Below are 115343 nucleotides of genomic sequence, written 5' to 3'. Positions count from 1 at the left end.
ACTTGCGGCGCTGTAGAAAAAGTGTAGGCTTGCGCTAAGCAGGCAATTTCGACCTGCATTTATGCGGGTTTCGTGCCGATTCTGAAAGTTGCCAACTCTTTCGAGTTTGGGCAAACAATCCACGCAGTGACCGAAAGGCTCGCAAGCACTTCCTGATCATTTATTGTCTTCCTTTATCGCCGCCAGCCGCGAATCGTGGCAGAGCGCAGTTTCTTTGCTTGCCGCGCTGTGAGGTGGTCGCGTGCTTTGCCCTGCGGCCGGCCTCGGTTCTTTGGTGAGAATCGCATACACGACCGCCGGCCCCTTCCCGCCTCGGAAGCGCAATTGGCCGGTGCGCATTTCGTACAGAACGACACCCATGCCACCCTGGCCCAGTTTCTCGAGAATTCTGTAATGCGAAATGGTTTCGCAGATCATCAATCAAGCAGCGAGGTGCACAGCGAGCCTCGTGCAGTTCACCCTGGCATCAGGGAATGCCCAATGCGCTACTATTAGAGAAAAAATGGTTCCCAAAGTCAAGAGAATTTCACAGGCCTTTCCCAGCTTTGGAAGATTCTTCCATCGGCTTGAAGGACAAGCAGCTCCGGAAAATATATTCGACCTCGCTTGCGGAAATTTACTGAGCCGACCTTTGTTCTGCTACCGAGAAAGCAGACTTTGTAATTGACAAGGAGGTCTGCAGGCATTCAAAAAGGAGAAGGCAACGTTGCGACCGCTACCTCCTCCAAAAAATAACAGCATGCTCAGGCTGGCACCCTTGGCGCAGTTTGTTCAAACTGCTGCGGGCTGTTCTGCCGGAAGATAATGATTCTGCAAAAATCGGCGTGTAGGTTTGCAGACCGACTGCCGAGTCCCGCGGAACAGTGAAGCGCACTCAACCACCATCGGACTCATGCGGCTGCAATGAGCCGCCCGCTTGATTTCTTTACCAAAATTCGGCGTTGAATTTTGCCTCCAAGCCGGGCTGGCTTGCTTGAGAAAATGCCGCCACGCACGCATGCTCAGAATGGGAAAGCGCAAGGCAAAATCCAAAACTCAAGGTCTTGCGCCTTGCACTCCTCGCACGCTTCGTGCAGGGCTTGCACTTTTTCGATTTACTTTGTGCAAGTCTTGCACGATAAATTTCACATTCCCCAGCGTTTCTATGATACAATCGTCATATTTTCAAAACCTTATAACGATCAAAACAGCGCGGCATACAAATTGACATAGTAAATGGCGTAACCTTCATTGACCCACACTGGCTAGCCCAGTGGAAGCGAAGGGCCGGATCGTGATGCTGCCCTCACTCGCGAAAGGGAGGCTTGCCCACACGGGCGCAACACATCCTGAATGGCGAGAGCAATGCCTCGTAGAGGCGCCATTCCGACCGGCGCGTCTCAATCAGATTGCGCATGATTGAGGCCCGCGGTACGACCGGCCCCGCTTTTTATCACCCGAGCCCGCGATATCCATCGCGCCCCCACGCTCCACCTTGTGGTCACCTTCCCAAATCGACCGTTCAACTCGAGGAGGTTCATCATGCGCCGGCTCATGAGAATCATTCTTGCCGCCATTTTTTGGGCCATGCTCGCGCAGCAATCCGCGTTTGCCACCGGCGCGCTGTTCGTGCGCCCGCTGCGCAGCAACCAAACCTATCAAACCATCTGGATCAAAACCTATGATGCCAGCGTGATGATCCAGGATCAAATCGCGGTGACCCACGTCGACCAAATTTGCTTCAACGAAACCAACGACATCGTCGAGGCCACCTACATTTTTCCTCTGCCCGAAGGCGCGGTGATCACCGAGTTGGTCTACTGGCTCAACGGCAAGCGTTTCGTCGCCTCCGTCCGCGAGCGCCAAGCCGCGCAACAAGCTTATGACCAGCGCATTCGCCAGCTCATTGATCCGGCACTGTTGCAGTATCTCGGCGACAATCTCTTCAAGCTGAACATCGCGCCCATCAATCCCAAAACCGATGTTCGTTTTGAAATCACTTATGCTGAGCTGCTGGCCTATGAATTCGGCAACGTCGATTACCGCTTTTTCCTGCGCACCACCGGCCTCTCGCCGCGGCCGCTGCAGCGCGTCACGCTGAATATTGCCGCGGCCACGGCCAAAGAGTTCAAGTCCTTCACCTCGCCCAGCCACGCCAACTCCACCGGCACGCAGATCACGCAAGTTACTCCGAGCCGATATGAAGTCATTTTCGGCGATGAGAATTTCACGCCGGATCGCGACTTTCTGCTGCGCTTCGAAACCAAGCGCGAGTCGGTTGACATGAACGTCATCACCTACACGCCGGTAGCCACGGACTCGTTCGGCGTGGACAGTTTCTACGCGCTGTGGATCACGCCGCCGGACACGATCGAGGCCGGGGAAACGCTGGCGCGCGACCTCGTGTTCACGGCAGATGTGTCCTCGAGCATGGAAGGCGAACGTTTGGTGGAATTGAAGTCCGCGCTCAATAGTTTTCTGGATCATCTCAATCCCGCGGATCGTTTCAATCTTGTCACCTTTGGCACCAATGTGGTGAAATACCGTCCGGATTTAGTTCCGGCCGAGGCCGCTGCGATTGCGGCCGCGCGTGCGTTCGTCAACGGCCTGAGCGCGCTGGGCTTGACCAACATTGACGGCGCGCTGCAAGCCTCGTTGCAGCAATCCTTCCGGGAGGCCACTTCCAACAACCTGATCTTCCTCACCGATGGCTATCCCACCTGGGGCGAGCTGAACGTCAACGCCATTGTGGACAGCGCCGCGGCGCGCAACCAGCACAATGTGCGCATCTTTCCCTTCGGCATCGGTGAAGACGTGAGCAAGCCGTTGTTGATTGCGCTGGCGCGCGCGAACGGCGGATATCCCACCTACATCACGGCGACGGACAGCATCGCGCTGGTGGTGGCCAATCATGTCAATCGCATTTCCAAACCGGTGTTGTCGAATCTTGTTCTTGATCTTGGCGGCTTGCAGACCTACGATCGTTATCCGCTGGTGCTCTCGGATTTGTTTTTTGGCAATCAGGTTTTGCAGTTCGGGCGCTACACCAACAGCGGTGCGTTTCCCGTGACGCTCAGCGGCACGGCGCAGCAGCAGAATTTCGAGCTGACGAGTTTGGTGACTTTTGGGCAAATCAGCGGCGGCAATCGTGCCGTGGCGCGGTTGTGGGCCAGGAGCAAGATCGATCATCTGCTCGAACAAATCGCGATCTACGGCGAGTTGAAGGAATTGGTCGATGCCGTGATTGACTTGAGCATTCGCTACAGCATTTTGACGAAGTATACCGCGCTGTATGTCGATCCCAACCCGACTTCGGTTGAGGATAATGATCCCCAGCTTTTGCCCAAGACGTTCGTGCTGGAACAGAATTATCCCAATCCCTTCAATCCCGAAACCAAGATTGTATTTTTCGTTCCCCCAAGCGCGCAGCAACAGCGCGTTGTGATCAAGATTTTCGATATCACCGGCCGGCTGGTGAGGATATTGTTTGACCGCGAAGTCGCGCCGGGACGCTATGAAGTGATGTGGGATGGCAAAGATGCGCACAACAACGAGCTGGCGAGCGGGACGTATGTTTATCGATTGGAGGCGGGTAGTAGGGTGATTGCGAGGAAAATGACTTTGATGCGATAAGGTCAAGTGGCTTGAACCATGTTAGATCATCTGAAACAAACATGCATATCAAGAATTCAATCACAACGTTTGTACTTGCCGCCATTGGCATAGCGCCGGCAATCTCCTTGCACGCGCAATTCACGGCCGCGGGCTCCCTGATTCCTTTGGGCCAGTTGCCCGGAGATAATCTGCATCCAGACTTCACGCGCGCGAACACCTATCCCGATCCCCATGACACGCGTGAATTGTGGCTTGCCTGGGATGCTGGAACCACCCTCGAGCGTCATGTTTATGTCAGAAAATACGTGGGGCCGCAACAGCAATGGGGAACACCAATCGCCATCACTTCGGGAAGCAGCATCAATCAATATCCCGACATTGAGAATCTTGGCGATTCGATTCTGGTGGTGTGGGAATCCAATGAACGCGGCAATTTTGATATACTTTTCAGCCTGTATGATGGCACCGCTTGGAGCGAGTCGGCGGCTATTGCCTCCGATACAACTGACGATCGCAAACCGGTACTGTTTGCACAATATCGTGATCAAGAAAACGGGGGTTGGGATCGCACAGCATTGGTGGTCTGGGAGTGCGGGGCGAAGCTTATGTGGGGCTATTTCGATGGCCAGAAATGGGGGCTTCCACAAGATGTTCCCGGCGCTTTGGATAGTGCCAAGTCCCCCCAAATTGGAATGTCGAGCGGCAAATTTCCGGTGATGGTTTGGGAAGGATTAGTTCAGGATAATTGGGACATCTATTGCAGTTGGTACATGCCCGATTCTAATGCCTGGGCCACTGCGCCGATACGATTAACAACTCAACCGGCAGAGGATCGTGACCCTCAAATTGGATACGCAGGAATTTACCCTATCCCTTTTGATAGTGCCTACTATGGCGATGGTCAGATTGTCTGGCAAACCAATGTCGATGGCAATCAAGAAATCTATTCGGGATATTTTTCCATTACGCCTGATCCGGCCGTCATCGAAGGCCAGAACATTTCTCAGGACGACAGCACCGATTGCGCTCCCACCGCACAATTCATTTCTGAAGGCGACGTGTTTTATGCCGTGGTTGCTTGGCAAACGAATCGTGCTGGGTTCGCCAACCTCGTTTCAAACTATCTGTATCTTCCTTGTGAAAATTTGCCCAGCGATTCCATTCCTGACCAAAATCCCGTGCTCTCCCAAAGTGTGCATTACGATCCAGCTTACTATTGGCTGACGTGGGAAAGGTTTGAAAACGGCCGTTGGTCAATTTATGGTTTGCCTTTTATCCGAAGCTATGTCGGCACGGTCAGCGAGAAAAACGTACCAAGCCCGCCACACATGACTCAGCTCGTGCAGAATTATCCCAATCCCTTCAATCCCGAAACCAGGATTGTATTTTTCGTGCCGCCAAGCTCACTGCAACAGCGCGTTGTCATCAAGATCTTCGACCTCACCGGCCGGTTGGTGCGGGTTTTATTTGATCGTGAAATCGCGCCCGGGCGCTACGAAGTAATTTGGGATGGCCGGGATGCGCACAACAACGAGCTGGCGAGCGGGATGTATGTTTATCGATTGGAGGCGGGTGATAGAGTGATTGTGAAGCGTATGACATTGTTGCGATGAAAGGTGTGAAACCTGAATCCCAGAATATCCTATTGAAGACAATGGTGAAATGAAGCATCTCGTACTTTTCATAGCCGCACTCATTTCTTGCTTTGCGGCAGGTGAGCTTCACGCACAAAGTGCAACCTGGCAATGGACGCCTCAGCAGCGCGTGCTCAATCCCAGCGGCCTAGCCCTCAGAAACCAAACGGCGCAATTCAATGTGCGGGATTGGGACGGAGACGGATCGTTGGACTTTGTTATCAACAACTATGACACGCTCCAGCTTTATCTCGCAAGCACGTCCCAGCACGAAGTCTATTGGGAAAAACACGAGATCTCTTTCCCGATCTTGAACGCAGATTCTCATTTACCACTCGCCTTCGAGTTGGTGGATTTCGATTTCGATGGTGATTTTGACCTGGCTTCTGATGGCAGGCGCTTTTGGTGGAACACCGGCAACAACCAAACGCCCGTTTGGGTCCAAGATGACAGCGTTCTCACCGGTTTGGAGCTGGGCTTCAATCTGTCATTCGTGGATCACGACAATGACGGCGATTGGGACGTGGCGGGCGATCTCTATCCCGGCGCCCTGGCTCAGTTTTATCAGAATATAACCGGAGGGCGGCGCCCGCAGTGGATGAGCGATAGCAGCAAAATTGCCTATGGAGGCATGGGTTTTATCTTCAACCCTCAGTATTGTGATGTTGATCGTGATGGTGATTTCGATATGTTTTGTGCAACACCTGTTCCTGTTGATCCCGCCGGTTGCAATCGTCTGCTGCTATTTCGGAACCTCGGCACGCTTGACACACCGGTCTGGAATGAGCAGTCGCTGTCTCATACCTGGTGTGGATATTACCCCAGCTACGGGAGGCCAGGCTATCAAGTGGTGGATTTTGATGGCGACGGCGACTACGATCTTTTGACGCGTGAGTTACAGCGACGGTTTGCCTTCATCAAAAACTTTGGAAGCGCGGACTCATTGCATCTTGATTTCGACCGAATCGAACTGATCGGTCCGGTTTCGGCGGAATCCCAAGCCATTCCAGTTCTGTTTGACCACGAATATGACGGTGCGCTGGATTTGATTGTCAGCGAAGACTTCGAGTATGATTTCGTATTCAACAGGTATCATGAAGGCCGCGTGATTTCTTTTGCCAACCAGGGCGGCAGGTTCGAAATTGGCGCTTCACAAAATAATTGGTTCGAGAATCCCTATCCGCTCAGGCTCTACAATTTCGCCAATCATTTTCATTTCAATTTCAGCGACTTTGATCGCGATGGCGACCGCGACTTTCTCTTCTCCTATTACAAGGTGAGCGTACGCGATACCGTCACTGGCAGCCGCGTGATCTATTTTCGTAACGACGGTTCGCCAGCCCAACCCAACTGGATTGCGGACAGCCTGATCTTCGCGCCCTTCGATTTGTCGCCGCAGCGCTTCTGGGCGCCGCAATTGATCGACCTCGATAACGATGGTGATGATGATTTGTTCATGAAAAGAGGAAGGCAGTTTGTCTTCTATGAAAATATCACAACGGATTCGGTGCTGGCTTGGCGGGAACAACCGGGCTTCATGCAGGGCATAACAAACAGCGTCCACTATTTGGCCACCTTCGCAGATTTGACGCGCGACGGCTTGGCAGATTTGATTTTCGGCAACGACGACGGCACGCTCGAATTCTATGAAAACATCGGGACCGTACGTGCGCCGGCCTGGCAGCTTGTCGCCGAAGCTTTTGCGCAGCTTGATTTCGGAGAGTATGCCGCACCAACGTTTGGCGATTTCGACCAGGACGGCCGCCTTGATCTCTTTGCCGGCAATCGCAACGGCGAACTGTTTTTTCTGCGCAACGAGTCAAGCGTAGCGGTGCAAGAAAAAAAGTTGGAAATACCCAAAGCGTTCTCTCTGGGACAGAATTATCCCAATCCCTTTAATCCCGAAACCAAAATCGTGTTCTTCGTTCCGCCAAACGCGCGACAACAACGCGTTGTGATCAAAATCTTCGACCTCACCGGCCGGCTGGTGCGGGTTTTGTTTGATCGTGAAGTCGCGCCGGGACGCTATGAAGTGATGTGGGATGGCAAAGATGCGCACAACAACGAGCTGGCGAGCGGGACGTATGTTTATCGGCTGGAGGCGGGCAATATCGCCATTACAAAAAAGATGTCACTCATCCACTAACTCCAGGAGTGATCATGCGCAGTTGCAACCGGTTTTGCGCGTTTTTCGTGCTGGTACCGGGCTTCTTTTCAATCAGCTCGCTGCACGCCCAGATCGAAGTCAAAATCACTGCCAGTAAAGACAACACCCTCTACGAAAATGCCTCCGGTTCATTCAGCAACGGCAGCGGCGCCGCTTTCTTTGCCGGCAAAAACAACCACGGCGAAGTGCGGCGCGGCTTGCTGGCGTTTGATCTCGCCGGCAACCTCCCCGCCGGCGCCCGCCTCGAGAGTGTGACACTAACCCTGAACATGTCGCGCACCCTTCCCGGCGCACAGGCAGTCAGCCTGCATCGCGTTTTGGCGGATTGGGGCGAGGGCATGTCCAACGCCACCGGCGAAGAAGGCGGAGGCGCGGCGGCGGCAAGCGGCGATGCCACGTGGATTCACACTTTCTTCAACACGCAACGCTGGGCCAATGCCGGTGGCGATTTCTCCGCCACGGCCAGTGCCACGCAGAGTGTGGCCGGCCTCGGCCAGTACACCTGGGGCTCGACGCCGGAAATGGTCGCGGATGTGCAAGCCTGGTTGGATACGCCGTCGGAAAACTTTGGCTGGCTGCTGTTGGGAAATGAACAAGCCAACGCCAGCGCCAAACGCTTCGATGCGCGGGAAACTCCCGTCATCGCCAACCGTCCGGTTTTGACCGTAACTTACACCGTTGCCGTGCACATGCAAGCCGCACGCGGCGAGGCGCCTGCGGCGTTTTATCTGGCGCAGAATTTTCCCAATCCCTTCAACCCCACGACCGTGATCCAATACTCGCTGAACCAGAATGCCAGTGTCGTCTTGCAGGTCCACGCCATTGACGGCCGGCTGCTGAGAACTTTGCGGCAGGGCCATCACTCGGCCGGCCTATATGCCGTGAGTTGGGACGGCAAATCCGACACCGGCGAACCAGCCGCCAGCGGTGTTTATCTCTGCAAAATGGCGGCAGGGGAATTCGTGCAAACGCGCAAGCTGGCATTGCTGAGATAGTTGCTGGACACTTGAAGAACGGAGTTTGATATGCAATCCTTAAAAAGAACTCTTCTGCTGCTCGGCCTGTTGACCTGGAGCAGCCAGGCGCAAGCTTATGACTACTTGCAGATTCAGCATCCGCGCCAAACCTGGCGGTACGGCCAGGGCACGATTGAACAGGCCGTGATCTCCATCAAGCCGCAGGGCATCTACATGGAATACGGCCTCTATCTCACCTTCTCGGCCCGTGGTCTGGGTTTCACCGCCGCCGACAGCGTGGAAGTGCAGTTCTTCTTCGATCTCCCCAAAGGCGCAATCATACACGATCTGTGGCTCTGGGTCGATGATCAAATCATGCGCGCGTTGATCATGGATCGCTGGACCGCCTCGGGTATCTATGAAGACATCGTCAAACGCCGGCGCGATCCCGCCATTCTCTTCAAGAATGACGCCGACAGCTACGAACTGCGCATTTACCCCATGATCGGCACCAAGACCCGCAAGATCAAACTGACCTACCTCATGCCGGCGCAATGGCTGCCCACTACCGTGGCGGCGGGCTTGCCTACGAATCTCCTGCGCACTTCCCGGCGGCCGCTGTCGGTGTTCAATCTGCTCTACTGGCCGCATCCCACCTGGGTCAATCCCCGGATTCTGGAATTCTCTGCCACCGAATTCCTCGCCAAGAACGACGAAGAATTCGGCGACTATGTGCGCGCCGATCTGCCGCCGGCGGCCACCGAGATTGCGGTCAATTTCGGCGTCGATTCCCCGATGCGCAACGGCGTGTTTCTCAGTAAGTGGCAGCAGGGCGGCGAGGGCATTTACCAGTTGGCGCTGCTGCCCTCGCAAGCGCTCGATCTGCAGGCACCCAAGAAAGTCGCGTTCTTGTTCGACTATGACGCCAGCAAAAGCACCATCATGCCCGCCGAGGTGCTGGCCGGCGTCAAGACCTTGCTGCAGACGAGTTTCGCGGCCAGCGATTCCTTCAATCTCATCTTTTCCCGCGCCACGATTCGACGCGCCGGTGAGCACTGGTTCGCCGCCGATTCCGCGGGTGTGGCGCAGGCGTTTGCCAATGCCGGCGCCAATCCCATCGCGAGCTACAGCAATTTGCCGGCCCTGCTGGCCAATGGCCTTGATTTCGTCAAGCAACATGGCAATGACGGCAGCCTGCTGTTGCTGGCCTGCTCCGATCAAGCCGGCAACTACCAGGTGGCCAATCCCCTGCTCGATGATCTGTTGCGCAGTACCGAGTCCATGACGCCCATTCACATTGGGGATTTTGCCGGCGTCAACACCAGCTACTACTTCAACGGCGGCCGCTACTACTTTGGCAACGAGTACTTCTACGAGAATCTCGCCCGCCGCACCGTCGGCAGCTACACCAGAATCAACCAGACCGGCAATTCTTTTTCCGCCCTGCTGGCCGCCGCCTCGCAATCGCTCAGCGGTTTCATCGATGCGTTCGATCTGCACACTAAGCTCGGCAGCGGCTTTTGCTACGGCCGGTTCGCCTTGGGCGGCGGCACCAACCAAGCCGTCTATCTCGACCGGCCGATTCTGCAAGTGGGAAAATTCACTGGCGAATTTCCCTTTGTCATCGAGGCCTCGGGGTTTTACCGCGGTACGCCCTTTTCGCGGGAAATAAGCCCGGCGGCCGGCGAAGTTTTCGCCGCGGATACGCTTGCGGAGGAAATCTGGATCGGCAATCATCTGGCCGGGCTGGAGGCGCAGCCCTCGCCCTCGAATGAGATGATCCGGCAAATCGTCGATACCAGCGTGCGTGAGCGCGTGCTCTCCCGCTATACCGCCTTCCTCGCGCTCGAACCCAATGACACGGTGAAAGTCTGCCTGGACTGCCAGGATGAATCGCGCCTGGTGCCGCCCACCGCGGTGGCGGCGCGCGAAGAAACACCGGCGGATTCGGTGCTGCAAGCCTATCCCAATCCCTTCAATGCCGCGACCACGCTGCGTTTGAAACTGCCGGAAAACGCCAAGAACGGTGAAGTGAGCCTGAAGATCTACAACGTCATGGGACAAGTGGTGCGTTCGTTCAACCTGAACAACGCGGCGGGGAATCGCATCGTGCATTTCACCTGGGACGGCCGCAACGACGCCGGCGAGATGCTGGCGACCGGCGCCTACTACGCCATTCTGCAAACACCCAACGCGCGGTTCACCGCCAAACTGCTGATGATGAAGTAAGTTTGGAACATGCGAGCAAGCTGCTTGCTCGAGGAGAGGGTGCGATGAAAAAGACTGCCATTCTGCTACTGCTGCTGGCCTGCCCGGCCGCCTTTGCCGGCGGCGTGATGAAAGTCAAAGGCCAGGCATCGAGTTATTTGCCGCCGCAACGCGTCAGCGTCACGGTTGACGTCGACAACCAAGTGGCCACCACCGTGACGCAACAGACCTTTGTGAATTCTCTACCTCTGCCGGTGTGGCTGATCTACGGCTTCCCGACGGACGTGAATGCCAGTGTGTTGCAGTTTCGCTGGCGCACCGCCGGCCAGTGGCGCACCGCGCAAATCACCGGCTCGCCGCAGGACACCAGCGGCGTCATCGACCCGGGCGGCGATGCCGATCGTCTCTTTCTCGATTACCTGGGCGAGGCGCCATTTTTTTTCACCTTCCGGGATTCACTGCCCGCGGACTCGGCGCTGACGGTCGAGCTGACTTACATCGAGCTGCTGCAGTACCGCAGCGGTGAAGTGATCTATGACTATCCTCTGGATTTGCGCGTGTTCTCCCAGCGTCCGCTGAATGCCTTTCGTCTCGCGCTGCAGTTGCGCTCGGCGCGCAAGTTGATCGGGTTGACCAATCCCACCCACGGCGCAACCGCCGCAAGCTTCACCGACAGCACGGCCACCCTGCTGTTTGAACAGGAGAATCTGGCTGCCGACCGCGATTTTCGCGTGCATTATCAAGTCAGCCAGAAGGATTTGGGCGTTTTCCTGCTCAGTCACCAGCCGCAAAACGAGGACGGCTATTTCATCATGCTGGCCGAGCCGGATCCCACCACCGGCCAGGAGGAGGTGATCGACAAAGTCTTCACCTTTATCATCGATGTTTCCGGCAGCATGTGGGGAGAAAAGATCGAGCAGGCGAAAGCGGCGGCCTTGTTCACCGTCGATCACCTGAATGCGGATGATCACTTCAACGTGATCAAGTTCAACACGGCGGTGACGAAATTCCGGGCGAATCCCGTGCCGGCAACGCCGAACGAGATCGTGGCGGCGCGCGGCTTCATCGATCAAATCACGGCCAACGGCGGCACTGACTTGCAGTCGGCATTGTTGGCGGGCCTGGGCCAGCAGATGAGCGACACCACCGCCAATATCATCATCTTCATCACTGACGGCATTGCCTCACTCGACCAGCAGGCGATCGTCAACGCCAACACCCACAACGTGCGCATCTTTGTGTTCGGCATCGGCACGGACGTGAATCAGCCCTTGCTCACCCAGGTAGCGGCGAACAACAACGGCATCGCCGAGTTTTTGGGCAATGACGAGGTCAACAGCCGCATCAGCGCGTTCTACAACAAGATTCGCAATCCCCTGCTGCAAAACATTCGCCTCGCTTTCACCCCGGCCATCACCAGCGAGATTTATCCGCTACAGTTGCCGGACATCTATGTCGGCGAACAGCTTGTGGTGCTGGGGCGCTACAGTCAAGCCGGGCCGGCGCAGGTGACGCTGCAGGGCGCCGGCGCCGGGACGCCGGTGCGTTATGATTACGGCGTGAATTTCACCGCCGACTCGCTGGCGAATCGTTTTCTGCCGCGGCTGTGGGCGAAATACAAAATCGATGCGCTGCTGGTGTTGATGGCCGGTGTGCCGCAAGGCTCGAATCAATGGCAGGAATGGAAGCAGGAAGTGATTCGCCTGAGCCTGCGGTACGGCATTCTCACGCCGTTCACCAGCTTCACGGACCCGGGCACGCCGCCCGCCGCAGTGGCGGAGGAGCCGGCGTCGGCCACGGCCATGCCCGCGGGCTTCGTGTTGCTGCAGAATTATCCCAATCCTTTCAATCCCGAAACGCGCATCGTCTTCTACGTGCCGCCGGAGACGGCGAGGCAGCGCGTCGTGCTCGAGATCTACGACCTGCTCGGCCGCCTCGTGGCCGTGCTCTTCGATCGCGAAGTTGCGCCGGGACGCTATGAAGTCGTATGGAATGGCAAAGATCTGCGCGGGCACGAGGTGCCGAGCGGAATCTACATCTATCGCCTGAAGGCCGGCCAGGTGGAGGTGGCAAAGCGGATGACGCTGTTGCGGTGAGGGTGGCATGATTGAATTTGACCGTGGAGGTACGATCATGAAAATGCTGGCAAAATCTTGTCTCGCTATTGCCCTGGTTTGCGCGTCCATGGCAACAGCACAGACCAGATCTCTGTTCGGAAAAAGCTTGAGCCGCGCCAACCTTTCGAAGTCAACTTTTTCCCACAGCCTTTCCGACAGCATTCGTGTCGAATGGTTGAATTACTTTGCTGCTGACTCCGCCTCTGATGGCAATGACCAAGCGCAGGCTGTCGCTGTTGATGACGCCGGAAACGTTTATGTGACCGGTTCGAGTGACAGCCCCATCGCCGGCCGGGACTTTTACACGGTGAAATACAGCCCCTCGGGCGCGCGTTTGTGGTCGGCACGATACGACGGCAGCGCCAATTGGCAAGATGGGGCGCAAGCGCTTGCGGTCGATACGCATGGCAACGTCTACGTCACCGGGCAAAGCTGGGGGTTGGACACCTCGAATGACTTTGCCACTGTGAAATACAACCGTAACGGCGAGCAGCAATGGGCTGTTCGTTACAATGGCCCGCAAAACAGCGACGACCATGCTCTTGCGATCGCCATCGATGATTCCGGCAATGTTGCCGTGGCGGGAATAGGTTTCGACGTTGTGACTTCCGCGAGAGCCGGCGTAACGGTATATTACAACAACGCCGGCATTGAACAATGGGTTGTGCGACAGGGGCAGGGCGATGCTTTCAATTACAGCGTGGCCGTAGCTCTGGACGATGCTGGAAATGTCTACGTGACCGGCTCCGTGCAAGATGATTTTTTTACGAGCAAATACAATCAAAACGGAAGGGAAGAGTGGACTGCCTTCTATGATGGCACAGGCCGGGGGATTGACCGGGCTTATGCTCTTGCCCTCGATGGCTCCGGCAACGTCTACGTCGGCGGCACAAGTTACGGCGCCCGAACGAATGATGATTATGTCGTGGTGAAATACGATGCCGTTGGGCATGAGCAATGGGCTGCCCTTTATGATGGGGAGACCAATAATTGGGACGATTTCTTTGACTTTGCTGTAGATGACCTGGGAAATGCTTATGTGACTGGAATGAGTGCAGGTCATGGCCAACTGAAAATGGTTACCGTCAAGTTCAATCGTTCGGGAACGCTAGAATGGGTCCAAACCTATGATGGGCCGGGCAGCCATCAAGCTCTTGGAATTGCCATTGCCGTTGATCGAACTGGCAATGCCATCGTTACGGGATACAACGCCGGTGCCAGCGATGATTACACCACAATCAAATACAGCCCGATGGGCAACGAGCTTTGGGTTCGACACTATGACGGTCCCGGGCAGGAGCAAGATCGCGCAACTGCGTTGGCGATCGATGCGGGTGGCAATGTTTATGTTACCGGTGAAAGTCGCGGTGCCGGCACCGGCAACGATTATGCGACCATCAAATACAACGGCGATGGCGACGAACTTTGGGTCGCGCGGCACAACGGGGCTGGGCCGACCAATTCTTTCAACTGTGCCTACGACATTGCGGTGGATGATCTGAGCAACGTTTACGTCACGGGTGTCAGCCGGGGGGCAAGGACCTCCTCTGACTTCGTCACGGTGAAATACAACTTCGCCGGCGAATTGCAGTGGCTCACCCGTTACAACGGCCCGGTCAATGGCGTTGACAGCCCCTCCTTTCTGAAGCTTGATGAGCATGGAAATGTCTATGTCGCCGGCTGGAGTTACGGAGTGGGCACTTCAGTCGATTACGCAGTCGTCAAATACGACAATGCCGGTGTTGAGCAATGGCGCGCTCGTTACAACGGCCCGGGAAATGGGCAGGACTTCATCAATGCGCTTGCCGTCGATGAACAAGAGAATGTCTATGTTACGGGATCGAGTCTTGGAGCTGATCAAAACACCGATTTTGCCACGATCAAATACAACGCTGCCGGCGAAGAACGGTGGGTGGCGCGATATAGCGGACAGGCACAGTCCTCTTCCGACGTTGCATATGATCTTGCCGTGAATGCCTCCGGTGAAGTCATCGTGACCGGCAGCAGCTTGGAGCTGGATACCGGCTTCGATTTCACCACGATAAAATACGATCGCGACGGAGTGGAGCAGTGGCGTTCGCATTACAACGGCTCCGGCAGGTTTGCCGATCATGCCTATGCGCTGGCGCTTGACGCCGCCGGCAATACTTACGTGACGGGCTTCAATGCGACTGTCAAATACAACAGCGCGGGCGTGCAACAATGGGCGGCCTCTTCGCAAAGTTTGACTGAAGGTGGCAAATTCATTCGCCTGGACAGAGCCGGGAATGTCTACGTGCTCGGCCAAGGGCGTAGTGCGCCGGGAGTTTTGGGATTGGACTACCTGCTGGTGAAATTCAACAGCCCCGGCATCGAGCAATGGCATGCTCGCTATGACGGTCCCGGCAAATCCCTCGACGAACCGAGCGACATGGTTTTGGATGAACGAGGAAACGTTTATGTGACCGGCAAGAGCGCCGGCTCGGGCACCTCTGATGACTTTGCAACGATCAAATATGACAGCGCCGGCGAGACGAGGTGGATGGTTCGCTTCAACAGCTCGGCCAATGCTTCTGATCGAGCAACCGCCCTCGCCGTTGACGCGCACGGAGGAGTTTACGTAACGGGCTGCAGCGGCGGTCCGAACCGGGGTGCCTATGTCACGATCAAGTACGTTCAAGCTGCGATCGTCTCCGTTGTGGAAAGAAAGGACTTGATGATCATAAGCTATCTACTCTCGCAAAACTATCCCAATCCCTTCAATCCTGAAACGAAGATCGTCTTTGAAGTACCGCCCCTGGCGCACAAACAACGTGCACTCATTAAAATCTACGACCTGCTCGGCCGCCTCGTGGCCGTGCTCTTCGATCGCGAAGTTGCGCCGGGACGCTATGAAGTGGTGTGGAACGGCAAGGATCTGCGCGGGCACGAGGTGCCGAGCGGAATCTACATCTATCGCCTGCAGGCCGGCCAGGTGGAGGTGGCAAAGCGGATGACGCTGTTGCGGTGAGATCGCTCTGGCGTGCAGACTTCCAGCCTGACCGTCGCATCAGGCTGGAAGTTTCTGCGACAAGTTGGTATCATTGTGCGAAGAGGCAGGCCTTGAATGATTCAGGGAACAAAAACAAGAGAGGGAGTCTGCGGCGTGCGGAGGTATCGTCATAGAAAGATCGGCTGCAAGAAGATGATCGGCGGCCTCACGTTGTGGACTGTATTGGGCATTACATTGGCGGCTCCTGCGCAGGACTATTGGAAACAGATCGGCAAACTTTCCAGTACTCGCATCACAGTACTTGCCGTCAATTCGAGTGGGCACATTTTTGCAGGCACACAAGATGATGGTCTCTGGCGATCAACGCACAGGGACGGCAATTGGAAGCAAGTCGGCACGGACAAACTCGGGTCCTATATTTCCACTTTTGCAATTAATCGAAATGGCGATATCTTCGTTGGAACCTCGCGAGGAGTGTTTCGGTCCTCGGACGGAGGGACGAGTTGGATTGCAGCCAATACGGGCTTGCCAACGATCAATAGCATTGCAATTGATTCGAACGATGTCATTATCGTTTCAACTATCGACCAAGGCATCTTCCGTTCCAAGACCAATGGCGAAAGCTGGCAATATCTTGGTCGGATCGATCTCTATGCTTTCAAGATAGTGGCCACTCTGAGTGGGCATTTCTTCCTCACAACAAACTGCTGCCTGAATGTAGGGAATTGGATGGGAAGCATACACCGCTCATCGGATGGCGGAGATACCTGGCAAGTCGTTTATCGAGACCCACCAAGCTTCACCGGCAGCCTCATCATGGACATCAACAGCAATGCCTGGGGAGATGTTTTTGCAGCCAGCCTGTGGAATGGGATTATTCGATCAACTGATAATGGTGACTACTGGAGCGTAACAAACTCGAGTCTAGTGAACGTTAACTGCCTTGCAGTCAATTCGAGAGGATACCTCTTTGCAGGCCAGCAGGAAGGGGAAATACTGTATTCCCCAGACCGGGGTGAAACCTGGACCAGAAGAGGCGCTGGTCTAATGAACAACCGTATCTGGTCGATCGCATTCGATGCAAACGACTTTGCTTATGCTGGCGACGACAGTGGAAGGGTCTTCCGTAGTGCGCAGCCGACTGTCATCGAGAATTCGGTTGATGGCCGAATGGCATATTTCACGCTGGCGCAAAACCACCCCAACCCCTTCAACCTCTCGACCACCATCAGCTTCTCGCTTCCTCGAGCTGGCTTCGTCACGCTCAAAATCTACAACCTGCTCGGCGAAGAAATCGCGACGCTCACAAATGAGCAATGTGCAGCCGGCGAACACCGCGTGCAATGGCAGGCGCAGGATCTGCCCAGCGGCGTTTACGTGTATCGCCTGCGGGCGCAAGGCTTTTCGCAGAGCAGGAAGCTCGTCCTGCTGCGGTGATCTCATCCCTCCGTTTTCGAAAGGAGGCGTCATGATACGCATTCATCTCTTCGCCTGGGTGCTGAGTTTTACCCTGCTTGCCACCCTGCCGCTTCAAGCTCGGCGCCGGGATTTTCCCGTGGACCCGCAGAAGAAACCGCTGGCGATCAGCGGCTTCAGCGGCACCGCCTCACCTTACCCTGGCGTTAAGCCCCATACCGGCAACAATACCGGCGCCCTCGGGCCGGGCATGTATTTGATGACCTCCTTTCATGACTACGGCTCGAACGGCGGCGTGCTGCCGAACATCGTGAACTATGGGGACGCGATTGCAGTCGGCCGCATGGCTGCGCGGCGGCCCGACACTGCCGATCTTGGGACTTATTGGAACTACTTCGATGGCATCGCATGGTGGCCGCAAATGGAAAAGGTCCCAAGCTTCTATGGCAAAGCCTGGTCAAACCTCTCCGCGCTGGCAGATGGACGCAGCGTGGTAGCCGTGCATTCCGGCGAACCCAATCGCAGTCATGAAGTAACCATCGATGCCCTGCAAGGTTTTGCGATTTGGACGACGGGAATTCTGAACAACAATACGGGGCTACCCCTGCTTTGGCCGCGCTTGACGGTTGATGGCGCTGATAAAATCATCATCTGTTCTTCAGTGCGTGGCGTGCTCAATGGCATCGCGAAAAGCAAGGAAGTCACACTTTTTAATGAGTACGATTGGCGCTCGACTCAGCAGGTTCTCAAGCCGGACACTTCTCTGCGCACACCGCAATTCAGTGCCGATGATCAGGCCATGGACAGCTTCGGCAACAAGACCGCGATCGCGGTGGCTGAGCGCGGAGGCGACATTCATCTCTGGGAAACGCAGAACAACGGGGCGACGTGGACCTACCGCAATCTCACCAATTATCCGAACGATCTTCCCATCGGCGCGCAGGAGATTCGCCCCTGGGACACGTGCGATTTGATTTACGACAACACCGGCAAGCTGCATGTGTTCTGGGAAGCCGTGCGCGCCACGCAAGATACGGCAGGCACCGCGCTCGAGCTGTGGCACTCGCGCGAGGTCGGTATTCAACATTGGGAGGAGGGTGGAAGCATTCAACAAGTGGTGGCTTGGAAAGACTTGCCCGACGCGCAATTGGAATCGGATGAAGATCTGTTTCGCGCTGGCGATCCTTTCGATCAAATCAATGCCGATGCCACGCTCACCATGCAGCCCCAGGCCGCGTTTGACGGCAGCAATGGCCTTTACTTGGTGTTTGCCGCCTACCGGCCGCTGGATTTTGACACCGACAGCACGCACTTTACCGACATCTATGTGCGCACGCCGACCAGCGGTGATGTCATTGGCAGAGTCGTCAATATCACGGATACACCGCAGTCGGAGGATTTGTGGGCCTCGGTGGCCGACAACCTCACCGAGGCCATTCACTTGGTCTATCAATCCGACGGCAACACCGGCAACTCGATCATCGGCGGTGGCGCTGCGCCCACCGTCTTGCTCTACTATGCCGTAAGTCCTTACGACCCCATCGAGCCGGGAGCAAGCATCATCGTCTTCGCCCCAACCACTCTGGAGGCCGAGCCGGGCGACACGCTGGCGGTGCCCGTTTCCTTGCGTTTGAACGGCGAGAGTCTTTCCTCCTTCAGGGCAGCTCTGGAGGTCACACAACATCCGCTCTCGTTCGTGAAATTTGCGCCCGGACCGCTTGATCCGGAAGGCAGGCTGCGCGTCATACCGATCACGCCGGCAAGGGTAGGTATGGTTTTTGAAAAATCGCAAGGCCTGCCGATTGCAGGCGACGGAGTCCTCGCGACGTTGAAGTTTCGCGTCGGGCCCAACCCCTCGCCCGACACAAAGATTGCAGAGCTTGGTTTCAGCGAGACCTCCGCAACCGACATGAACGCAGTAACAGTGCCTGTGCGCAGCCTGCCCGGCCAGGTCTCCATTCTGCCGCAACGCGGAGAAATTCACGGCACGGTCTGGCATGATTTGGACGGCGATGGTGCACGCGATGCGAATGAGGCAGGCCTGGCGGGCTGGCGAGTTTACCTGGCCGGCGCACGGCAGGACAGCGTGCCAACGGATTTGTCGGGCAGTTACTCGTTCCGGAAGTTGGATCCGGGGGGATATTCGATTGCGGTGAAGGTCCTGCCGGGATGGAGCAAAACCGTTCCGCCGGGCATGCACGTGCTCCATTTGACTCTGGGCCAGTCCGCGCACGATGTCGATTTCGGACTGTGGGCGCCAGACGGTGGCGCGCTCGGCGGCACAGTATGGTTCGACAAGAATGGCAACGGCTTAAGGGAACCAACCGAATTCCCGCTGCTGGGTCGGACCATTCATCTCCGCGGCGCAGCTTCCTTTCGCGCCACGACTGATGCAGACGGCCGTTTTGTTTTCCCGCAAGTGGCGGCTGGCCAGTATTCAGTTTCACAGGAATTATTCGGGGACTGGCACCAGACGTGGCCGCCTTCCGCCGCCGGATATGTGATCACCTTGCAACCACATCAGATTTTCGACACGCTTGATTTCGGCAACGCGCTGGGGCCGCTGTCAGTTGGGCAAGCAAGTAGCGCAGACCTGCCAGCCGCATTTGCGCTCTTCTCCAACATGCCGAACCCCTTCAATCCAGGTACCATCATCCGCTATGCGGTGCCGCGCGCCAGCCGGGTGCGTCTTGAAGTCTTCAATCTGTTGGGTGAGCGTGTGGCCATGTTGATTGATGGTCTGCAAGCAGCGGGCTACCACACGGTTGAATTCCGGGCCGCAGACTTGCCGAGCGGCTTGTATCTGTGCCGGCTGACTGCGCCCGGTTTCCGTGCGGTGAGCAGGATGTTGTTGCTGCGATAAGGAGGGCAGCTCACGTGAAAAAGTCTGTTTCAATTTTCAGCATCATTCTCGCCGCCGCAGTTGCCCCATTCACCGCCGGAGAAACCATGTATATCTGGAACGCCGGGACAGTTTGGAGGGTGAAGGCCATCATAGCCGCCTTTTTGGCGATTGTTGCTCCCGGCCTCACACAGGAACTAGCGCGGAGCACGTCACCTGATTGGATCTTCCGCATGACAACCCAAGGACGACCGCCATTGCCCGGAGAAGAATCCGGCTGGGTATGGCATAATCCACTCCCCCAAGGGAATACGCTGACTGACTTACATTTGGCAGGGCCGGGCGTAGTCCTAGCGGCCGGCAGCGGCGGCAGTTTCCTAGCCACGGAAGACGACGGTGCGCACTGGAAGCGCGTCAAGAACGCTGCTGGGACATATCAACAAATCAACGACGTATTTTTCTTAAACGACACTCTAGCCTGGGCGGCCGGTGAGAACAATACCGTCTTCCTTTCCGCTGACGGGGGCAAATGCTGGTTCCCTGTGAGGCTGCCGGAAGCGGCGAATTGGAATGCGGTTCATTTTGTGAATCCGTCGGTGGGCTGGCTCGCGGGCTACAGTTGGCGAACCGTCAATTCCTATGGCGGCAGGGTCAAACATGGCATCATTGCGCATACCGTCGATGCCGGAAGGACGTGGAAAAACTTCTTTTTCACCACGCTTCATGATGATTTTGATTCGATCATCTACGCTCTCTCCTTCCTTACCGCCCAAAAAGGCTTTGCTGTTGGCCACAAAGGCGGGGTGCATACAATCTACCAAACCGATGATGGCGGCGAAACTTGGTCCGAACAGGTCATCTCCGAGGGCCCGGGAAAAGATCTGTTGGCAGTCCATTTTGCTGATGCCTATCACGGCTGGATTGCCGGAAAAAACGGCACGCTCTTACACACTGAGGATCAGGGGGAAAACTGGTTAATCCAGACCTCTGGTACGACACAGCCCCTGAATGATATTTTCTTCATTGACACCCAACACGGCTGGGCTGCAGGCGATGCCGGCATCATTCTGTTTACGAATGATGGCGGGTTACACTGGCAGGCGGCAATGGCCAATATGACACAGAACCTGCTTACGGTAGAATTTAGCGATCCTACCAATGGCTGGGCCGCGGGTGCACACGGCGAGATCTTGCGCTCACGCGATGGCGGCCGAACATGGACCTTGCTTTTCCACACTTTCACGCGCACCCATTTGGAAGAAATGATTTTTACCGATGCACAAACCGGTTGGATCGTAGGAACGAAAGGAGCTTTGTTTAAAACAACAGATGGCGGCCAGAACTGGATTACCAAGCAGAGCGGCGTCACCAACGATCTGCGCAGGATTCAGTTTTTGAATGCTGACACGGGCTGGATAGCCGGTAGCCACACCTTGCTTAGAACGACAAATGGCGGAGAGGATTGGTCGCGGTTGCTATCTTGGTCAGGGTTCGACTACGGCTCTACGACATTGCAGTTCATCAATGCCAAGGTCGGCATGGTGATAAACGGAGGCTTTATTAGAACCGAAGACAGTGGCAGCAATTGGTTCGTTCACTATGCCGGGATCGCTGGCCCAAAGCACAATATCCATTTCTTCGATGCCGACACCGGCCTCGTGTTCGGTGAATGGTCTGGAGGTGGAGGCCAAATTACAATGACAACAGATGGCGGAAAAACTTGGAAGCTGGTCGGCGAAGCGCCCGTTCCAGCATGGGATGTCTTCTTCCTCGATCGAAAAATAGGCTGGGTGGTCGGAGGATCCGGTGTGACGAAGACGGAAAACGGAGGATTGTCATGGCGTAGGACAGCCCAATCTCCTGTTCGAGCTCGCGCTGTGCACTTTGTCGATTCCGAATTGGGCTACATTGCCGGCGAAAACGGCAGCATCTTCTTCACCACCAACGGCGGGGAAGAATGGCAGCAACTCAAGAGTGGCACCAGTCTTCACCTGCGGTCAGTTTTCTTTACGGATACTTACACCGGCTGGATCGCCGGTGACGAAGGGACGTTACTCAAAACCACAACCGGTGGCTTCGACTTTTTTGAGCGCATTTGTACGGAACCCATTCTGCCACCACCGCCACCCAAGCCGCCGGAGCCTCCGGTGACTTTTGTACTCTATCAAAACATCCCCAATCCTTTCAAGGATTTCACTACCATCGACTATGTCATGGAGGGGAGAGGGCACGTGATGTTGAGGGTTTATGACATTCTCGGACGGCATGTGCGAACGCTGGTCGATGCCGTGCAGGGCGAGGAGGATATCTATACCGTTCTTTGGCACGGAGAAAATGATGCAGGAAAACGGCTTCCCGCGGGAATCTATTTTTATCGTTTCGAGGCCGGGAGGCTTACGCAAACGAAGAAGATGATTCTACTGCACTGACAGAAGCTTCGCCGCCTTGTTGTTTGAGAATCGGTTGTACGATTTGATTGAGAGCCTCAATCCTGAAGGGAGCGGAGCATGTCTCGATTCATCAATCTGGTCACCTTCATGGGCATGCTTGGCTTGCGTGCATTTGCGCAAGAGAGTCAAAGTGATCTTATAGCCATCGTTTTTTATGATAACCGCCTCGGTTGGATTGCCTCGGAAAGCGGACAAGTCTATTCTACCGAAGACAGAGGTATGACGTGGACAGAACGAAGTCGAACGAACTCTTATCTACGGGACCTCGATTTTGTCAATCGAAACACAGGTTTTGCGGTGACGCTTCGTGACCTGCTTCATACAGCAGATGCCGGACTCTCGTGGAATCCGGTCTTCGAGGAATTTTGGCATTTCTGCTCTCTGAGCTCTTTCGTGAGAATCACCGTCTTTATGAATAGAATCGCTTTCGTTAACAACTCTCGTTGCATCATTGAACCCGATTTGCTTCATGGTGCGATCTTGCTTGCCGATACCTCCGACATTCTCGCCACAATACAGTCAGTCTTTGATCAAGAAGGAGGCCTCTTCGATCTGGCCGTTGTCGGAGAAAGCCGCATGTGGGCAGTCGGTACGCAGATCGAGCGAGTGTCGAGAACTCTTCGCGGCGCCGTCTATTCCAACAGCATTGCCTCGAATGCGCAATGGCATCTCCAATATCTTGACGAGGAGCTGGATCGCACGCTATACGCAGTCGGTTTTGTGGATTCCATATCGGGCTGGGCGTGCGGAGACAGAGGCTTGATTCTGCATACCCGCGACGGCGAAAACTGGCGTGCTCAAACGACGCCGCTCCCACGGAGCCTGTTCGATATTGCCTTTGTGGATTCACGGGTGGGATGGGCGGTAGGAAACCATGGGACAATCTTGCACACACTTGACGGTGGTGAAACTTGGACAATGCAAATTTCCGGCGCTTCCGTAGATTTGAATGAGATTGCAGCGCTGTCAGCAGATACGGCTTGTGTCGTCGGCAATGGTTCTACAATCCTCATCACAGTTGACGGAGGCCTCACTTGGCAACCAGGAAGCGTGAGGACTCTGGTTGCATTAGATGTGAATTTTGTCCCGCTCCAGTTCATGCTCCATCAAAACCACCCCAACCCCTTCAACCGCTCGACCGCCATCAGCTTCTCGCTTCCTCGAGCTGGCTTCGTCACGCTCAAAATCTACAACCTGCTCGGCCGGCTGGTGGCGGTGCTGTTCGACCGCGAAGCCGCACCGGGACGCTATGAAGTCGTATGGAATGGCAAAGATCTGCGCGGGCACGAGGTGCCGAGCGGAATCTACATCTATCGCCTGCAGGCCGGCCAGGTGGAGGTGGCAAAGCGGATGATGCTGGTGCGGTAGTGAAATGACCAAGCTGCCTATTCTTCTCCGGGTGGAGTCGCGCAGAGTTCTGTTCCAGCATTCACTGCCTGCGCTGTGATGGGCTTCACCGCTGCGCTTACTGAGGCCTGATCTGGCAAGGTATCGCCATCGTTAGTCGGCAACGAAATCCTTATGTCAGCGTTCAATATGCGTTCACACCTCAAGAAGCCACAGGAGTAGAAATGATTGCGAAAGGCCTTGGTTATGGCTGGGTGATGCTGCTTGTGATTTGCAGTGCTGCTTTCTGCCAGTTTCAGGAGGCGATTTGGATCAAGGGGGGAATCAATCCGGGCAATAACATTCTCCCGGCCGCGCTATCCTACTCGCGCGACGGTGAGCATGTCATCCTCAATGCCGGCGGCAGACTGAAGTACTGGCATACCGGCTCCGGGAATCTGGTCAAGATCCTGGAGGTGGGATTCCCCATTGTTGCGTTCTCTTCCGACAGTCAATCTGTAGCAGTGCGTGAGGGGTCCGCCTTCAGAATCCTGGTGACTGCGTCCTGGGATCTCCTGCACAGCTTTCCCGCTGTGCCATCGGCATTCCAATTCTCGCCTGACCTGGGCTTGATTCTCACCTACGCTGACTCCACCGTGAAACTCTGGGAGGTGTCCACCGGCAACCTGCTCCGGAGTTTCACCTCACCTGGCGCTACGGTCTACTCTGCCTGCTTTTCCCCCAATGGCCAGTTCGTGCTCGCCCAGGGAAGTGACAATGTGATGCGCTTGTGGGAAATCGCGGGAGGGACAGCAGTCTGGGCATCGGCAACCTCTGGCGGCTGGCTCTCTCCGGCTTTCTCGCCGGATGGCCGGTATCTGGCTGCAATCAGCAGAGGAGAAAAGAGAATAAAGCTGCTGCAGGTTTCGAATGCCGTCCTGGTCAGGGACTTCGCCGAGATCGCCAACCTGAAGGGGGCGCTGTCATTTGCGGCAAATGGCAACTTCCTCATGGCATTCGCGCCCTATGACGAGAATGCCTTTGGTGATCGCGGCGACCGGATCGGCATATGGGAAGTCGCGAACGGCAATTTGTTTTGTCTGATCGAGGGACAAAACACCAACGAGAGATTCAGCCTGGCGGCACTCTCGTCCGAGGGCGATCAGGTCGTGGCGGTGAACGAGAATCATACGATGAAACTATGGCGTCCCGCCACGGGCAATGCGATCAAAACGATCACCCCTCACCCACATAGCGTCAATGCTGTCGGCTTCACCCCTGATGGCCGGTATCTCGCTTCAACCGCCAGCGTGTGGAACGAACCCATCAAACTGTGGGACGTTGCCACCGGAGATCTGGTGCGCACCTTTGCGGCCTCGCTGAATTCCTATGATTCATTCGCCTTCTCACCGCTCGGCCGGTTCATTGCCGGCCGGAAGTACAACTCGCTCACGCTTTGGGAAGTGACCAGCGGACTCTATCTGAAGGAGATGACCGTTCCACTGGGTGAAGTGGGAAATCTGCTGGCGTTCTCACCAGATGAGCAACTCCTCGCGGCCGAGGTGAACGGCATGATCAAGCTGTGGGGCATACACACTGACAACGTTATCGTGCGCACCCTGGCAGGCCATCTGAACGGCGTCCTGGCGTTTTCGTTTTCAGCCGATGGCAGCCAACTGATTTCCTTCGGCGGTGACAAGAGAATCAAGACTTGGGAAGTTGCAAGCGGCGGTCTTCTGAACGAAATCGAAGTGCCGGACGGCGCCGCGGTGGCAGCGGCCCTTTCCTCCGACCATCGGTATCTGGCATTGCTGGACGATCAGGGAGGCATAGGGGATGAATCAGGATACACGTTGATTCGTGTGTACAAAGTCTCATCCGGGGATCCTTTCCGGCTATTTCATGCGCCGCCGGTCGGGCAGATTTCCTTCTCTCGCGATGGCGAGTATCTCGTTGGCCCCCTGTCGGACGGCACCATCCGCGTGTGGAAAGTCGAGACCGGGGCGGAGGAAGACTACAAGGAAGCATATCCTGCCGGCACGGCTACGTTCGCAATTTCGCCTGACTCCAAGCATCTTGCCGCCGGCATGAGTGATGGCTCGCTCATTTTTTGGCGCACAAGAGGGATGAGCTCCAAAGTTACGGCAAATGAACCGGTGCGATTGTCCGAACTAACGTTGGAACAAAACCACCCCAACCCCTTCAACCCCTCGACCGCCATCAGCTTCTCGCTTCCTCGAGCTGGCTTCGTCACGCTCAAAATCTACAACCTGCTCGGCGAAGAAATCGCGACGCTCACAAATGAGCAATGTGCAGCCGGCGAACACCGCGTGCAATGGCAGGCGCAGGATCTGCCCAGCGGCGTTTACGTGTATCGCCTGCAGGCGCAAGGCTTTTCGCAGAGCAGGAAGCTCGTCCTGCTGCGGTGAAAGGCCAACCGATTTCACCGCCACACAAAATCCTGTTAGAAAATGAAAAAATGCTTTCGTATCTTCGCCCGATCTTTTCCCAACATTCACGGCGAGGCAGACGAAGGCAAAATGCGATTGAACCCCCAGATCCTGCGAGCGGCACCCGTCATCATGGCGTGGGGGCTGTTGATTCTGCTGGCGCGCGCCGGCGTCTTCACTGAACGCTTCTATGGCCTGCCGATATTGTTTGCCCTGGTAAGCGTGGCCACCGCGTTCTTTCCGGTGCCGGTCAACGTGTTGATCCTGCTGGCGAGCCAATCGACCAGCGGGGTCGCGGTCGTGGCGGTCGCTGCCGCCGCTACTTTCTTTGCCTTCCTGTTGGAATATTTCATCTATGATCTCATCGTGCGGCGCGGCAAGATGCTCGATGTCAAAAACGTCAAGCTCATTGCCAGACTGTTCGCGGGCTTCGCCAAATACCCTTTCTCCATTGTTGCCATTGCTGCTTTCCTGCCGATCTCCTCGGAGCCGCTGCGGCTGTATGCCATCGCGGTGAAATACAACAAGTATCATTTCGCGCTGGCCGGCGTGCTCGGCCGCGCCTTTCGCTTTGCCGCGCTGGTGTGGGTCGGCGCTTTGTTGGGCACGCCGGACTGGCTGCTCGTGCTGGTGATGTTGCTGCCGGGCGCGCTGCTGCTCATTGCCTACGGCTTGCGCAAGATCAAAACCGCGTATGTGCAAACGAAGTCCCGCCCTTCCCTGCCCGCGCGTGAAGGCCTTGCGCTCGCGCCGGATGATTTGTCCGCCTAACGCTTTCCCACCTTATTTAGTGCCCGTCCGAAAATGTTCAAACTCGGCTGTGCCGAGGTTTCTGAAACCTCGAATGTACTGGAAACGCCAAGAAATTCGATGCAACGGCCAGGCCGTTGCAGGAACATTCTTCAAAAACTGACGATTGCGGACGGACACTATTTGCCTATTGCGGCCCTGTCGCAAAGCGTCAGACAAACGAATCCTGCGAAGGATGCGGCACTGCACTTTGATCCGTCTGGTTGAATTCGATTCATTCTCACACCATCCCGCAACCAACTTCACATCTGGCCCGCGCAACCTGGGTGTAACCAATCCTTGCTGCTGGCCGTACAAGCTCCGGGTCAAAAAGGAGTTGGCATGTCACTCATCATCGCAACGCAGCATTTGAGCCGGTCCTTCAATCGCGGCCGAGTCAAGGCACTGCAAAATGTCAGCGTGCGCGTGGAGTCCGGCAAGATTTTCGGCTTGCTCGGCCCCAATGGCGCGGGCAAGACCACCTTCATCAAAATCCTGCTCGGTTTGCAGCGGCCGGACAGCGGCGAGGCTTCGCTTTTCGCGATACCGGTCGCCAATCCCGCCAGCCGCGCGCGCGTCGGCTACCTGCCCGAGAATCATCGTTTCCCCGAATTCCTCAGCGGCGTGGCGCTGCTCGATTACTGCGGCCGGTTGAGCGGCATGGCCAGCAAGGCCGCGCGCCAGCAGCGCGCCGAGCTGCTGCTCAAGCGGGTGAAAATGTGGGAGTGGCGCAATACCCGCACGAAAAAATACAGCAAGGGCATGCTGCAACGGCTGGGCATCGCGCAGGCGCTGCTGCACGATCCCGAACTGATCATTCTCGATGAGCCGACCGACGGCGTGGATCCCATCGGCCGCAAGGAAATTCGCGACCTGCTGCTCGAGCTCAAGGCGCAGGGCAAAACCATTTTCATCAATTCCCACTTGCTGTCGGAAGTCGAAATGATTTGCGACGAGGTGGCGATTCTCCATCAGGGCATGCTGCTGCGGCAGGGCACGGTGCACGAGCTGACGACCTCGGATCAGCGCTATCGCCTGCATGCCGCGGTGAAGGACGCGGACTTGCTCCAGCAGATTCGCACCAAGGCCGCGCTGGCCGAGACCAACAACGGCCATCTCGATCTCGTCGTCTCCGGGCCGGAGCCCTTGAATGAGATCATCGATCTGCTGCGCCGGCATCACACCCTGATCGAGGCGATCATCCCGCACCGGCAATCGCTGGAAGAGAGTTTCTTCCAGACCATTCAAGGTGCGAGCCTGACCGACTTCAACACTGTCTTCGCGGCGGGCGAACCGAAAGCGCAGGAGAAAAAAGTATGAACGAGCTGTGGGCGGTGTGTTATTACACGTTTCGGGAATCGCTGGCGCGCAAGACCTTCATCGGCTTCTTCATCGTGTCTTCGATCGTGCTGGCGATCATGCTGTTGGCGCTCAATGTCGATGCCGTTGACGGCGCCATTGCTTCGCTGTCGCTGTTCGGCAAGGAGGCGGAGGGCATCGACGTCACCGTCGAGAAATTCGTGATCGGGATCGAGTCGGTGCTGGCAGGCGCGCTGTTCACCGGCGGCTTGTTCTTCTCGATCTTTGCCACGGCCAGCCTGGTGCCCAACATGCTGGAGAAGGGCAACATCGACTGGCTGCTGGCCAAACCGATTTCCCGCGAGAAGCTGTTGTTCGGCCGCTTCCTGGGCGCGCTGACAATCGTGACCTTCAACGTATTCTACCTGATCGGCGGCGCCTGGCTGATTCTCTCGCTCAAGACCGGCATGTGGCACTGGCCGTTCCTGTTGAGCGGCGTGATGATCACCGCGACGTTTGCCGTGCTCTATGGCTTCATGGTTTTTCTCGGGGTGACGCTGCAGAATTCCGCCGTCACCATCATGGGCGCCTATCTCATCACTTTTTTCAGCCCCTTCCTGTTTAAGCGCAATGAGATCTATGCGCTGCTGTCGCAGAAGATCTACCAAATGATGCTGGACGGACTTTACTACATCACGCCGCGCACCTTCGAGCTCGGCAAGATGGTGACGGAGACGGTGATGGGACAGAAAGTGGCGAGTTGGATACCCTTGTGGCATTCCCTGGCAATCGGCCTGTTCTTTTTCGGATTGGCCGTCTACTCATTCAAACGCAAGAATTTTTAGGGAGAAGTCCGTATGCGAAAAATCATGCCGTTCTTGCTGCTGGCCATGCTCGTGAGCCTGGCGTGTCAGCGCGGCCAGACGGAGCTGGCGAGCGCCGCGCGCGCCGACCTGCAACGCCTGCCGGCCGCCAGCCACATGGTTTTCTATTGCGATGTCGACAAAGTCACACATTCGCCGCTCGCTGAAGAGGTGTTGCAGCAATTGGAAAAACACATGCAGCGCGAAGTGCATGACCGGGATTTCGCCGAATTCAAAGCCGCCACCGGCTTCGATCCCCGCCGCGACGTTCACACCGTGCTAGTCGGCGCCGCGCCGCTGCCGGATTCCGCGCGCCGCTTTGGCGCGATCGTGCGCGGCAGGTTCGATGAGCAACGCTTGCGGGATTATGTCAAGCAGAAGGCCGCGGAGGAACATGCCGAATCACCCTGGCGGGAGGAAACCGTGGGCGCCTACACGCTCTATATCCCGCACGAGAAGGACGGCGACATGGCATTTTGCTTTGCCGATTCCACGACCCTCTATGTGGGAGAGCGCGAGTGGTTAACGGCGCTGCTGCAAAATGAGAAGCCCGAAAGCCGCGGGATCAAGCCCGCGATGCTGGCCGCGCTGCAACGGAAACTGCGCTACGGCGATCAATTCTGGTTTGCGCTGGAGCTGACCGAGGAGATGAAGAAGTCGCATCACCTGCCGGCCGAGCTGCGCCACAACTTCCCCAAAGCCGAAGACATCAATGCCGTCGCCTTCTCTGCGCGCGTGGACAAAGGCCTCGCGTTCGAAGGCCAGGTGGAATGCGGCAAGGCGGAGACCAGCAAGCTGTTGACGGAGGCGCTGCGCGGCGGGCTGGCGGCAGCGAAACTCTCGGTGGCCGCCGACCGCCCCACCGTCGATGCGTTGAACAGCATTGCCATCGAGCAGAAGGACAACAAGATGGTGATGCACGGCGAGTTGAGCGAGCAGTTCTTCAACAAGCTGCGCGAGCAGAAGCTGTTCATCTGGGATGAGAAGTTTGCGCAGCGCCGGCCGCACGGCGAGATTTGAACTCAACCGGCGAATGCTGCAACCGGCACAAAAAAAAAGGGAGCTCAAGTGAGCTCCCTTTTTGTTTTCCGGGGAAGTTGGGATCATGCCATCACTTTGTCGGCCGGCGGTGAAGTTGTCACGCGCACTTTGTGAATGCGATAAATCGCGGTGGGCAGAATCAACACCACCCAAAACACCAGCGCCCACAGGCTGCTGCAAAGCAGCGCAATGCCCAGATAGGCAATGGCCGCGCCGAGATCGAAGAGATGAAACAGCTTCGTTTCCGCGAGTTCAAGCGCGACGACCTCCGGCTCGCTCTCTTTCTTCTGTCTGCGTTTGGCCGGGGTGAGAGGCGCAGGTTTGGGCGGCACGTATTGCCGCAGAGCTTGAATGCGCACGGCCACGCCTGCCACCAGGATGAGCAGCCCGATCCAGCTCCACCACTGGTCGCGCGCAAACGGACTGGTCCAGCTCCATTCCCCGCGGTAGCGATAATCGGCGATGGGCAGCACCAGGTTGGTAAGGAAACTCAGCCCCACCGCCCAGAGCAGCCAGCGGGCATGCTCGCTTTGATGGTGGCGGTTTCTGAAAACCTCTGCGCCGGGCAACAAGCTTTCCGCCAGCCATCGCGCCGCCATCGCGAGCGCGAATCCCCACAGCATGAGGTTGCCGCTGAAATGCGTCTGTTCGGAGAGCAATCCGATAAACAAGATGAGCAGGAAGGTATAGAGAATCGGTTGAATCAGTTTGCCAACGAAGTCCATCGGGTTCGGTCGATTTGGGGGTGAACCGCCTAGCGAGGTTTGTTATCGAGACTTTGCCACAGATACCAGGTTGCCACGCTGCGATAGGGGCGCCAGTTCTCGGCAATCTGCTGCAGGCGCTTGGCCTCAGGTAGTTTGCGCAGACGATAGGCTTTCTTGACGGCATTGCGGAAGCCGAGATCGTCAACCGGCAACACGTCCAGGCGGCCGAGCGAAAAGATGAGGAACATCTCCGCGGTCCAGCGGCCGATGCCTTTCACCTGGGTCAGCGCGGCGATCACCTCGTCATCGGTGAGGCGCGCGAGCCGGCGGCCGTGCAGCAGACCATCCTGCCACTTGGTGGAAAGATCGCGCAGGTAGCCCATCTTCTGGCGGGAAATGCCGGCGGCGCGAATTTGGGCATCGGTCAATTGCAGGATGCCGGCTGATTCAACCTGGCCGCCCAAAAGGTCTTTGAAGCGGGCGTGAATCGTGGCCGCCGCCTTGACCGAAAGCTGCTGGGAGAGAATGGCTTCCACCAGCGAGGCGAAATACCGCCGGTCCGGCTGCAACGTGCAGCTGCCGCAACGGTCGATGATTTGCGCCAGCACCGGATCGGCGCGGCGGAGGTGGCGTTGCGCCGCAGCGAGTTCAGACATGCGGGAAAGTTAAACGAATTTCCCAAAGTTGCAACAGCTTTGATGCGGCGGAGCAGTCCGCAAAAGCAACAACGTTGGGTATATCATAAGGCTGTGTTGTGAGCTTGACCGAACGGGGTCTCGTGTTGTCGTCTCAACCCACTGCAGGAGGCAGGTCTGCATGAAACTCACATGGCTGTTGCTGGCTTTGATGATCGTCGTTGGTTGCGGTGGCGGCGCCCGCCAGGTGAGCGCGCCGGCGCGCCCGAGCGGCAAAGGTGAAGAAGTTGCATCGTTGCGCAAGCGTGTGCTCAAGAACCCCACGGATGCCGAAGCGCGCGTGGCGTTGGGTGAAGAGCTCATCCGGCTGCGGAAATTCGACGAGGCGGTGGCGCAATTCGACTCTGCGCTGCTCCAGCGCCCGGCTTTGCTGCCGGCCAAGTTCGGCCGTGCAGCGGCCCTCTATCAGCAGGGCCAAAAGACGCCGGCGCTCAGCGGCTTCTTGGACGTCTTGAACGCGCCGGAATCCGCGCCTTTCGTCCCTCTGATCGCCGCGACCGTGGGCATGCCCTACTCGACTCGCCAAATCACCTATGGGCCAGGCGACAACATCAAAGGGCGTTATTCACTTGCCGGCAACGAAATCGTCTTTCAATCCAATCGTGATGGCAATTGGGAGATTTACCGCATGCCGGTGGAGGGCGCCAACGCGGTGCGGCTCACTTATGATCCCGGCGATGATTTGTCTCCCGATTTTTCGCCCGATGGCCGGTTAATCGTGTTCGCCAGTACGCGCGGGGCCTCGGGAAAACAGAACTCCGGCGAAAAGCAGCGCAGCCTTTATCAGATGAACGCAGCCGACGGCAGCCGAGTCAAGCGCCTGGTCGCGAACAAATACGACAACTGGAACCCGGTACATTCTCCCAAGGGCGGCTGGCTGGTTTTTGTATCCGACCGTGATGACCAGCGCGATCTCGATTACGGCGGCCGCCAGAGCGATCTTTTCATCTATGCGCTCGCCGATTCTTCGCTCCAACGCTTCACCCACGGGTTTGGCGACAAGTCTGCTCCATTCGTCAATCTCGCCGGAGACATGATCTATTACATCAACAACGTCAACGGTGATTTTGAAATCTATGAGCAAGGCGTGCGGGAAACAAGCGGCCACCGTCTGCTTTTCGAAGGCGGACCCAAAGGCAGTCCGCAGTGCTCGGATGATGGCAAGTGGCTGGTTTACTTCGAGAAGAATCAAAACAACTTCGATCTCTACATACACCGCCGTGAGTCAGGGCAAACCGAGCGCCTCACGGCGCATCCGGCGATGGACACGTTCCCCTGTCTGCAGCGGCAGGGCAGCAAGATAATCTTCACTTCGAACCGCTCCGGCAGCTACCAGCTTTTTGAGATCGATTTGAAGACGCCGACTACCCGGGAAGAACTGGCAGCCGGTCTCTCGCACTTGCTCTCGGCGAGCAAGACGACTGCCGACTGAATTTTTTTAAAATTCATGTGAACTTCGCCGCAGTTTTGGAGTCTAATAGGCTGAAAGGTTCTATACCTTTTCATCTCTCTACCCTCCCTTCGCGTGGCAGTGGCAACCCGGTTTGCCGCTGCCGTGAGAAGGGAGATTTTGTTTTGGGCCCCATCGCTTCCCAACTCATTCTTCACTCACTTAATCGTCCCCTTCCCCACTGCAACGTCCTCTCCTGAATGCGGCAGACGCCGATGCTGCCGGCGGGATTGCCAATTGCCTTTTGTCATTCCTGTTGCAAGGGAAAAATGCCGGTTTCCCGTTCCCGTTGCAGGTTAGCCTGCAGCGCGGCCTGGGCTTGCTCCACCAATTCCGGCGCAATGCCGAAAAGCTCGTGAATCGCAGCGTGATAATTGCGCTTGAGGTTGACATTACGCTTGCCGGCCAGCGCGGTGATGCGCAGATGGTGCTTGTGAATGAAGATCAGCTCACCCGCTTGCACGCGCGTGAGGCACAAGCCGTGCATGCTGTTGCGCTGGAATGAGGCCTGCCAATGTTCGAGAAACTCCGGCAGCGGCGTGGGCCGGTCGACAAAGCGGTAACGCCACTTCACTTCCTCACGGTTGAAGGTGAAGAGATCATAACCGGCCGCGGCCGGCGCCAGGCGCAATTCCACGCCGGTGAAGTCATTGTGATAGAGGCGCGGCCTGGCCGGATCGAGCGCCATCGGCGTGCGCAGCACGTAGCCCGGATCAACCAGGTATTTGACCCCGTCCACGAATACGATCAAGGCGCAATGCAGATTGGCACCGGCGCGCATGTCAGCCATGACGATGTAACTGGCAAAGCCACTGTGCCACAAGATCGTGTGCAGGAAGAACGTCAGGGAAAAGCATGTGCCGCCCAGTTGCGAGCGGGCATGATCATGCATCACTTCTTCCGGCAGGCGCAGGCGTTTCTCGAAGTCCTGGCCGTGGCGGTTGAACTTGATGATCTTGCTCAGATTTTCATACGGCAGATTGCCGAAATGGCCGAGCAGCTCGCGCAAGTGCGCCAGGCTCGGCGGGCCGGCGGCGAGGCGAAAATGCGCACGAAAATGCCCGACGCTTTCCTGGTGTTGCGCGGGATCGAGCAAGGGCGTAATCATTTTGCGGCATCCGCAAATTCAGCTTGGGGTTTTCCGGATTGCATGCTACATTGGGCCTGCCAAGATAGCAAAATCCACGACGTTTCGCATGCAGATTTTGGAGGAGGAGACGCATGAGGGATCCCTTGCAGCCCGGCGACCTCGCGCCGGAGTTCGAAGCGCTGACCGAGGCCCAAACCCGCGTCAGGCTCAGCGATTTTCGCGGCCGGCGCGTCGTGCTCTATTTCTATCCCAAAGACGACACCCCCGGCTGAACCGCGCAAGCATGCGGCTTTCGCGACCATCACCTCGAAATCGAAGAGCAAAACGCGGTGGTGCTGGGCGTAAGCGCGGATGGCTGGGACAGCCATGTGAGATTCAAAACCAAATACAACCTGCCGTTCACCCTGCTGGTCGATGCCGACTATCGCATCGCCGAGGCCTATGGCGTGTTGGACAAGAAATCGCTGCGCCGCTTTCTCTTCTCGGGTTTGCGCCGCAGCCATTTTGTGATTGATGAAAACGGCCGGATCCTCGCCGCCCACTACGGCGTGGCGCCCAACTCGAGCGCAACCGAGGCCCTGGCCACTCTGCGCACGGCGACGGAAAAGGCGTGACGCAATGGACACAGTTGAAATCTACACCGACGGCGCCTGCTCCGGTAATCCCGGGCCGGGCGGGTGGGCCGCCATCTTGCGGCACGGCCGGCATGAAAAAGAGATCGCCGGCCACGCCGCCGCTACCACCAACAACCGCATGGAGCTGACCGCGGTCATCGAGGCGCTCAAGCGACTGAAGCGGCCGTGCCAGGTGGTCATCTGTTCGGACAGCACCTATCTCATCGACAGCTTTGAAAAGGGCTGGCTGGCAAACTGGAAACGCAACGGCTGGAAGCGCGGCCCGAACAAACGCGATCCCGTGCCCAACGCCGACTTGTGGCAGGCGCTTGACCAGCTCGTAAGCAAACACAACGTGAAATGGCAAAAGGTGCGCGGCCACGCCGGCCATGAGTTCAACGAGCGCGTCGACCGGCTCGCCGTGCAACAAATCGAGCTGTTGCGCATGCTGAAAAAATGAAACGTAGCCCGATCACCGCAGGCCGGCGCGCGTTTTCCATGGGGCGCACTGTCGCTTCTGCCAAAACCCTCCTGCACTCCCGTTCGCCGAAGTCAACAAGCCTGTGGAAAGTATAGGCAGTCATGCCGCATTCCAGCGATGAAAGATTCGTCCGATTGATCCTGCTCGCTTGCTGCGCCGGAGTTGTGCTCTCGAGCGTGGCAGCGCCTGCCCAGACGATACCTTCTCCGTCCTCCCCGGCAGACTCCATCGCGGCACTGGCCGCGGACTCGGCGCTGGCAGCTTGGAGCGCAGCAGCCGACTATGAGATTGCACGGCTGCGGCTGCAGCGCTGGCTCCTCCGGCCGCAAGATCAGGCAGCCGCCAAACAAGTCGCGGAGCTGCTGCAGGATGCCGAGTCCTTTGCTGCGCAAGGCGACTGGGTCACCGCCAAGCTGCTGCTGGAAGTGGCTGGTGATCTGATCGCACCGGAGGAACAGGTGCTGGTCAAGGAGACAGCGAGCCAAAGTGCCAAAGAGGCAAGGAGCCAAGGGGACAAGGAGGCGGAGGGAATAGAGGACAAGATCGCGTGGCGGTGGCAGCCAGAGGCGTTGGTCGGCGTGGATTTTTGGCGCCAAGAATTCGAAATCGGCTATGCTCAGGATGAGAGCCTGTTTGTGCAGAACACCGGCAATCCTTACACCGGTCTGCGCCTGAGTGTGAGCCGCGACATTGGCAGCCAGTCGCGCGTGCTGGCGGCGGCGTTGCTCAAAACCAGCCGCGATTACAACAGCGGCGAAGTGGAACTGCGCGGCCAGCGGGCCTTGAGCACGACGCTGTCGGGGAGCCTGGAAAACCGCTTTGAAACCACGCGCTACTTGCGCGATTTCGATCTGCGCTACTGGCAAAACAACGCAAAAGTATTGCTCAGCGCGACGCTCAACCAGCGGCTCAAGCTGGAGCTTGACGATGAGCTGCGGTTGCGGCGCTACGCCCGGGAAGACGAGCTTTCGCGCAACTACTCGCAAAATGAAACCGGGCTGGCCGTCGCCTTTGCCGCGGGGATTGCAACGCGGCTGCGGGCGCGCTACGGCTATCTGGCGCGCCGCCATGTCTCGTTCGACGAATACGACTATTTCGAGCACCGGCTGGAGGGCTCGCTCTTTTCCACGGCTGCCGGCGGCTCTTCGCTCTATCTGCAGAACCTTTGGCGCCGGCGCGTCTACCCGCGTGGCTTGTCGGACAGTACTTTCGAAAACACGCATCGGGAAGAGTATTTGCGCGCCGACCTGCGGCTGGCCACCGGCAGCGCCACTGCCATCCGGCTGGAGGGCGAATTCACCTGGCGGCAGTATCCCGCCGAGCTGGACAACCCATACACTCCCAACTTTCTCGAGTTGCGTCTCAACCCGCAGTTTCAGTTCAAGCTGCTGGCGAATTGGCAGGCCAGCGCGGGTTATCTCTACTTGTTGCGCCGGCATGAACGTGAACCCGCGGCCACGGACGCTGAGAGCTTCCTGGTTTTTGAAGACTACTATAGCCACGGTCTCACTCTCGGCCTGGATTTGCTGAGCCTTTCGGGGATTCTCCTGAGCTTGAGTAATGCGTTCGAAAACCGGACGTATCCGAACGTCACCTCCGGCAACTTGATCATTTCCAATTCCTATTCTGACCGCAACATTCATTCTCTGCTGTTTTTCCTGTCGTGGACCTTGACGCGCCGTTGGCAACTCGGCGCCTTTGCGAATTTTGACAATGAAATCAGCCGGGTGCGGGAGGCAAACGATTCGCGCAACACGCTTTTTTCCATGGATTTGACCTACTCCTTCTAAGCCGCCCGGCCCGCAAGCAACATTTCCGAATCGGCAGAACATTCTCTCCGCAAACGGAATTGTGTGATCGTAGTAATTGGCATCGCGGGGACGAATTGGTGAAGTTGGCCGCCGGCTCAAACAAGACGGGCCTCGGCGGTGGAGGCAGTCTTCACCAGCGTCAAACGAAAGGCTGTAGTGGAAGCGCCAAGGAAAGCCTTTTCCTGGCAGGGTACTCCCACCATTCTTATTCACACATTCCAGGGTCAGTTCTAAGTTTGCACAAAGGCCATGGCTGGCAATCTGCCTTTGGGCTATTGGGGCTGAGCAGCTCGAGGAGATAATTCTTCCCGCGCTGCATTTGAGGGATTCACAACCAGGCGTTGGCACCACGGTCAACACTCCGATTCGAACTTCGGAGTGCTGCGGCGGCCTCCTCTTTCGACTTTTGATCATGGCCCGCCTGGCTCACACTCCCCCACTCTGAAAGAAATCTTCTCGCAATAGATCACCTGCTCGCATTGTGAGCTCTGCTTAGCGACCGGCCATTCGCGCCGGCGGCGGTGTTTTGCTTCCCTTGGAAATCGTCGGCGTACCCAAACGGCCGGAAGCGCGGGAGCGAACGTCACCGCCCGCATGCCCACTGGTTGAAACCGGCCGAAATTCCACCAAGGAGGTGATGCCCGGAAAGACTGCGCAGCACGAACGGGTCTCGTGGCTCGACAATATGCCCTTCGAAACGCACTGGCAGGCGGAATCGGCGGGCCGTGTTGAGCAAAGCCGCTTGCTGTGATGATTGGGGAGTTGGCCTTTCGCCTGGTGAGCGATAGGGAGAGCGCACCACTGGAGAATGGGGATCACCAACTCCTGCACTCAGCACAGATCACTTGTTGGAACAGTGTCATGTGTAGGAGAATGATCATGAGAAGACTACTGCTTGGCATTGCGATCGTCTTGATGACTGGAAGTGCCTGGGCTACCGATTATTATGTCAACGCGACGACGGGCAGCGACAGTTATAATGGTCTGGCACCGGTCTATGACGGGACCAACGGTCCCAAAGCGACCATCCAGGCCGGCATCAACGCCGCGGCCGCCGGTGATATCATCAATGTGGCCGCCGGAACCTACAGTCAAAACGTAACCGTCAACAAGACCTTGACGATTCTCGCCAGCGCCGGCGCGATTCTCGCGGGAGCCGGCAGCGGCAACGGCTTGTTGATCAATGCCGCCAACGTCACGGTCGATGGCCTGGAAATCACGAATTTCAGCATCGGCGTGCGCGGCTTTGGCGGTCCTGCGAATTTCGGTAATCTCACCATCCAAAACGCCAACCTTCACCACAACACCCAAAACGGCATTCTGCTCGTCTACGACACCTTCGGCACCGTGGCGGTGAGCAATTGCCAAATCAAAAACAACGGCCAGAACGGCATCGGCATTGCGAACAACGCCCACCTCACCCTGCTCGATATTGCCGACACCCAGGTGGCGAACAACGGGCATCACGGCCTGTTCCTGGCGCAAGCCAACATTGCCGCAGTGGAAATTGAAAACTCGTCGTTCGATGGCTCGACCACCAGTGGCTTCGCCGGCATCGCCTTTACCACCACCGCCTCGACCATCGGTTCGTTCTCGGTATCAGGCGGCAGCATTTCCGGCAACAAAGGCACGGGCTTGGCGATCGTGCAAGTTGCGACGGTATTCACCAGCCTGACGCTGGACGGCGTGACCATTCAGAACAACGGTGAAAGCGGCATCATGCTCGGCGGCGGCGCGCGCACCGGCAGCCTGACGCTGCAGAATGCAACGCTGCAAGGCAATGCGTGGGAAGAGATGGACCTCAGCGGCGGTTGGTTCGGCGCGTTCACCGTGACCGGCGCGACCACGATCACCAACAACTTCTTCGCGAAAACCGGGGCGGCCTGGGCCGCGCTTTATGTCGGCAATCTCGCCAGTTTCGGGACAACGCCGGTGATCAACAACAACAGTTTTTCGGGATACGGCTTCGTGATTTCACAGAATGCCGCTTCCACCCTCGACGCCTCAGGCAACTGGTGGGGCACGAACGTGGCCGGCTCGGTGAAAGCCCGAGCCAACGGCGGTAGCAAAGTGGATTACACGCCGTGGCTGCATGTCGCCACCGATACCGATGGGGCTGCCGGCTTTCAGGGCGATTTTGCCTACCTGAATGTGGATGATGACAGCCCGCAAGTCGGGTCAGTGGGACGCATTCAGGAAGGCGTGAATGCGGCAACGGCAACGGTGAATGTCATCAGCGGCACCTACGTCGAACAGGTCACCATCACCAAATCACTGCACCTGCTCGGCGCGGGCGCGGCGACGACCACGATCAAGGCGCCGGCGACGATTCCCGTGGCTTCCAATCCGGCCTCGACCGTGATCGACGTGAATGGCGCGGGCGTGAATGCTGAAATCAACGGTTTCACGGTGAGCGGGCCCGGGCCGACCGGCTGCGGCAGCATCGGCGCCGGCATTTTCGTGCGCGGCACTGCGTATGCCAACATTCACGATAACAAGGTGCTCGATATTCGTGACAATCCCATCAGCGGCTGCCAGAACGGCATCGGCATTCTGGTGGGGCGGGCCAGTTTCGCCACCAGCGGCACGGCAACGATCAAGAACAACGAGGTCGCCAGCTATCAAAAAGGCGGCATCGTGGTCAGCAACACCGGCTCGGATGCCACCATCGAGGATAACATCGTGACAGGCGCGGGCGCGGTCACTTTCATCGCGCAGAACGGCATTCAGGTGAGCGCCGGCGCCACCGGCACCATCAATCGCAACACCATCAACGGCCACTCCTACACACCGTTCACCTATGTCTCGACCGGCATGCTGCTCTACGGCTCGAATGCCAACACCGATGAGAATGTGCTGAACGAGAATCAGGTCGGCATCTACCACATCAACGGCTCCGGCACCCACCAGAAGAACAGCGTCAGCGCCACCGCGGTTGGCACCGGCTCGCCGGGCTTCTGGGGCATGGTGGTCGATCCCGGTGACGTGTTGCGCACGACGCCTTCGCCCTTTGAAGACGGCGGCAGCAGCGTCAGCTTGGGCAAGGGTGGAATCGGCAGCACGCTGGCCGCGACCTACACCTATTTGTTGGACCAAAATGTGGTGAACAGTGACGGCAGCGCCGGCGGCGTCGGCATCGAAGCGGATGCCCTGGGCACCGATGTGGTGAATTTCACCGCCACCACCAACACGGTCAGCAACTGGGAGTATGGCATCTATCTTTACAAAGACGCCGGCGCCACGCTGAACGCGAATATCATCGATTGCAACCAGATCTTCGGCAACACCGCCTACGGCCTCTACAACTCCACCGGCGTTGACGCCAATGCGGTGGGCAACTGGTGGGGCGCGGGCAATGGCCCGAGCGGCAACGGCCCCGGCTCCGGCGACGCGGTGAGCGAAAATGTCACCTTCGCGCCCTGGGGCACGGACGCCAGTTGCGGCGGTTCGCTCTCACACAATTTCGTCTTCCTCGCCGACTACGTCTCCATCGAACGCAGCAAGCAGATTCCCTCCCAGGGCGATATTCATTCCAACGGCAAGATCGACTTTCTGCGCGGTGATCCCACCGTGTTCGAAGGCAATCTCACGGCCGTCGGCAAGATCACCATCGGCAAGGAAAACACCATCGACGGCTATGCCCATTCCGCCGGCATCGTCTCGGTGCATCCCACCTCCAAAGTGCTCGGCGGCACGCTTTCCGGCGCGCCGATCAGCGCACAGCCCCTGCCGACTTTCAGCTACACCGCCGGCGGAGCTAGCAAAACCATTCCGCAGAACGGTACGCTCACGCTGGCGCCCGGCTCCTACAACGTCGTCACCATGAACGGCTGGAGCACGCTCAAGCTCAGCAGCGGCGACTACTATCTCAATCAGCTCAGATACCTTGGCGAGGAAGCGGTGATTGAGATCGATGTCAGCAACGGCCCGGTTACCGTCAACGTCGTGAGCAATCTTCAGCTCGGCAAGGACATCGCCATTCAAATCGTGCCCGATGGTGAGGCCGGCAGCACCAAAGTTACTTTCAACACCCGGCAAACCACCACCATGACGATCGGCAAAGAGGCGTATGTGTTGGGCAATATCAACGCGCCTGCGGCCACCGTCGTGCTCTCCAACAACTCGCAATTCCGCGGCGGGTTGTGTGCCAAGGCGTTGCAGGTGAAGCGCGATGTCTTCTTCCTGCATCATTTCTCCTCCGGCACGCTGCCCGGCCCCGGCGATTTGCCCAAGTCAATTGACGGCGAATCGGAAGAAACGGCCGCGGTGGTGACGGCATACGAATTGGCGCAGAATTATCCCAATCCGTTCAATCCCAGCACCGTGATCCGGTTCGCTCTGCCGGAAGCGGGGCCAGTGACCTTGGCGGTTTTCAACAGCATGGGACAGCGTGTGCGCACGCTGGTTTCAGGCCAGTTGAATTCCGGCTGGCACAACGTGATGTGGGATGCCACCGATGACCACGGCACGCGCCTCGCCAGCGGCGTTTATCTGTACGTGATCAAGGCGGGTTCTTATACTGCTCACCGCAAGCTCGTTCTGATGAAGTGATCTCTGCTGACTGCTGTGTGCTCAGTGATCACTGACCACTGATCACTGAGCACTGGCTTTCCGCAGTTCGAATGCGCGTTGTAGATGCAAGAAAGGTATGTGACATGAAGCTCGAAAGATTTCGCCTGTGGTATGTGGCGGCTGCTTTGCTCGCCGCCTTGAGCGCAGCCAATGCGCAATTCCCGGTTACGGTAACGGATCAAACACCCACGGCGCCATTGGCCAATCCAGCGCCTGGTTCATTCGAACCGCGCTACATCAGCGGTTTTGGCGCGGACGGCACATTCACCGTCTTCTTTGAAGATCGCGCCGCCGGGAATCAAATTTCTTATGCTGCGACGGCGACCGGTCCCACCGGATTCCCTGCCGCGGCAACCATGACCAGCATTATTCCCGAAACGCATTTCGTGATCAAGGACTGGCCGATTACCATCAGCAGCACGACCTACGCCTATCGCGCCTGGGGATCGGTCGGCAACAACCCGCAGCACAAGTTCTATGTCTCGAATGACCTGGTGAATTGGACGCTGATCAGCACCTTCACCATTCCCAACGCGGCCACGTTTACGGATGCGCATGGCTTTGTCTATTACGGCTTCCATGATGTGGTCGAGTTGAATGGGACCTACTATGCGTTTGCCGAATCGAACCAGTCACAAACCATGCTCGTGCGCAGCGTCAACGGTGACGATGTGTGGGAAGCCTTTGCCGGTATCGGTGGTCGCCCAGGTTGGGGTCCGCTGGAATTGCCCTCCGGCGTAACCGCGGGTTGGACGCCCTCGGGAAGCTTCGTTGATTTGGGATACGATCGCGGCTACGGCAAAGTTCACGTCGACCCACGAGACAATAATTTTTATCTGGCAATCAACGCGGCAGCGCAAGCCAGCCTCGCGCCGGCAGCTCTGGAAGCAGCTTTCATCAATCCTGCCAATTGGACCTGGCATGACGGTACCACCGGTCCGGCTTCCAATCCAATACTTTCTGCCACCGCGGAACACGATTTACAGGAGTGCTGGGTCGTTCCCAACTCGAACCCGAACGCGGACTGGATGATCATCTACGACGCCGATTATGGCGCCCCGGATGGAAGTCTGGCCCTCGGCTATGCCACGTTAACGCCGCCGGCTCCGCCGCGCGTGCATAATTTGACGCAAGGAACTCATTATCAAACCATCATGGCCGCGGTCAATGCCGCCAATCCCGGCGATGTCATTCAGGCCGACGCAGGGATATACAACGAACGCGTGACGATCAACAAATCCCTCGACCTGCGCGGGGCGCAGTATGGTGTCGACCCGACAGCCTCCGGCGCACGCACGGATCCCTCGGCAGAGTCGATCATCGACATCACCGGCTTGCCGCTGGCCAATCCCAACGTACTGGTGGAAATACCCAGCGGGGTCACCAATGTCTCGCTGGCGGGATTCACGCTGCAAGGCAGCCCGATTTTTCATTATGCCGATGAAGCGGTCGTGCGTTGCTGGGATGACGGCATCACCATTCAAGACAACATCGTCACGGGCTATTTTGGCATTTTGTGCAAGGGCGCCGACAACCTGACGGTTGAACGCAATCGCATGGTGGTGAACAAGGCAGGGGTGACGGTGCAGCCCAGTCCCGCTAACGGGGTCACCATCGCGGATAACGTCATCACCCTGGGCGCCAATCCCGCCGGCGATGAGTCCGGAATTTTCATGAACAACACCAGCAACGCCAACCTAACCGGCAACACGGTGACCGGCTTCACCGGCCGGGGCATCGGCGGCAGTGTGCTGGCTCATCTCACGGTGGCAGAAAACACGCTCACCGGCAACAAAGACGCGGTCTCATTCTATGGCAATACCACGTTCGTCACCATCGCGAACAATGACCTGAGCAATTCGACGCGTTATGGCATCAATATCAAAGGCCAGGACATTGAGATCACGGGCAATCTCATCAGGAATTGCGGCGATGCCGGGGTGAACATTGACCGCCACGTCATCGACACGCAACGCCTGCGTCTTACCTGCAATGACCTCAGCGGCAACGCCAATTTCGGCGTGCAGGTCAATACCACCAATGTGACGGAGATCGTCAATGCGGAGCTCAACTGGTGGGGTGATGCCAGCGGCCCTTACGACCCCGCCGGCACCACGGAAGTCCCGCCGTGCGCCGAGACGCTTGCGGCCCTTAACGCCGACGGCACAGGCGATGCCGTCACCGGCAATGTGGACTATTGCCCGTGGGCGATCAATGCGCAATGCCAGCCGCTGAAGCAATGGCCAGACTTTGTCCTGCTCGCCAAGACCTTCCTCAAGCTCGATCACTACTTGTCCGTCGAGGGCGATCTGCATTCCAACGGCTGCATTGTGTATGAGAACGGGCGGCCGGGAACGCACAACGGCAGCGCTACTGCCGTCGGCGATATCGCAGTCAATCGCTACAACACCATCTCCGCGCCGGGTGACCTCACGGCTGGAGGCATGATTAGAGTCGATGCGGCCGCCACGGTCGAAGGCACCATCACCCCAGGCGCCTCGGTTGCCGCCCTCGAGCTGCCCAGCTTGTCCTACACCTGCAGCGGCGTGAGCAGCATCATCGCCGGGAAGAACAGACAGAAGTACGTTGCGCCTGGCGACTACAATGTTTTGCGCGCCGACAAGAATGCGCAGCTCGACCTCTCCGCCGGCGTGTATTCCGTCAAAACGCTGCAATTGGATGATCGTTCCCGGTTGCGCGTCGACGTCTCGGCGGGTGAGGTGACCATCAATGTCTGCGGCCAGATCAACTTCATCAAGAATACCGACATCATCATCGTGGGCGGCGATTCCCGGAAGCTCACGATCAATTACAGCGGCATCAAGAAAGTCGTGCTGGGCAGCGATGGTGGTTATCAAGGCACCCTGGTCGCGCCCAATGCGCTGGTGGAACTGGGCAGCAATGCCGGTTTTCTCGGCTCGATCTGCGCCAAGAGTATCGTGATCTACAAAGATGCCCGCGTGCGTTTCCACGGCCTGGGAGCGATTCCCAAGACTGCCGCTGAGGGCGAAGAAAGCGTCACCAGTGACCAGTCAGCAGTGATCAGTTATCAGTTGCAACAGAATTATCCCAATCCGTTCAATCCCAGCACCATGATCAAATTCGCCTTGCCGCAAGCGGGCCGCGTGCAGTTGCACATCTACAACAGCGCCGGCCAACTGGTGCGCACGCTGGCAAACAACGAGATGGCGCAGGGCTGGCATGAGCTGACTTGGGACGGCCGCGATCAAAACGGGCAAACCGTGGCCACCGGTGTTTATCTCTATCGTCTCACGGCGCAGGATGCCTCCGGCACAATGACGTTTGCGGAAACGCGGCGGATGACGTTCGTGAAATGAGGCCTGACGGCATGGGCATGCAGTCATTCATCGGCAGTAACTTTTTTTGACTGGAGGAGAGCCGCGAAGCCGCGGAGTGCAGCGTCACATGGGGCGGGCTTCCAGGATCTTCCTCCGGTCAATTTCTCAACGACGCCGGTAGTGGAGCGCGCCAAGCCGGACTGCTTGAAATCTGTGCTTGGCGCGGCGGTCTGACCGGTATTTCTTAACATGAGGCATGGAGGGGCAGGCTCCTCCAGGTTCACAAACAAAGGAGAAGCGGTAATGAAGAAAGTCTTTGCGTCCGCCTTCGCTTTTCTGCTGTTATGCAGTACTGCTTTCGCGCAGACGTTCTACACGCAGGGCTTCGAAACCGACAACAGCGGCTGGACGATCTTCGGTGGCGCGCTCAATGCCACGCGCGTGGCGTCCGGCAACAACGGCGTGACCTCCAAGACCGGCAGCTTTCACGCGGAAGCCGTGGGCAGCGGCGTCGGAGGCACACAAGCCTCGAGCGCAGCCACCAACTGGGGCGGCTACAGCTTCGTGCCGGGCTGCGCTGCCACTGCCTGCGCCGCCGGCGGGCAGTTTCCCGCCGCGGGCTATATCACCAAGCTCGACATTTACCTCAATTTGAGCGCCACCTCCACCAATGACACGCGCTTTGATTTCACCTCCGCGATCAACCTCCCGGCCGGCTCGCATCGCCGCGATTTCGTGTTCAACGCCGGCTTCTACAACGACACCGATGGCACCGGCAGCGGCCCGCGCTTTGTCATCAGCGCGAGCAACAACGCCACGCGCTCGAGTTCGTTTCCCAAGAACCCGGGGCGCGAACCTTTTGCCATCACCGCCACCGGCTGGTACACCTTCCAGCACAAATTCTATGATGCCGGCAGCGGCGTGTTGGCGTGTGAGCTGAGCATCAGCGATGCCGGCGGCACGACTCTCAAGACCTGGGTGCTGAGCGATCCGACGGATATCATTGGCAGCACGATCGGCGGCAATCGCTACGGCTGGTTCGCGAACAATGAGTTCGCCTTCCTGGCGATCGACAACGCCACGCTGATCAAAACCTCGACGGTGAAGCCCTTTGTTTTTCTCGCCGATGAACTCATCACCATCGAGCGCACCAAGCAGACGCCGCCGGCGGGCGACCTGCATTCCAACGGGAACGTCGTCTTTCGCCGCGGTGATCCCAGCACATATGAAGTGAACGTCACCGCGGTCGGAAATGTCGCCATCATCGGCAGCGAAAATACGATTTCCGGTGAGGTCACTGCCGGCGGCACCATTCATGTCGATGCCGGCTCCACGATCACCGGCACTGCCACTGCCGGCGCTGCGGTGAATGTGGAATCTTTGCCCGAGCTGGATTATTCCGCCGGCGGGCCGAACTACAATGTCCCGAAGAGCGGCTCGTTGACGCTCGCGCCCGGCTCCTACGGCAATCTCACCGTGAACAAGTTCGGCACGCTCAAACTCTCCGCGGGCGATTACTACTTCAATCAGTTCATCATCAAAAATGACGTGGTGCTCGTCCTGGACGTCGGCGCGGGCGCGATCACGATCAATGTTGTTGGCAAAGCCTTCTTCGACAAAGATGTCGAGTTTCGCGTGACGCCGGAAGGTGAAGCCGGCAGCAAGAAGGTGACAGTCAACAGCATGCAGAGCACGGATCTGACCATCGGCAAGGAAAGCTATGTGCTCGGCAGCATCGTGGCGCCCGCTGCCAAAGTCGTGCTCGGCAACAACACGCAGTTCCGCGGCTCGATCTGCGCGCGGGAAATCACTGTTCTGCGCGACTGTTTGTTCTATCATCATGATTCGCCAGGCAGTCTGCCGGGGCCGGGCCAGTTGCCCAAACCGGTTGGTGATGAAGAAATGTCCAGTGGCCAGTCAGCAGTGGTCAGTTATCAGTTGCAGCAGAATTATCCCAATCCGTTCAATCCCAGCACCGTGATCAAATTCGCCTTGCCGCAAGCGGGCCGCGTGCAGTTGCACATCTACAACAGCGCCGGCCAACTGGTGCGCACGCTGGCAAACAACGAGATGGCGCAGGGCTGGCATGAGCTGACTTGGGACGGCCGCGATCAAAACGGGCAAACCGTGGCCACCGGTGTTTATCTCTATCGTCTCACGGCGCAGGATGCCTCCGGCACAATGACGTTTGCGGAAACGCGGCGGATGACTTTGGTGAAATAGCGTCAATTGACCTGCTGAAATCGGAGAGAATCTGCGTTCATGCCATGACGCCGCGCGAGTGGCGGGAAGGCCCGTTCCGAGTGACCACAATCCTTCCCACTTGGGCGTGCCCATCCCGCCACTGTCCCGTGTCCTGCGCGTGGGAATGAAGCTTTGTTTTCAGCGAGCAGAATGTATCTAACCAAAGACGGAGAAAAGCGCAATGTATGACAGGCTACGGTTTTGGGGTAGCGTGAGACAGGCAAGCGGTCGGGTTGTTGTGGCAATCGGACTGAGCCTTGTGCTGCCGTTCCTGGCCACGGCCGCGACCGTTAGCGTGCCCGCCACCGCCAGTGACATCCAAGATGCCATCAATGCAGCAAGTCCGGGCGACGTCATCGAGATTGCAGCCGGGACCGTGACGTTGGACCCGGGTGTGTCCATCGTCATTCCCAATCCACAACTGGGTATTACACTGCGAGGGGCAGGGGCAGGCGCCACCATCATCGAAAGGAGCTCAGGTGGCACCAGCAATCCTCTGCTGATGATCGGCGCCAGCACGAGCTGTGCCACCGGCGCCGCCACCGTGATTGAGGGAATCACGTTCCGGAATTCCGGCCTGACCTCCGGGTCCGCCACGAGCAGCACGGCAGCCTATCGTGGCATCGAGATTCGCTCGTGCGGCGCTTCGCCGGCGGATCCCGCCATCATTCGGGATTGCGAATTCCTGGAGTTTCGAGATACCGGGATTTCCATCGTCGATTATCCCTTTGCCTACTGGGAGTTCACCGGAAATACTTTTGATGGCTCACGCCTGGCAATTTGGATCAACCAGGCAGACTTCGTGACCATTCACCGCAACACTTTCAGGGACTACGTCGTCGCCATGGGATTCGATCCGAATGACGTTGTCACTGACCTTGCCATTACCGAGAACAAGATGCTGGGCGGCAGTTTCGATCCGGCGCCGGCGAATTATTACGGCCTGTATGTGAGCGCCGCCGCGATGATTGCAGGGGAATCCAAGAAATGGGACATCAGCGGCAATGAGATTACCGGAGCCACGTATGGCATCCGCCTGCTGGCGCCTACTTCCGGCGGCCTCTTCCAGAGCCTGACGGACGTCTCCGTTCACGACAATTGCATCTATGACAACAACGTTCTTGGCAGCGGCGGTTCGACGACGAGCTACGGTGTGTACAACACCTCGACCGTGTCACTGGATGCAATTGACAACTGGTGGGGCGATGCCAGCGGCCCGGCTCATGCCTCCAATCCCTCCGGTACCGGCGACGTGGTGAGTGATCTGGTGAATTTCTCACCCTGGAGCACTTTCACACTGCCGGCCTGCGGCGGTGCCGTTGTCAAACCCTTCGTCTTCCTCGCCGACTATGTCGTCATCGAACGCAGCAAGCAGATTCCCTCCCAGGGTGATATTCATTCCAACGGCAAGATCGACTTTCTGCGCGGTGATCCCACCGCGTTCGAAGGCAATCTCACGGCCGTCGGCAAGATCACCATCGGCAAGGAAAACACCATCGACGGCTATGCCCATTCCGCCGGCATCGTCTCGGTGCATCCCACCTCCCAGGTGTTGGGCGGAACGATCTCCGGCGCGCCGATCAGCGCTCAGCCTCTGCCCTCTTTCAGCTACACCGCCGGCGGAGCCAGCAAAACCATTCCGCAGAACGGTACGCTCACGCTGGCGCCCGGCTCCTACAACGTCGTCACCATGAACGGCTGGAGCACGCTCAAGCTCAGCAGCGGCGACTACTATCTCAATCAGCTCAAATACCTTGGCGAGGAAGCGGTGATTGAGATCGATGTCAGCAACGGCCCGGTTACCGTCAATGTCGTGAGCAATCTCCAGCTCGGCAAGGACATCGCCATTCAAATCGTGCCAGATGGTGAGGCCGGCAGCACCAAAGTCACTTTCAACACCCGACAAACCACCACCATGACGATCGGCAAAGAGGCGTATGTGTTGGGCAATATCAACGCGCCTGCAGCCACCGTCGTGCTCTCCAACAATTCGCAATTCCGCGGCACGATTTGCGCGAAAGCCTTGCAGGTGAAGCGCGATGTCTTCTTCCTGCATCATTTCTCCTCCGGCACGCTGCCCGGGCCCGGCGATTTGCCCAAGTCAATTGACGGCGAATCGGAAGAAACGGCCGCGGTCGTGACGGCATACGAATTGGCGCAAAATTATCCCAATCCGTTCAATCCCAGCACCGTGATCAAATTCGCCTTGCCGCAAGCGGGCCGCGTGCAGTTGCACATCTACAACAGCGCCGGCCAACTGGTGCGCACGCTGGCAAACAACGAGATGGCGCAGGGCTGGCATGAGCTGACTTGGGACGGCCGCGATCAAAACGGGCAAACCGTGGCCACCGGTGTTTATCTCTATCGTCTCACGGCGCAGGATGCCTCCGGCACAACGACGTTTGCGGAGACGCGGCGGATGACGTTGGTCAAGTAACGGTCGCTGGAATGGCAGTTTCCCGAAATAGAATTTGACTGCCTCGCCGCCGGCGATTATATTTCCAACGCTCGCTCCAGATTGGGGCGGGCGTTTTTTATCTCACCGGTCAAACACAAACGCAAATCAACCTCACGAAAGTGAATTTCGCCGTGGCGAAAAACTTGTCGACGATCCTGGGAGTTCTGGCGTGGATGGTGGCGCTTGCTTCGACCGCTTGGTCAACTCGGCCGTCTTCGCAGCAAGGCCAGGAGGCCGCCGCCGCTTTCGCGCTGGCGAGCGCGCCGCGTGCCTGGCAATTCCCGCGTGATCACGGCCAGCATCCGGAGTTTCGCACGGAATGGTGGTATTTCACCGGCAATCTGCAGAGCGCCGAGGGCAGGGCATTCGGCTATCAATTCACCATTTTTCGCAACGCGCTCACGCCCGCTCCCCGCAACCGGCCCTCGGCTTGGGCTTTGCGCGACGGCTACGTTGGCCATTTCGCCATTACCGAGGTGACGCAGCAGAGATTCCACTTCGAGCAAAAAGTCGCACGCGGTGCCTTGCAGCTTGCCGGCGCCAGCGTTGATTCCCTGAATGTGTTTGTGGGTGATTGGTCGGCAAGAGCAAGGCACGGCCGCCTGCATCTGCAGGCAACCAGCAGTTTCGGCAGCATTGCCTTCGTGCTGGAACCAACCATGCCGCCGGTTCTGCAGGGCAACGGCGGCTTGTCGCAAAAGGGTCCGAAACCGGGCGAAGCTTCCTACTACTATTCCCTGCCGAATCTCCGCACGAATGGGCGATTGACGCTGGGCGCGGATTCCTCGCAAGTGAGCGGCGTGAGCTGGATGGATCATGAATTCTTCACCGGCGTCGATTCCAGCGAGGCGGTGGGATGGGATTGGTTCAGCCTGCATCTGTCGGACGCCACGGCGATCATGCTCTATCGCCTGCGCCGCGCGGACGGCACGATTTCCCGCTATTCTGCCGGCACGTTGATTCAGCCCGACGGCGGAACGGAGCGCATTTCGTTCGAGGCATTCCAGGCGATTCCTGGCGGCTGGTGGCGAAGCGGAAAATCCGGCGGGAAGTATCCTCTCGCGTGGCAACTCCAGTTCCGGGACTATCAGTTGACCGTAACCACGCCGGTGGCGGACCAGGAGTTGGATACGCGCGCCACCACCGGCGTGATCTATTGGGAAGGATGCGTCGCGGCAACGGGCACGCGGGCCGGCCGGCGAATCACGGGCCGGGGTTATCTGGAGATGACGGGGTATGTCGCAGCGGCCCGTCCCCGGCTGTGAGGGCGCCTTGACAACGGGACCAATTCTTACGAGAGTGCAAGCCTGCAAGGAGCGGGGCGCGGCAGCCTTGCCGATTTTGAAATCGCGGCCGGCGCCGGGAGCGGCAATTTCATTTCCGCATGTGATTGGCGATGGCGCTACTATATACAGGTTGCGGTTGAGTACAAAATCGTAATTTTGAGTGTCTCATTACAAAACAGTTGTTCGAAATCGGTTCATGTAAAAGCTTCGAATTACGTGATATGCGCTAGCCGAGGCAGACGAATCTTTGTCACTTCTCTGCGACTTGGAACGATTTCGAAACTGTAAGCTCTTGAAAAACAGTTTGGCCATTCGGCCGTTGCCCAAGATCTCCGGGCACTGCTGGGCGCAGCAAGGCGCGACACATTCGTAACGCCTGGTGGTATGGAGATTGCCAAAATGTAAGCGGCTTGTCAGAAGCCTGTCGCTGCCCGCCTGCGCGATGATGGGGTGGCGGCGACGATCCGGCGTAGAGTCGCATGCGAGTGCTCCGATCAGCACAATCGTTCACGGCCAATCGGTAGTTCACTCCCCTCCAACTCAACCCAAAATTGGAAGCGATCGCATCGTTCGACAAGGTGGTCGAACGTCATGATCTTGCCTGCTTGCGCGAAGCGAAGCACGGCAGAAGGGAAGCCAGTTGTCTCTCAAGGACGGAGGCAGCCGGCGACAAACCAGCGGGTGAGAGCATCGTGACAGAACTAGACGTTAAGGACCTGGAGCTGGTGGAGAGCATGCCACCGGACGGGGAGAGTTCCTGGGGCAAGAATTTCGGCTTCGACTATCATTACCCCCTGGTCAGTCGCAGTCCCGAAATCAAGGAGATTTTTTCCTTGATCAAGAAAGTGGCCAAGAGCAACGCCACCATTCTGATTCAGGGCGAAACCGGCACCGGCAAGGAACTCATCGCCGGCTTGATCCAATTCATCAGCCACCGCGCCGCGAAGCCCTACGTCAAAGTGAATTGCGCGGCGCTGCCGGAGAACCTGTTGGAGAGCGAGCTTTTCGGCCACGAGAAGGGCGCCTTCACCGGCGCGTATCAAACCCGCATCGGCAAGTTCGAGCAATCGCACGAGGGCACGCTCTTTCTCGATGAGATCGGCGACATGCACCTCTCCACCCAGGCCAAGATTCTGCGCGTGCTGCAGGATCAAACCTTCACCCGCCTGGGCGGCAACCGCGCCATCGAGGTGGATGTGCGCGTGATCGCGGCCACCAACAAAGACTTGTGGACCGAGATCGAGATGGGCAACTTCCGCGCGGATTTGTACTACCGCCTCAACGTGGTCACGCTGCACATCCCGCCGTTGCGCAAACGCCGCGAAGACATTCCCCTGATTGCCGAATTCTTCCGCCGCAAATTCTCCCGCGAGATTCGCAAGAAGACCAAGGGCTTTTCCGCCGAGACCATGGATCTGCTCACCAACCATCACTGGCCGGGCAACATTCGCGAGCTCAAAAACCTGGTCGAGCGTTCCGTGCTGGTTTCGGAGGAGAGCGAAGAGATCAAGCCCAAGGATTTGTCGATGGCCGGCAAGGACTACTTTGCTGCGGGTGGCAAAGACCGGCGCCGCTCCAACGACGGCGACTTGATCTCGCTCGACACGCTCAATCTCGAAGTCATCGAGAAGGAAGCGATTCTGCGCGCGCTGGAGCTGCGCAATTGGGTGCAGAAGGACGCGGCGCAATTGCTCGGCATCTCGCCGCGCGCGCTCAACTACAAGATCAATTACCACAACATCACTCATCCCACCTGGAAAAAGAATACCTGAGGCGACGGCATGCCCGCGCCGCACGTGGCATCTGCACCTGACACTCCGCAATGGTGATTGCAAATCCAAAACGGGCGCGAGAGATTTCTCGCGCCCGTTTTGCGTTTCAAACCTTACGCTTTCGAATTACTGCGAAGTAATTTCCACTGCGCGATTGCGCGCCGCGCTGAACCTGCCTTCCGCTAATTGCTTGCGAATCAAAAGCCGTTGTTTTGCTGCCGGCGCATGGCATATGCTTTGCGTTTGGGCGCGGCGGCGAATTGTTTTCGCCGGAGTAGGATGATTAGGATGATGGCTTTGTTATGGAGGACTTGCACACCGTGTGGGTAGCATTGTTTTCCCGGCCGCACACCGAGGGCAGGCCACCGGCAGCGCGCGCGAAACGATTGCCGGCGGCGCCACCCTCGCGCCGTGCGGCGCGATCTCTTCCCTTCTTTTTCTGCGCGAACTTGTTGTTCTCTTCCGCGTGGCCCGGCAGCCTCACGGTGAGCTGGGACGCGAACAGCGAACCCGATCTCGCCGGCTATCGCGTGTACTACAGCCTCACGGCGCAAACTTACACCGCGGCCAGTTCCCGCGATGTAGGTTTGAAGCTGGTGACAACCTTCGATAATCTTGAAGAAGGCAAAACGTATTACTTCGTGGTGACGGCCTATGACCAGGCCGGCAACGAGAGCAGTTATTCCGCGGAAGTGTCGGCCAAGGTGAGCGTGACGGATCAGGCACCGCCGCAAATCAGCGCGGTGAGCGCGCTCGATCAAACCACCGTCGCGGTCGAGTTCACTGAGCCGGTGACCAAGGCGAGCGCCGAGAACAAAGGCAACTACCGCATCGACCAGCAAATTGTGATTGCGCGCGCCACGCTGCAGGCGGACAATCGCACCGTCATTCTCGAAACTTCGGAGCACAGCAACGGCAAGACTTATACGATTACGGTGCAAAACGTGAGCGACGCTGCCCTGCCGCCCAACAGCATCAACCCGGCAGTGTCGGCAACTTACACCTTCACCGGCCTCGACCAGGCGCCGCCCATCGTCACCTATGTGGGCGCGGTCGATGCCGCCACCGTGGAAGTCCGCTTCGATGAGCCGGTGTCCGCGGCAAGCGCGGAAAAACTCGACAACTATGCCATCACCGGCGGCATCACCATCAGCAGCATTGCGCGGCACACGGACAACCGTGGCGTGCATCTCAAGACCAGCACGCATCAGGACGGCGCCGGCTATCAGCTCACGGTGCGCAACCTCGCCGATCTGGCGGCCACGCCCAACGTCATGCCGGAAGCGGCCACGCTGGCCTACACCTATCGCGCCAACGATCAGCAGGCGCCGGCCGTGCTCGCCGCGGCGCTGCTCGACCTGACGACTTTGAGTGTGACCTTTGATGAACGCGTCACCAAAGCCTCCGCCGAGCAGGTGTCGAATTATCGCATCTCGGACAACGTCCAGGTGCAAACCGCACGCTTGAACGCGGAAGCCACGGAAGTCATCTTGACCACTGCCGCGCATGTCTATGATCGCGACTACACCCTGACGGTGAGCGGCATCACCGATGCCTCGGCCAATGCCAATGTCCTGAGCGCCACGCAAGTGCGCTACCGCCTGGAACAACAGGGCGTGGATCGCGAGGCACCGGTGGTGACGTACGTCGGCGCCAACGACGAGACCACCGTCGAGGTGCGCTTCAACGAGCCGGTCACCAAAGCGAGCGCGGAGAATCTCGCGAATTACAGCATCAACCAGGGCATCACGCTCAACGGCGCGACGCTGCATCTGGACGGTCGCGGCGTGCATCTCAAAACCAGCGCCCACAGTGACGGCAGGACCTACGCGTTGACGGTCTTCGGCATCGCCGACCGCGCGCCTGCGCCCAACACCATGACCAGCTCCGCGGTCATGGCCTACACCTTTCGCGCCAATGATCTCGATCCGCCGGCTGCCCTCGCGGCAATTTTGGCGGCTGACCTGCTGGCGGTGACGGTCTTGTTTGATGAAAAGGTCAGCGCGGCCACGGCCACCAATCCCGACAACTACAGAATCTCGGAGAATGTGCAGGTCTATTCTGCGAGTTTGAACGACGAGGGCACGGAGGTCACGCTCGCCACTTCGCTGCACTGGCACGATCACAGTTTCACCGTCACGGTGCGCGGCGTCGCCGATGCTTCCAACAACGGCAATGTCATGGCCCAACCGGTGGTGCTGACTTATCGCCTCAGCGCGCCGGGGCAGATTCCCGGCGGCAGTCTCACCATCAGCGCCTGGTCGCGCAAGGAATACCAAATCGACACGTTGCGCGCCGGCAAACGGCTTTACATCGATCGCGTCCACACCCTCACCAGCGTCCCGAAGAAATTCGAGGGGCTGCTGATGTTCCGCACTGCCTATCGCGACCGGCGCGATCGCTCGAACACTTTCTTCGAATTCAATCTCAATCGCGAGGCGGACGTTTACATTGCCTATGATAATCGCGGCGAGCCGGCGCCGAACTGGCTGACCGACAATTTCACCCGGGTCAGCAAATCCGTGCTCATCAACGGTCCGACCGATCAGATGCAAATCTGGAAGGCGCATTACTATCCCGGCCGTGTGCAGTTGGGCGGCAATATGGCCGCAGGCGGCCGCACCGACGTGGCCCTGACCATGTACTTTGTTTTCGTGGACGATTTGCAGGGCGACCGCAGCGGCACCAGCAATGGTGTACCCCGGCTGTTCACGCTGCATCAGAATTTCCCCAACCCCTTCAATCTGAATGCCGGCCACGTGCAGACTGAGATCAGCTATTTCCTGCGGCAGGAAAGTTATGTCGTGCTCACCATCTACAACATGCTCGGCCAGGCGGTGCGCACCATGCAAGACGGCGTGCTGTCGCCCGGCCTGCACCGGCATGTGTGGAATGGTTTGGACAATGATTTCCAGGCGCTGCCCAGCGGCAAATACCTCTACGCCCTCGAGATTCGCGAGCAGGTGAGCAACGGCGCCTTCACCGTGACCACGGCGCTCGAGCGTCAAACCAAAGTGATGACGTTGCTGAAATAGAATTCCCCTCACCCCGGCCACTGCCTGGCCCACCTCGGTCAGGCACGTGGCGGCACACTCCATTCGCTGGCCTCGGGCGAAAGCAAACCTGCTTTCGCCCTTTCTGTTTGCGTCCTTCTGATTTTTTGGCCTTGCGCCGCAGCAGAATTTTTTTATTCTAACACCGCTGAAAGTCAGAGCACGAGCACGGCGTTCACCTGCCACTCATTTCGCGAGGAGGATTTTGCCATGGCTGCCGTTCACCAACTCACCGAGCCGGAGATCAACCAGGAACTCACCAGGCTGTCCGGCTGGACGATTGCCGCCGGCAAGCTGCACAAATCCTTTCAATTCCCCTCTTTTGTGGAGGCATTCGGCTTCATGGCGCGCGTGGCGCTGCTGGCCGAAGCCATGAACCATCACCCCGAATGGTCAAACGTCTATAACCGTGTCGTCATCGACTTGGTGACGCATGACGCCGGCGGGATCAGCCGGAAAGACTTCGTGCTCGCCGCCAAAATCGATGCCGTGTCGTGAAGCGCGAACCTCGGCTGATCACCGCCTCCGCAAGTGAACCTCGCCGCGGTCGCTGCGCGCGAGCAGAGCTGGCGGCATGAGCCGCCCTCTTCGCCGTGTCTCTACTTCCCGATTCTCATGACAGCCAGAAAGCCGTGCCCGTTGGTCCTATCGAGTACGGTTGAACTGTTTCGCATTGAATGCAATCACACCGGGAGGGCAACATGTCAAAGCGAGCTGTAGTCGTCTTTATCCTGAGTGCCATTTTTGCCACGCGTTTGGTCGCGCAGGATGAAATTGCCGCGAAGTTCCAGCCGCGCCACCATCCTGCCGCGGACGGTGGTCTGCCTTACCGTTTGTTTGTCCCGGCCAATTACACGCCCACGCGCCTCTATCCGCTGGTGTTGGCCTTGCACGGTTCGGGCGAACGCGGCTCCGACAACTTCACGCAGGTTCGTTCCTATCGCCTGGCGACGGCGTGGGCCGATCCGATCAATCAAACCAAATATCCCTGCCTGGTGGTGGCCCCGCAATGCCCATTGAATCAGGGCTGGGATGATCACCTGATGACCCTCAGCAGCTTGCTCGATTCGCTGCAGCGGGAATTCAGCATCGACGCCAATCGCCTCTACGTCACCGGCTTGTCGATGGGAGGATTTGCCACGTGGGATTTGATCACGCTTTTCCCCAAGCGCTTCGCGGCTGCCATTCCGATGAGCGCCGGCGGCGATCCCGCGCGCGCCGCCACGATTGCCGCCGTGCCGATTTGGAATTTTCACGGCACGCGGGATGACGCCGTGCCGGTCAGCTTTTCGCGTGATATGATGACGGCGCTGCAACAGGCCGGACAAGAGGTGGTCTACACTCACTGCCGCGATCGCGATTGCACCGGACTGCCGGACAGTACGATCTCCCAACATGTGCGCAGTCATGCCAACCTGCTCTACACCGAATACGGCGAGGGCGGACACGTGATTTGGGATGAATCCTACGACTATTCCCATCTCTTCCCGTGGGTGTTTCAAAAATACCGCCAGACGCCCGGCGCCCTCCAGCTCACGAATCTGAAGCACGCCAGCCGCCGGCATGGCCTGGTTCCGGTGGAATGGCAGGCCGGCAATCCGGCTGACAGCGTGGAGATTTGGTTCAGCAGCAATGCCGGAGAAGACTGGGAGCTGATCGCCCGCGCCCTGCCGAATAACGGAATCTACCTTTGGAACACCGTGGAAGTGACCGACTGCGCGTTCGGTGTTCTCAAAATCTTCCTGCAAAACGATCGTGGCTTCATCTATAGCCAGGATCGCTCCGGTTATCTTACCATCGACAATCAAGGCAATGGCGCGCCCTTCGTTCGAATTCGCAATGACGAGTTTCGCTCCGGCGAGGTATTTGATCAGGAGCGCTTCACGCTCGCGCTGCTGCTGGGAGATGCCGAAGACAATCCGCTCACGGTCAACTTGTTTTACAGCACCGATGGCGGACAGGTCTTCAGCCAGTTTGACACGTTCACGGCAAGGATGGATACACTCAGCCAATCGCGCGCGATTGATCTCACCAGCCTGCCCAATTCGCCACAGGCGGTCATTCGTGTCGCAGCCGGCGACGGCCAGACCACGGCCTTCGCTCAAACCTTTCCCTTCGCGAAGTTGACACCGCGCGTCGGCGGGCCGGTGGCGACCCACGTGACAGGCAACAGCGGCGCCCGCGTGACGGTTCAGGTGGTTGCCCCGGAGCAATTGACCGGCCATCTCTATCGCGTCACCTTCGATACGCTTGCCGGCCGGAAGTTCTATCACGTCGTCGATCGTGACCGCCAGGTCACCGTGGTGGAGAAAGCGGGCGAGCTTGACGGCGCTTCCGAGGGGCCGCTGTTCGACGGCGTGCGGCTGGTGATCAAGGACTATCCGCGCGCCGAGGTCGATTTGGAGGGCACGCGCTTCACCAAAGGCCAATCCACGCTGAAAGTTGCCATCACCGTGCCGCGCATCGACTTGGGAACGGAAGTATTGGAGGGTTATCCCCAGCCGGCAGACTATCGCCTGGAATTCTTCGATCACGTGGTGGATACTTCCAGCACGGCCTACGGCGCGGCCGCGGTGCCCATGAAATTTCTGGTGCAGAATCTCACCGCCAACCGGCCGGTGGAAATTATCTTTCTGGATAACGACGCCGATCAATCTGTCTCTCTTTTTGACGAAATTTTTCTGGTCGAACCCGTCGACCAGAGCGCGCTCCGGCTGACTTGGTCGATGTTGTTCACCGGCACCAGCAGTGACCGCCCGCCGGCGCCGGGTGATGAATTCACTTTTCGCACGCACAAGCCGCTCACCACGGCGGACGTGTACGAGTTCTACGGCCGTCTCACCGGAGTGCACGAGCCTGAGCTGCATCACGGCCCGGCGGCGTTGATCCTGTTCCCCAATTATCCGAACCCCTTCAATCCGGCCACGAACATTCGCTATCATTTGCCGCAACCGGCACTGGTGCGGGTGAGCATTCATGACCTGCAGGGCCGTGAGGTCGCGCGCTTGTTCGAAGGCTGGCAATCCGCCGGCACGCACGCATTGTCGTGGTTGGGCAGCAACGCGCAGGGCGAGCCGGCCGGCAGCGGCGTGTTCTTCTGCCGAATCTCCGCCGGAGAGCAAACGATGACGCGCAAGCTCTTGTTGCTGCGTTGAGGTTGCCCTGCCGCGGTACGAGTTTCTCTTTGCCGGCGAAGCACAGCAGCGATTCCTGCCGGGTTGACTTGCTTTGAGATTCTCTCGGGGCAAGCAGCCGGGAGCTTGTGAATCCTTGGGCGCGCTGTCCAGTGCTTGACCAACTCGGCTGCGATCGCACTCACCGGCGGGCAGGCAAGGAATTCCCCTTGAAATCCTGCCGGTGAATGTTTATTATCAGCGCCAATTCCTGCCGTGCGAAACCGAATGCGCCGCCAAGCCGGCTTCACCGCCACCCGTTCTCCGACTGGCAAGATGACGACTATGGATCCGTTGGTCAAAGAGTTGCAAAGCTTGCGTGATCAGTTCAATGATTTTCTCTACTATCTGCCGGAAGCCCTCCTCGAGATTGATATCGTCACGCCACGACTCACCTACATGAACCGCATGGCCCAGATTCTGTTTGGCTACACCGAAGCCGACTTTGCCAGGGGCCTCGAGATTCCGCAATTGTTTGCCGAGCAGGAATACGACCGCGCGGTGGCGATCATCACCTCCTACATTGCCGAAAGCCGCTCCCGGCAACGCGAATACTTGCGCTCAGGCCGGCAGGACATCTACGAATTCCTGATGCGCAAGAAAGACGGCACCATTTTTCCGGCAGAAACCCAGACCTCGTTCGTGCTCGACAAGGACGGCATTCCCGTGGGCATGCGCACCCTCGTGCGCGACGTGACCGGACGCAAACAGGCGGAGGAGGCGCGGTTGCGGGCGATTGCAGCAGAAACGCGCGCCCAAACGGCAGAAGCACTCAATCGCGAGCTGCAACAGGAGATCGCCGAACGCAAGCGCGTGGAAAAGGCGCTGCGTGAAATCGAAGAACGCTATCGCCTGCTGTCGGCGAATGTCCTGCCCTCCGCGGCGGAGGCGTTCACCGCCGGCCAACTCGCGGCGGTGACACCGGCCGCGGGCGCTGCTTCCCCGCGCCTCGAGCAGAAGAGTGAGCCGCCGGAGGCTGCATGGCAGGTGACCTGGGCGCCGGCCGTCGAAGGCCTGGAGGCCCTCGCCGGTGGCATGGCGCACGTCTTCAACAACCTGCTGACCATTATTTTGGGCAACGCCAATCTGACGCTGCAGGATTTGCCGGAGGAGTCGGCGCTGCGTGAGCCGCTGCAGCAGATCGAAGGCGCGGCCTTGCGCGCCGCCGAGCTGACCAATCAAATCATTGCTTTCACCGGCAAGGCCAGGATGGAAATGCAGCCGGTGAAGCTCTCCGAACTGGTGATGCAGATGCAGCCAAGCCTGGCGGCGATGCTGCCGGAGGCAATCAAACTCCGTTGTGAAGTGGCGGCGGACTTGCCGCTGATTCACGCTGCCACAGACCAGGTGCAGCAGGTCATTGCGAGTCTGTTGGCGAACGCTGCGGATGCCATCGGCGCAGCCGCGGGCGAGATTCGCGTGCACACGGCTGTCTGCCGCAGCGAAGAGGTGGCCGCGGCCGGGCTGGAACCCGGCGCATACGTCGCACTGGAAGTCAGCGACAGCGGACGCGGCATGACCGCCGAGGCGCAGGCGCGCATGTTCGAGCCGTTCTTCAGCACGAAATTCGCCGGCCGGGGACTCGGGCTGGCGGCCGTGCGCGGCATCGTACGCGCGCATCGCGGCGCGATTCGCGTGGTGAGCGCGCCGGGCCAGGGCACAACGGTGACGGTTTTGTTTCCCACCGCTTCCCCTCCTCCGCGATAACGGTTCATTTCAATCCCACTTTTTTCGCACAACCTTTTGCGGGAGTGAAGGACATGCATTGGTTGACCGATCCACAGGCCTGGATTTCGCTGGTGACGCTGACCGCGCTGGAGATCGTGCTCGGCATTGACAACATCATTTTCATTTCGATTTTGGCGGGCAAACTGCCGCCTGCGCAACAGCCGCGGGCGCGCACCGTCGGCCTGGGTCTGGCCATGATCTCGCGCATCGTGCTGCTGTTTTCCCTCACCTGGGTCATGCGTCTGACCCAGCCGCTGTTCACGGTGTGGCGCAACGAAATCTCCGGCCGCGATCTCATTCTGATCATCGGCGGGCTGTTCCTGCTGGCCAAAAGCACCCACGAAATCCACAACAAGCTCGAGGGCGAAGAGGAGCACGGCACCGCGAGGGTGCACGCGGCATTTCTCGGTGTGCTGGTTCAGATCATGCTGCTCGACATCGTTTTCTCGCTCGATTCGGTGATCACCGCCATCGGCATGGCCAATCATCTCGCCATCATGGTGGCGGCGGTGGTGATGGCGGTGGCCTTCATGATGTTTTTCGCGGGCGCCATCAGCGATTTCGTGCACCGCCGGCCCACCGTCAAAATGCTGGCGCTCAGCTTTTTGTTGTTGATCGGGGTGGCGTTGATCGCCGACGGCTTCGATCAACACATTCCCAAGGGCTACATCTATTTTGCCATGGCGTTTTCGGTATTCGTGGAAATGTTGAATCTGCGCCTGCGCAGCCGCGACGTGCAGCCGGTGAAGCTGCGCGGCCAGGTTTCACTGGAGAAAAGAACCGGGCGGGGCAAACAAGTGAAGCGGTGAGGGCGGCCGGGCACGGGCGCGGCGCCGCATGGCGGGGCGCAAAACAAAAAAGCTCCTGCGATCAGGAGCTTTTTTTTGGGGGAGAATGCCGATCGGGGCGCAGCGGGGTTTAGAAGAAGCGTTCGCGTTCGTCCTTGATGTCAGCGTCTTTCTTCAACGCCGCCAGCCATTGCTCGAAGGTGTCCTGCCGCGCGCGGCCGGTGAGCTGATTGCGGATGTCTTCCTTTTTGGCGTTGTAATCGGCTTCGCTGAATTCATCCCGACTGAGCAGTTGAATGACATATGAGCCACGCAGTCCCTTCACCGGTTTGGAGATTTCCATGGGCTGCAGCGAAAACGCCGTGCCGATGAACGCTTGATCGCGACCCACGCCGGTGACGAACCCGGAACGGGTGAACGGCTCCGGCGTTTGCAGGGCAATCGTATCGCGCTGGGCCAGCGCTTCAAAGGAGCTGGTGCCGGCCTTCAGCAGCTCGGCGTAGAACTTTTCGGCGGCTTGATGCGCCATCTGTTTCCAGCGCTCTTCTTTCAACGCGGTTTCGATTTGGGTTTTGGCCTCTTCCAGCGACTTGGTGTGCTCTGCTTGCATCTCGGCCACGCGGATCACGGTGAAACCCTGGGGCGTTTCGAAGGCTTCGCTCACCGTGCCGACGGGACTGCGGAAAATGAACTGCGAAGCGCCGTAATTCAAACCCAAACCGGGCACAAAACCGCCGCCTTTGACGAAGAAAGTGCTGGTTTGCGCCTGCACCTTCTCGCTGGCAACCGTTTCGCTCCAGGAGGTTTCGCGCGCCTGTTCGGCAAAGAATCTGGCGTCACTCTCTGCGGTTTCTTTGGTGGCGTGCGAGGGTTTGTAGCGCAACAGGATATGCCGCGCCCGCACCTGCTCTTCGCCGTTCTCCTGCTTGCGTTCTTCCACTTTGATGATGTGCAGGCCGAAATTGGTGGTGACCGGTCCCACGATCTCGCCCGGTTTGGCTGCGAAGGCCGCTTCTTCGAAGGGCTTCACCATTTGCCCGCGCGGGAAAAAGCCCAAATCGCCGCCTTTGGTGCTGTTGGATTCATCTTCGGAATACAGTTCCGCCAGTTTGCCAAAGTCCTCTCCGGCCAGCGCGCGCTGATAGATGGCGGCCGCCGAATCCTGCACGGCTTGGGAGTCTTGCCGGGTGGGATTGGTCGAGAAGAAGACGTAATCGATCTTGCGTTTTTCCGGCTCTTTGAGATCGTCCTGGTGTTCTTTGTAGTACTTCTGAATCTCGTCGGGGCTGATCGTCACCGCGGCGGTGCGGTATTTGTCCCACGAAAACGCCGCATAACGCACGGCGGCCTTCTGATTGCGGGCGAGATACTCGCTTCTGATGTGGCTTTCGGTGACGATGATCGAGGCGAACAGCATGTCTTGCAGCTTCTGCACCGGCAATTGATTGCGCATCTCCTGCTCGACGCCGATCCAGGCGGCATCCAGTTGCGGATTCTTCAGCGCGGCTTGATAGCGCACCATGTCGAACTGGCCCTGCTCGGTGCGAAACATCTGCTGGATGAACTCCGGCGGCTGATCGAACAAGTAGTAGGTGATCTCCTTGTCGGTCGCGCTCAGTTGGTGTTTGTTGATTTCCTGGCGCACCAGCCGGCTGTTGATCAAATCATCCAACACGCGATTGCGAATGGAATTGAGCTGGGTGTCCGTGACTTCCGCGCCACTCTCTTTGTAATTTTCAAGCACTTGGTTGACGGCGCGGTCGAATTCGGTGATCGAAATGGTTTCGCCGTTGACCTTGGCGATGGTCATTTCTCCGGTTCTCAGGCCGGTGACATTCATGCCCCAGTCAAAAACGATCGTGCCTACAAATACAGCCACCAAGCCATAAAAGAAAATCTTGGTGTAGCTGCGCATTCTTTGCATCATTCCCATGATGGAAGACTCCAGAAGTTTGATATCTAAGGCTGGGCGCCGCGCATCAGCGGGTTAAATGTTCAAATTACAAGCGCGAAATATACACTGGAGGGCCTTGATTTGCAAGGTGTTTTTCGCGGAGCCTCCGCCCTGCTTGACATTGGTGGCGTGAGGATGTATATTCGCCGTGCCAGTTGCCAAATTGGCATTTTTGTGATTTGGCTGCGAATTTGCAACGGACAGTCTGCCAGTATCCACCATGCCATCTTGCGGTCGAGGGGTGGCAGTTTTTATTTTGGCCATGGAAAAATTCGAACTCGTCTCAGACTATCAGCCCACCGGAGATCAGCCCCAAGCCATTCAGGAACTTACGGAAGGCGTGCGGCGCGGAGAAAAGCATCAAACGCTGCTGGGTGTGACCGGCAGTGGTAAAACCTTCACCCTGGCAAATGTAATTGCCAATGTGAATCATCCGGTGCTGGTCATTTCTCACAATAAGACACTTGCCGCCCAGCTCTACGGTGAATTCAAGAGCTTCTTCCCGCGCAATGCGGTGGAGTATTTCATCAGCTACTACGATTATTACCAGCCCGAAGCCTACGTGCCGAGCACAGATACCTACATCGAAAAAGACACGGCCATCAATGACGAGATCGACCGGCTGCGCCTGAAAGCCACCAGCGCGCTGCTCTCCCGCCGCGACGTGTTGATCGTCGCTTCGGTTTCCTGCATCTATGGCTTGGGTGATCCGGAAGATTACAAAGCCGAGCTGCTCATGCTCAGCCGCGGCCAGCGCATCGAGCGCAACCGCATTCTCGAGCGGCTGGTGGATATGCAGTATACGCGCAATGACTTTGACTTTGCCCGTGGCACGTTTCGCGTGCGCGGCGACGTCATCGAAGTTATCCCGGCTTATGAGCGTGAAGCCTATCGCATCGAGATGTACGGCAATGAGATCGAATCCTTCGCGCAGATCAACACCCTCACCGGCGAGATTTTGGGCGAGGTGGACAGCGTGGCGATCTTTCCGGCGAAGCACTTCGTGACCCCGCGCGCTAAGGTGGTGCGCGCGATTGCCGCCATCCGGGAGGAGCTGGCCACGCGCCTGGCCTGGTTTCGCGAGAACAACAAGCTGCTGGAAGCGCAGCGGCTGGAGATGCGCACCAATTTCGATCTCGAGATGCTGCAGGAAATCGGCACCTGCCACGGCGTGGAGAACTATTCCCGCCACCTCTCCGGCCGCGCCGCCGGCCAGCGGCCGTTCACGCTGATCGACTATTTCCCGAAGGATTTCATCACCATCATCGATGAATCCCATGCCACCATTCCGCAGATCAACGGCATGTATCACGGCGACCGCTCGCGCAAGGAAACGCTGGTCGAGCACGGCTTCCGGCTGCCCTCGGCGTTGGACAACCGGCCGCTGAAGTTCGATGAATTCGAAGCCATGATGCATCAGATGATCTACGTTTCGGCCACGCCGGCGGACTATGAGCTGCAGAAGAGCCGGGGCGTGATCGTCGAACAGGTGATTCGCCCGACCGGCTTGATGGATCCCGCAGTCGAAGTGCGGCCGGTGGCGAATCAAATCGACGATCTCATCGCCGAGATTCGGCAGCGGGTGGCGCAGCAGGAGCGCGTGCTGGTGACGACCCTCACCAAACGCATGGCCGAAGACTTGACCGATTACCTCGCCGAGCTGGAGATTCGCGTGCGCTACCTGCATTCGGAGATCGACGCGCTCGATCGCGTCGAGATCGTGCGGGATTTGCGCCTGGCCGAGTTCGACGTGCTGGTGGGCGTAAACCTGTTGCGCGAAGGGTTGGACTTGCCGGAAGTCTCGCTGGTGGCGATTCTCGACGCCGACAAGGAAGGCTATCTGCGCAGCGAGCGCTCCCTGATTCAGACCGGCGGCCGCGCCGCGCGCAACGTCAACGGCAAGGTGATCATGTATGCCGACACCGTCACCGGCTCGATGCGCAAGATGATCGACGAGACCAACCGCCGCCGCGAAATTCAACGCCAATACAACGAAGAACACGGCATCACGCCCAGGACGATTTACAAGAGCACGGAAGAGATTCTCAGCTCGACCCAGGTGGCGGACGTCCGGGCGGACAGCAAATACAACCGCGAATCGCCGTCACAGGTGTCAACTTCCGCCTGGGAGAAAATGACGCCGTTCGAGCGCGAAGAATTGCTCGATCGGTTGGAGCAGGAAATGCTGAGCGCGGCCCGCAACCTCGAGTTCGAGCGCGCCGCCGAGTTGCGCAACGAGATCGAGCAGCTCAAGACCGGAAAAAAGAAGAGTGCGGCGACTTACCCAGTCAAGAAAAGCCGCCGGCGCGGTCGCGCGCGCTGAGCGCCGCGTTGCAGCGCCGGGCGGCCGCGAGAGTTTCGAGCCTGCGCCGGCAAAACCAGTTGACCATCGGCGATTTGCATGATGAATACCAACACGACACCAGCTCCGGCCCGGCCGTTGCGTTTGCTCGTCATCGGCGGCGGCGGCCGCGAGCACGCGCTGGTTTGGAAGCTGGCGCGCAGCCCGCAGGCGGAGAAAATCTTTTGTGCGCCCGGCAATCCCGGCATTGCGCAACTGGCTGAATGTGTCGATATGTCTTCCTCTAACGTGCCGGCGTTGCTCCATTTTGCCCGCGCCGCGGCGATCGACCTCACCATCGTCGGGCCGGAAGCGCCGCTGGTGGCCGGCATCGTTGACAATTTCGAAGCCGCCGGCTTGGCGATCGTTGGTCCCTCGCGCGCTGCTGCCATGATCGAAGGCAGCAAGGCTTTTGCAAAAGCCTTCATGCGCCGGCATGGCATCCCCACCGCGGATTTTGAAATCTGCGATCGCTTTGCCGAGGCGCGCGACCATCTCAACCAAAGCGCTTTGCCGATCGTAATCAAAGCCGATGGCCTGGCCGCCGGCAAGGGCGCAGTGGTCGCGCACACTCGCGCCGAAGCGCTGGCGGCCGCTGAGGCCATGCTGGAACGCAGCCTTTTTGGTGAGGCCGGCAGCCGCATCGTCATCGAGAAGTTTATGCCGGGTGAGGAAGTGTCGGTGTTGTGCCTCAGCGACGGCGCCCGGATCATCACGTTGCCGGCGGCGCAGGATCACAAAGCGATCTTCGATGAGGATCGCGGCCCCAATACCGGCGGCATGGGCGCTTATGCGCCCGCGCCGGTTATGACGCCCGCGCTGCTCGCGCAGGTGGAAGCGCAGATTTTGCGGCCGGCGGTTGCCGGTTTGGCGCAGGAAGGCCGCGCCTATCGCGGTGTGCTCTACGCCGGTTTGATGATCACACCCGAGGGCCCCAAGGTGGTCGAATTCAACTGCCGTTTGGGTGATCCGGAGGCGCAGGTGATTTTGCCCTTGCTCGAGTTCGATTTGGTGGACCTGCTTTGGCAAATTCCGCGCGGGGCGCTGCCAGAGACGGTTGCGGCCGCAAACGGTTGGGCGCTGGCCGTGGTGATGGCCTCGGCCGGCTACCCGGGCGAATATCAAACCGGCAAAGTGATCTCAGAGTTGGCGCCGATCGAGGGCGAACAGGTTTTGGTTTTTCATTCCGGCACAGCGCAGGACGCAGCGGGGAGACTCATCACCGGCGGCGGCCGGGTGCTGGCGGTCACCGGTTTGGGCCAAACCTTCGACCAGGCGCGCCGGCGCGCGTATGCGGCCGTTGGCAAGATCTCATTTGAAGGCGCGCATTATCGGACGGATATTGGGGCAAAGGCGCTGCAGCATTTGCCGTCTGCTTGACGAGCGTGGTCCGAGCGTTAGTGTGAAGGTGAACCGGCCGTAGAGAGAGGAATCAGACACAGTGAATCGATTGCAGGACAAATCAGATGGCAGCAGTACTCAGGAATTTTCTTCATTTTGAAAGGACAGCGCATGAAAGTGTTGGTCACCGGCGGAGCCGGTTTCATTGGTTCGCACATTGTTGACGCCTTGCTGGCCAGCGGCCACGAGGTCACGGTCATTGACAATCTCGTTACCGGGCGCAAGGAAAACCTCAATCCGCGGGCAAAGTTCTATCAGGTCGATATCCGTGACCAGGAAATCGCCGCCATTTTCCGGCGCGAACAATTCGAAGCGATCTATCATCAGGCGGCGCAGATGGATGTGCGCAAGTCGGTGGCGGATCCGCGCTATGATGCCGAAGTCAACATCCTCGGCACGCTCAATCTGCTGCAGCAGGCGCAGCAAACCGGCGTGCAGAAGTTCATTTTCGCCTCCACCGGCGGCGCGATCTACGGCGAGCAGATGCGCTTCCCGGCGGACGAGGAGCATCCCACCTGGCCGGCTTCGCCCTACGGCATCACCAAGCTGACCTGCGAGAAATACATCGCCTTTTTCGGCCAGAGTTACGGCATCTCCTACGTGTTGCTGCGCTACGCCAATGTCTACGGCCCGCGGCAAAGCCCGCACGGCGAGGCCGGGGTGGTCGCGATCTTCACCGCGCGCATGTTGAGCGGCGAGCAGCCGGTGATCAACGGTGACGGCCGGCAAACGCGCGACTATGTTTACGTCGGCGACGTGGTGGCCGCCAATCTGGCCGCGCTCCACTATTCCGCCAATGACTATTTCAACATCGGCACCGGCCACGAGACCGACGTCAATGTACTGTTTCGGATACTCAACCAGGCGACCGGCAACCGCTGCGACGAGCGGCACGGCCCGGCCAAGGCCGGCGAGCAGATGCGCAGCGTGCTGGAGTACGGGAAGGCCCGCCGGTTGCTGGGCTGGCAGCCCCAGGTGAAGCTGGAGCAGGGCCTCGAGCAAACAGTGGCCTGGTTTCAAAGCAAACGCTGAATGCAGGCTGATCGTGGATATTCAGGCAATTCCTCAACCTTCGGCGTCAAACGACATGAATGCTCTGACGGCAAAAATCGGCGGCAATGGCGTAAGCGAAGACTTGCGCGCGCTGCGCGATCAAATCGGTCTGGTGGGCGAGTCGCCGGAAATCTGGCAGATGATCGAAACCATCCAGCAGGTGGCGCCCACCACCATCCCGGTTTTGGTTCTGGGTGAAAGCGGAACCGGCAAGGAACTGGTGGCGCAGGCCATTCACCGCCTCAGCCCGCGGCTGGACAAGCCCTTCGTGGTGGTCAATGCCGGCGCGATTCCGGAAGGCATCATCGAATCGGAATTGTTCGGCCATGAAAAGGGCGCGTTCACCGGCGCCATCGGCAGCCGCAAAGGTTATTTCGAGCAGGCCGATGGCGGCACGCTTTTTCTCGATGAAGTCGGCGACATGCCGCTGCCGGCGCAGGTCAAGTTTCTGCGCCTTTTGGAAGGCAAGGATTTCATCCGGGTGGGCGGCAGCAGCAACCGCAATGTGGACGTGCGCGTGGTGGCGGCCACCAACAAGGATTTGCGCGAGGCGGTCGAACAGAACCGCTTTCGCGAAGATCTCTATTTCCGGCTGAACGCCATCCGCATCCGCATTCCGCCGCTGCGCGAGCGCCTGGAAGACCTCCCACTGCTGGTCAAGAAATTCGTGACTGATTTCTGCCGGGAAAACCGGATCGAGTTCGAGGGCATGTCCGAAGGAGCCTTGCGGGTGATGCAGGACTATCATTGGCCGGGCAATGTGCGCGAACTGCGGAATTTCGTCGAGATGTTGATTGTTTTGGAGCGCGGCCGGCGAGTCGATGAGAATGCCGTGCGGCAGCACTTGCCGCGCAAAAGCGAGTATGACCGCCGGCTGCCGGTGCCGCTCAATCGCCGCAGCGAAGAAGTCGAACGTGAGTTCATCTACCGTGCGCTGGTCGATCTCAAGAACGAGATTGCCCAGTTGCGCGAGTTGATCGTCGGCCGCTACGTTTCGCCGATGCGGCGCCTGAAACCGGGCAGTTATGTGGAGCCGGATGACGTGCAGGAGGTCAGCGCTGATGAAGTCGGCAGTGAAGAGGAAGACCTGGAGTCCCTGGAAGGCATGCAAAAGCGCTTGATCCATGAAGCGCTGCAACGCACCAACGGCAATCGCCGCAAGGCGGCCAAGATTCTCAAAATCAGCGAACGCACGCTCTACCGCAAAATCAAAGAATACGATCTGCCCTTCTAATCACCGCGGTGCGCCAGTTTCCCGGCCGGCAGGAATTCCCGGTGGAACTGTTGCGCCGCGCTTGCGGTGACCGAACCTGCAACGAATTCGCGCGATGAACCAAACTGACTGTCTGCCCCTGCGCCCACCCGCGGCAAAGCGGCACGGCGCCGCAACTCCGGCTCGGGCTGTGCTGCTGCTGGCCGCGCTGTTCTCCTGGGTCGCAGGCTGCGGCGTGTACTCCTTTTCCGGGTCGGCCAATCCGCATCTCAAGACGGTGGCTGTGCCGATCTTCGAGGACCGCACTGCCGAATTCGGGGTGAAGGAACAACTCACCGAGGCCATCATTGCGAGCTTCAACCGCGACAACACGCTGAAAATTGCCGACCGGCGCGTGGCAGATGCGATTGTGAGCGGCACCATTCTGCGGTTGACCGAACAGGCGGGCGTCTACACCGCGCAGGAACAGGTGCAGGAAATTCGCGTGTATCTGACCGTGAAGATCAAATGCGATGACGTGAAGAAGCGGAAGGTGCTGTGGGAGGAAGAGCTCACGCAGTTCGGCGCCTACGTGCCGGGCGGCGCGAATTCCGACGACCGGCAAAGCGCGATCAACAGCGCGATCGACAAGATCGCCACCGAAGTGCTCAACCGCACGGTTTCCGGGTGGTGATGTTACAGCTTTGCAGCAAATGCACCGCGTGAGTTGGTAACCCAATAAAGAAGTTGCGCTTTAGGTTTGATTTACTTATTATCCACGCCATATTTCTGAATAACCCAGCGGGAGGAGGAACTCAGTCACGATCGGCGAGCGATTGGCCGGTTGGGACGGTCAAAGAGATTATGCAAACTGTGTTGGAGTACGGCGTTCTTTCAATCTATTTCGTTGCCCTCGCGATTCTATTCGTCTTTGGCGCGCATGGTTTTGTCATGGTTTACTACTACAAGAAGTTCCGGCGCGTCAACGGGCTGCGACCCAAGCCGTTGAAACACCACCCCCAAGTCACGATTCAGTTGCCCATTTTCAACGAATACTACGTCGTTGAGCGTCTGATTCACGCCGTGTGCGGGGTGGCTTACCCGCGCGAGCGCCTGCAGATTCAGGTTCTGGATGATTCCACCGATGAAACGCTGGCGTTGTCACAAAAGCTGGTGGAAGAATATCGCGGCCGCGGCTTCGACATCACGCTGTGGCATCGCGAAGAGCGCACGGGTTTCAAAGCCGGCGCCTTGAAAGAGGGTCTGGCGCAGGCGACCGGCGAATTCATCGCCATTTTTGACGCGGATTTCATTCCGCCGCGCGATTTCCTCGCTCGCACCATTCCCTATTTCACCGACTCGGAAGTGGGCATGGTGCAGACGCGCTGGGGGCATCTGAATCCGAATTTCTCGCTGCTGACGCGGGCGCAGGCCATTGGATTGGACGGCCATTTCGTGGTCGAACAGGCGGCACGCAACGGCGCCGGCTTTTTTATCAATTTCAACGGCACTGCCGGCATTTGGCGCAAGGCTTGCATTCTCGACGCCGGCAACTGGTCGGATGACACGCTGACCGAAGACCTCGACCTCAGCTATCGCGCCCAATTGCGCGGATGGAAATTCAAGTTTCTGCCCGATGCGGTGTGCCCCTCCGAGTTGCCAGCGGAAATCGGCGCGCTGAAATCGCAGCAATTCCGCTGGACGAAAGGCGCGATCGAAACCGCCAAGAAAATTTTGCCGCAAGTCTGGCATTCGCAGATGCCCCTGCGCGTCAAGCTGCAGTCGACGATTCACCTGACCAACAATCTGGTGTTTCCATTCATTCTGCTGGTCGGCTTGCTCAACCTCCCGCTGATTCTGTTGAAAAACGGGCCGGGCAATGATTACAGCCTTTACTTCGCAATCAGCTCGGTTTTCGTGCTGGCGTTCCTCGGATCGTTTTTGATGTACATGACATCGCAGCGCGAGCTTTATCCGGATTGGCGGCGCCGCATCTTGTATTTTCCGATTTTCATGGCCGGCAGCATGGGCCTGGCGGTCAACAACACCCGTGCCATCCTGCAGGGCCTGGTCAACCGCCGCAGTGAATTCCAGCGCACGCCGAAATACCGCATCGAAAACGAACGCGATCATTTTCAGGGCAAGAAATATTTCGACCGGCGCAGCCCGGTTACGCGATTTGCGGGCACCGGCATTCTGGAGTTGCTGCTGGCGCTCTACAGCCTGGCCGGCGTGGTGATCTCTCTGCGCTTCGCCGAGTTTGCCGCTCTACCGTTTCAACTCTTGTATTGCTGCGGCTACGCCTATATCGGTGTGCTCTCGCTGCAGCACTCGCTGCTGCCGCATGTGCGCGCCAAACTGGCGCGGGTGCTGTGGCTGGCGGGGCGCTCCAACGGTGTGTTGCAGCCGCGTTGAAACCGGCAAGCAGGTCAGGCAGGACATTTGAATTGAGGAAGCTGTCATGACTAGAGTTGAAACCGAGCGCCTGGAATCGCTGCAGGTTTTGCTGCAGCAGAATCCGGATTCGCTTACCTTTGCGCGCGTCGCCGACGTCTTGATGCGCAACGGCCGCATCGATGAAGCCATACAGGTGTGTGAAGAAGGCGTTCGCCGCCACCCCTACTACGTCACCGGCCATTTCGTGCTGGGCAAATGCTACCGGCAGAAAAAGCTCTATGACATGGCAGAAAAGGAATTCAAGCGCGTGCTGGTGTTTGATCCCAAACACATTGCCGCCCATCGCCAGTACGGTGATTTGATGCGCGAAATCGAGTGGGACAATACCTGCGAGATGAGCTACCGCAAGATCCTGCATATTGACCCTCTCGACAACTATGTGCAATCCGTGGTGGATGAGTTTGCGCGGCAGAGCCAGGTCGCTGCGCCGGCGACACGCGCGCCGGCTTCCCCCTCCACTACGACGGCGAGCCGGCCGGCTTCTGCTACGGCAGCCGCCGCGCGCAAACCCGCAGCACCCATTCCCAAGCAACCTGCCGAACCGCCGGCCCGGAAACCCGCTGAACCACCCGCACCGCCGGCGCCGGCCGAGCCCAAACCGCCGCTCACCGCGCTGCCGCTGTCGGATGAAGAATTGCTGGCGACCTCTGCGAAGCCCAGCGCCGAAGCACCCCGCCCGGCGCCGCCGCAGCCCGTCAACCTTCCCGAGCCGATTCACGACCGCAGCGCCGACAAGAAACTTGAGACCAACACCGCGGTGCTCACCAAATCAGACGAGGCCCGCTTTTCTTCGATTCTCGACGATATCTTCAACGATGAAGTCATCGACGATGCCGACGACCGGCCGGCACCGACGCTGGAGCGAAAGAGTGCCGCGGCGCCCGAACCCGCCGCCGCCAAGCCATTGCCCGCCTTGGAAGGCTTCGAGGTGCAGCAGTACAGCAGGAGAACGGCAGCGCCGCCACCGGCAACCGCTGACCTAAACCGGCCGCCGGTGACCGAAGAACCGCTGGATACGGAAATCGAAGAACCGGATTTCGCGGCAGCACCGGGGCCGGCCGCGCCCCCTCCCCAACATTCGGCGGACACGGATTTTGATTTCGAAGCCTTGCCACCGGTCGAAAAAACTGCTGCAAATGACGCCGCTGCAGAGCGCACTTCCGTGCCGGCCGCGCCCGCGAATCGCCGCCGGCCTGCACCCACCCGCCTGCTGGAGCAGTTGGAGGAAAGCGTCGCACCGATGCCCAACAGCGAATTTCAGCCGCGCGACAAAATCGTCACTCCCACCCTCGGTGAGATTTATGCCGCGCAGGGCCAGTATGCCAAGGCCATCGGCGTCTTCGAGCTGCTCAGCAAGAAGGATCCGGCCAACCGCCATTATCGTGAAAAAATCGACTACTTGAAAAAACGTTTGCAAGAGACGCAGAATGCCGGATAGAATCGAGCGCCTCCGGCAAGCGTTGCGCGAGAAAGAGCTGGCCGCCATGCTGATCAGCGCGCCGGCGAGCGTGCGCTATTTCTTCGGCTTCACCGGCTCGAACGCGCTGGGTTTGATCACGGCAGTACGCAGCTTGCTCGTCACCGATTGGCGCTACCGCGATCAGGCGGCGCAGGAAGTGGAGCATGCCGAAGTTCTCATCGCCTACCGCGATTTGTTTGTGCCACTAAAGGAAAACCGCGCCTTGCCCTCCGGCTGGCGCGTCGGCTTCGAAGATCATCACCTCACCTGCCAACAGCTTTCCCAACTGCGCAAACACTTTCCCCAGCTCAAGCTCACGCCCACCGAACGGCTGCTGTCCCAACTCGCGGTTCCCAAGGAAGCGAATGAACTGGCGGCGCTGCGCCAGGCGGCCGCGTTCGCCTGCCAGACCTGGGAGGCGATTCAGCCCTATTTGCGCCTGGGCGTGAGTGAGGCCGACCTTGCCGCCGAGATCGTTTATCGCAGCCGCAAAGCCGGTTCCGAAGCAGACCCCTTCGAGCCGATCGTTGCCAGCGGCCCACGTTCCGCCCTGCCGCATGGCCGCAGCACCGCCCGCCGCCTGCAACCCGGTGACATGGTCGTCATCGATTTCGGCTGCGTCTGCGCCGGCTACGCTTCCGACGTCACGCGCACGATCGCCGTAGGTGAGCCACCCGCCCGGTTGCGGGAAGTTTATCACGTCGTCAAAGAAGCCGGCGAGCAAGTCTATGCCGCCTTGCGGCCGGAGATGAAAGCCGTCGCGCTGGACCAGGTCGCGCGCGAATTTCTCAAAGCCAAAGGCTTCGGCGAGCAATTCAATCATGCCCTGGGCCACGGCTTGGGCCTGGATGTACACATGCTCCCGCGCATCGGTCCCGAGAGCAAGGATGTGATTCCGTTTGGCAGCGTGCTCGCCCTCGAGCCTGGCGTCTATCTGCCGGGAATGGGCGGCGTGCGCCTCGAAGACGACGTGCTCGTCACTGCCGGCGGGTGTGAAATCCTGACGCCCATCACACGCGAGCTGATCTGCGTGGAATGAGGCCCGCGATGCCGCCGCCGGATCACCTCGCGATCATCCTGGTCACCTATCAAAGCGCGGCGCACATTGGCGCCTGCCTGGCCTCGCTGCCGCTCGCCGAACCCCGGCGCCGATTGACGATTCATCTCATTGACAATGCCTCAACGGACAACACGATGGAAATCGCCGCACAGGCCGTTCGCGAGTTGCCCGTGCCCCGGGTTACGGCACACGTGCTGCGCAATCACAGCAATGTGGGATTCACCGCGGCGCTGAATCAAGGCTTGGCGCTCTGCCCGCTCGAGGCCCCGGTTTTGTTTTTGAATCCCGATACCGTTTTTCCGCCTGCCAGCCTCGCCCGGCTGCTCACCGAGCTTTATGAGCACGATCACGTCGGCGTGATTGCGCCGCAACTGCATTATCTCAACGCCTCGCTGCCATCCGCGATCACAGCGCCGTACACCTTCTCAGACGCGACGATCCAACCCTCGTGCCGGCGCTTTCCGCGCTATGCCGACTTGTTTTTCGAATTCACCGGCTTGTCACGCGCCTTTCCGGCTTCCCGGCGCTGCAATCGCTGGAAGATGGGCGATTTCGATCATCGCCGCTCACGCGCGGTGGACCAGCCGCAGGGCGCTTGTTTGCTCGTGCGGCCGCAGGTCGTGCAGGCCATCGGCCGGTGGGATGAACGCTTCCCGCTTTTTTTCAGCGATGTCGATTGGTGCCGCCGCGTCTGGCAGGCGGGCTGGCAGATTCGCTTCACCGCAGAAGTAAAAGTGTTTCATGCCCTGGGCGCCAGCGTCAAACAAGTCCGGCCGGCCGCTTTGTGGAGTTCGCACCTCTCTTTTTGGCGCTACTTTTGGAAGTATCACCGCTCGCGCCTGGAAGCCGCCGGGTTGGTGTTGCTGGCGCCACTCTTCCTGCTCACCGCGGCGCTGCGGATCGCGGGCCACGCCCTGGCCGCCCCCTTCCGCCGGCTGAACATGATTTCCTGATTTCAAGGCATGACCAAGATTTCTCTCTCACGCTCGACTTGCCTGCACTTCGCCTGCGGGCTTTTCGCCTTCGGCTTGCTGGCCTTCCAGACCCCGCCGGTTTTGCCGCAATCCACCGCGGCGGAGGCTGCCTTCGTTTCCAACGAAATCATCATCAAATTGCACAAGGATGCCGCGGTGCTCGGCAAAGGCAGTGACATTACCTTTGATCCGCAAGGCCCCCTTCACGCCCGGCTGCAAAGCCTGGGGGCATATGAGGCGCAGCCCTTGTTTCCCGCGCTGCAAGCTGACGGACTCAACGCCTACGTGTTGGTGCGCTTTCGCAACAACCCGGCAGAACTGGCGGCCTGGCTTGCTGAACTCTCACAACTCCCCGGGATCGCGCAGGCGCAATTCAACCACGTGTTGCGGACTGCCGGCAGGCCCGCCGCCCCGCGTCAAAACTGGGCGCCCAATGATTCTCTCTTTCCCGCACAATGGGCGCTGTCAACCCTGCGTGCCACCACGGCCTGGCGCACCACCACCGGCGCTGCCAATGTGCTGATTGCCGTAATCGACACGGGCATCGAACTCGATCATCCTGATTTGCAGCCCAACCTCTGGAGCAACGCCGCTGAAGATTTGAACGGCAACGGCCGGCTTGATGCCACGGATGCCAACGGCAGCGATGATGACGGCAACGGCTTCATCGATGACGTCATCGGGTGGGATTTCACCGACGCGCCCAACTTTCCGGATGGCAGCGACTATCGCGAACGCGACAACGATCCTTCCGATGAGAACGGCCACGGCACGGCGGTGAGCGGCATCATTGCAGCGGTGGCGGACAATCGCATCGGCATCGCCGGCTTGGCGCCGGGCTGCAAGGTCATGGCGTTGCGCGCCGGTACCAGCCGGGGTCTGCTCGAGGAGGACGATGTCGCTGCCGCCGTGGTGTATGCCGTGCAAAACGGCAGCCGCGTGATCAACATGAGTTTTGGCGATGTCGTGGTTTCACCGCTGTTGCGCGATGTCATGCAATTCGCGCATCGCCGCGGCGTGGTGCTGGTGGCGGCGGCCGGCAATGACGCCAGCGCGGCGCCGAACTTTCCGGCCGCTTATTCCGAAACGATCTCGGTTGGCGCCAGTGACGCCAACGATCGCCTGGCCTCCTTTTCGAACTACGGCGCCACGGTCGATCTCGTTGCTCCCGGCGTTGACATTCTCACCACCACCCGGCAGCAGGGCTATAGCCGGTTCAGCGGCACCTCCGCGGCCGCGCCTTTCGTTGCGGCGCTCGCGGGCCTGCTGCTCGCGCGTTCGCCGGATTGGAGCAATGACATGATCCGCGCCGCGCTGCAAAACACCGCGGTTGATCTGGGCGCGGCGGGATGGGATCGCTTTTTCGCTGCGGGCCGCATCGACGCCGCGGCTGCCCTGGCCGTCCGGCAAGCGGCGCGCGCGGAAATCCTCTCTCCGGCCATGGATGCCGGCTTCACCGGCAACGCAAACCTCGTCATTCGCGGCACGGTGCTCGGCGCCTTTGTCGAGCGTTATGAATTGTCGTTCGGCGCGGGCGATGATCCCGTGGCTTGGCAACCGCTCGCCTCCGTTTCCCAACGCCAAGTGCTGGACGATTCCCTCGCCTCCTGGCCGCTGGCCGCAGTGCCCGAAGGCGTCTACACCCTGCGGCTGGTTGCGCTGCAGCAGGCCGGCCCGGCGGTCGAGGACAAAGTCCGCCTGGCCATCGATCGCACGCCGCCCGATTTTTCTGCGGTGAAGATGACCCCGATGCTCGACGCCAATCAACCCAGCGTGTTGATCGAATTCGACACGGATGATGAATGCCGCGCCACGTGCTGGTGGCGGCCGCGCGGATCAGCGGCGGCTTTTGCGGCGCTGCCGCTGAACTATCTCACGGCCAATCATCGTCTGCACTTCACGCGCGCGCTGGTCGCCGGTGAGCTCGAGTTCTACTTGGAAGCGGAAAACCGCGCCGGGCTGCGCGCTCGCAACGACAATGGCGGCCGTTATTTTGTTTTGAATCTCACCGGACCGGAAATTGCCGCACAAGCCTTCGTCGAAATTCCACTGCCAGCAGAATTGCGTGTGCCCGCCGGCTTGCTGCTGCCCCGCGCCGCGGATTTTGATCAGGATGGCCGGCCGGAGTTGCTGCTTTCCGTCTATGGCAAAAACAATGCAATCGGCCCGCTCACCATTTTTGAGTGGAATGGCCGGGGCTTCGCGCCGCAATACACTTCAAACTGGCCGCTGATCCCGCGCGACTTCGGCGACAGCAATGGTGACGGCAAACTGGAGCTGCTCGCCGGCATGGGGCAGCGGAGTTTCATTTTCGAAGCGCCGCAGATCAATGCGTTTCCCACGCAACTGGTGTGGGCGGACAGTGGTGAGTTTTGGGCCAGCCGTTTTGCCGATGTCGATGGCGACGGCCGCAGCGAAATTATCTCCCGCGATGAGGCAGGCTTTGCGGTGTGGGAAGCAATCGCCGATCATGCCTTCCAAGCAGTTGCCCTGCTGGAGAATTTCACCGCCGGCGAAAACGGCGTGGGTGTGCCGCATGCCGAGTTGGGTGATTTCGACGGCGACGGCCGCCAGGAAATTCTGCTCGGTGATTCCGACGGCGATTTGTATATCTACGAGGCCGGCGGCGACAACCATCTCGTCGCGGCGTGGCACGATCGGCTGCCCTTGCTCGACACCATCGACTTCATTCGCGCCGGTGATTTTGACGGCGACGGCCGCGCTGATTTCGCCGCCGGCTGCCATTCCAATCCCGCACTGAAAAGCGAGCATGAGTTCGATGCCCGCCACTGGCTCTTTCGCGTCTATCGCAGCGCAGGAGACAATCAGTTTGAAGTCATGTGGGAGCAGCGCTTTTTTGGCTTTCAACCGCCGCAGGATTTCGACGCCGGCGTCGGCGCCGGCGATAGCGATGGCGACGGCCGCGATGAGCTTTTCCTCAATCTCTTTCCCGATGGTTATGTGGTGGATTTTGACGCCGGCAGCGGCCGGGTGATCTGGCATTATCAGCCGGTGCGCAGCAATACCACCATCGTCACCGCGCCCTCTCCCGGCGCCGGCCGCAGCTTTCATTTTTCGGATGGCGAAGTCGTGCGGCTGTTCGCGCCAGCCGGCAGCGAGACGGCGGCGCCGTCGCCTTTCGGGATTTCGGCGCGGCCGCGCGATGCCACCAGTGTTTTCCTGCACTGGCAGCCGGTCGAGGGCGCAGAGGGTTATCTCGTTTCTCGCGGACAGGCCGGCGGCGCGGATGATTTCACCACCAGCGTGAGCACGAATGAATATCTCGACGCCGGACTGATCAGCGAGCAAACCTATCACTACACCATCGCGACGATCGACAGCCAGCGCCAGCAGATCATCGGGCCACCGTCGCGCAGGGTGAGCGCGCGGCCCACTGCGGCCCCGCGCGTTGTGCGCGCAGCTTTTTTCCCGCCGCAACAGGTGGCGGTGACCTTCTCCGAAACGATGCACGAAGACCTGCGCTGGCACGGCCGCTTTTGCTTGCGATTGGCGGCATCCAGCAGTGAAGCGCATGGCTGCCAGACGCCGGCAAGCATTGTTTCCAGCCGCGCGGGCCGCGAGGTGATCTTGAGTTTTGACGAATGCCATTTTGCCGCGGGCGAGTATGAGATCGAAGTCGCCAACGTGTTTGATGTCGATTTCGCGCCGCTGGATTCTGCGCATGCGCGCGCCCGCTTTCAAGTCGCCGCGACCGCAACCCGCTTCTACCTCACCTCCGCCCGGCTGGAATCACCCAAAAGCCTGCTGCTGGCATTCAATCTGCCGGTGGATCCGGTCAGCGCCACCGAGCCGGCGAATTACCGGCTGCGCATTCAAAATGACTCCGGTTTGCAGCCGGCGCTGCACAGCGCCACGGTGGTGGCCGAAAATCCGGCGGCTGTGCGTTTGCTGCTGCGCGACGGTTTCATTGTACCCACCGGCTTGAATTATTTGATCACGGTTCAGAGCGTGCGCAGCGCCGATGGCATTCCGTTGCGACCAGGCGAAGGCGATGCCCTCGGCTTTGCGCCTGCTGCCGCGAATCTGGACGAGGTGAAGGTGTTTCCCAATCCCTTTGTCGCGAGCCGGCATCACCGCCTGATGATTGCCGGCCTGACGCCCACGGCAACCATCAAGATTCTTGATCTGCAAGGCCGCGTGTTGGTCACCTTGACGGAAACCGACGGCAACGGCGGCTATGCCTGGGACGGCCGTGACCAGGGAAGAAAGTTGTTGCCTTCGGGAGTGTATGTGTGTTATGTTAGTTCCGGCACACAAACGGCGTGGGCGAAATTCGTGATCGTGCGGTAAAGCGCGCGGGTGGCCGGTGCCTCCGGCAGGGCGCCCAACGCAGAAGCTCAACCACAAAAACACGGTTCATGGAAGGCGGTGTGTTATGCTCGTGGTCGGATTGACCGGCGGCATAGGCTGCGGCAAATCAGAAGTGCGGAGCCGGTTGGTGGCCGCCGGTTTGGAGGCCATCGATGCCGACACCCTGGCGCGGGAATTGACCGACACCAGCGAGGGCATCATCAAGGCCATCAAAACGGAATTCGGGGAGGACATGTACGGCGGGGACGGCCGGCTGCGGCGCAAGGCGCTGGCCGCGATCGTATTCAACGATCGCAAGAAACTCGAAATCCTCAACGGCATCGTGCATCCGCGCGTCATCAGCGCAGTGGAGCGCATGATCGGCAGGTGGGAGGCGGCGGGCAAGAGCATGGCCATCATCGAGGCGGCGCTGCACTACGAAGTCAAATGGAACGAAGCCATGGACGTCATGGTGGTGGTCTATGCCTCGCTGGAAAACCGCATCAACTGGGTCAGGCAGCGCGACGGCATCGACGAAGCGGCGGTGCGGCGCCGCATGGCCAACCAACTGCCGCTCGAGGAGAAAGTAAAGCAGGCCGATTACGTCGTCGAAAACACCGGCGATCTCAATCAACTCGATCGTGCGGTGGAACAGTTGGTGGCGTGGCTGCGCGCGCGCGCCGCGCGGCAATAGCAGTGGGAACGGAGCGCCATTTCCGCAGCGGCAATCGCGAAAGTGCTGGCGGCCCGCTGCGCCGGCGGCTGTGCCCTCATCCGGCAATTTGCGCATCCACTTCTTTCTCTTTGCGGTGGAGATGGACGTAACCGGCGCAAACACCCGCGACGGAATGGCGGCACGAGAAACGCAGTATCTCACCGGAGGTATCCGTGGCCAGCTCGAAATCCTCCAAGCGGCAGGGCGGGGAGGCGGTGCCCTCGTGACCGTCCGATTCTTCGCGATCGAACAGGCTGTGCCGCGGACAGAGCGCCGCGATCTGCTCAAGGGTTTCGCGCAATTCGTCAAGCATCAGTTTCTGATTCACGGCAATATCCAAAGCTGTTGGTGCGGAAGGCGCCGGTCCCTGGCTTGGTTTTGCCTGCCTGCCATTTCTCTTCGCTTGGGTCAATTATCATGTCAAATTGCATGCCGCCACGAGGAGGCTTGGTCGCGCGATTAAACTCAGTATTTGCACTGCACATTCCCAGCGGCGCACGAAAACGCCAGACTTCCCTTGCCTGTTCTTCCGAGAGCGTACTCAACATGTTTATGCGTGAAACAGGCGTCCTGCCGGCTGCTGGCGAGATGCACCCGGCTGATTTTTGCAGCTTAAGTGGACAATGTTCTCTTATTTGGCAAACTGTGTCGTTAAGTTCACCCGTGTCTTTGGGATTCGCTCCAGAAGTTATTGACTTACAGTTCAAATTCGATGAGATAATGGAGTAACTCAAGATCGTCGCCGCACGAATGCAATTGTATCACCTGAAGAACCGGAAGTTGGTGAGATTGGCGACAGCAAGCAGGAATACACAAAAAACATCTTGACTTTAGTGTAATCCTAAGCTATATTGGGCGCGGTTTTAGAATGGTTGTGAGCGGCTGCGAGTAAGAAACAAATAGCTCAGCAGCCGTGAATTGAAAAAAACGGCGCGCGGTACGGTTGACTTCGATACAAACTACGAGATCCCCCCCCAGTCTCGTAAGTTTGAACCGGGTTGTCGAAGTATTAATCGGAAGCGCGCCTTTTTATTTTGTGTCCTGCCCGCTCGCCTGCTGTTTTCCCCTGCTTGAAATTCTCTGCCGGTCTCAAGGTTTGCGCAGAATCATCATGCGAATTTCCGTCATGTCTTCCATCGCGAAGCGAATGCCTTCACGACCAATTCCGCTTTCCTTGACGCCGCCGTAGGGCATGTGATCCACCCGCCACGAGGGCACCTCGCCGATCAACACGCCGCCGACTTCCAGCTTGTCCCACGCTTGATAAGCCTTGTAAATGTCCCGCGTGAAAATGCCGGCCTGCAAGCCAAAACTGCTGTCGTTCACTTCGTTCAGGGCTTGTTCAAAATCTCGGAACGAAGAAAGCACGGCCACGGGCCCAAAAGCTTCGAGGCTGCAGATCTTTTCGTCTTTCGGCACGTTCTCCAGCAAAGTTGCTTCCAGCATGGCGCCGTCGCGCCGGCCGCCGCACAGCAAACGCGCGCCGCGCTTCACGGCGGCATTGATCCAGCTTTCCAGCCGCGCCGCTTCCTGCGCGGAAATCATCGGCCCGATGAAGGTGTCCTCCTCTTTGGGATCACCCATCTTCAGCGCCTGGGTCGCCGCTACCAGTTGCTCGCGAAAGTCTGCGTAAACGCGCTCGTGAATGATGATGCGCTGCACGCCGATGCAACTCTGGCCGGATTGATAAAAGGCGCCGAAGATCACGCGCTTCACCGCATCGGCGAGATCCGCATCGGCATCGATGATGACCGCGGCATTGCCGCCCAGCTCGAGCACGACTTTCTTCTTGCCGGCGCGCCGCTTCAGCTCCCATCCCACCTCCGGCGATCCGGTGAAACTCAACAGCTTCAAACGTTCATCCTCGGCGAAGAGACGCGCGCCGGCGCGCGGGCAGGGCAGAATCGAGAATGCGCCCGGCGGCAAATCGGTTTCTGCCAGCACTTCGCCGATGATCAGGGCGCCGATCGGCGTCAGGCTGGCCGGCTTCAACACAAACGGGCAACCCACTGCCAGCGCGGGCGCCACTTTGTGCGCCGCCAAATTCAGCGGAAAATTGAACGGCGAGATGAACGAGCACGGACCGATGGGTACGCGCTTCCACATGCCCGCATAATTCTGTGCGCGCGGCGAAATATCCAGCGGCAACACTTCCCCGGTCAGACGCACGGATTCTTCCGCGGCAATGCGAAAGGTATCGATCAAGCGGCTCACCTCGCCGCGGCTGTCACGAATCGGCTTGCCGGCCTCCAGGCACAAGCTCAGCGCGAGTTCCTCGGCGCGCTCGCTGAATCGTCGCACGCAATGTTGCAACACCCCCTGGCGCTTGTACGCCGGCAACGCGGCCATGGCTTCGGTGGCCGCCACCGCCGAGGCGATCGCCTGATCAATCGCCTTTTCATCGGCCAGGGCAACGCGCGTGACGACTGCGCCGCTGTACTTGTCGGTTACCTCCAAATCGGCATTGGGCTGCACCGGCTGGTTGGCGAGATAGTAGGGATAGTTGGGCTTGAGCATGATTGTTCTCCTGGGGGTACTCACTCGAAAAATCATTCAGACGAATTTGGTGAAGGACTCTGCATTCGATTCTCAAATTCACCAGGTCACTTCGAGATGGCCGGGCGAAGGTTGACTTGTCGATCTCCAGCGTTTTCCAAATGCGTGCACAGGAATCGTAGTCTTGCCCCTCGTGAGGCACTGTGGTAACCGCGGATTTATTGATTATGACAAACGCCCCCAGGGGCGGGGATTACAAACCTGCTCGCCCAATTGAAAACCGCTTTAAGGTAACAAAGCGCCAGCTCTCGCCGGTTCAAGGCTGGCGGCACGCCGGTGGCGCAGTCTGTTCGCGCGCCGCCGGCGCACGGCAGGCGGCCAGGCCGAGCCAACGCGACAGCCGGTGCCGGTACCGCGCAATCACGGCATAGGCAATGATCTCGAGCACCAACAGCAGCGGCACGGCATAACACAACACCACGAGCAGCCGCCACAGCGGATGTTGCCAGAGAAAAAAGTTGACCGCAAACGCGCCGCGATAAGCGCGTCCACTGCGGGAAACCGCGTGCAGCCGGCGGGCGCATTGCGTTCGCGTGACGCCGAGCGCCTGCAGCTCCGCATCGGAAAGATCTTGAAACGGGATGATACGCCAGCGCCGGCGAACCTCCATCCGCATTGCCTGCGCTGCGCTGAAATTGCAGAGGCCGCAATCGCCGTCAAAAAGCAAGAAATGATGATCCCTGGCCGGCAGCTTCATGATCAGACTCCCCGCCCGCTGGCGAAGACGACAACGAGATTTTGCGTAGTTTGAAGTAGAACAGCGGAAGGCCCTGGCGCCGGAACTTTGTCTCGTAAAGCGTCGGAACGCGATCCGGCAACTCAGAGACGATTCCCGCGGCCTCGCAGCTTTCAAAGCCACCATGCGCCAGAAAATGCTGCAGCATTTCCCGAGCATAGCCGGCAACATCAGTGGCCACGATCACCACTCCCTTCGCTTGCAGGCGATCATGCATCAGCGCGACCAGCGCCGGCTGCACCAGCCGCCGCCGTGCATGGCGACGCTTGGGCCAGGGATCCGGGAAGTTGATGTAGAGGGTCGCCAGTTGCCCGCTGGCGAAAGCCGTTTCGAACGCTGCCTGTGCCGGCATGGCCAGCAATCGCACATTGGCCAATTGCAGACGTTCGCTCTTCTGCTGCGCGCGGGCAATCCCCTTCGCATAGAGATCAATGCCGATGAAGTTCGAGTGCGGCTCGGCCTGCGCCATGGCTGTGAGAAAATGGCCATAGCCGCAGCCAACATCCACTTTGAGCGGATGGTCATTGCCGAAGATCGCCTGCCAACCCTGGCCACCCAACGCTTCCGTCGATGAGATCACCCAGCCGGACGGCGTGACCGCGGCGCCTGCAATTTCGTGCGGGAGAATCATGGCAAACCGAAAACACAGCCGAAAGATTTCGATGAGTCCAACAAAAGCCGACTCGTTGCAGTAAAGCAAGGATGCTCAAAAGCGGAATGACTTTGGGCAAACTGGGTGCTTCTACTTCGTCACGATTGCAATGACGCCCACGGAACCCATGAAACACGCAGAGGGGCTATGGGCGCGCCGCGCGCGGTCAGGGAGAAAAGATTTTGGTTCGCGGGTTCCATTTCAATTCATGATGGTGCTTCTCCCACCACTCGCGAAATGGGCGAATCTCGCTGTCATTGGCAGCCGCTGCTAATTCAGCATGAAAGGGGAAATCAAGATTGAGATGGGCGGACAAATGCTCATGCGCATCCTTGCGGATGTCCGTGGCTTCGCCGTTGTCCATCACCTGGATCAACACCAGCAAGCCATGTGGGTCTCCCAGCTCGAGCGCCGCTTCCGCCAACTCCACGCGAATGTACTCATCCTCCTCCTGGTCAGCGGCGGCGAGCAGTTGCGGCGTGATGCCGGCATGCCCCAATACTTTCGCAGCGCGCACGGCATCTTCCCGCACCAGATCCTGGGGATCGTAGAGCAAAGCGAGCACCTGCGGCAGCGCCGCGGCGAGGCGGCGGTCGATCACCAGCCGCAACGCCTGGCCGCGCACTTCGGCTTCGGCATCAGTCAGCAGCAGCAGGATCTTCTCCAGGCCGGTCTGCTCCAGGCTGGAATCAGCAGCCAGCATGTGCAGGCCGAGCAGCCGTTCATTCTTGAGCGGGCTGGCCAGCAGCTTCGCCGCGTCGCGATCAGGCGCTTTCTCGAACAGCAGGGTCAGGCCAAAGAAGGCGGCGAACGCCACGCCTCCGGCGGCCACCCGCAGCACGGCGACGGCCTTGTCCGCGGCATGCAGCACGTACCACAAGATTCCGCTGGCAATGAGAAAGAGGGCAAAGCAGACCACGATCGTGGGTCCGGAGGGCAAGTCGGAGGTATATGAAATGATCACGCCCAGCAGGCTCACCAACGCGCCGATCACCCAGCCGATGGCAAGCCGGGCGCTCAGCCGATCGGCGAAGAGCACGGCAATCACCGCCGGGATCACGAGAAAGCAAAACACCAGCAGCACGCCCGCAATCGCCACCGAGCTGGTGACCACGAAGCCGAAGGTGAAGTAGAAGAGGAAATCCCACAGCCGCACCGAGACGCCTTCGGCTTCGGCGCGCAGCGGATCATGAGAAATCAACAAGAAGTTACGGCGGAAACGGTAATGAAAAATGCCGATGGCGGCGTACAGCGCCGCTGTCGCAACGATGGTCGAGCCGCGCACCCACAGAATGCTGCCCGCCAACAGGGTCTCCACCTGCTCGGCGCCGTGCGCCAGCCGAGCGGTCATTAGAATGGTGGCGGCGAGCGCCACCGCGTAGGTAATGCCGATAATCGCTTCCTGCGGCACACGCTCATGGCGCATGCGGGTGAGCGAAAAGATGAACGCGCCCACCGAGGCGAAGAGCAGCGAGAAGAGTTTGATGCTCCATTGATCGCCGTCGAGATCGTAGCCGAGCAACACGCCGTACACCGCGCCCAACGCCGCGATCTGCGCCAGCGCCAGATCCACAAAAATCACCTTGCGCGCCAGCACATGAATGCCGAGATAAACATGAATGCCGGCGAGCAGCAGGCACGCCAGCATGGGGTAGGTCATCGTGCGCAGAAACTCTTCGATCATGGTTGCAGGCTCGCGAGCAAATGGTCGATCAGGCGGAAGTAGTTCGGCGCTGCCGTGCCGGCGGCAACGTCGATGGGGACCACCACGACGCGGCCTCCGGTTTGCTCGGCGATGTAGTCGGCCGCGGCCCGCGAGTAGAAATTCTCGATGAGGATGGTGTTGACGCCCTGGGCTTTCATCACCTCGATGACGCGGTCACGATGGCGCGCCGAAGGTTCGATGCCCGGCTTCTCCTCGATCTCGATGGCAACCGTCAAGCCGAAACGCTGGCTGAAGTAGATCCAGGTCTTGTGATACGAAACGATTTTTTTGCCGCGCACTGCCTGTGCCTGTTTCAGCCAGCCGCCGAGTTTGGCTGCGAGATGGCGCGACGCCAGAAACTCCTGCAGTTTGCCCTGGCGCGCCAGCCGCGTGAGTTTGCCAGAGCCGACTTCGCGCAGCAATTCGGGCCCAAACAGCGCTTCATCGAGGCGCTGCGTGTAAGCGGCCAGCCGGCTGTCATAATAGGGCGCGCCCGCCGGGTCGATCGCCTTGAAGCCGTTGGCGATATTCTCCACCATCTGTTTGACGTTGAGCGGGTCAAGCCAGATGTGAGGATTGCCATAGGGATGCACATCACCCCATTCGCGTGACAGGGTCTGCGGCAGCTCCAGCGTGGCAACGTTGGTGGAGGCAATGATCAAACCCGGCTGGCCTTTTTGAATTTTGAGATTACCCGAGCCGGCGATCAGGTTTTCCGTCCACAACTCGAGCTGCAGGCCGATCTCGATGAAAGCATCCGCTTCGCGCGCGCGCTTCATCAGCGTGGGCCGCGGCTGCACAAAATGCGGGTCTTCGTGCGGATCTGCCAGCGCCTGCACCTCTACACGCTCGCCGCCGATTTCTTCGGCAAAATCTTTCAACACCGACAAGGTCGTCACCACGCGCAACTTTTCCTCCGGCGCGCCGGGAACGGCCGCGGTGGCGAGCGACGCAACCAACGCTGCCAGCAATAGCACAGACCGGTACAGCAAAGCATCATTCATGCGAATCTCCATTCTGTCATCTGAACCAATCGGCGAAGCCGAAGGCGTTCGTCTACCTGCGGGAGCGTGCGGCGCGCGGTCAGCGATTCACCCAATACGGCTCGGTGGGATGCGCGCCGAATACGAAGTTGATCTCGAGTATGGCGGTGTTGAGACCGTCAAACTCCATGTCGCTTTTGACATGCTCCCAGCCCAGGCGCAGCCGCAGGAATTCCGTGGTGTAGTAACTCAAGAATGCAGCGTAGGCGCGGGTCTGCAATTTGGTACCGGCGAGCGCCTCGGCAAAATCCGCGCGCACGCCCAAATAAGTGCGGCGATTGAACTGGTATTGCGACCAGGCATAATAGCCCAGCGGCCGGCGGCTCGGCAGTTCATCATCCGCCAGGTTGTATCTCGTCCAATACAACTCGCCGCCCAGCAAAAAGGAATGCCATTCACCGCGGGCCCTGGGTTTCCACTTGTAAGTGAGGTCAAGGCCGTATAGCCGGCTGTGCAAGCCCTCCTCGCCTCCGGATTTGCCCCAATAGCCGCTCGCACCCAACTCCAGATCATGGCCGGGCGCGAGATCCCAAAACCATTTGACGTGCGCCAGCCCCGCGAGATGATCAACGGCATTTTCCGCGGCAATCGGCAGGTTGCCGCCGTTCAACAAATCGACGGTGGCTTCCAGGGTGTTGGCCGTGCCCGGCGTGGGCAGGAAGAACTGCGCCGACAAACCGTTCTGTATGAAGCCCTCCTCGCCGAGAAAAGCTTGCAGCGCGCGTGGATAGGAAGTCTGCGGCAGATCATGCAAATGCACTTTGTTGAAGCGGCCAAACTCCGGCCGGTAGCGGCCGGCTTTCAGCTTCAGGCCGAGCGGCGCGGCATTGAGCAGCGGCAGCTTCTTGAGCACGAGGTAGCCCTCCTCGATGCCGGTGGCGAACTGATTGGGCACTTCGGATTCCACCGCGACGATCAGAAAGCCATCGGCCCAGGGATCAATCGCCGCGCGCAGGTCGATCTCGACCTCGCGCAGATTGAAACGGTCGTCGATCCGCTCTCCTTCCTCGAGCGCCACGGCTTGGTTGTCAAAACGGCCGAGGAAATTGCCGAAGGCGGTCAGACGGGGATTGAACACATTGGCCGATTGCGGCGTGGCATTTACCCGCTGGCTGGCTTCGGCGAGGCGCTGTTCGAGATCTTCGATCTGGGCGCGCAGCTCTGCAAGCTCATCGGCATGCACCTGTCTCAGTTCCTGAATTTGGCGCTGCAGCTCCTCGAGCGCCGGCGGAGCGGGCGTGGTTTGGCTGCGGGCTTGCGGCCATGCGACCGCCACCACAATGAGAATCGTAATGCTGAGTCGCCATGTCCATCGTGTCATTCGATCATCTCCCTTCATACGAGTGGTCTGTTACCTTGAAATGTGTAGCCCCCACGCCTGTCCCCTGCAAGGATCCTGTGAAAATTTGAGCACGGTGTCAAATACCTCACAAGATGCCTTCTGAATGACACGCGGAAGCATTTATACAAATCAAAGCAACAAAGTACCAGCGCGCCAGGACAATTGTATGGCAGATTGCTGAAATGCGCGGAAACGATTGCGCGCGGTGCAACGCGGCGCAATGTGCGAAACTTTTGCCTTCATTGCAAGCTGCACCACGAGCACCGGTGCAGGCGGGCACGCATGCCGGAGGTTCGTGCCGCCGGCATGCCATTCCTCTGTTTGGAAATTTTTCCGGGCAGGTCTTGGGGGATCATGCGAGTGCGGCAGCCGCTCGGCAAGCGGCGCCAACTGCGATCGGCGGCACCGCTGCCGTGGCCTTTGCCGGTACGATGCAGTTGGCAGGCAAATGATTCCAGCGGCCTGCGCGAGGCGGCACCGAATCGGGGGAGGGCAAGCCGTCAGTTCGCTTTCAATACCACCAGCGTCATATCATCGTGTTGGGGATGGTCGCCAGCAAAATCTCTCACTTCCCCGAGGATTTCGTGCACCAGCGCTGCCGCGCTGCTGTGCTGATGCCGCTGCAATAACTGCAGAAAACGCGCTTCGCCGAATTCCTCATGGCGACTGTTCATGGCCTCGGTGAAACCGTCGGTGTAAAGCACCAGGGTGTCGCCCTGCGTCATCTGCAGTTCGCCTTCGACCAGCGTGCGCGTGAACACTTCGCCGGGGTCGAGGCCGAGGCCGATGCCGGCCGTCTGCAGCAGGCTCGCCTGGCTTTCTCCGCTGCGGAAGACGATGCCGGGATTGTGGCCGGCGCGCGCGAAGCGCAGCAGCTTGCGCCGGCTGTCGAGCACGGCGTAGAACATGCTGACGTACCAATTGCGTTCAATCGTACGATACATCAGGTTGTTGACTTTGCTCAACACCTGCTTGGGCGAGCTTTCTTCACCGGCATGCGATTGCAGGATGCCCTTGGTGAGGGTCATGTAGATGGCGGCGGGAATGCCCTTGCCGGAAACGTCGCCGACGGCAATGCCGAGGTTGCCGTCCTGCAACTCGACGAAATCAAAATAGTCGCCGCCCACTTCGAGCGCCGGCACGCACAGGCCGGCAATGTCAAAACCCTGCACGCGCGGCTGGTGTTTGGGCAGCAGGCCGAGCTGCACGCGATGCGCGATTTCCAGTTCCTTCTGCAGCCGCACGCGCTCTTTGATGCGGCGAATGTGCGCCGGTTCCGCTTCCGGCGTGAACTCAAATTCGCGGCCGCGCACGGCGCCGGCGAGGCCCACGCCCAGCAAGCCGGTGAGCACACCGATGCCCGCCAGCGCATTGCCCACAAAGAACGGCGCCTCGCTGCCCAGGAGCGGGCCGATCATGTTCGCGGCGGCCAGCACTGCCGCGGAAGTCATGGCCGCCAGCAAGCCATGGCGCCAGAAAATGAAGCCCTGCAGCAAGCCGGTCGCGATGCTCGGTACCAACATGTAATAGGAGGGGCGGAGATTGTAGGTCTCATTGAAGAAGACCTGGAAGAGGCCGTCGAGCACGGCGGCGATCACGATGGCCCCGGCGGTTGATTTCAGCAGGCGACGCAGCGCTGAAATCAAGAATAGGCGAAAAACCAATTCGCCGAACAGCGCCGCCATCAACATGTTGGCGAGGATGCCGAAGACTGGCAGAGTCTGATCGTGCAGGGAAGGCCCGCCGCCGCTCAAGCGCGGCAGCACGCCGAGATGCTCAATCATCAAGAAGGTCAATCCCTGTACCAGGCCAATGAGGACCAAACCATAGGCAAAACCGGCCGGCAATTCCCGGCCGATATTCTTGGTGAACCATTTGTGGTTGAAGACGCTGTCAACACCGGCGAGCAAGCGCGACGCCTCGGCGCGTATTGCCTGTTCGCCCACGGTCCAGCTTGCCAGCACCATCAAGGCGACCAAATTGTAACCGAAGGCGGTGGACACCCCGAGTTGAATGAATTTGGTGTAGAGGTGGCTGATTTGCCCGAACCCAACGCCCACGCCGGCGCGATCCCAACTATTGATCGCCTGCAGAATCAGCACAAAAAACAAAATGCCGGCGAGCCACAGGCCGGTGCGCACGCCGATTTCGCCTTCATGATATTTGCGCAGGAAGGCAATCAAGGAACCAAAGAGCAGCAGCAGATAAACGATCACCGAGACGGTGTTCAGCAGAATATTCGCCGAACTGACCACGCCCGAGGCGGTAACGAAATTCTGCGGATCGCGCAGGTAGCGCACCATACCGGAAAGCTCGGCGCCGGCGAAATGCACCTCCACGACTTCCGCGGCCTCCCCCAGGGCGGCAGCGCGGCGGGCAAACACCAGGTGGTGATCGGTGCGCCGCAATTTTTGTGTGCGCGCAGATTGTTCGAGCTTGAACTGCTCGGGTTGAATACCGGGCCAGCCCTGCACCGCCTGGCGTGCCAGTTGCGCGGCGGTCTCGCTGCTCAGCGTGTCGGCGGCAACCGAATCCGGCACGACATGCAGGAAGCTCAACAACTCTCCGGAGGCGGAAACGCGCACGCGGTAGGTTTCCTGCTGCTGATCTTTGGGGACGTTGCGATAGAAATCGAATTGCCAGAAGGCGGTGGGCAATTGGCCGGCGCGGGCCTGTTCCATGATTGGCTGCACGCCAAAGCGGCTCATGAGATACTCCAGCGCCGAACCGTCATACACGAAGAGGCCGTCAGAAAAGAAGCCGGCGACCGAAAAGTTGTGTTGCTGCAAGCACGAATCTGCCACAGCTCGCGCCTGGCTTTTGTTGAGGCGCACATCCGCGGCAAAGAAGGGATTGATTCTGGGCATGAAATGAATGGCGAGCACCAGCCCGGCGAGGGCCAGCAAGCCAAGAGTGACGAGACGCGAGGGCGACGGGCGGTTCATGAATTCTCCAAAGCAGTCATGAGCAGAGCAAGAGCGGATGCAACCGCGTGCAAAATACACCGGCTTTTACACGAAAACAAAGCAAATGTTACGAGCGCGGTGTGCCGCGCCTTTGCACGGCAGCGCAAGAGCCGCGGCGCCATGCCGCGCTTGTTCACCCCTGCTGACTGCATTCCCGCCCGGCGCGGTTCGAATCTTTCTGCCGGCGGGGGTATGAAGTGCTTGACATTAGGCGCCGAAATTCGTATTTGGAAAAACGGAAACGCCAACAAATAATCGACAAGTATTCACCATCCATTTTCGATTGAAGTCATGTTGAGTCCCACTGCAAACATCCTTCTTGCAGGCCTGAAGCCGGTGTGGCTGCTGTTGTTCAGCAAAGCCGGGCTGGCGACCGCTTTTTTTCTCGGGCAGCAAATCGGATTTGGCAGCGGACTATTGCGATTCTGCCGCAGCGCGAATACCGTGCCGTTTCTGCTCTTGGAATTGCGCTTGCGCCTCAACCTGCGCTACTGGGTGGTGCGGGCTTCCCGCCTCATGATCCAAGATGAACTCCGCCGGCCACTGCTTCTCTCCGGCAACCGGGAAATGCTTTGTTTCGGCGCCGGTCGCAGCACTCTCGACTTCTTCAAAACTCTTGCCCTGAGCGACGTTTCTCCGCCTGCCGTCGCCTAGTCCTATCTAAGCTTCGCACACGTTGAGCTGTCACCGCTCCGCCGCTACTATTCTGGTTGCGGAGGGTACGCTGTTTGTTGTTGTCTAATGGAATTTTGCTCGTACAGCCGCGATGTCCGGCAATGTAAAATGCCGGCGCCGGCGGTGTAACCGGCGCGCGTTGCCTTGTTTTGTCGTTCCCCGCCGGCCAGCCTGATTCTCGGAGCCGGCAGGCAGCGCCACCCACTGCAAGACGCCTGCACTCTTGTCTGCACCCCGGGAGTGCTGCTCTCCCCGTGGGCGCGAAAGTATCGGCGGCCTCGCGCGGCAATCACTGCGGAGGAAGGAATCAAGTTTGCCGAGCATGAGTCGTTTGCAATGAACTCCTAACCGGAGAATGTGAGATGAGCAAAAGCAAAAAACGCATGGCAACGAAGCCCGCCGAAATCAACGTGGTGGAAGAGACCAAAACCGCGCCGGAATTCACGCCGGGCAACAACTCAGGCCAGGTGCCGCTCCACCTGCGCGAGAAAAAGCAGGTCGATGGCATTTGGGTGCTGCTGGTCTTCGCGGCGCTCTTCCTGCTGCTGATGGTGATGGGCTGGTGGGCGAGTTGAATGCCGCATGGCTTTTCCTCCCCTCCCATAGAAAATCGTCCGGACGCTCCAGTTGACGCCGCGAGGATGGCAAAGTGCAAAGGATGTGAGGCAAAGCGTGCTGCGTCCGGACGATTCTTCTGAGCGTGCCCACTGAGGCGGCTGCATCTTCAGGCCGTACCCACGGGTGGGCGGGCCTGGCCATACCATTCAACCTCGAAACCTGAAAAGCGTGATCGCCTTTCCTCCGGCCGCGGAAAGACGGCGATCATCATCCTCATCCCACCGGAGGACGCACATGCAAAACATTCAACATCATTTTTTGAGGATCGCGCCGCGTTATCGCGATCTGCGCGTGACCGATCTGGCGCCCATCGCTTACATCGCCGAAAGGCTGCAGACGATGCCCGAAATCGTGGCCGCCGATGTTGGCTGCGGCGCCGGCCGGTATGATTTGAAGCTGTTCGAGCACCTCGGCGCGCGGCTGCAGCTCTATTGCCTCGATGGCAGCCCGACGATGTTGCGGGAGTTGCGCCTTTATCTTCAGCAGTACGGCCTGCACGACTTTGCCGCCATTCATGCCTATGCGCATGACCTGCCGCTGCCGGCCGCCTCGTTGCATTGCCTGTTCACGTTCAATGCCATTCATCATTTCAAACTCGGCCTGTTCCTGAGTGAGGCCCAGCGGGTGCTGCGAGACCAGGGCTCTCTCTTCATTTACACGCGGCTGCGCAGCCAAAACCGCCGCAACATTTGGGGCAAACACTTCCCCGGCTTCAGTCAAAAAGAGACACGCTTGTATGAGCTGGGCGAATTGCGGCGCCTCATCAATCAGCAACCTCACCTGCAGTTGCAATCAGTGGAATTTTTCAAATTCGAACGCGTGTGCGATCTGCCGGAACTGCGCCGGCGCGCCCGCCAGCGCCACTATTCCACCTTCTGCTTGTATGAGAAGAACGAGTTTGCCCTGGCAGTGCGGGAATTCGAGCGCCGCTTGCGGCGGCACTGTCGCGACTTGACCAACATCCGCTGGTTCGACGAAAACGTGCTATTGGTGCTGCGACGGGCACCCCGATCGCAGTGAGAACCCGGCCGCGCAAAATTTGCTCCGCTGCCCGCTCCGGTGCGGCGAGGCCCTTTGCGCTTGCGGGATGAGGTGAGATCGTGCCTGGCCCGCTGCTATCATGATTGCGCAGCCGGGGTCTGTCCGAAAAGGCTCCAACCTCGGCTGAGCCGAGATTTCCAAGACTTCGGGCGTCGTGGAAATTCTGAGGATTTTGATGCAACTGCCACGCCGCTGCAGGCACATTTTCTCGAGAGTTCGCGAATTCGAACGGACACGCGCTCTGCTCCCTTGCGGGACGCACCCGCAGCCGCGACGTCATGGACTTCGCCGACGGCCTCCAGGCCGTGGCAGCTACCAGAACGACGCCAACGATACACCAACAAGCTGCACTGAGCCGCCGGCAGCAGCTCCCCCTCGTTAGCCTGCCTCGAGTTGGCCTTGAACGCGCGACGCCGAGGATGTTCCAGTACTGGCTGTTCGAGTTTGCGCCAAACACCTGCGTGTCTTCCCGTGCCGTGCAAAACCACACTGCCGGTTATGCCTGGCGTTCGCCCGATCGTTCCCTCTTCGCGATCGCGCCGTACCCGACCCTGGCTCTGGAGCAGGAGTTGTGCCCGAAAGGGATCGTCTTTACGAAAACGGAGTAGCGCATATGTGGACGAAAGAAGCCTTGTATGAACTGATTCAAAACCGGTTGCGTGGCTATCAATTCATCATTGTTGCCAATCGCGAGCCTTACATTCACCGCTATGCCGGAGACCAGATCGAGTGCGTCCAACCCGCGAGCGGCATGGCGGCGGCGCTCGATCCGCTGATGCGCGCCTGCGGTGGCGTGTGGGTCGGGCACGGCAGCGGTGATGCCGATCGCCAAACCGTCGACGGTAGTGATCATGTAGCAGTGCCGCCCGACGAGCCGCAATACACGCTGCGCCGCGTCTGGCTCACCAAAGAGCAGGAACGCGGCTACTATTACGGTCTTGCCAACGAGGGCCTCTGGCCACTGTGCCACATCGTTTTTTCACGGCCGGTTTTTCATCCGGCGGACTGGCAGACCTATCGCGAAGTGAACCGCTTGTTCGCCGAGGCCGTGCTGCAGGAAGTCGACAATCGGCCGACGTTCGTTTTTATTCAAGACTATCACTTTACCCTGCTGCCGCGCATGTTGAAGGAGCGCAATCCCAGCCTGATCGTGGCGCAATTCTGGCACATTCCGTGGCCCAACCCGGAGACTTTCCGCGCCTTCCCCTGGAAGGAAGAATTGCTCGACGGCATGCTGGGCAATGATCTGCTCGGTTTTCATCTGCGCTATCATTGTCTGAATTTTCTCGATACGGTGGATCGCAGCCTGGAGACCAAAGTCGACCGGGAGCGCTTCGAGATTACCCGCGGCGGCAAAACCACGGCCGTGCGGCCGTTTCCCATCGGCATCGATTTCGACCGGCAGGAAGGAAAGGCGAAAAGCGCCGCGGTCACCCGTGAGATGGAGCACTGGCGCCACCAATTGGGCCTGCGCCACGAGAAAGTCGGCATCGGCATCGATCGCATCGATTACACCAAGGGCATTCCCGAGCGTTTGCGTGCGCTGGACTGGCTGCTGGAGAAGCATCCCGAGTATCGTGAGCGCCTGGTGTTCGTGCAAATCGGCGTACCCAGTCGCGTCCATATTCATCAATACAAGCTGCTCGATGACGAGATCGACCGCCTGGTCGAGGAGATCAACTGGAAATGGCGCAGCGGACCCTGGCGGCCCATCCTCTTCCACAAACAGCACTGCTCGCCGGTGCAGATGATGGCGCTGCACCGCCTGGCGGATTTTTGCGTGGTCAGCTCGCTGCACGACGGCATGAACCTGGTGGCCAAGGAATTCCTCGGCAGCCGTTTCGATGAGGGCGGCGCCTTGATTCTGAGCCAGTTCACCGGCGCCGCGCGCGAGTTGGTGGACGCGCTGCAGGTGAATCCCTTTGCCACCGCAGAAATCGCGGCGGCCATCCATCACGCGCTCACCATGCCGGAAGAAGAGCGCCGCAAGCGCATGCAGAAACTGCGCGCCGCCGTCGCCGACAACAATATCTACCGCTGGGCCGGCAAAGTGATCTCCAATCTCCTGAAGTTCGAGTTTCCCGAGGTGGACTGAGAAACTGCTCCTCTGCAACCATGAAGGAACCGATGGCCAGAAACGACTTGCAATTGCCGGACGAGCCCCTGTGGTTCAAGGATGCCGTCATCTATGAACTGCACATCAAGAGCTTTTGCGACAGTGATGATGACGGCGTGGGTGATCTGAAGGGACTTTTGCAGAAGCTCGACTACCTGCAGCGCCTGGGCGTGACCGCGCTCTGGCTGCTGCCCTTCTATCCCTCGCCGCTGCGTGATGACGGCTATGACATCGCCGACTACTACGCCGTGCATCCGCAATACGGCACGCTGAGCGATTTCAAGCTGGTGCTGCGCGAGGCGCATCGCCGCGGCCTGCGCGTCATCACCGAGCTGGTGCTCAATCACACCTCCGACCAGCACCGCTGGTTTCAGAAATCGCGCGCCGCCAAACCCGGCTCGATCTGGCGCAATTTCTACGTGTGGAGCGACACGCCCGACAAGTATCGCGACGCCCGCATCATCTTTCGCGATTTTGAAACCTCGAACTGGACCTGGGATCCGGTCGCCAAAGCCTATTTTTGGCATCGCTTCTATTCCCACCAACCGGACTTGAATTTCGAAAATCCGCACGTGGTGCGGGCCATGTTGCGGGTGGTGGATTACTGGTTCGACATGGGAGTGGACGGCATGCGCCTGGATGCCGTGCCCTATCTGTTCGAACGCGAAGGCACCAACTGCGAGAATCTGCCGGAGACCTATGACTTCCTCCAAACCCTGCGCGCCCACGTCGATCAGAGATTCAAAGATCGCATGCTGCTGGCGGAAGCCAATCAATGGCCGGAAGACGCGGTCGCCTACTTCGGCCGCGGCAACCGCTGCCACATGGCGTTTCATTTTCCGCTGATGCCGCGCTTGTTCATGGGCGCGCGCATGGAAGACCGCTTCCCCATCGTCGATATTTTCGAGCAAACGCCCGCCATTCCCGCAAACTGCCAGTGGGCGCTCTTCCTGCGCAATCACGATGAGCTGACGCTGGAAATGGTGAGCGATGAAGAACGCGATTACATGTATCAGGTCTATGCCAAGGACCCGCAGGCGCGCATCAACCTGGGCATTCGCCGCCGTCTGGCGCCCCTGCTCGGCAACAATCGCCGCAAGATCGAGCTGATGAACATCCTGCTCTTCTCGCTGCCGGGCACGCCCGTGCTCTACTATGGCGATGAAATCGGTATGGGTGATAATCATTATCTCGGCGACCGCAACGGCGTGCGCACGCCCATGCAGTGGAACGCCGACCGCAACAGCGGCTTCTCGCGCGCCAACCCGCAGAAACTCTATTTGCCCGTGATCATCGATCCCGAATATCTCTTCGAAGCGGTCAACGTCGAGAACCAGGAACGCAATCAATCCTCGTTGCTGTGGTGGATGCGGCGGGTGCTGGCACTGCGTCGGCGGTTCAAGGCTTTCGGCCGCGGCAGCATCGAATTTCTCCCCAGCGACAATCCTCGCGTCCTGGCATTCATTCGCAGCTATGAGGAAGAAATCATTCTCGTGGTGGTGAATCTTTCCCGCTTCTCCCAGGCCGTTGAGCTGGAGCTGGCCTCCTATGACGGCTATGTGCCCATCGAGGTGATGAGCGGCAACAAGTTTCCGGCGATCAAGTCAACGCCGTATGTCTTGACGCTGGGATTCTACGACTACTACTGGTTTGCCCTGAAGAAGGCCGTCACGCCTGCGGGTCTCCAACCGCGGCGCGATATTCCGGTGCTGGCGGCGAACGGCGACTGGCACGCCGCGCTGCAGGGCAAGGCCAAAGAACGGCTGGTGCAGGAGATTCTGCCTGCGTATTTCGCCGGCTGCCACTGGTTCAGCAGTCAAGCGCGCAGTCTGCAGCAAGTATGCCTGCTGGACAGCATCCCGCTGGAAAGCAGCGGCGCGATGCACGTGGCGATTCTCGAACTCCACTACGAAGAAGGCGCCAGTGAATTGTATCTGCTGCCCTTGTCGTTTCTTCGCGGGCTCGCGCTGGAAAAGATCCAGGAATCACCTCAGGCAATCATCGCCCATCTGCAAACCGATCTGCCGGGTGCTCTGTGCGATGCCACCTACGATGAGTCGTTTCGCCGGCACCTGCTGACCGCGGTTGCGAAGCGCCTGCGCGCGCGGGGACAGCACGGGGAGTTGTCGGCTCATGCCGGCCTGCTGCTCAAGAATCGCAAAGAAAAAGAGGCCGGGGTGGAAAAATCTCAGCTCGTCAAGGTGGAGCAAAACTGCAGTTCGATCATCTACGGCAGCGAGTACTTTTTGAAGCTCTATCGCCGCCTGCAGGAAGGGCCGCATCCGGATCTCGAAATCGGCCGGTTCCTTTCGGAACAGGCGGCGTTCACTCACACGCCGGCTTTCTTGGGTGCGCTGGAATATCGCCGAAACGGCGCCGAGCCGATCTTGATCGGCGTGTTGCAGAAATTCGTACCTCATGCCGGCGAGGCCTGGTCCTACACCCTGGGCTCGACCGGCCGCTACCTGGAACGCGTGCTTGCCAAACAGGTGGAAGTACCGGAGGCACCGTCGGTGCCGGCTGCACTGCTGCAAATCGCCCAACAAGAGCCGCCACCGCTCGTGCAGGAACTGATCGGTGGCGTCTATCTGGAAACGGCACGTCTGATCGGCAAGCGCACCGCCGAGCTGCATTTGGCGCTTGCCGGCAGTGCGCATCCGGCTTTTGCGCCGGAGCCGTTCACCCAATTGTACCAGCGCGCGCTGTACCATGCCATGCGCACCGCGGCCCGCCGCGCCCTGGAGCGTCTGCGCCGCAACCTGCGCGAGTTGAACGAGGGCGTGCGCAGTGAGGCGGAGAAGGTTTTAAAATCGGAGAAGGAGATCGTTAACCGTTTCAGCCGGATTTTCAGCCGAAGAATTTCCGCGATGAAAATCCGCATACACGGCAACTACCAACTCGGCAGATTGCTCTTCACCGGCAATGATTTCATCATTACCGATTTTGCGGGCGACCCGGGGCAGGCGCTGAGCGAACGCCGGTTGAAGCGATCGCCGCTGCGCGACGTGGCGGGCATGATTCGCTCATTTCACTATCCCGCCTACGTCACCTTGTTTCGCGACAAGACCATCTCCCCGCGGGATGTGCAAAGCCTCAAGCCCTGGGCGGACCTCTGGTATCAATATGTGTCCGGCACCTTCCTGCAATCCTATCTCGAAACCGCCGGCGGCGCGGCGTTTCTGCCGGCCCGTCCCGAGGAGTTGGAGCTGCTGCTGCATGCCTATCTTTTGGGAAAAGCCCTGCAGGAAATGAGCGACGAGCTTGCCCGGCGGCCGGATTGGGTGATCATTCCGCTGCACGGCATTCTGCACTTGCTGGCGAGTGAAACCAGGACAGACTGAGGAGAACCTCCGCATGAACATCGGAACCACCTATCTCGGGAACCGGCGCGCCAGATTCACGGTGTGGGCGCCCTTTGCACAAGAGGTGACGCTGCATTTGGTCGCGCCGGCTGAGCGTACGCTGCCGCTCCGCAGAAACAAATTCGGCTACTGGCGAACCGTCGCCCACGATATCGCGCCGGATACTTCCTATTTCTATCGCCTCGATCAAACCCGCGAGCGGCCGGATCCGGCCTCGCACTCTCAACCGCAAGGCGTGCACGGCCCCTCGCAAGTCATCGACCATCAGGCCTTCGCATGGGGAGATCAGAATTGGCGCGGACGGGAGTGGGCGCAGTGGATCATCTACGAACTGCACGTGGGCACCTGCACGCCGGAGGGAACTTTTGCGGCGATCATTCCCCGGCTGGACGACCTGAAGGAGATTGGCATCAATGCCATCGAGTTGATGCCGGTGGCGCAGTTCCCCGGCGAACGCAATTGGGGCTACGACGGCGTGCATCCTTTTGCCGTGCAGCAGTCCTATGGCGGGCCGCAAGCGCTCAAGAGCTTCGTCAATGCCTGTCACCAAAAGGAAATCGCCGTCATTCTTGACGTCGTCTACAACCATTTGGGACCGGAGGGAAACTATCTGTGGGACTACGGCCCCTATTTCACCGATCGCTACCAAACCCCGTGGGGCAACGCCGTGAACTTCGACGGCCCACACAGCGAGGCCGTGCGCCATTTTTTCATCCAAAATGCCCTGCACTGGCTGGGGAATTATCACATTGATGCCTTGCGCCTGGACGCCATTCATGCCATTCACGACATGGGTGCCAGGCCCTTCCTGCGCGAGCTGGCCGAAAAGGTCGCCTGGTTTGCCGGCAGAACCGGCAGGGAATTTCATTTGATCGCGGAAAGCAATCTAAACGATGTCAAGATCATCAAGCCGGCGGAGCTGGGCGGTTACGGCATGGCGGCGCAATGGTGCGATGATTTCCATCATGCGCTGCGCACGCTGCTGACCGGCGAGCGACGGGGCTACTATGCCGACTTTGGCAAAGTCGGGCATCTGGTCAAAGCGCTGCGCCAGGGTTTTGTCTATGCGGGCCAGTATTCCCGCTACCATCAACGCCGGCAGGGCAACTCTTCCCAAGACCGGCCGGCGCAACAATTCGTCGTCTTTGCGCAGAATCACGACCAAGTCGGCAATCGCATGGGGGGCGAGCGCTTGTCGCAATTGGTGCCGTTCGAGGCGCTCAAACTCGCGGCGGGCGTTGTCTTGCTCTCGCCTTACATTCCGCTGCTCTTCATGGGCGAGGAGTACGGTGAAACCGCGCCATTTCTCTATTTCGTCAGTCACGGCGATGCGGATTTGATTGCGGCAGTGAGAGCCGGCCGCCTGGAGGAGTTCAAGGCTTTCAATTGGCAGGGCGAGCCGCCGGACCCGCAAAGCGTCGCGACTTTTCGGCGTTCGAAATTGCAGTGGCACCAGCGGCGGGAGGGCAGACACGGGGTGTTGTTGAACTTTTATCGAGCATTGATCAGATTGCGCCAGACCAACCCGGTGCTCGCCCGACTTGACAAAGACTCGCTGGAGGTGGATGGCCGCGAGACCGACCAGCTTGTGGTGATGCGGCGCTGGCACGGCGCGAGAGCCGTCTTGCAGCTCTACAACCTCAACCGTGCCGACGTCACGCTGGCTGCCCCCGGCGCGGGCAGGTGGGAAGTCATCTTTGACTCCAGCGAGGAGCAATGGCATGGTCCGGGTTCGCTGCTGCCACCGCGCCTCCACGCAAACCAGGAGATTACTCTGCGCGGCCATGGCTTGGTGATATGTTCACGAGAATAATCAGGATCGTGCAATTCCCGCGGACGCCCTGCGCCCGCACAAATCAAATCGAATGATTTTGGAAAGGCAGAAGATGTGGGACAATTCCGAATACGGTCATCACACGTTGAAAGTGTGGCCGGGAAAGCCCTATCCCTTGGGCGCAACGTGGGATGGTGCCGGCGTGAACTTCTCGATCTTTTCAGAGAATGCCACGGCGGTCGAGCTTTGCCTGTTCGACTGGCCGGAGGGCAAGCGCGAAATCGCGCGGCTGCGCATGCCGGAGCAAACCGATCAGATTTGGCACGTCTATCTGCCGGAGGTGCGGCCGGGGCAGCTCTACGGCTATCGCGTGCACGGGCCTTATGCGCCCGAGGCCGGCCATCGCTTCAATCCCGCCAAGCTGCTGCTGGATCCCTACGCCAAAGCCATCGCCGGCACGATCCAGTGGAGCGACGCGCTCTTCGGCTACACGATCGGCCATCCCGCGGCCGATCTTTCGCAAGACGAGCGTGACAGCGCCGCGGGAATTCCCAAATGTGTGGTGGTCGATCCCGCTTTTAGTTGGGGGGACGATGCGCCGCCACACACGCCGTGGCACAAGACGGTCATTTACGAATTACACGTCAGGGGCTTCACCGCGCAGCACCCGGAGGTCCCGCCGCACCAGCGCGGCACGTATGCCGGCCTGACTTGCCCGGCGGTTATTGACTACCTCAAAAGTTTGGGAATCACCGCGGTGGAATTGATGCCCGTGCATCAATTCGTGGCGGACAAGCATCTGGTCGATCGCGGCTTGACCAACTATTGGGGCTACAATTCCATCGGCTTCTTTGCGCCGGACGCGCGCTATTCCAGCTCCGGCGTTTGGGGGCAGCAATTGATGGATTTCAAAACCATGGTCAAAACCCTGCATCGCGAAGGCATCGAGGTGATTCTCGATGTCGTGTACAATCACACCGCCGAAGGCAGTCATCTCGGCCCGACGCTGTGCTTTCGTGGCATTGACAATGCCGCCTACTATCGTCTGGTGCGCGACAACCGCCGCTACTACATGGATTACACCGGCACGGGCAACACCCTCGATATGACGCATCCGCGCGTGCTGCAGATTATCATGGACAGCCTGCGATACTGGGTGTTGGAAATGCACGTCGATGGTTTCCGGTTCGATCTCGCCGCGGCGCTGGCGCGGGAGCTGCACGAAGTGGATCGGTTGGGGGCATTCTTCGATATCATTCACCAAGACCCGGTGCTCTCGCAAGTCAAGCTCATTGCCGAGCCGTGGGACTTGGGCGAAGGCGGCTATCAGGTCGGCAACTTTCCCATCTTGTGGACGGAGTGGAATGGCAAGTATCGCGACACCGTGCGGCGCTTCTGGCGCGGCGATGAAGGCCAGGTCGGTGATCTCGCCTATCGCTTGACCGGCAGCAGCGACCTCTACGAACACAGCGGCCGCCGGCCCTACGCCAGCATCAACTTCGTGACCGCGCACGACGGCTTTACGCTGCGCGATTTGGTGAGCTACAACGAAAAGCACAATTACGCCAACGGCGAGGAAAACCGCGACGGCCACAATGACAACTTGAGCTGGAACCACGGCGTGGAAGGCGCAACCGCCGATCCGGCCATTCTGGCCCTGCGTGCCCGGCAACAGCGCAACTTTCTGGCCACCCTGTTCTTTTCCCAGGGCATCCCCCTGCTGCTCGCCGGTGATGAATTCGGCCGCACTCAGCGGGGAAACAACAATGCTTACTGTCAAGACAACGAGATTTCCTGGGTGGACTGGAAGTGGGAGGAATGGCAACACCAGTTGCTGGCGTTTGTCCGGCTGGTGATCCAGTTGCGGCGCGAGCATCCGGTGTTGCGGCGCCGGCACTTCTTCCAGGGCCGCAAGATCCGTGGCTCCCCTCTCAAGGATCTCTACTGGTTGCGGCCGGACGGTAAGGAAATGACCGAAGAAGACTGGCGCAGTCCCGGCCTCCGTGGCCTCGGCCTCCGGCTCGCCGGTGAAGCAATCGAAGAAGCCGACGAGCGCGGCAATCGCATCAGCGATGAGACGCTGTTCCTCCTGCTCAATGCCCACCATGAGCCGCTGCCCTTTGTGCTGCCGGCGTTCCAGAGCAACATGCGCTGGGAACTGTTGCTGGACACGCGCGAGGTTGCTGGCCTGCGGCCCCACCGCGTGATGAAAGGTGGGGTCAGACCTTTCCTCCTGGAAGGGCGCTCGCTGGCGCTGTTTCGCCTGCGGCCGATGGAAGAAGTGCAGGAAGAATGACGGACATCGCTCACGCCCGCTGTCGAATTCACACAACCGCCGCGCGTGCGGCCAGCCGGCCGCACGCGTGCAAACCTACCAGCCCGAGTTTGCCATGAGAATTCCAGTTGCCACCTACCGGCTGCAGTTTTCCCCGCACTGGGGCTTTGCGGAGGCAGAGGCCATCATCGCTTATCTGCACGCGCTGGGTATTTCCGACGTTTACGCCTCCCCCATTTTCAAAGCGAAGTCGGGCAGCACGCACGGTTACGACCTCATCGATCCGAATCAAATCAACCCCGAGCTCGGCGGCCCGGCGGCGTTCGAGGCGCTGGTGGCGAGCGTCAAGCAACACGGCATGGGCTGGCTGCAGGACATTGTGCCGAACCACACGGCGTTTGACGGCGAAAACCGCATGCTCATGGATATCTTTGAGAGCGGCCCGTCCTCCCTCTTCTTCGATTTCTTCGACATCGAATGGAATGAGGGCGTGCAGGGGAAGATTCTCGCACCCTTTCTGGGCAGCTTCTACGCGGCCTGCCTGGAAAACGGTGAAATCCAACTGCAATATGACCAGACCGGGTTGAGCATCAACTACTATGCTCTGCGCTTTCCCTTGCGGATCGAATCGTACGCCACGGTTTTCGATCATCAATTGGCGCGGTTCAAGCGGCAACTGGGCAATGCCCACCTCGACTTCATGAAGCTGTTGGGCGTGTTCTATGTGCTCAGAAATCTCGCCTCCCGCGAGGAGGTGCAGGAACGCACGGAACAGATTGCATTCGTCAAAAGAATGCTGTGGGAAATCTACTCGACAAACCAGCAAATCCGGCAGTTCATGGATGAAAACGTGGCCAGGTTCAACGGCGAGCCGGGCAGGCCGCAAAGCTTCAACCTGCTGGACAGCCTGCTCGCGGAGCAATATTTTCGGTTGTCCTTCTGGAAAGTCGCCACCGAAGAAGTCGACTACCGCAGGTTCTTCAACATCAACGGCCTCATCTCTCTCAAAGTCGAAAACCAGAAGGTGTTTGACCACACTCACGCGCTCATTCACCGGCTGGTGCAGGAGAACGAATTCACCGGTTTGCGCCTGGACCACATCGACGGCCTCTACGACCCCACCGTCTACTTGAAAAGGTTGAGGAATCGCATGGGTGACGTCTACCTCACCGTCGAAAAAATTCTGGAGCGCGGCGAAACGCTGCCGGCCGGCTGGCCGGTACAGGGCACCACCGGCTATGATTTTCTCAATTACCTCACTGGCGTGTTCTGCGAAACCAGAAACGAAGAGAAATTCGACAAAATCTACACTCGCTTCACCGAATTCACGACGCCCTACGAGCGGCTGGTGAGTGACAAGAAGCGGCTGATCATGGGCAAGCACATGGCCGGCGACGTCGACCGGCTGGCACAATTAATGAAAGCCATCACCCTGAAGGATCGCTACGGCCGTGACATCACGCTCTACGGACTGCGCCGGGCGTTGGTGGAAGTGCTGGCCTGGTTTCCGGCTTACCGGACTTATGTCAATGAACAAGATTTTACCGACAGCGACCGCGCCCTCATTCGCCGGGCGGTGGAGCGCGCAACGCAGGCGAATCCCGGCCTGCTGCATGAGATCAATTTTATCCAGCGCTGTTTGCTGTTGGACTTTCACGAGCATCTTTCCGAGGAACAAAAAAAGCACTGGCTGCACTTCATCATGAAATTCCAGCAGCTCACCGGGCCGGTGATGGCGAAAGGATTCGAGGACACCACGCTGTACATCTACAGCCGGCTGCTGGCGCTCAACGAAGTAGGGGGCAACCCGAAGACCTTCGGCATTGCGGTGAGCGCCTTTCACGATTTCATTTCCCGGCGCGCCGCGGACTGGCCCCATGCCATGAACGCCAGCGCGACCCATGACACCAAGCGCGGAGAAGACGTGCGCGCCCGCCTCACGGTGCTCTCCGAGCTGCCGGAGGAATGGGGAAAAATGCTCCGGGTGTGGAGCCGGATCAACGAGAACAAAAAGAGCCGGGTGCAGAACGAGATTTTTCCGGATGCCAACGATGAATATTTTCTCTACCAAACTCTGATCGGCGCGTATCCTTTTGATGCCGCGCCACACGACGATTTCGTCCAGCGCCTCAAGTCGTACATCATCAAGGCGGTGCGCGAGGCCAAAGTGCACACTGCCTGGCTGAAACCCGATGCCGCCTATGAGGAGGCTTTTCTGCAGTTCATCGATGCCATCCTGGCGCGGCCGGCGGAAAACGAGTTCCTTGCAGCCTTCCGGCCGTTTCAGCGCAAGGTGGCGTTCTATGGCATCTTCAACGGGCTGGCGCAGACTCTGCTCAAGATCGCCGCGCCCGGCGTGCCGGATTTCTATCAAGGGACGGAGTTGTGGGACCTGAACCTGGTTGATCCCGACAACCGTCGCCAGGTTGACTATGGCCGCCGCCAGCACCTGCTCGATGAAATCAACCGGACGCCGCCGGGTGATCGCGCAAAGCTGATCGCAAGACTGCTGGCGACGAAGGAGGACGGCGGGGTCAAACTGTTTCTCGTGCAGGCCGCCTTGCACGCCCGGCGGGAAAACCTGCCGTTGTTCCAACAGGGCGACTACCTGCCTCTGTACGCGACCGGCCGCTGGCGAAATCACCTCATTGCCTTTGCGCGGCGCCACCAGCAGGCTTGGGCGGTGGCGGTCGTGCCGCGATTCTTGACGACCGTCATCCCGGAAAACGGGCTGCCGGTGGGCACAGCCGTCTGGTCGGATACTTCGTTGGCCCTGCCGAAACCGGCGCCCGCCTCCTGGCGGAATGCCATCACCGGGCAAGTGCTCAGCGCCGGCGACATCATCCTGCCCATCGCCGGCGTCTTGCAGTCCTTTCCGGTGGCGCTGCTGCTCGGCGAAGAAAATGCAGGTTGATCTCGGAATGTACTTCATCGCAAGGAGGAATTGCGCATGGCTCCATGGCAGAATCTGCTTCAACTCGACTGGATGAAACTCATCCTCCCGCTCAGTGTGCTGGTGCTGACGGTGCTGGCCGGTTGGGTGGCCAGACGCCTGTTGTTTCGCGGCCTGCGGCAGTGGGCGACGCACACCAAGACGCGGGCGGATGACATCCTGATCCAGGCGTTCAGCGGGCCGTTCATGATCTGGGTGGTGATGCTCGGCCTGCATCTCGCCGCCCAAGCTTCGCAGTTGCCCGAGCGGGCCACCGGCTTGATCGGCAAGGGTCTGCTCGTCTTGTGGATTCTCTCCCTCACCCTGGCGGCCTCGCGGCTGGTGGGCAATCTCGTTAAATACTACGGCGGCGAGATACAGGAAGCGCTGCCAGTCACCAGCCTCACCCAGAACCTGGCGCGCATCATTGTCATCATCATCGGTCTGTTGATTCTCTTGAATCAGCTCGGGGTTTCGATTACGCCGATCCTCACCGCGCTCGGTGTCGGCGGTCTGGCCGTGGCGCTGGCATTGCAGGACACGCTGTCAAATCTGTTCGCGGGATTCTACGTCAGCCTTTCCGGCAATATCCGCCCCGGCGATTACGTCAAACTCGACAGCGCTGAAGAGGGTTACGTCACCGACATTTCCTGGCGCAGCACCACGATTCGCGCGCTTGCGAACAATCTCATCATCATTCCCAATGCCAAGCTGGCGCAGGCGATCGTCACCAACTACCACCTGCCGGAGAAACGCATGTCGCTGCTGATTCCGATCGGCGTGAGCTACGCCAGTAACACCGAGGAAGTCGAACGCATTCTCATCGAAGAAGCGAAGCGGGGCGCGGCAGACATCCCGGGGTTGTTGGCCGAGCCCGCACCTTTCGTGCGCTTCATTCCCGGCTTCGGCGACTCCTCGCTGAATTTCACCCTCATCTGCCAGGTATCGGAGTTTGTGGATCAATACCTGGCGCAGCACGAGTTGCGCAAACGCATCTTCCGGCGCTTCCGGGAAGCGGGGATTGAAATTCCCTTTCCGATTCGCACGGTCTACCTGCGCCAGACGAAAGATGCGCCCGAACCCGAGTCCGCGCCATGAGCTGGCCGCTGTTCGAACATCTCGACGGCGTCGCCTGGCGGCTGGCGGCCAATCGCCAGGTTGTGCTCTTTCTGGATTTTGACGGCACGCTGGCGCCCATCGTCGAACGGCCGGAACTGGCGCACTTGCCGCCGGAGACCCGCGCGCTGTTGCACCAGTTGGCGCGGCAACCCGGCGTGACGGTGTCAATCATCAGCGGCCGCAGCCTGCCCGATATTCAAGCGCGCGTCGGTCTCGACGCGCTGATCTATGCCGGCAATCACGGCCTGGAAATCGGTGGGCCGGGCCTGCACTTTGTCCAGCCGGAGGCCGCGTTGCAACGCCCGGCGCTGCAACGATTGGCCGGCGCGCTCGCCACGCAGTTGCGCCATTTCACGGGCGTCGCCGTGGAGGACAAAGGCCTGAGCCTCAGCATTCATGTGCGCCGCGCGCAGCCTGCCGATCACAACAAAATCGCGCGCCTCGTGCAAGCGAGCCTGGCTGCATTCCCAGGCTTGGCGCTCGCCGCCGGCAAGATGGTTCTCGAGATTCGCCCGGCCGTGGCTTGGAACAAAGGATCTGCGGTGGGATGGATCAGCGCGGCCCTGGCAAAAAAGCAGGCGCTTGCCATTTGCCTGGGCGATGATCGCACGGATGAGGATGCCTTTGCCGCTCTGCCGGAGGGAATCACGATCAAAGTTGGACCGGCAGAGGCAAGCGCGGCGCGCTATCACCTCAATGGCCCCGCGGAGGTGAGGTTTTTCCTGGCTTGGCTGGCGCGCGCTCTCGAAGGCCACATCTCGGGGTGAGAAGGTTGCTCTCCGTCGTGTCGGCCGCAGTAGGCACCGCCAAACAGCAGCGCCTCGCTGCCCGCACGCCGCCCCGCTCCGCCTTGCCTTCCGGGCCGAGCGCCACGCCCGCGAATCTGGATTTCTTGCTGTGAAGCCGTCACTCACTAGCGGAGGTGAATCATGCCTGCTCTTCAGCCCTTTGCCTTTTATACCGAACACCGCCTGGTTGTGCTCACCGGGTTGCAAGCCAGGAACCTGCACGAACTGTTGAGATTGCTGCACGAGGTCTCTGGTTCCGCCATTTTCTATCACACCCACCATCGCTATCTCGCGCATCATTTCGAGAAGCCGGTGTTCTACAATGATTTTGCCCTGTGGGCTTCGGAGGCACTCCAGGCGGAGGAGCTGGCCGAAAAACTGGCGGCCATCGACCTGTTGGCCTTCACCACCATCCGGCAGCTTCGCGAAGCGATCATCGCCGTTGTGACGGAGTTTCTCGCCCAGCAGACCAACAACGCGCGCGACTGTCCGGAGGGCGACGAATTCCACTTCTGCCAGTCGAAAAGCTTCATCATGCCGACCGGCATCGTTGCCCACAGTGTGCCGGAATTCTTTGCCTGCCTGCCACGCATCACCACTTCGACCCTCTACTTTCATTTTTTTGAAGCCCGCTTGCGGCTGGGGCATACCACCAACGATTTCTCCCGCTGGCTGGCTGACAATGGCGAAGCCAAACTGGCGCGGGCCATCGACAAACTCGATCCGTATCTGCCCACGCTGGACGAACTCAAGGCCAGGATCATCAAGCTTGGCCACAAACACTTGCAGGCCTGAGATGATGACGACTACCTTACAAGACTATGCCGCCATCGTGGGGCAAGAGATGATCGACGAGCTTTATCACCTGGCAGAACGCGTGCGCCACCGGCGGCTGCAGCACATCAATTCGACGCCGGTTGGCGGCGGCGTCGCCGAGATCCTCACCCGGCTGGTGCCCTTGCTGTGCGATCTCGGCTTGTCCGTGACTTGGGACGTGATCAAGGGCGATCAGGCATTCTTCAACGTCACCAAAGCCTTTCACAATGCCCTGCACGGTCAGCCGGAAGAGATCAGCGAGGACATGCTGGCAATCTACCGCGCCAATCTCGAGATGAACTTGCGCCAGATGGACTTCACCGGCGACTGCATCGTGATTCACGATCCTCAGCCCGCCGGCCTGGTGCTGCGCAAAAGCGAAATCGGACGGCACTGGCTGTGGCGTTGCCATATCGACATCTCCAGGCCTCAGCCGCAGGTTTGGCAATTTCTCCAACCCTACATCGCACAGTATGATGCTTCGCTTTTTTCGATGCCGGACTTCGCCCAACGCCTGCCCCTGCCGCAATTCATGGTGGCGCCTGCGATCGACCCTTTGAGTGACAAGAACAAAGAACTCAAACACGGGGTGATTGCGGGAGTACTGGAGAAATATCAAATTGATCCATCGCGGCCGCTCCTCACCCAAATCTCGCGGTTTGACCGGCTGAAGGATCCGCTGGGGGTGATCGCCGCCTACCGTTTGGTGAAGAAACGCCATGACTGCCAGTTGGTGTTGGCGGGCGGTGGCGCCTCGGATGATCCGGAAGGCGAAGCGGTGCTGCGCGAAGTGCGGGCACAGGCGGCGGACGATCCCGATATTCATGTGCTCTTGCTGCCCCCCTTCAGTGATGTGGAAATCAATGCCCTGGTGCGCAGTTCGACGATCGTCCTGCAGAAATCGATCAAGGAAGGTTTTGGCCTGACCGTCAGCGAAGCCTTGTGGAAGAAAAAACCGGTGATCGGCGGGGCGGTGGGAGGCATCAAACTGCAGGTGATCAACGGGGTCACCGGCTTTCTCGTACATTCGCCGGAGGGTGCGGCGCATCGCGCCATGCAACTACTCGCCGATCACCAGTTGCGCAAACACATGGGGGAAAACGGCTATCAGCACGTCAAGCAGAATTTCCTGTTGACGCGGCACGTGAAGGACTACTTGCTGGTGATGCTCGCGCTCGAACATCCCCGGCCGGAGGTGGTGAATTTGTACTGAGGCGGAATTCCCGCAAGGGGTGTGGCCCTGTGCACGATTTCTCCTTGCTTCACGAGCTGTTTGTCGTCTTCTGCAGCGCCATCGTTGTGGTGTTGATCTTTCATCGACTGCGCCTGCCGCCGATCGCCGGCCTGTTGTTCTGTGGATTCGTGGTCGGGCCGCATGGCCTGAACCTTATCACCCGTCTGGATGACATCGAAGTGCTGGCGGAGATCGGGGTCGTGCTCCTGCTCTTCACCATCGGCCTGGAGTTTTCACTCGCCGAGCTTCGCCGCATCAAACGCCAGGTGCTGTTGGGCGGCTCATTGCAGATGCTCACCACCTCGCTGTTTGCTTTTGTCCTCGCCTCTCTCAGCGGCCTGCGCACGCCGCACGCCATCTTTCTCAGCCAAATCTTCGCACTTTCCAGCACTGCCATCGTCCTGAGCGTGCTCGCCAGCCGGGGTGAAATGGAATCGCCCCACGGCCGCATGATCCTGGGCATCTTGCTCTTTCAGGATCTGTGGGTGGTGCCCATGATGTTGATGGCGCCCTTGTTGCACGGCGAAGGCGGCCTCCAGCTTCTCCCTCTGCTGATCTCGTTCGGCAAGGCCCTGCTGCTCATTGCCCTGGTTCTCACTCTGGCGGTGTTCATCGTGCCGCGGGTGTTGGAACAAATCGTGCGCGTGCGTGAGCGCGAAATCCTCGTACTGGGAGCCGTGATCATCTGCATCGGCACTGCCTGGTTGACCTCCGCGCTCGGCCTGTCGCTGGCCCTGGGCGCATTCATCGCGGGCTTGGCGATTTCGGAATCGCGCTACGGCCATCAGGTTTTTGCAGAAATCCTGCCCTTCAAGGATGTCTTCAACAGTCTCTTCTTTATCTCGGTGGGAATGTTGCTCGATTTGAAGTTTGCCTTCACCCATCTCAGGCTGCTCGCCGTGCTGGTGCTCGGCACCATCGTCGGCAAGGTGCTGCTCGCCGGCGTCACCGCCAGGGCGCTTTCTCCCTCGACGCGCACAGCGCTGCTGGTGGGAATGGCGATCGCGCAAATCGGCGAGTTTTCGTTTGTGCTCGCGCGCCTGGGGGTGCAGCACGATTTGCTGGATGCCAACTTGTACCAAGGCTTTCTCGCCGTCGCCGTGACCACCATGATGGCGACGCCGCTGCTCATCAGTCTCGCGCCGGCTTTCGCCCGGCACATGCCCGAGGGTCTGGATGGCAGGCTGGGCAGGGAACGCGGGCACCTGCCATCGCCGCAACTGGCGGCGATGCAGGATCACACCATCATCGTTGGTTTCGGCTTGAACGGCCGCTACCTGGCGCGCGTGCTGAAGGACAGCAGCATTCCCTATTGCATTTTGGAATTGAATCCACAAACCGTGCGCGATGCCCAGGCGACCGGCGAGCCGATTTGCTTCGGGGATGCCACCCGGCTGGAAATCTTGCGGCAGGTCAATCTCGACACCGCCCGCATCCTGGTGATTACGACCGATGAGATTGCGGTGGGCCGCCGGCTCGTCGCCATCGCCCGGCAGCATCGTCGTGATCTTTACCTCATCGTGCGCACCAAATTCGCGGCCTATGTCGAAGAGTTATATGAACTGGGCGCCAACCAGGTCATCGCGGAGGAGTTCGAGGCGGCCACGGAAATTTTTGGCCGCGTGCTGGCAGAGTACGATGTGCCGCGGAACGCCATTCAGGCCTATATTGAAACCATTCGCCGGGAGGGTGCGATGATGCTGCGCCGCCCGCAATTGCCACCGGCCTCCCTGGAGAAGCTCCGGCAGTTGCTGGCCGGCAACGTGGTGGAGAATTTTCTGCTGCTGGAAAATTCCCCTGCCGTAGGCAAAACCCTGGCACAGCTCGATATGCGCAATCAAACCGGGGCCACCGTCATCGCAATCGTGCGCGATCATCAGTCCCATGCGAATCCCGCTGCCGACTTCGTGCTGGCCGCCAACGATTTGCTGGTGATAATGGGCACGCATCGCGAATTGGACCGGGCGACGTCGCTGCTCGATCCGCCCGCACGCCAGACTGCGTGAACTCCCGCCCACGCGCGGAGCGTGGCGGAAATTGCCGGGCAATGCCCGCAGTCGCAGAACAGGCCCGAAACGCTGGCGGGCCGTACCTGCAGCGGGTGACACCGCCATTGCGTCCAACCGCCGGCCTCAAGCGCGATTGAGCATGGCCGCGGCAAGCTGCAAATCCAAAGTATCGTGGCCTTCGCTGAACCAGCCGCAGATTTCGCGCAGAAGGGCGCGGGATTCCGGATCATTCTCCTGATAGGAACACAGGCTGATCGCCGCGCGCAGCTCCAATGATTTGGCCTGCCGGTCGCGGGCAAGCGCCAGCGCCTGGCGCAGGCTGCGCTCCACCTCCTCACGCGAGGCGCCGAGTTGCATGAGCAAAATCCCCTGCAGCCGATACAATTCCGCTTGATAAAAGCGCTTGCCGCTCATTTGCGCGGCGCCCAGCGCTTCATGCAACACCTGCAGGCCCTCGGCGGCGCGCTTGACGGTGGCGTACGCTTCCGCCAGCAGCGCGAGCAAATGCGGCCGGAACAACTGCGTGCCGGTTGCGCGCCAAACGCGCAAGCCCTCTTCGATTTCGGCAAGATAGCTCTCCTCCTGATGCAACTCGACGCGCGCCCATCCGTGCAGCACTTTTGCCATCGCCAAATAGAAGGCATAGTGCTGCGCGCGGCTCACCGCGATGCCTTCCTCCGCCAGCTTGCAGGTCGCGAGCACCTCCTGGCGGAGCTGGCTGATCAAAGCGGCAAAGGCCAGCGCCATGGCCAGACTGAAGGGATGCGCCAGCTCGCGCGCCAGGCTCAACGCTTCCATGCTGCGCCGCAACGCCTGATCGGGATAACCTTGAAACCAGCGAATGCGCGCCAGATAGCACAAGCAGGACACGCCCGAGTCATGGCCAAAGCGGGTGATCATCGAGCGGTGCTGCGGCACCTGATACAGCGCAATGCCGTTCTCCAGGGCGGCGGCCGCCGGCTTGAGCTCGCCGAGATGAAACAACGCCGTTCCCACCAAAAAATGTGACTCCACCTGCAGTGCCGCCTCCTGCACTTCGTTGGCGAGACGCAGGGCCTGTTCGCCCAACTCGAGTGCCTGTTGGAAATCTCCGCGCAGCAAGTAGAATTTCGAAAGCCCCAGCAGCGCGGGATAGAGATGGGCATGATGTTGGAGCGGCGCAGTCAGCGCGCGCGCACGGGCATAGAGGCGCTCGACCTCGGCGGCGGCGTAGCCCGAAGTGATGATCAACGCCGCGGCCAGCGCAATCAAGATTTCCAATTCCTGCTGAATCACCGCCTCACCGGCCGGCAGTTCCCGCACCAACTCCAGGGCTTTGTTGTAATGGCGAACGGCCTCCTCGTGGGCAGTGCGCCGGCTCGCTCGCTGTCCGGCTTGATACCAATAGTTGACTGCCGGTGCGGTGCGTTTCGCCGCGGTGTAGTGATAGGCGATCAACTCGGGCTTGGCCTCGGCAATGCGGGGAAACTGCTCGGCCAGCACTTGCGCAATGCGGCCGTGATAAACCTGCCGCGTGCTGCGCAACAGCGCCTGGTAGGCGGTGTCCTGAATGAGCGCATGCTTGAACACGTACTTTGCCGACGGCGGGCTGCCTTGCTGCTGCAGCAAACCGGCCTCGACCAAGCGTGCCAGCTCGCGTTGCAGCGTGGCGGCCTCGAGCTGCGACACCTGCAACAGCAGCTCATAACTGAATTCCCGGCCGATGACCGCGCCAAGCTGCGCCACTTCCTTCACCGTCGCCAGACGATCGAGGCGGGCCATCAGCGAGTCCTGCAGCGTGGCGGGAATCGCCAGCGGCGGCAGCGGCCCGGCCAGCTCGAAGCGATCCTCCTGCTCGCTGAGCAAGCCGGACTCCAGCACCATCTTGGTGAGTTCTTCGATGAAGAGCGGCACGCCATCGGTTTTGGCCACGAGCTGCTGCAGCATTTCCGGCGGCAGCGATTTGCCGCCGGCGACAGCGGTAATCATTGCTGCGGTTTGCTCGGGAGAGAACGGCAGCAGGGCGAGCGCGTGCAGATGATCCCACCGCGGCCAGGGCGGATGGAATTGCGGCCGAAAAGTGAAACAGGCCATGATCGCGGAGGAGGCGATCTGCTCGGTGAGCAACTCGAGCAGCTCCAGCGTTGCCGCATCCGCCCAATGCAAATCTTCCAGAAGCAGAAACAGCGGCTGTTCGCTGGCCAGGGCTTGCAGCAACTGCAGCACCGCCCGATGGGGCTTCGGCTTCGACCCCGGCGGCTGCGCAAAGGACAATGCTTCGATCGCAACCGGTGCCGCGGCCGGCAGGCTGGCAAACAGCGGCTGCACCTCTGCCAGTGCAATGCCATAGCGGCCCAGCCGCGCTTCCACCTCCGCCCAGCGTGGCGCGCCCATTTCCTCCCGCTCGAGGTCAAACAGGTGTTCCAACATCTCGCTGATCGGATGCAGCGCCCGTTCCTGATCGAAGGAAGAGCAGCGGCCCTTCAGCACGCGGTGCGGCGCGCCGGCCAGCCGTTCTTGCAGTGCATGCAGCAAGCGCGATTTGCCGACGCCGGCTTCACTGCTGAGCAGCACGATCTGGCCTGACCCGCTGCCAGCACGCCGCCAAATCGCCAGCAAGTGTTCCAACTCTTCGGATCTGCCGATCAACGGCGTCAGCTCCTGCGCGGTGGCACGACGCAGCCGGTCTTTGCGGGGATGCGCCTGGAGCAATTGATAAACGTGCACCGGCTGCGCCACGCCCTTGAGCAGATGCGAGCCGAAGTCGCGGCATTCGAAATGATCCTGCACCAGCTTATAGGTGATTTCGCTCAACAAGACCGCGTTGGGTTGCGCCAAGCTTTGCAGGCGGGCGGCAAGATTGGGCGTTTGCCCCAGCGCCAGTTGTTCAAAGCGGCCGCCGCCGCCGATGGCACCGACCACGACGGGTCCGGTGTGAATGCCGATCCGCACCGCCAGCGGCACGCGCAGCCGGTGCTGCCAGCGTTCGTGCAAATGCGCGATCGCCGCCACCAGGCCCAGCCCGGCGCGCACCGCGCATTCGGCGTCGTTTTCGTGCGCCTGCGGATAGCCGAAATACACCAGCAAGCCGTCGCCGAGGTATTGTGCGATGTGGCCCTGCTGTGCGACGATCACTTCGGCGCTGGTGTGCTGGTAATCGCGGATGAGGTCGCGCAAATCCTCGGGATCGAGTTGGCTGGAGAGTTGGGTGGAGCCCACCAAATCGCAGAACAACACAGTGAGTTGGCGGCGTTCCGCGCGGCCATCTTCAAGACGCGGGCCGGACGCCTCCGCGGGCATCGCGGCGCGCAAGTTGTCACCGGCAGGCGGTGGTGGCGTAACGC

At 59.2% G+C, this 115343-nt stretch carries 70 protein-coding genes (1 of these 70 only partly in view); 56 read left to right on the top strand and 14 right to left on the bottom strand.

Features of this window, described 5'->3' with window-relative positions:
• Positions 1-1521 precede the first annotated feature (1521 nt).
• The 16 genes from L6R21_02735 to L6R21_02660 all read left to right on the top strand — a co-directional run bounded on the left by L6R21_02735 (position 1522) and on the right by L6R21_02660 (position 30102).
• Positions 1522-3612 carry a VWA domain-containing protein gene (locus tag L6R21_02735; GenBank protein ID MCK6558091.1) on the top strand — a complete coding sequence of 697 codons (2091 nt, stop codon included), beginning with the start codon at positions 1522-1524 and terminating at the stop codon, positions 3610-3612.
• A 41-nt stretch (positions 3613-3653) separates the two neighbouring features.
• Positions 3654-5207, top strand: a complete 1554-nt coding sequence (locus L6R21_02730) for a T9SS type A sorting domain-containing protein (protein MCK6558090.1) — start codon at positions 3654-3656, stop codon at positions 5205-5207.
• 229 nt (positions 5208-5436) lie between these two features.
• Positions 5437-7374, top strand: coding sequence for an FG-GAP-like repeat-containing protein (locus L6R21_02725; protein ID MCK6558089.1), 1938 nt, complete (start codon positions 5437-5439; stop codon positions 7372-7374).
• A 14-nt stretch (positions 7375-7388) separates the two neighbouring features.
• Positions 7389-8390 (top strand): DNRLRE domain-containing protein, encoded by a 1002-nt coding sequence (locus L6R21_02720; protein ID MCK6558088.1) that lies wholly within the window; start codon positions 7389-7391, stop codon positions 8388-8390.
• Between the two features lie 30 nt (positions 8391-8420).
• Positions 8421-10580 (top strand): T9SS type A sorting domain-containing protein, encoded by a 2160-nt coding sequence (locus L6R21_02715; protein MCK6558087.1) that lies wholly within the window; start codon positions 8421-8423, stop codon positions 10578-10580.
• Positions 10581-10624: 44 nt separating this feature from the next.
• A complete protein-coding gene (locus L6R21_02710; GenBank protein ID MCK6558086.1) occupies positions 10625-12655 on the top strand; it encodes a VWA domain-containing protein in 2031 nt (676 codons plus the stop codon).
• A gap of 127 nt (positions 12656-12782) precedes the next feature.
• Positions 12783-15665 (top strand): SBBP repeat-containing protein, encoded by a 2883-nt coding sequence (locus L6R21_02705; GenBank protein MCK6558085.1) that lies wholly within the window; start codon positions 12783-12785, stop codon positions 15663-15665.
• Positions 15666-15761: 96 nt separating this feature from the next.
• Positions 15762-17084, top strand: coding sequence for a T9SS type A sorting domain-containing protein (locus L6R21_02700; protein ID MCK6558084.1), 1323 nt, complete (start codon positions 15762-15764; stop codon positions 17082-17084).
• A 31-nt stretch (positions 17085-17115) separates the two neighbouring features.
• Positions 17116-19926, top strand: a complete 2811-nt coding sequence (locus tag L6R21_02695; protein MCK6558083.1) for a T9SS type A sorting domain-containing protein — start codon at positions 17116-17118, stop codon at positions 19924-19926.
• 14 nt (positions 19927-19940) lie between these two features.
• Positions 19941-22334 (top strand): YCF48-related protein, encoded by a 2394-nt coding sequence (locus L6R21_02690; protein MCK6558082.1) that lies wholly within the window; start codon positions 19941-19943, stop codon positions 22332-22334.
• Between the two features lie 78 nt (positions 22335-22412).
• Positions 22413-23723 (top strand): YCF48-related protein, encoded by a 1311-nt coding sequence (locus L6R21_02685; GenBank protein MCK6558081.1) that lies wholly within the window; start codon positions 22413-22415, stop codon positions 23721-23723.
• Between the two features lie 203 nt (positions 23724-23926).
• Positions 23927-26110: a T9SS type A sorting domain-containing protein gene (locus L6R21_02680; protein ID MCK6558080.1), complete on the top strand. Its 2184-nt coding sequence runs from the start codon at positions 23927-23929 to the stop codon at positions 26108-26110.
• A 111-nt stretch (positions 26111-26221) separates the two neighbouring features.
• Positions 26222-26902 carry a hypothetical protein gene (locus L6R21_02675; protein MCK6558079.1) on the top strand — a complete coding sequence of 227 codons (681 nt, stop codon included), beginning with the start codon at positions 26222-26224 and terminating at the stop codon, positions 26900-26902.
• 360 nt (positions 26903-27262) lie between these two features.
• Positions 27263-28240: an ABC transporter ATP-binding protein gene (locus tag L6R21_02670; GenBank protein MCK6558078.1), complete on the top strand. Its 978-nt coding sequence runs from the start codon at positions 27263-27265 to the stop codon at positions 28238-28240.
• Positions 28237-29064: an ABC transporter permease gene (locus L6R21_02665; protein ID MCK6558077.1), complete on the top strand. Its 828-nt coding sequence runs from the start codon at positions 28237-28239 to the stop codon at positions 29062-29064. The genes L6R21_02670 and L6R21_02665 overlap by 4 nt, the downstream gene beginning before the upstream one ends.
• A 12-nt stretch (positions 29065-29076) precedes the next feature.
• Positions 29077-30102, top strand: coding sequence for a hypothetical protein (locus L6R21_02660; protein ID MCK6558076.1), 1026 nt, complete (start codon positions 29077-29079; stop codon positions 30100-30102).
• A gap of 83 nt (positions 30103-30185) precedes the next feature.
• Here the strand turns inward: L6R21_02660 and L6R21_02655 are convergent, their stop codons facing one another.
• Together L6R21_02655 and L6R21_02650 are read right to left on the bottom strand one after the other, a co-directional pair.
• The gene (locus tag L6R21_02655; protein ID MCK6558075.1) at positions 30186-30848 is read right to left on the bottom strand and encodes a hypothetical protein; all 663 of its coding nucleotides are present in this window, start codon (positions 30846-30848) and stop codon (positions 30186-30188) included.
• Between the two features lie 29 nt (positions 30849-30877).
• A complete protein-coding gene (locus tag L6R21_02650) occupies positions 30878-31486 on the bottom strand; it encodes a DNA-3-methyladenine glycosylase (GenBank protein ID MCK6558074.1) in 609 nt (202 codons plus the stop codon).
• Positions 31487-31646: 160 nt separating this feature from the next.
• Here L6R21_02650 and L6R21_02645 point away from each other — a divergent pair, with 160 nt between their 5' ends.
• On the top strand, positions 31647-32957 hold the full coding sequence (locus L6R21_02645) for a hypothetical protein (protein ID MCK6558073.1): 1311 nt from the start codon (positions 31647-31649) through the stop codon (positions 32955-32957).
• A 265-nt stretch (positions 32958-33222) separates the two neighbouring features.
• On the opposite strand, the gene L6R21_02640 is transcribed toward L6R21_02645, so the two are convergent.
• Positions 33223-34083, bottom strand: coding sequence for an arylamine N-acetyltransferase (locus L6R21_02640; GenBank protein MCK6558072.1), 861 nt, complete (start codon positions 34081-34083; stop codon positions 33223-33225).
• A gap of 113 nt (positions 34084-34196) precedes the next feature.
• Between L6R21_02640 and L6R21_02635 the strand changes: the two genes are divergently transcribed.
• The 14 genes from L6R21_02635 (at position 34197) to L6R21_02570 (ending at position 61365) form a co-directional block, all read left to right on the top strand.
• Positions 34197-34679, top strand: a complete 483-nt coding sequence (locus tag L6R21_02635) for a peroxiredoxin (protein ID MCK6558071.1) — start codon at positions 34197-34199, stop codon at positions 34677-34679.
• 4 nt (positions 34680-34683) lie between these two features.
• Entirely contained in the window at positions 34684-35139 is a 456-nt protein-coding gene (gene rnhA / locus L6R21_02630; GenBank protein ID MCK6558070.1) for a ribonuclease HI, read from the top strand.
• A gap of 122 nt (positions 35140-35261) precedes the next feature.
• The gene (locus tag L6R21_02625) at positions 35262-36950 is read left to right on the top strand and encodes a hypothetical protein (GenBank protein MCK6558069.1); all 1689 of its coding nucleotides are present in this window, start codon (positions 35262-35264) and stop codon (positions 36948-36950) included.
• A gap of 900 nt (positions 36951-37850) precedes the next feature.
• A complete protein-coding gene (locus tag L6R21_02620; protein ID MCK6558068.1) occupies positions 37851-41522 on the top strand; it encodes a right-handed parallel beta-helix repeat-containing protein in 3672 nt (1223 codons plus the stop codon).
• A 104-nt stretch (positions 41523-41626) separates the two neighbouring features.
• Positions 41627-44881 carry a right-handed parallel beta-helix repeat-containing protein gene (locus L6R21_02615; GenBank protein MCK6558067.1) on the top strand — a complete coding sequence of 1085 codons (3255 nt, stop codon included), beginning with the start codon at positions 41627-41629 and terminating at the stop codon, positions 44879-44881.
• 264 nt (positions 44882-45145) lie between these two features.
• Positions 45146-47065 carry a T9SS type A sorting domain-containing protein gene (locus tag L6R21_02610; GenBank protein MCK6558066.1) on the top strand — a complete coding sequence of 640 codons (1920 nt, stop codon included), beginning with the start codon at positions 45146-45148 and terminating at the stop codon, positions 47063-47065.
• Between the two features lie 259 nt (positions 47066-47324).
• Positions 47325-49523 carry a right-handed parallel beta-helix repeat-containing protein gene (locus L6R21_02605; protein MCK6558065.1) on the top strand — a complete coding sequence of 733 codons (2199 nt, stop codon included), beginning with the start codon at positions 47325-47327 and terminating at the stop codon, positions 49521-49523.
• A gap of 152 nt (positions 49524-49675) precedes the next feature.
• Positions 49676-50809 (top strand): carotenoid 1,2-hydratase, encoded by a 1134-nt coding sequence (locus L6R21_02600; protein MCK6558064.1) that lies wholly within the window; start codon positions 49676-49678, stop codon positions 50807-50809.
• Positions 50810-51522: 713 nt separating this feature from the next.
• Complete coding sequence (locus L6R21_02595; GenBank protein ID MCK6558063.1) at positions 51523-52602, top strand: sigma-54 dependent transcriptional regulator; 1080 nt, start codon at positions 51523-51525, stop codon at positions 52600-52602.
• Positions 52603-52904: 302 nt separating this feature from the next.
• Positions 52905-55637 (top strand): fibronectin type III domain-containing protein, encoded by a 2733-nt coding sequence (locus tag L6R21_02590; protein MCK6558062.1) that lies wholly within the window; start codon positions 52905-52907, stop codon positions 55635-55637.
• A 228-nt stretch (positions 55638-55865) separates the two neighbouring features.
• Positions 55866-56153, top strand: a complete 288-nt coding sequence (locus L6R21_02585; protein ID MCK6558061.1) for a 4a-hydroxytetrahydrobiopterin dehydratase — start codon at positions 55866-55868, stop codon at positions 56151-56153.
• 203 nt (positions 56154-56356) lie between these two features.
• Positions 56357-58810 (top strand): T9SS type A sorting domain-containing protein, encoded by a 2454-nt coding sequence (locus L6R21_02580; GenBank protein ID MCK6558060.1) that lies wholly within the window; start codon positions 56357-56359, stop codon positions 58808-58810.
• Positions 58811-59056: 246 nt separating this feature from the next.
• Positions 59057-60535, top strand: coding sequence for an ATP-binding protein (locus L6R21_02575; GenBank protein ID MCK6558059.1), 1479 nt, complete (start codon positions 59057-59059; stop codon positions 60533-60535).
• Between the two features lie 53 nt (positions 60536-60588).
• The gene (locus L6R21_02570) at positions 60589-61365 is read left to right on the top strand and encodes a TerC family protein (protein MCK6558058.1); all 777 of its coding nucleotides are present in this window, start codon (positions 60589-60591) and stop codon (positions 61363-61365) included.
• A 109-nt stretch (positions 61366-61474) separates the two neighbouring features.
• Here the strand turns inward: L6R21_02570 and L6R21_02565 are convergent, their stop codons facing one another.
• A complete protein-coding gene (locus L6R21_02565; protein ID MCK6558057.1) occupies positions 61475-63277 on the bottom strand; it encodes a peptidylprolyl isomerase in 1803 nt (600 codons plus the stop codon).
• 283 nt (positions 63278-63560) lie between these two features.
• On the opposite strand from L6R21_02565, the gene uvrB reads away from it, so the two are divergent.
• The 11 genes from uvrB (at position 63561) to coaE (ending at position 80240) form a co-directional block, all read left to right on the top strand.
• Positions 63561-65621 (top strand): excinuclease ABC subunit UvrB, encoded by a 2061-nt coding sequence (gene uvrB, locus L6R21_02560; protein MCK6558056.1) that lies wholly within the window; start codon positions 63561-63563, stop codon positions 65619-65621.
• Positions 65622-65738: 117 nt separating this feature from the next.
• Positions 65739-67019 (top strand): phosphoribosylamine--glycine ligase, encoded by a 1281-nt coding sequence (gene purD / locus L6R21_02555; GenBank protein ID MCK6558055.1) that lies wholly within the window; start codon positions 65739-65741, stop codon positions 67017-67019.
• 132 nt (positions 67020-67151) lie between these two features.
• Complete coding sequence (locus L6R21_02550; GenBank protein MCK6558054.1) at positions 67152-68072, top strand: SDR family oxidoreductase; 921 nt, start codon at positions 67152-67154, stop codon at positions 68070-68072.
• 55 nt (positions 68073-68127) lie between these two features.
• A complete protein-coding gene (locus tag L6R21_02545) occupies positions 68128-69327 on the top strand; it encodes a sigma-54 dependent transcriptional regulator (GenBank protein ID MCK6558053.1) in 1200 nt (399 codons plus the stop codon).
• 94 nt (positions 69328-69421) lie between these two features.
• Positions 69422-69979, top strand: coding sequence for an LPS assembly lipoprotein LptE (gene lptE / locus L6R21_02540; GenBank protein MCK6558052.1), 558 nt, complete (start codon positions 69422-69424; stop codon positions 69977-69979).
• 170 nt (positions 69980-70149) lie between these two features.
• Positions 70150-71700, top strand: coding sequence for a glycosyltransferase family 2 protein (locus L6R21_02535; protein MCK6558051.1), 1551 nt, complete (start codon positions 70150-70152; stop codon positions 71698-71700).
• 46 nt (positions 71701-71746) lie between these two features.
• Positions 71747-73180 carry a tetratricopeptide repeat protein gene (locus tag L6R21_02530; GenBank protein MCK6558050.1) on the top strand — a complete coding sequence of 478 codons (1434 nt, stop codon included), beginning with the start codon at positions 71747-71749 and terminating at the stop codon, positions 73178-73180.
• A complete protein-coding gene (locus tag L6R21_02525) occupies positions 73170-74240 on the top strand; it encodes an aminopeptidase P family protein (protein ID MCK6558049.1) in 1071 nt (356 codons plus the stop codon). Before L6R21_02530 ends, L6R21_02525 begins: the two co-directional genes overlap by 11 nt.
• An 8-nt stretch (positions 74241-74248) precedes the next feature.
• Positions 74249-75214 (top strand): glycosyltransferase family 2 protein, encoded by a 966-nt coding sequence (locus L6R21_02520; protein ID MCK6558048.1) that lies wholly within the window; start codon positions 74249-74251, stop codon positions 75212-75214.
• A 9-nt stretch (positions 75215-75223) separates the two neighbouring features.
• Positions 75224-79546, top strand: coding sequence for a S8 family serine peptidase (locus L6R21_02515; GenBank protein ID MCK6558047.1), 4323 nt, complete (start codon positions 75224-75226; stop codon positions 79544-79546).
• Positions 79547-79631: 85 nt separating this feature from the next.
• Positions 79632-80240, top strand: coding sequence for a dephospho-CoA kinase (gene coaE / locus L6R21_02510; GenBank protein MCK6558046.1), 609 nt, complete (start codon positions 79632-79634; stop codon positions 80238-80240).
• 76 nt (positions 80241-80316) lie between these two features.
• On the opposite strand, the gene L6R21_02505 is transcribed toward coaE, so the two are convergent.
• From L6R21_02505 to L6R21_02465, 9 genes are all read right to left on the bottom strand, one after another.
• A complete protein-coding gene (locus L6R21_02505) occupies positions 80317-80589 on the bottom strand; it encodes a hypothetical protein (GenBank protein MCK6558045.1) in 273 nt (90 codons plus the stop codon).
• On the bottom strand, positions 80567-80809 hold the full coding sequence (locus tag L6R21_02500) for a hypothetical protein (GenBank protein ID MCK6558044.1): 243 nt from the start codon (positions 80807-80809) through the stop codon (positions 80567-80569). Before L6R21_02500 ends, L6R21_02505 begins: the two co-directional genes overlap by 23 nt.
• A 541-nt stretch (positions 80810-81350) precedes the next feature.
• A complete protein-coding gene (locus L6R21_02495) occupies positions 81351-82778 on the bottom strand; it encodes an aldehyde dehydrogenase family protein (GenBank protein ID MCK6558043.1) in 1428 nt (475 codons plus the stop codon).
• Positions 82779-83073: 295 nt separating this feature from the next.
• A complete protein-coding gene (locus L6R21_02490) occupies positions 83074-83514 on the bottom strand; it encodes a DUF393 domain-containing protein (protein MCK6558042.1) in 441 nt (146 codons plus the stop codon).
• Entirely contained in the window at positions 83474-84253 is a 780-nt protein-coding gene (gene trmB, locus L6R21_02485; GenBank protein MCK6558041.1) for a tRNA (guanosine(46)-N7)-methyltransferase TrmB, read from the bottom strand. The genes L6R21_02490 and trmB overlap by 41 nt, the downstream gene beginning before the upstream one ends.
• 118 nt (positions 84254-84371) lie before the next feature.
• Entirely contained in the window at positions 84372-85889 is a 1518-nt protein-coding gene (locus tag L6R21_02480) for a metal ABC transporter permease (protein MCK6558040.1), read from the bottom strand.
• Positions 85886-86914, bottom strand: coding sequence for a metal ABC transporter substrate-binding protein (locus L6R21_02475; protein ID MCK6558039.1), 1029 nt, complete (start codon positions 86912-86914; stop codon positions 85886-85888). The genes L6R21_02480 and L6R21_02475 overlap by 4 nt, the downstream gene beginning before the upstream one ends.
• Before the next feature lie 79 nt (positions 86915-86993).
• On the bottom strand, positions 86994-88274 hold the full coding sequence (locus L6R21_02470) for a hypothetical protein (protein MCK6558038.1): 1281 nt from the start codon (positions 88272-88274) through the stop codon (positions 86994-86996).
• 521 nt (positions 88275-88795) lie between these two features.
• The gene (locus L6R21_02465; protein MCK6558037.1) at positions 88796-91240 is read right to left on the bottom strand and encodes a PP2C family protein-serine/threonine phosphatase; all 2445 of its coding nucleotides are present in this window, start codon (positions 91238-91240) and stop codon (positions 88796-88798) included.
• Positions 91241-91552: 312 nt separating this feature from the next.
• Here L6R21_02465 and L6R21_02460 point away from each other — a divergent pair, with 312 nt between their 5' ends.
• The 14 genes from L6R21_02460 (at position 91553) to L6R21_02395 (ending at position 112017) form a co-directional block, all read left to right on the top strand.
• Positions 91553-91915 (top strand): hypothetical protein, encoded by a 363-nt coding sequence (locus tag L6R21_02460; protein MCK6558036.1) that lies wholly within the window; start codon positions 91553-91555, stop codon positions 91913-91915.
• Between the two features lie 383 nt (positions 91916-92298).
• On the top strand, positions 92299-92511 hold the full coding sequence (locus L6R21_02455) for a hypothetical protein (GenBank protein MCK6558035.1): 213 nt from the start codon (positions 92299-92301) through the stop codon (positions 92509-92511).
• A gap of 277 nt (positions 92512-92788) precedes the next feature.
• Positions 92789-93574 carry a class I SAM-dependent methyltransferase gene (locus L6R21_02450; GenBank protein ID MCK6558034.1) on the top strand — a complete coding sequence of 262 codons (786 nt, stop codon included), beginning with the start codon at positions 92789-92791 and terminating at the stop codon, positions 93572-93574.
• Between the two features lie 299 nt (positions 93575-93873).
• Positions 93874-94203 (top strand): hypothetical protein, encoded by a 330-nt coding sequence (locus tag L6R21_02445; GenBank protein MCK6558033.1) that lies wholly within the window; start codon positions 93874-93876, stop codon positions 94201-94203.
• 5 nt (positions 94204-94208) lie between these two features.
• Entirely contained in the window at positions 94209-95690 is a 1482-nt protein-coding gene (locus tag L6R21_02440; protein MCK6558032.1) for a trehalose-6-phosphate synthase, read from the top strand.
• A gap of 32 nt (positions 95691-95722) precedes the next feature.
• Positions 95723-99052, top strand: coding sequence for a maltose alpha-D-glucosyltransferase (gene treS, locus L6R21_02435; protein MCK6558031.1), 3330 nt, complete (start codon positions 95723-95725; stop codon positions 99050-99052).
• Between the two features lie 13 nt (positions 99053-99065).
• Positions 99066-100886 (top strand): malto-oligosyltrehalose trehalohydrolase, encoded by a 1821-nt coding sequence (gene treZ / locus L6R21_02430; protein ID MCK6558030.1) that lies wholly within the window; start codon positions 99066-99068, stop codon positions 100884-100886.
• A gap of 73 nt (positions 100887-100959) precedes the next feature.
• The gene (glgX, locus tag L6R21_02425) at positions 100960-103143 is read left to right on the top strand and encodes a glycogen debranching protein GlgX (protein ID MCK6558029.1); all 2184 of its coding nucleotides are present in this window, start codon (positions 100960-100962) and stop codon (positions 103141-103143) included.
• A 94-nt stretch (positions 103144-103237) separates the two neighbouring features.
• Positions 103238-106036, top strand: a complete 2799-nt coding sequence (gene treY, locus L6R21_02420) for a malto-oligosyltrehalose synthase (protein MCK6558028.1) — start codon at positions 103238-103240, stop codon at positions 106034-106036.
• Between the two features lie 36 nt (positions 106037-106072).
• Positions 106073-107152: a mechanosensitive ion channel family protein gene (locus L6R21_02415; GenBank protein ID MCK6558027.1), complete on the top strand. Its 1080-nt coding sequence runs from the start codon at positions 106073-106075 to the stop codon at positions 107150-107152.
• On the top strand, positions 107149-107940 hold the full coding sequence (gene otsB / locus L6R21_02410) for a trehalose-phosphatase (GenBank protein MCK6558026.1): 792 nt from the start codon (positions 107149-107151) through the stop codon (positions 107938-107940). Before L6R21_02415 ends, otsB begins: the two co-directional genes overlap by 4 nt.
• Before the next feature lie 162 nt (positions 107941-108102).
• Positions 108103-108756 carry a DUF5752 family protein gene (locus L6R21_02405; protein ID MCK6558025.1) on the top strand — a complete coding sequence of 218 codons (654 nt, stop codon included), beginning with the start codon at positions 108103-108105 and terminating at the stop codon, positions 108754-108756.
• A gap of 1 nt (position 108757) precedes the next feature.
• Positions 108758-109990, top strand: coding sequence for a glycosyltransferase (locus L6R21_02400; GenBank protein ID MCK6558024.1), 1233 nt, complete (start codon positions 108758-108760; stop codon positions 109988-109990).
• Between the two features lie 29 nt (positions 109991-110019).
• Positions 110020-112017: a cation:proton antiporter gene (locus L6R21_02395; protein MCK6558023.1), complete on the top strand. Its 1998-nt coding sequence runs from the start codon at positions 110020-110022 to the stop codon at positions 112015-112017.
• Positions 112018-112143: 126 nt separating this feature from the next.
• Here L6R21_02395 and L6R21_02390 read toward each other — a convergent pair whose 3' ends face one another.
• Positions 112144-115343, bottom strand: the 3' portion of a protein-coding gene (locus L6R21_02390; GenBank protein ID MCK6558022.1) for an AAA family ATPase. 115 nt of this gene lie beyond the right edge of the window; only the last 3200 of its 3315 coding nucleotides appear in the window; its start codon lies off the right edge, out of view; the stop codon is at positions 112144-112146.

Source organism: bacterium (assembly GCA_023150945.1).
In the GTDB taxonomy this organism is placed as follows: domain Bacteria; phylum Zhuqueibacterota; class Zhuqueibacteria; order Zhuqueibacterales; family Zhuqueibacteraceae; genus Coneutiohabitans.
This window is presented reverse-complemented; position numbering and strand designations above follow the sequence as displayed.

What these genes read in the sequence shown, in the direction of transcription:
- L6R21_02735 (MCK6558091.1), top strand. Translation starts at nt 1,522, where the DNA reads ATGCGCCGGCTCATGAGAATCATTCTTGCCGCCATTTTTTGGGCCATG.
- L6R21_02730 (MCK6558090.1), top strand. Translation starts at nt 3,654, where the DNA reads ATGCATATCAAGAATTCAATCACAACGTTTGTACTTGCCGCCATTGGC.
- L6R21_02720 (MCK6558088.1), top strand. Translation starts at nt 7,389, where the DNA reads ATGCGCAGTTGCAACCGGTTTTGCGCGTTTTTCGTGCTGGTACCGGGC.
- L6R21_02715 (MCK6558087.1), top strand. Translation starts at nt 8,421, where the DNA reads ATGCAATCCTTAAAAAGAACTCTTCTGCTGCTCGGCCTGTTGACCTGG.
- L6R21_02710 (MCK6558086.1), top strand. Translation starts at nt 10,625, where the DNA reads ATGAAAAAGACTGCCATTCTGCTACTGCTGCTGGCCTGCCCGGCCGCC.
- L6R21_02700 (MCK6558084.1), top strand. Translation starts at nt 15,762, where the DNA reads ATGATTCAGGGAACAAAAACAAGAGAGGGAGTCTGCGGCGTGCGGAGG.
- L6R21_02695 (MCK6558083.1), top strand. Translation starts at nt 17,116, where the DNA reads ATGATACGCATTCATCTCTTCGCCTGGGTGCTGAGTTTTACCCTGCTT.
- L6R21_02685 (MCK6558081.1), top strand. Translation starts at nt 22,413, where the DNA reads ATGTCTCGATTCATCAATCTGGTCACCTTCATGGGCATGCTTGGCTTG.
- L6R21_02680 (MCK6558080.1), top strand. Translation starts at nt 23,927, where the DNA reads ATGATTGCGAAAGGCCTTGGTTATGGCTGGGTGATGCTGCTTGTGATT.
- L6R21_02675 (MCK6558079.1), top strand. Translation starts at nt 26,222, where the DNA reads ATGCGATTGAACCCCCAGATCCTGCGAGCGGCACCCGTCATCATGGCG.
- L6R21_02670 (MCK6558078.1), top strand. Translation starts at nt 27,263, where the DNA reads ATGTCACTCATCATCGCAACGCAGCATTTGAGCCGGTCCTTCAATCGC.
- L6R21_02665 (MCK6558077.1), top strand. Translation starts at nt 28,237, where the DNA reads ATGAACGAGCTGTGGGCGGTGTGTTATTACACGTTTCGGGAATCGCTG.
- L6R21_02660 (MCK6558076.1), top strand. Translation starts at nt 29,077, where the DNA reads ATGCGAAAAATCATGCCGTTCTTGCTGCTGGCCATGCTCGTGAGCCTG.
- L6R21_02655 (MCK6558075.1), bottom strand. Translation starts at nt 30,848, where the DNA reads ATGGACTTCGTTGGCAAACTGATTCAACCGATTCTCTATACCTTCCTG.
- L6R21_02650 (MCK6558074.1), bottom strand. Translation starts at nt 31,486, where the DNA reads ATGTCTGAACTCGCTGCGGCGCAACGCCACCTCCGCCGCGCCGATCCG.
- L6R21_02645 (MCK6558073.1), top strand. Translation starts at nt 31,647, where the DNA reads ATGAAACTCACATGGCTGTTGCTGGCTTTGATGATCGTCGTTGGTTGC.
- L6R21_02640 (MCK6558072.1), bottom strand. Translation starts at nt 34,083, where the DNA reads ATGATTACGCCCTTGCTCGATCCCGCGCAACACCAGGAAAGCGTCGGG.
- rnhA (MCK6558070.1), top strand. Translation starts at nt 34,684, where the DNA reads ATGGACACAGTTGAAATCTACACCGACGGCGCCTGCTCCGGTAATCCC.
- L6R21_02625 (MCK6558069.1), top strand. Translation starts at nt 35,262, where the DNA reads ATGCCGCATTCCAGCGATGAAAGATTCGTCCGATTGATCCTGCTCGCT.
- L6R21_02620 (MCK6558068.1), top strand. Translation starts at nt 37,851, where the DNA reads ATGAGAAGACTACTGCTTGGCATTGCGATCGTCTTGATGACTGGAAGT.
- L6R21_02615 (MCK6558067.1), top strand. Translation starts at nt 41,627, where the DNA reads ATGAAGCTCGAAAGATTTCGCCTGTGGTATGTGGCGGCTGCTTTGCTC.
- L6R21_02610 (MCK6558066.1), top strand. Translation starts at nt 45,146, where the DNA reads ATGAAGAAAGTCTTTGCGTCCGCCTTCGCTTTTCTGCTGTTATGCAGT.
- L6R21_02590 (MCK6558062.1), top strand. Translation starts at nt 52,905, where the DNA reads ATGGAGGACTTGCACACCGTGTGGGTAGCATTGTTTTCCCGGCCGCAC.
- L6R21_02585 (MCK6558061.1), top strand. Translation starts at nt 55,866, where the DNA reads ATGGCTGCCGTTCACCAACTCACCGAGCCGGAGATCAACCAGGAACTC.
- L6R21_02580 (MCK6558060.1), top strand. Translation starts at nt 56,357, where the DNA reads ATGTCAAAGCGAGCTGTAGTCGTCTTTATCCTGAGTGCCATTTTTGCC.
- L6R21_02575 (MCK6558059.1), top strand. Translation starts at nt 59,057, where the DNA reads ATGCGCCGCCAAGCCGGCTTCACCGCCACCCGTTCTCCGACTGGCAAG.
- L6R21_02570 (MCK6558058.1), top strand. Translation starts at nt 60,589, where the DNA reads ATGCATTGGTTGACCGATCCACAGGCCTGGATTTCGCTGGTGACGCTG.
- L6R21_02565 (MCK6558057.1), bottom strand. Translation starts at nt 63,277, where the DNA reads ATGGGAATGATGCAAAGAATGCGCAGCTACACCAAGATTTTCTTTTAT.
- uvrB (MCK6558056.1), top strand. Translation starts at nt 63,561, where the DNA reads ATGGAAAAATTCGAACTCGTCTCAGACTATCAGCCCACCGGAGATCAG.
- L6R21_02550 (MCK6558054.1), top strand. Translation starts at nt 67,152, where the DNA reads ATGAAAGTGTTGGTCACCGGCGGAGCCGGTTTCATTGGTTCGCACATT.
- L6R21_02545 (MCK6558053.1), top strand. Translation starts at nt 68,128, where the DNA reads ATGAATGCTCTGACGGCAAAAATCGGCGGCAATGGCGTAAGCGAAGAC.
- lptE (MCK6558052.1), top strand. Translation starts at nt 69,422, where the DNA reads ATGAACCAAACTGACTGTCTGCCCCTGCGCCCACCCGCGGCAAAGCGG.
- L6R21_02535 (MCK6558051.1), top strand. Translation starts at nt 70,150, where the DNA reads ATGCAAACTGTGTTGGAGTACGGCGTTCTTTCAATCTATTTCGTTGCC.
- L6R21_02530 (MCK6558050.1), top strand. Translation starts at nt 71,747, where the DNA reads ATGACTAGAGTTGAAACCGAGCGCCTGGAATCGCTGCAGGTTTTGCTG.
- L6R21_02525 (MCK6558049.1), top strand. Translation starts at nt 73,170, where the DNA reads ATGCCGGATAGAATCGAGCGCCTCCGGCAAGCGTTGCGCGAGAAAGAG.
- L6R21_02520 (MCK6558048.1), top strand. Translation starts at nt 74,249, where the DNA reads ATGCCGCCGCCGGATCACCTCGCGATCATCCTGGTCACCTATCAAAGC.
- L6R21_02515 (MCK6558047.1), top strand. Translation starts at nt 75,224, where the DNA reads ATGACCAAGATTTCTCTCTCACGCTCGACTTGCCTGCACTTCGCCTGC.
- coaE (MCK6558046.1), top strand. Translation starts at nt 79,632, where the DNA reads ATGCTCGTGGTCGGATTGACCGGCGGCATAGGCTGCGGCAAATCAGAA.
- L6R21_02500 (MCK6558044.1), bottom strand. Translation starts at nt 80,809, where the DNA reads ATGTTGAGTACGCTCTCGGAAGAACAGGCAAGGGAAGTCTGGCGTTTT.
- L6R21_02495 (MCK6558043.1), bottom strand. Translation starts at nt 82,778, where the DNA reads ATGCTCAAGCCCAACTATCCCTACTATCTCGCCAACCAGCCGGTGCAG.
- L6R21_02490 (MCK6558042.1), bottom strand. Translation starts at nt 83,514, where the DNA reads ATGAAGCTGCCGGCCAGGGATCATCATTTCTTGCTTTTTGACGGCGAT.
- L6R21_02480 (MCK6558040.1), bottom strand. Translation starts at nt 85,889, where the DNA reads ATGATCGAAGAGTTTCTGCGCACGATGACCTACCCCATGCTGGCGTGC.
- L6R21_02475 (MCK6558039.1), bottom strand. Translation starts at nt 86,914, where the DNA reads ATGAATGATGCTTTGCTGTACCGGTCTGTGCTATTGCTGGCAGCGTTG.
- L6R21_02470 (MCK6558038.1), bottom strand. Translation starts at nt 88,274, where the DNA reads ATGACACGATGGACATGGCGACTCAGCATTACGATTCTCATTGTGGTG.
- L6R21_02465 (MCK6558037.1), bottom strand. Translation starts at nt 91,240, where the DNA reads ATGAACCGCCCGTCGCCCTCGCGTCTCGTCACTCTTGGCTTGCTGGCC.
- L6R21_02460 (MCK6558036.1), top strand. Translation starts at nt 91,553, where the DNA reads ATGTTGAGTCCCACTGCAAACATCCTTCTTGCAGGCCTGAAGCCGGTG.
- L6R21_02455 (MCK6558035.1), top strand. Translation starts at nt 92,299, where the DNA reads ATGAGCAAAAGCAAAAAACGCATGGCAACGAAGCCCGCCGAAATCAAC.
- L6R21_02450 (MCK6558034.1), top strand. Translation starts at nt 92,789, where the DNA reads ATGCAAAACATTCAACATCATTTTTTGAGGATCGCGCCGCGTTATCGC.
- L6R21_02445 (MCK6558033.1), top strand. Translation starts at nt 93,874, where the DNA reads ATGGACTTCGCCGACGGCCTCCAGGCCGTGGCAGCTACCAGAACGACG.
- L6R21_02440 (MCK6558032.1), top strand. Translation starts at nt 94,209, where the DNA reads ATGTGGACGAAAGAAGCCTTGTATGAACTGATTCAAAACCGGTTGCGT.
- treS (MCK6558031.1), top strand. Translation starts at nt 95,723, where the DNA reads ATGGCCAGAAACGACTTGCAATTGCCGGACGAGCCCCTGTGGTTCAAG.
- treZ (MCK6558030.1), top strand. Translation starts at nt 99,066, where the DNA reads ATGAACATCGGAACCACCTATCTCGGGAACCGGCGCGCCAGATTCACG.
- glgX (MCK6558029.1), top strand. Translation starts at nt 100,960, where the DNA reads ATGTGGGACAATTCCGAATACGGTCATCACACGTTGAAAGTGTGGCCG.
- treY (MCK6558028.1), top strand. Translation starts at nt 103,238, where the DNA reads ATGAGAATTCCAGTTGCCACCTACCGGCTGCAGTTTTCCCCGCACTGG.
- L6R21_02415 (MCK6558027.1), top strand. Translation starts at nt 106,073, where the DNA reads ATGGCTCCATGGCAGAATCTGCTTCAACTCGACTGGATGAAACTCATC.
- otsB (MCK6558026.1), top strand. Translation starts at nt 107,149, where the DNA reads ATGAGCTGGCCGCTGTTCGAACATCTCGACGGCGTCGCCTGGCGGCTG.
- L6R21_02405 (MCK6558025.1), top strand. Translation starts at nt 108,103, where the DNA reads ATGCCTGCTCTTCAGCCCTTTGCCTTTTATACCGAACACCGCCTGGTT.
- L6R21_02400 (MCK6558024.1), top strand. Translation starts at nt 108,758, where the DNA reads ATGATGACGACTACCTTACAAGACTATGCCGCCATCGTGGGGCAAGAG.